The organism is Hydrosulfovibrio ferrireducens, from assembly GCF_046883345.1.
GTDB classification, from domain to species: domain Bacteria; phylum Desulfobacterota; class Desulfobulbia; order Desulfobulbales; family Desulfurivibrionaceae; genus Thiovibrio; species Thiovibrio ferrireducens.
Genome location: NZ_JALKCW010000012.1, coordinates 1 through 115,343, shown reverse-complemented (window position 1 = coordinate 115,343; position 115,343 = coordinate 1). Strand labels below are relative to the sequence as shown.

General features: G+C 57.7%; 97 protein-coding genes and 1 pseudogene (1 of these 98 running past the window's edge). 61 read left to right on the top strand and 37 right to left on the bottom strand.

The window, feature by feature from the left end; translation table 11 throughout:
- From MWR57_RS05725 to MWR57_RS05685, 9 genes are all read left to right on the top strand, one after another.
- A protein-coding gene (locus MWR57_RS05725) for an efflux RND transporter periplasmic adaptor subunit (RefSeq protein WP_423123833.1) crosses the window boundary here: on the top strand, positions 1–66 show its end. It extends 1,155 nt beyond the left edge of the window; 66 of the gene's 1,221 nt are visible here — the last part of the coding sequence; the start codon falls outside the window, past its left edge; it ends in the stop codon at positions 64–66.
- 4 nt (positions 67–70) lie between these two features.
- Positions 71–3,160: an efflux RND transporter permease subunit gene (locus MWR57_RS05720; RefSeq protein ID WP_423123832.1), complete on the top strand. Its 3,090-nt coding sequence runs from the start codon at positions 71–73 to the stop codon at positions 3,158–3,160.
- A complete protein-coding gene (locus tag MWR57_RS05715) occupies positions 3,157–3,498 on the top strand; it encodes a P-II family nitrogen regulator (protein ID WP_423123831.1) in 342 nt (113 codons plus the stop codon). Before MWR57_RS05720 ends, MWR57_RS05715 begins: the two co-directional genes overlap by 4 nt.
- 32 nt (positions 3,499–3,530) lie before the next feature.
- Positions 3,531–4,097, top strand: coding sequence for a hypothetical protein (locus tag MWR57_RS05710; protein WP_423123830.1), 567 nt, complete (start codon positions 3,531–3,533; stop codon positions 4,095–4,097).
- A 688-nt stretch (positions 4,098–4,785) separates the two neighbouring features.
- Entirely contained in the window at positions 4,786–6,729 is a 1,944-nt protein-coding gene (locus MWR57_RS05705; protein WP_423123829.1) for a hypothetical protein, read from the top strand.
- A complete protein-coding gene (locus MWR57_RS05700) occupies positions 6,726–7,868 on the top strand; it encodes a phosphoribosyltransferase-like protein (RefSeq protein ID WP_423123828.1) in 1,143 nt (380 codons plus the stop codon). Before MWR57_RS05705 ends, MWR57_RS05700 begins: the two co-directional genes overlap by 4 nt.
- A gap of 8 nt (positions 7,869–7,876) precedes the next feature.
- Positions 7,877–9,802: a hypothetical protein gene (locus tag MWR57_RS05695; RefSeq protein ID WP_423123827.1), complete on the top strand. Its 1,926-nt coding sequence runs from the start codon at positions 7,877–7,879 to the stop codon at positions 9,800–9,802.
- A gap of 3 nt (positions 9,803–9,805) precedes the next feature.
- Positions 9,806–10,921: a hypothetical protein gene (locus MWR57_RS05690; protein WP_423123826.1), complete on the top strand. Its 1,116-nt coding sequence runs from the start codon at positions 9,806–9,808 to the stop codon at positions 10,919–10,921.
- Positions 10,918–12,021, top strand: a complete 1,104-nt coding sequence (locus MWR57_RS05685) for a PfkB family carbohydrate kinase (protein WP_423123825.1) — start codon at positions 10,918–10,920, stop codon at positions 12,019–12,021. Before MWR57_RS05690 ends, MWR57_RS05685 begins: the two co-directional genes overlap by 4 nt.
- A gap of 85 nt (positions 12,022–12,106) precedes the next feature.
- Here the strand turns inward: MWR57_RS05685 and MWR57_RS05680 are convergent, their stop codons facing one another.
- From MWR57_RS05680 to MWR57_RS05665, 4 genes are all read right to left on the bottom strand, one after another.
- Entirely contained in the window at positions 12,107–12,907 is an 801-nt protein-coding gene (locus MWR57_RS05680; RefSeq protein ID WP_423123824.1) for an ImmA/IrrE family metallo-endopeptidase, read from the bottom strand.
- Positions 12,894–13,328, bottom strand: coding sequence for a hypothetical protein (locus MWR57_RS05675; RefSeq protein ID WP_423123823.1), 435 nt, complete (start codon positions 13,326–13,328; stop codon positions 12,894–12,896). The genes MWR57_RS05680 and MWR57_RS05675 overlap by 14 nt, the downstream gene beginning before the upstream one ends.
- Positions 13,315–13,965 carry a hypothetical protein gene (locus MWR57_RS05670; RefSeq protein ID WP_423123822.1) on the bottom strand — a complete coding sequence of 217 codons (651 nt, stop codon included), beginning with the start codon at positions 13,963–13,965 and terminating at the stop codon, positions 13,315–13,317. The genes MWR57_RS05675 and MWR57_RS05670 overlap by 14 nt, the downstream gene beginning before the upstream one ends.
- Positions 13,966–14,042: 77 nt before the next feature.
- Positions 14,043–14,456, bottom strand: a complete 414-nt coding sequence (locus tag MWR57_RS05665) for a hypothetical protein (RefSeq protein WP_423123821.1) — start codon at positions 14,454–14,456, stop codon at positions 14,043–14,045.
- 41 nt (positions 14,457–14,497) lie between these two features.
- Between MWR57_RS05665 and MWR57_RS05660 the strand changes: the two genes are divergently transcribed.
- The 27 genes and pseudogenes from MWR57_RS05660 to bioD all read left to right on the top strand — a co-directional run bounded on the left by MWR57_RS05660 (position 14,498) and on the right by bioD (position 49,672).
- Positions 14,498–15,325 (top strand): TnsA endonuclease N-terminal domain-containing protein, encoded by an 828-nt coding sequence (locus tag MWR57_RS05660; protein ID WP_423123820.1) that lies wholly within the window; start codon positions 14,498–14,500, stop codon positions 15,323–15,325.
- Entirely contained in the window at positions 15,322–17,535 is a 2,214-nt protein-coding gene (locus MWR57_RS05655) for a Mu transposase C-terminal domain-containing protein (RefSeq protein WP_423123819.1), read from the top strand. The genes MWR57_RS05660 and MWR57_RS05655 overlap by 4 nt, the downstream gene beginning before the upstream one ends.
- Positions 17,532–19,256, top strand: a complete 1,725-nt coding sequence (locus MWR57_RS05650) for an ATP-binding protein (protein ID WP_423123818.1) — start codon at positions 17,532–17,534, stop codon at positions 19,254–19,256. The genes MWR57_RS05655 and MWR57_RS05650 overlap by 4 nt, the downstream gene beginning before the upstream one ends.
- A 2-nt stretch (positions 19,257–19,258) precedes the next feature.
- Positions 19,259–21,144, top strand: a pseudogene (locus MWR57_RS05645) (TnsD family transposase).
- Complete coding sequence (locus MWR57_RS05640; RefSeq protein WP_423123817.1) at positions 21,128–22,702, top strand: hypothetical protein; 1,575 nt, start codon at positions 21,128–21,130, stop codon at positions 22,700–22,702. Before MWR57_RS05645 ends, MWR57_RS05640 begins: the two are co-directional and overlap by 17 nt.
- Before the next feature lie 210 nt (positions 22,703–22,912).
- On the top strand, positions 22,913–23,632 hold the full coding sequence (locus tag MWR57_RS05635) for a TetR/AcrR family transcriptional regulator (protein WP_423123816.1): 720 nt from the start codon (positions 22,913–22,915) through the stop codon (positions 23,630–23,632).
- Between the two features lie 48 nt (positions 23,633–23,680).
- Positions 23,681–24,256 carry a TetR/AcrR family transcriptional regulator gene (locus tag MWR57_RS05630; RefSeq protein ID WP_423123815.1) on the top strand — a complete coding sequence of 192 codons (576 nt, stop codon included), beginning with the start codon at positions 23,681–23,683 and terminating at the stop codon, positions 24,254–24,256.
- Positions 24,257–24,414: 158 nt separating this feature from the next.
- Complete coding sequence (locus tag MWR57_RS05625; protein ID WP_423123814.1) at positions 24,415–25,614, top strand: efflux RND transporter periplasmic adaptor subunit; 1,200 nt, start codon at positions 24,415–24,417, stop codon at positions 25,612–25,614.
- 12 nt (positions 25,615–25,626) lie between these two features.
- A complete protein-coding gene (locus MWR57_RS05620) occupies positions 25,627–28,788 on the top strand; it encodes an efflux RND transporter permease subunit (RefSeq protein ID WP_423123813.1) in 3,162 nt (1,053 codons plus the stop codon).
- A gap of 1 nt (position 28,789) precedes the next feature.
- Positions 28,790–30,235, top strand: coding sequence for an AdeC/AdeK/OprM family multidrug efflux complex outer membrane factor (gene adeC / locus MWR57_RS05615; protein ID WP_423123812.1), 1,446 nt, complete (start codon positions 28,790–28,792; stop codon positions 30,233–30,235).
- A 12-nt stretch (positions 30,236–30,247) separates the two neighbouring features.
- Positions 30,248–31,237 (top strand): class I SAM-dependent methyltransferase, encoded by a 990-nt coding sequence (locus MWR57_RS05610; protein ID WP_423123811.1) that lies wholly within the window; start codon positions 30,248–30,250, stop codon positions 31,235–31,237.
- 267 nt (positions 31,238–31,504) lie between these two features.
- Positions 31,505–32,134, top strand: coding sequence for an NAD(P)H:quinone oxidoreductase (wrbA, locus tag MWR57_RS05605; RefSeq protein WP_423123810.1), 630 nt, complete (start codon positions 31,505–31,507; stop codon positions 32,132–32,134).
- 112 nt (positions 32,135–32,246) lie between these two features.
- On the top strand, positions 32,247–33,488 hold the full coding sequence (locus tag MWR57_RS05600) for a phospholipase A (RefSeq protein ID WP_423123809.1): 1,242 nt from the start codon (positions 32,247–32,249) through the stop codon (positions 33,486–33,488).
- Between the two features lie 50 nt (positions 33,489–33,538).
- Positions 33,539–34,591, top strand: coding sequence for an HD-GYP domain-containing protein (locus MWR57_RS05595; RefSeq protein WP_423123808.1), 1,053 nt, complete (start codon positions 33,539–33,541; stop codon positions 34,589–34,591).
- A gap of 225 nt (positions 34,592–34,816) precedes the next feature.
- The gene (locus MWR57_RS05590; protein WP_423123807.1) at positions 34,817–35,767 is read left to right on the top strand and encodes a patatin-like phospholipase family protein; all 951 of its coding nucleotides are present in this window, start codon (positions 34,817–34,819) and stop codon (positions 35,765–35,767) included.
- A 92-nt stretch (positions 35,768–35,859) separates the two neighbouring features.
- Positions 35,860–36,525, top strand: coding sequence for a DUF6781 family protein (locus tag MWR57_RS05585; RefSeq protein WP_423123806.1), 666 nt, complete (start codon positions 35,860–35,862; stop codon positions 36,523–36,525).
- 2 nt (positions 36,526–36,527) lie between these two features.
- Positions 36,528–38,219 carry an ABC1 kinase family protein gene (locus tag MWR57_RS05580; RefSeq protein ID WP_423123805.1) on the top strand — a complete coding sequence of 564 codons (1,692 nt, stop codon included), beginning with the start codon at positions 36,528–36,530 and terminating at the stop codon, positions 38,217–38,219.
- Positions 38,220–38,392: 173 nt separating this feature from the next.
- Complete coding sequence (locus tag MWR57_RS05575; protein ID WP_479723948.1) at positions 38,393–39,466, top strand: HlyD family secretion protein; 1,074 nt, start codon at positions 38,393–38,395, stop codon at positions 39,464–39,466.
- Positions 39,463–42,249 carry a ribosome-associated ATPase/putative transporter RbbA gene (gene rbbA, locus MWR57_RS05570; protein ID WP_423123804.1) on the top strand — a complete coding sequence of 929 codons (2,787 nt, stop codon included), beginning with the start codon at positions 39,463–39,465 and terminating at the stop codon, positions 42,247–42,249. Before MWR57_RS05575 ends, rbbA begins: the two co-directional genes overlap by 4 nt.
- A 2-nt stretch (positions 42,250–42,251) precedes the next feature.
- Positions 42,252–43,373, top strand: coding sequence for an ABC transporter permease (locus MWR57_RS05565; protein WP_423123803.1), 1,122 nt, complete (start codon positions 42,252–42,254; stop codon positions 43,371–43,373).
- A 215-nt stretch (positions 43,374–43,588) separates the two neighbouring features.
- Positions 43,589–43,795: an integrase core domain-containing protein gene (locus MWR57_RS05560; RefSeq protein ID WP_423123855.1), complete on the top strand. Its 207-nt coding sequence runs from the start codon at positions 43,589–43,591 to the stop codon at positions 43,793–43,795.
- A 415-nt stretch (positions 43,796–44,210) separates the two neighbouring features.
- A complete protein-coding gene (gmd, locus tag MWR57_RS05555) occupies positions 44,211–45,338 on the top strand; it encodes a GDP-mannose 4,6-dehydratase (protein WP_423123802.1) in 1,128 nt (375 codons plus the stop codon).
- Between the two features lie 23 nt (positions 45,339–45,361).
- Positions 45,362–46,297, top strand: a complete 936-nt coding sequence (locus MWR57_RS05550) for a GDP-L-fucose synthase family protein (protein WP_423123801.1) — start codon at positions 45,362–45,364, stop codon at positions 46,295–46,297.
- Positions 46,294–47,475, top strand: a complete 1,182-nt coding sequence (locus tag MWR57_RS05545; protein ID WP_423123800.1) for a DegT/DnrJ/EryC1/StrS family aminotransferase — start codon at positions 46,294–46,296, stop codon at positions 47,473–47,475. The genes MWR57_RS05550 and MWR57_RS05545 overlap by 4 nt, the downstream gene beginning before the upstream one ends.
- Positions 47,476–47,554: 79 nt before the next feature.
- Entirely contained in the window at positions 47,555–48,196 is a 642-nt protein-coding gene (locus MWR57_RS05540; RefSeq protein WP_423123799.1) for an alpha/beta fold hydrolase, read from the top strand.
- Positions 48,189–48,986 (top strand): methyltransferase domain-containing protein, encoded by a 798-nt coding sequence (locus MWR57_RS05535; protein WP_423123798.1) that lies wholly within the window; start codon positions 48,189–48,191, stop codon positions 48,984–48,986. The genes MWR57_RS05540 and MWR57_RS05535 overlap by 8 nt, the downstream gene beginning before the upstream one ends.
- Positions 48,983–49,672, top strand: a complete 690-nt coding sequence (bioD, locus tag MWR57_RS05530) for a dethiobiotin synthase (RefSeq protein ID WP_423123797.1) — start codon at positions 48,983–48,985, stop codon at positions 49,670–49,672. Before MWR57_RS05535 ends, bioD begins: the two co-directional genes overlap by 4 nt.
- A 15-nt stretch (positions 49,673–49,687) precedes the next feature.
- Here the strand turns inward: bioD and MWR57_RS05525 are convergent, their stop codons facing one another.
- The 8 genes from MWR57_RS05525 to yoaA form a co-directional block, all read right to left on the bottom strand.
- Positions 49,688–52,342, bottom strand: coding sequence for an ATP-binding protein (locus tag MWR57_RS05525; RefSeq protein WP_423123796.1), 2,655 nt, complete (start codon positions 52,340–52,342; stop codon positions 49,688–49,690).
- Between the two features lie 203 nt (positions 52,343–52,545).
- Positions 52,546–52,764, bottom strand: coding sequence for a YgaP family membrane protein (locus tag MWR57_RS05520; RefSeq protein ID WP_423123795.1), 219 nt, complete (start codon positions 52,762–52,764; stop codon positions 52,546–52,548).
- A 29-nt stretch (positions 52,765–52,793) separates the two neighbouring features.
- Positions 52,794–53,081, bottom strand: a complete 288-nt coding sequence (locus MWR57_RS05515; protein ID WP_423123794.1) for an ArsR/SmtB family transcription factor — start codon at positions 53,079–53,081, stop codon at positions 52,794–52,796.
- 22 nt (positions 53,082–53,103) lie between these two features.
- Entirely contained in the window at positions 53,104–53,916 is an 813-nt protein-coding gene (locus MWR57_RS05510; protein WP_423123793.1) for an SAM hydrolase/SAM-dependent halogenase family protein, read from the bottom strand.
- 65 nt (positions 53,917–53,981) lie between these two features.
- Positions 53,982–54,629 carry an MOSC domain-containing protein gene (locus tag MWR57_RS05505; protein ID WP_423123792.1) on the bottom strand — a complete coding sequence of 216 codons (648 nt, stop codon included), beginning with the start codon at positions 54,627–54,629 and terminating at the stop codon, positions 53,982–53,984.
- A 113-nt stretch (positions 54,630–54,742) separates the two neighbouring features.
- Positions 54,743–55,711: a divergent polysaccharide deacetylase family protein gene (locus tag MWR57_RS05500; protein WP_423123791.1), complete on the bottom strand. Its 969-nt coding sequence runs from the start codon at positions 55,709–55,711 to the stop codon at positions 54,743–54,745.
- 2 nt (positions 55,712–55,713) lie between these two features.
- Positions 55,714–56,694 carry a polyprenyl synthetase family protein gene (locus tag MWR57_RS05495; protein ID WP_423123790.1) on the bottom strand — a complete coding sequence of 327 codons (981 nt, stop codon included), beginning with the start codon at positions 56,692–56,694 and terminating at the stop codon, positions 55,714–55,716.
- Positions 56,691–58,679 carry a DNA repair helicase YoaA gene (gene yoaA / locus MWR57_RS05490; RefSeq protein WP_423123789.1) on the bottom strand — a complete coding sequence of 663 codons (1,989 nt, stop codon included), beginning with the start codon at positions 58,677–58,679 and terminating at the stop codon, positions 56,691–56,693. The genes MWR57_RS05495 and yoaA overlap by 4 nt, the downstream gene beginning before the upstream one ends.
- Positions 58,680–58,798: 119 nt before the next feature.
- Between yoaA and MWR57_RS05485 the strand changes: the two genes are divergently transcribed.
- Positions 58,799–59,245 (top strand): universal stress protein, encoded by a 447-nt coding sequence (locus MWR57_RS05485; RefSeq protein WP_423123788.1) that lies wholly within the window; start codon positions 58,799–58,801, stop codon positions 59,243–59,245.
- Between the two features lie 8 nt (positions 59,246–59,253).
- On the opposite strand, the gene MWR57_RS05480 is transcribed toward MWR57_RS05485, so the two are convergent.
- Entirely contained in the window at positions 59,254–60,324 is a 1,071-nt protein-coding gene (locus tag MWR57_RS05480; protein WP_423123787.1) for a hypothetical protein, read from the bottom strand.
- Positions 60,325–60,401: 77 nt separating this feature from the next.
- On the opposite strand from MWR57_RS05480, the gene MWR57_RS05475 reads away from it, so the two are divergent.
- Positions 60,402–60,698: a hypothetical protein gene (locus tag MWR57_RS05475; protein WP_423123786.1), complete on the top strand. Its 297-nt coding sequence runs from the start codon at positions 60,402–60,404 to the stop codon at positions 60,696–60,698.
- Positions 60,699–60,871: 173 nt separating this feature from the next.
- Here the strand turns inward: MWR57_RS05475 and MWR57_RS05470 are convergent, their stop codons facing one another.
- Complete coding sequence (locus tag MWR57_RS05470) at positions 60,872–61,669, bottom strand: LbetaH domain-containing protein (protein WP_423123785.1); 798 nt, start codon at positions 61,667–61,669, stop codon at positions 60,872–60,874.
- Positions 61,670–61,950: 281 nt separating this feature from the next.
- Here MWR57_RS05470 and lon point away from each other — a divergent pair, with 281 nt between their 5' ends.
- Both lon and mltG read left to right on the top strand, forming a co-directional pair.
- Positions 61,951–64,308: an endopeptidase La gene (gene lon / locus MWR57_RS05465; RefSeq protein ID WP_423123784.1), complete on the top strand. Its 2,358-nt coding sequence runs from the start codon at positions 61,951–61,953 to the stop codon at positions 64,306–64,308.
- An 85-nt stretch (positions 64,309–64,393) separates the two neighbouring features.
- A complete protein-coding gene (mltG, locus tag MWR57_RS05460) occupies positions 64,394–65,440 on the top strand; it encodes an endolytic transglycosylase MltG (RefSeq protein WP_423123783.1) in 1,047 nt (348 codons plus the stop codon).
- A 21-nt stretch (positions 65,441–65,461) separates the two neighbouring features.
- On the opposite strand, the gene MWR57_RS05455 is transcribed toward mltG, so the two are convergent.
- The 8 genes from MWR57_RS05455 to MWR57_RS05420 all read right to left on the bottom strand — a co-directional run bounded on the left by MWR57_RS05455 (position 65,462) and on the right by MWR57_RS05420 (position 72,195).
- Complete coding sequence (locus MWR57_RS05455; RefSeq protein WP_423123782.1) at positions 65,462–66,970, bottom strand: B12-binding domain-containing radical SAM protein; 1,509 nt, start codon at positions 66,968–66,970, stop codon at positions 65,462–65,464.
- Positions 66,971–67,086: 116 nt separating this feature from the next.
- A complete protein-coding gene (locus MWR57_RS05450; protein ID WP_423123781.1) occupies positions 67,087–69,057 on the bottom strand; it encodes an Rne/Rng family ribonuclease in 1,971 nt (656 codons plus the stop codon).
- Positions 69,026–69,958 (bottom strand): radical SAM protein, encoded by a 933-nt coding sequence (locus MWR57_RS05445; protein ID WP_423123780.1) that lies wholly within the window; start codon positions 69,956–69,958, stop codon positions 69,026–69,028. Before MWR57_RS05445 ends, MWR57_RS05450 begins: the two co-directional genes overlap by 32 nt.
- Positions 69,959–70,126: 168 nt before the next feature.
- On the bottom strand, positions 70,127–70,468 hold the full coding sequence (locus MWR57_RS05440) for a type II toxin-antitoxin system HicB family antitoxin (protein WP_423123779.1): 342 nt from the start codon (positions 70,466–70,468) through the stop codon (positions 70,127–70,129).
- Positions 70,465–70,713, bottom strand: coding sequence for a type II toxin-antitoxin system HicA family toxin (locus tag MWR57_RS05435; RefSeq protein ID WP_423123778.1), 249 nt, complete (start codon positions 70,711–70,713; stop codon positions 70,465–70,467). The genes MWR57_RS05440 and MWR57_RS05435 overlap by 4 nt, the downstream gene beginning before the upstream one ends.
- Before the next feature lie 162 nt (positions 70,714–70,875).
- Positions 70,876–71,655, bottom strand: coding sequence for a PhzF family phenazine biosynthesis protein (locus MWR57_RS05430; RefSeq protein WP_423123777.1), 780 nt, complete (start codon positions 71,653–71,655; stop codon positions 70,876–70,878).
- A 19-nt stretch (positions 71,656–71,674) separates the two neighbouring features.
- A complete protein-coding gene (locus MWR57_RS05425; protein ID WP_423123776.1) occupies positions 71,675–71,959 on the bottom strand; it encodes a type II toxin-antitoxin system RelE/ParE family toxin in 285 nt (94 codons plus the stop codon).
- Positions 71,956–72,195 (bottom strand): CopG family ribbon-helix-helix protein, encoded by a 240-nt coding sequence (locus MWR57_RS05420; RefSeq protein ID WP_423123775.1) that lies wholly within the window; start codon positions 72,193–72,195, stop codon positions 71,956–71,958. Before MWR57_RS05420 ends, MWR57_RS05425 begins: the two co-directional genes overlap by 4 nt.
- Positions 72,196–72,425: 230 nt before the next feature.
- On the opposite strand from MWR57_RS05420, the gene ilvD reads away from it, so the two are divergent.
- The 4 genes from ilvD (at position 72,426) to MWR57_RS05400 (ending at position 78,561) form a co-directional block, all read left to right on the top strand.
- Positions 72,426–74,114 (top strand): dihydroxy-acid dehydratase, encoded by a 1,689-nt coding sequence (gene ilvD, locus MWR57_RS05415; protein ID WP_423123854.1) that lies wholly within the window; start codon positions 72,426–72,428, stop codon positions 74,112–74,114.
- A gap of 69 nt (positions 74,115–74,183) precedes the next feature.
- Positions 74,184–76,529 carry an LPS-assembly protein LptD gene (locus tag MWR57_RS05410; protein ID WP_423123774.1) on the top strand — a complete coding sequence of 782 codons (2,346 nt, stop codon included), beginning with the start codon at positions 74,184–74,186 and terminating at the stop codon, positions 76,527–76,529.
- A gap of 20 nt (positions 76,530–76,549) precedes the next feature.
- Complete coding sequence (locus tag MWR57_RS05405) at positions 76,550–77,512, top strand: hypothetical protein (protein ID WP_423123773.1); 963 nt, start codon at positions 76,550–76,552, stop codon at positions 77,510–77,512.
- An 8-nt stretch (positions 77,513–77,520) separates the two neighbouring features.
- Positions 77,521–78,561 carry a lytic murein transglycosylase gene (locus MWR57_RS05400; RefSeq protein ID WP_423123772.1) on the top strand — a complete coding sequence of 347 codons (1,041 nt, stop codon included), beginning with the start codon at positions 77,521–77,523 and terminating at the stop codon, positions 78,559–78,561.
- Positions 78,562–78,591: 30 nt separating this feature from the next.
- Here the strand turns inward: MWR57_RS05400 and MWR57_RS05395 are convergent, their stop codons facing one another.
- The gene (locus MWR57_RS05395) at positions 78,592–79,914 is read right to left on the bottom strand and encodes an alanine/glycine:cation symporter family protein (protein WP_423123771.1); all 1,323 of its coding nucleotides are present in this window, start codon (positions 79,912–79,914) and stop codon (positions 78,592–78,594) included.
- A gap of 463 nt (positions 79,915–80,377) precedes the next feature.
- The gene (gene acs, locus MWR57_RS05390) at positions 80,378–82,372 is read right to left on the bottom strand and encodes an acetate--CoA ligase (RefSeq protein ID WP_479723947.1); all 1,995 of its coding nucleotides are present in this window, start codon (positions 82,370–82,372) and stop codon (positions 80,378–80,380) included.
- A gap of 304 nt (positions 82,373–82,676) precedes the next feature.
- On the opposite strand from acs, the gene mltA reads away from it, so the two are divergent.
- The 3 genes from mltA to MWR57_RS05375 all read left to right on the top strand — a co-directional run bounded on the left by mltA (position 82,677) and on the right by MWR57_RS05375 (position 86,059).
- Positions 82,677–83,960: a murein transglycosylase A gene (mltA, locus tag MWR57_RS05385; RefSeq protein WP_423123770.1), complete on the top strand. Its 1,284-nt coding sequence runs from the start codon at positions 82,677–82,679 to the stop codon at positions 83,958–83,960.
- A gap of 84 nt (positions 83,961–84,044) precedes the next feature.
- The gene (locus tag MWR57_RS05380; protein ID WP_423123769.1) at positions 84,045–85,223 is read left to right on the top strand and encodes a type IV pilus twitching motility protein PilT; all 1,179 of its coding nucleotides are present in this window, start codon (positions 84,045–84,047) and stop codon (positions 85,221–85,223) included.
- Positions 85,224–85,270: 47 nt separating this feature from the next.
- The gene (locus MWR57_RS05375) at positions 85,271–86,059 is read left to right on the top strand and encodes a zinc ribbon domain-containing protein (protein ID WP_423123768.1); all 789 of its coding nucleotides are present in this window, start codon (positions 85,271–85,273) and stop codon (positions 86,057–86,059) included.
- 24 nt (positions 86,060–86,083) lie between these two features.
- On the opposite strand, the gene MWR57_RS05370 is transcribed toward MWR57_RS05375, so the two are convergent.
- From MWR57_RS05370 to rsmG, 4 genes are all read right to left on the bottom strand, one after another.
- Positions 86,084–88,150 carry a sensor domain-containing diguanylate cyclase gene (locus MWR57_RS05370; RefSeq protein ID WP_423123767.1) on the bottom strand — a complete coding sequence of 689 codons (2,067 nt, stop codon included), beginning with the start codon at positions 88,148–88,150 and terminating at the stop codon, positions 86,084–86,086.
- Positions 88,151–88,280: 130 nt separating this feature from the next.
- Positions 88,281–89,249: an adenosylcobinamide-phosphate synthase CbiB gene (cbiB, locus tag MWR57_RS05365; protein WP_423123766.1), complete on the bottom strand. Its 969-nt coding sequence runs from the start codon at positions 89,247–89,249 to the stop codon at positions 88,281–88,283.
- Complete coding sequence (locus MWR57_RS05360) at positions 89,246–90,736, bottom strand: cobyric acid synthase (RefSeq protein ID WP_423123765.1); 1,491 nt, start codon at positions 90,734–90,736, stop codon at positions 89,246–89,248. Before MWR57_RS05360 ends, cbiB begins: the two co-directional genes overlap by 4 nt.
- Positions 90,737–90,741: 5 nt before the next feature.
- On the bottom strand, positions 90,742–91,425 hold the full coding sequence (rsmG, locus tag MWR57_RS05355; protein WP_423123764.1) for a 16S rRNA (guanine(527)-N(7))-methyltransferase RsmG: 684 nt from the start codon (positions 91,423–91,425) through the stop codon (positions 90,742–90,744).
- Between the two features lie 340 nt (positions 91,426–91,765).
- Here rsmG and MWR57_RS05350 point away from each other — a divergent pair, with 340 nt between their 5' ends.
- Together MWR57_RS05350 and MWR57_RS05345 are read left to right on the top strand one after the other, a co-directional pair.
- On the top strand, positions 91,766–93,130 hold the full coding sequence (locus MWR57_RS05350; RefSeq protein WP_423123763.1) for a hypothetical protein: 1,365 nt from the start codon (positions 91,766–91,768) through the stop codon (positions 93,128–93,130).
- A gap of 9 nt (positions 93,131–93,139) precedes the next feature.
- Positions 93,140–93,466, top strand: coding sequence for a hypothetical protein (locus MWR57_RS05345; protein WP_423123762.1), 327 nt, complete (start codon positions 93,140–93,142; stop codon positions 93,464–93,466).
- 73 nt (positions 93,467–93,539) lie between these two features.
- On the opposite strand, the gene MWR57_RS05340 is transcribed toward MWR57_RS05345, so the two are convergent.
- From MWR57_RS05340 to MWR57_RS05305, 8 genes are all read right to left on the bottom strand, one after another.
- Positions 93,540–95,504 (bottom strand): glycoside hydrolase family 17 protein, encoded by a 1,965-nt coding sequence (locus MWR57_RS05340; protein ID WP_423123761.1) that lies wholly within the window; start codon positions 95,502–95,504, stop codon positions 93,540–93,542.
- A gap of 99 nt (positions 95,505–95,603) precedes the next feature.
- A complete protein-coding gene (locus MWR57_RS05335; protein ID WP_423123760.1) occupies positions 95,604–96,542 on the bottom strand; it encodes a cation diffusion facilitator family transporter in 939 nt (312 codons plus the stop codon).
- Positions 96,539–97,372, bottom strand: a complete 834-nt coding sequence (locus MWR57_RS05330) for a mechanosensitive ion channel family protein (RefSeq protein ID WP_423123759.1) — start codon at positions 97,370–97,372, stop codon at positions 96,539–96,541. Before MWR57_RS05330 ends, MWR57_RS05335 begins: the two co-directional genes overlap by 4 nt.
- Before the next feature lie 116 nt (positions 97,373–97,488).
- Positions 97,489–98,070, bottom strand: coding sequence for a CAP domain-containing protein (locus MWR57_RS05325; RefSeq protein ID WP_423123758.1), 582 nt, complete (start codon positions 98,068–98,070; stop codon positions 97,489–97,491).
- On the bottom strand, positions 98,049–98,243 hold the full coding sequence (locus MWR57_RS05320) for a hypothetical protein (protein ID WP_423123757.1): 195 nt from the start codon (positions 98,241–98,243) through the stop codon (positions 98,049–98,051). Before MWR57_RS05320 ends, MWR57_RS05325 begins: the two co-directional genes overlap by 22 nt.
- Complete coding sequence (locus MWR57_RS05315; protein WP_423123756.1) at positions 98,240–101,347, bottom strand: efflux RND transporter permease subunit; 3,108 nt, start codon at positions 101,345–101,347, stop codon at positions 98,240–98,242. Before MWR57_RS05315 ends, MWR57_RS05320 begins: the two co-directional genes overlap by 4 nt.
- 19 nt (positions 101,348–101,366) lie before the next feature.
- Positions 101,367–102,497, bottom strand: coding sequence for an efflux RND transporter periplasmic adaptor subunit (locus tag MWR57_RS05310; RefSeq protein ID WP_423123755.1), 1,131 nt, complete (start codon positions 102,495–102,497; stop codon positions 101,367–101,369).
- A 237-nt stretch (positions 102,498–102,734) separates the two neighbouring features.
- Positions 102,735–103,067 (bottom strand): hypothetical protein, encoded by a 333-nt coding sequence (locus tag MWR57_RS05305; RefSeq protein WP_423123754.1) that lies wholly within the window; start codon positions 103,065–103,067, stop codon positions 102,735–102,737.
- A 31-nt stretch (positions 103,068–103,098) separates the two neighbouring features.
- Here MWR57_RS05305 and MWR57_RS05300 point away from each other — a divergent pair, with 31 nt between their 5' ends.
- The 3 genes from MWR57_RS05300 to MWR57_RS05290 all read left to right on the top strand — a co-directional run bounded on the left by MWR57_RS05300 (position 103,099) and on the right by MWR57_RS05290 (position 105,626).
- A complete protein-coding gene (locus MWR57_RS05300) occupies positions 103,099–103,437 on the top strand; it encodes a P-II family nitrogen regulator (RefSeq protein WP_423123753.1) in 339 nt (112 codons plus the stop codon).
- Between the two features lie 44 nt (positions 103,438–103,481).
- Positions 103,482–104,813: an ammonium transporter gene (locus MWR57_RS05295; RefSeq protein ID WP_423123752.1), complete on the top strand. Its 1,332-nt coding sequence runs from the start codon at positions 103,482–103,484 to the stop codon at positions 104,811–104,813.
- 93 nt (positions 104,814–104,906) lie between these two features.
- On the top strand, positions 104,907–105,626 hold the full coding sequence (locus tag MWR57_RS05290; protein WP_423123751.1) for a type 1 glutamine amidotransferase: 720 nt from the start codon (positions 104,907–104,909) through the stop codon (positions 105,624–105,626).
- Here the strand turns inward: MWR57_RS05290 and nifA are convergent.
- Positions 105,616–107,247 carry a nif-specific transcriptional activator NifA gene (gene nifA / locus MWR57_RS05285; protein WP_423123750.1) on the bottom strand — a complete coding sequence of 544 codons (1,632 nt, stop codon included), beginning with the start codon at positions 107,245–107,247 and terminating at the stop codon, positions 105,616–105,618. The two genes, MWR57_RS05290 and nifA, sit on opposite strands and share 11 nt — an antisense overlap.
- 695 nt (positions 107,248–107,942) lie before the next feature.
- Here nifA and nifH point away from each other — a divergent pair.
- The 9 genes from nifH (at position 107,943) to MWR57_RS05240 (ending at position 115,207) form a co-directional block, all read left to right on the top strand.
- A complete protein-coding gene (gene nifH, locus MWR57_RS05280) occupies positions 107,943–108,767 on the top strand; it encodes a nitrogenase iron protein (protein WP_423123749.1) in 825 nt (274 codons plus the stop codon).
- A 60-nt stretch (positions 108,768–108,827) separates the two neighbouring features.
- On the top strand, positions 108,828–109,184 hold the full coding sequence (locus MWR57_RS05275; protein ID WP_423123748.1) for a P-II family nitrogen regulator: 357 nt from the start codon (positions 108,828–108,830) through the stop codon (positions 109,182–109,184).
- Positions 109,181–109,555 (top strand): P-II family nitrogen regulator, encoded by a 375-nt coding sequence (locus tag MWR57_RS05270; protein ID WP_423123747.1) that lies wholly within the window; start codon positions 109,181–109,183, stop codon positions 109,553–109,555. The genes MWR57_RS05275 and MWR57_RS05270 overlap by 4 nt, the downstream gene beginning before the upstream one ends.
- A gap of 12 nt (positions 109,556–109,567) precedes the next feature.
- The gene (gene nifD, locus MWR57_RS05265) at positions 109,568–111,208 is read left to right on the top strand and encodes a nitrogenase molybdenum-iron protein alpha chain (protein WP_423123746.1); all 1,641 of its coding nucleotides are present in this window, start codon (positions 109,568–109,570) and stop codon (positions 111,206–111,208) included.
- Between the two features lie 216 nt (positions 111,209–111,424).
- Positions 111,425–112,798: a nitrogenase molybdenum-iron protein subunit beta gene (nifK, locus tag MWR57_RS05260; protein ID WP_423123745.1), complete on the top strand. Its 1,374-nt coding sequence runs from the start codon at positions 111,425–111,427 to the stop codon at positions 112,796–112,798.
- A gap of 119 nt (positions 112,799–112,917) precedes the next feature.
- Positions 112,918–114,060, top strand: coding sequence for a dinitrogenase iron-molybdenum cofactor biosynthesis protein (locus tag MWR57_RS05255; RefSeq protein ID WP_423123744.1), 1,143 nt, complete (start codon positions 112,918–112,920; stop codon positions 114,058–114,060).
- Between the two features lie 25 nt (positions 114,061–114,085).
- A complete protein-coding gene (locus MWR57_RS05250; RefSeq protein WP_423123743.1) occupies positions 114,086–114,391 on the top strand; it encodes a (2Fe-2S) ferredoxin domain-containing protein in 306 nt (101 codons plus the stop codon).
- 52 nt (positions 114,392–114,443) lie between these two features.
- Positions 114,444–114,743, top strand: coding sequence for a hypothetical protein (locus MWR57_RS05245; protein ID WP_423123742.1), 300 nt, complete (start codon positions 114,444–114,446; stop codon positions 114,741–114,743).
- Positions 114,744–114,757: 14 nt separating this feature from the next.
- Positions 114,758–115,207, top strand: a complete 450-nt coding sequence (locus tag MWR57_RS05240) for a GNAT family N-acetyltransferase (RefSeq protein WP_423123741.1) — start codon at positions 114,758–114,760, stop codon at positions 115,205–115,207.
- The last annotated feature ends 136 nt before the right edge of the window (positions 115,208–115,343 follow it).

Genomic DNA, 115,343 nt, shown 5'->3' with positions numbered 1-115,343 from the left:
TACGCGGTCAAGGGGGGCTTCCTGCTGAAGTCGGAACTCAAAAAAGGCGAACTGGGAGAGGAGTGAGACCATGATCGACACAATATTGCGATTTTCCCTCCAGCAGCGCCTGCTGGTTTTGCTTGCCACCGTCATCCTGCTCGGCGGCGGGGTCTGGGCGATGAAGAAGCTGCCGGTGGACGCTTTTCCCGATGTGACCAACGTCCAGGTTCAGATTTTGACCCAGGCTGGCGGCATGGCACCCACCGAGGTCGAAAAACTGATTACCTTTCCCATCGAAACGACCATGGGAGGACTTCCACAGCTCAGCGAGGTCCGCTCGATTTCAAAGATCGGCCTGTCGGTAATCACGATAGTGTTCGAGGATGGGGTGGACACCTATTTTGCCCGCCAGCAGGTCTTCGAGCGGTTGCAACAGGCCAGTGATCGTTTGCCCAAGGGGATCGAGCCGCAGATGGGGCCGGTAACCACCGGCCTGGGTGAAATCTATCAGTACCTCCTCGAAGGCGAGGGGTACGATGTTCGTGAATTGCGTTCGTTGCAAGACTGGATCGTACGACCGCTCCTGCGCACCGTGCCGGGGGTGACGGATGTCAATTCCTTCGGCGGACAGGTCAAGCAGTTCCAGGTGTTGATTGATCCGGGCAAGTTGAAGAGCCTCGATCTGACCATTCACAACGTGATCGAGGCCGTGGAGAAGAATAATTCCACTGTCGGCGCGGGTTTTATCGAGCACCGGGAAGAACAATACATGGTGCGTGGCCTTGGTCTGGCCAAGGGGATTGACGACCTGAAGCAGATCGTTGTCACCAGTCGCGGCGGCACTCCGATTCATCTTGACGACTTGGCCGAGGTGGTCATCGGCAATGAACCGCGCCAGGGGGCCACGACCTACGACGGCAAGGGCGAGGCGGTGGCAGGCATCGTGCTGATGCTGAAAGGCGCCTCCAGCAAGGAGGTGGTCGAGGGGGTCAAGGACAAAGTTAAGACCATCCAGAAGACCTTGCCGGAAGGGGTAAAGCTGGTTCCCTATTACGACCGGACCGACCTGGTCCAAAAGACCATCACCACCGTAATCACCAACCTGATTGAGGGCGGGCTGCTGGTGATCGCGGTGCTGTTTTATTTTCTCGGCAATATTCGTGGCGCCGTCATCGTTGCCCTGACCATCCCGCTTTCCATGCTGTTTTCCTTCCTGGGCATGCACTGGCTGGGGCTTTCGGCCAACCTGATGACTTTGGGGGCCATCGATTTCGGCATGATCGTGGATGGCAGCGTGGTTATGGTGGAAAACACGGTGCGACACCTGGCGGAACGGAAGAAGGATGAAAGCGCCCGGCACGTCATCTTCATGTCGGCCAAGGAGGTGGCGCGACCGATCCTCTTCGGGGTCTTCATCATCATCATTGTCTACCTGCCCATTGTCACCCTGACCGACATGGAGGGGAAGATGTTCTCTCCCATGGCCTTCACCGTCGGTTTCGCCCTTTTGGGTTCGCTCATCCTGACCATGACCCTGGTGCCGACCCTCTGCTCGTTCCTGTTGAAAGGAAAGGTGGTGGAGAAAGACCCAAGACTGCTGGCCAAGATTCGCGAGGCCTATTTGCCCTTCCTGCGGCAGAGCCTTGGAAATCCGAGGAAGATCCTGCTCATCACCGGGGCGGCTCTGGTCGGCTCGCTCCTGCTCGTGCCCTTTCTGGGGAGCGAATTTCTTCCCACCCTGGACGAGGGAAGCCTTACAGTTCAGTCCTTCCGCCTGCCCTCGGTGTCGGTGACCGATACGGTGCGCAGTTCGGCGGCGGTGGAAAAGGCCCTGCTCTCGTTTCCAGAGGTGGAAAAAGTGGTTTCCCGAGCCGGACGGGCGGAAATCGCCTCCGACCCGATGGGGATTGACATCTCGGACATCTTTGTCAATCTCAAGCCGCGCAAGGAGTGGAAAACCGCCGCCAACAAGGCGGAGCTGGTGGATGCGATGCGGGAGCGGCTGGAGAATATCCCCGGCATGTCCTTTTCCTTTACCCAGCCGATCGCCCTGCGGGTGGACGAGCTGATCTCCGGAGTCAAATCCCAGATCGCCATCAAGCTGTTCGGGGAGGACATGGAGGTGCTCAAGGCAAAAGCAAATGAAATCGCCGAGGCGGTCAAGAAGGTTCAGGGCGCGGCGGACGTCCAGGTGGAAAAGGTCTCGGGCCTGGCGTACCTGCAGGTGCGGATCAACCGGGAAGCCATCGCCCGTTATGGGATCAATGTTTCGGATATTCAGGATGTTCTGGAGCTGGCGGCTGGGGGCAAGGCCGTCTCCGAGCTCTTTGAAGGCCAGCGGCGGTTCATGGTTGCCCTGCGTTTCCCGGAAGGGTTATCCAACAACCCGGAGAAATTCGGAGAACTGTTGATCTCCGCCCCCAATGGCGCCCGCATTCCCCTCAAGCAATTGGCGCGGGTCTACACCGAGGAAGGGCCGGCCCAGATCTCCCGTGAAAACGGTTCTCGCCGGATCGTTGTCGAATGCAACGTCTCGGGACGGGACATGGGCGGCTTTGTGGCGGCAGCCCAGCAGGCCATCGAGGGTAAGGTTAAACTACCGCCAGGGTATTACCTGAATTGGGGCGGCCAGTTCGAGAACCAGCAGCGGGCCATGTCCCGTCTGGCGGTCATCCTTCCCATCTGCCTGGCCCTGATCTTCATCCTGCTTTTCTCGACTTTCGGGAACATCAGGCAGGCCTCCCTGATCATCCTCAACATTCCCTTTGCCCTGATAGGCGGCATCGTTGCCCTGTTTTTGCGGGGGTTGCCGCTCTCCGTCTCCGGGGCCATAGGCTTCATCGCCCTGTTCGGGGTGGCGGTGCTGAACGGGATCGTCATGGTTTCCTATTTCAACAAGCTGCGCGAGGAGGGGATGGGGCTTGATGAGGCCATCATGAGCGGGGCTGCCATCCGGCTTAGACCGGTGCTGATGACCGCCCTGGTGGCCTCGCTCGGTTTTATTCCCATGGCGCTTTCTCATGGCACCGGCGCCGAGGTGCAGAGGCCGCTGGCCACGGTGGTTATCGGTGGACTCATCACCTCGACCCTGCTCACCCTGGTGGTCCTGCCGACCCTCTACCGCTGGTGGGAGAGAAGCGCGGACTTGAAACTCAATCAAAAGGAGATCGCTCAATGAAGCAGATCATTGCCTACATTAGACCGGCTGTGTTGGAAAGAGTAACGGAAGCCTTGCGACTCATTGACGGCTTGACCGGCATGAGCGTTATGGAGATACAGGGCTTCGGGCAAGGGAAGGGAGCTTCCTTCCGCGAGCAGAGCGATACGGAGATAACCTTTTTTTGCAAGAAGGCCCGTATTGAGCTGATGGTTTCCGATCTCAGGGTTGGGGAGGTGGTGGACACCATCCAGCAAGAGGCATGGACCGGCGAGAAGGGGGAAGGGAAAATTTACGTCCTAAACGTTGAAGAGGCCGTGCGGATACGGACCAATGAGCGTGGCGAGACAGCGGTATAACCAAAACTATCTAAAAAAAGGAGATTGAAGCCATGAAAAAAATAAATCATTTTCTCGTATTAATTTTGGCCCTGATCCTGGCGGGCTGCGCGGCCAGCAACCAGAATCTGTTGGGGCAACGTAACGATGTGTTTCAGGTGGCCTCGGACGGGGCGGCGGTGGGAGTGGATGAGGCGGTTGTCACCGTGTCGGCCTCGATAAAAACCCACAAATATTCAGCGTTTCTTTTTGAGCCATCCAAGCACGGCAAGGATGAATATTTGCTCTTTGTTGATATCAACGGGCAATCAATGGGGCTGCCCATGGAGATGCAAAACGAGACGACTACCACCGATCCGCATACAGACCCGGAAAGCGGCGAAGGGGTGAGATATCTCTATAAGACGACAATCCGTTTAAAGCCGGGAACCTACACCTTCACGGCATATCTGCCCACCGAAGATGTTTCTGTGCGCCGAGAAGTAGTGGTTCCACGGGAAGGGAAGACCATCATCATCAAGCCAACGTACCGGGGGTTGGCAAGAAGAAAACCACCTTCCCTCCGCTGGCGTCCCGATTTCAAGGATGGGGTCAAAGGGTTCGATATCATGGCCAACTAACCATTCTGGGCTCCTTGGTCGGGGAGGACCAATTTTCCTACCCCGCAGGGCCATTTATACAATCCTTTTCAACACCCTCTTCCTCGGGGCGCCTGGTTGATGCGCCCCGAGGGGATACAATTTTGGTGTGTTATTGGCCAACTTTATTTTTTGACCGTTGTCTTCGGAAGGGGGGGACTTTCCAACTTTATTTTTTTTGCATTTTGCTAAAATGAAAAAATATGGCATAACTTGCCGTAATTGGAAGGGCCATGATTTCCCAACTTTATTTATTACGGACAGCAGCTGTTCCTGAATAATAAAGTTGGTAAACGGATAATAAAGTTGGGAAATGAAAAATAAAGTTGGCAAATAGCAAATAAAGTTGGGAAATGGTGGGTGATTAGGAGAGCATCACAAAAAACTTTGAAGAGCCATTTTCGGGGACAACTTTAGCGATCTATTGTTAGACCGTTGACGATTATATCGCCATGAAAATAGCCCCTACCTGTTTGTTATTCGTATTGACAGCCCGTTCGGGAGTGATCTATAAAAAAAGATTATGTCCTGAGGACTGGTCAGGATATTCGGGAGATTCTCCGTTGTCGCCTTGGTTTTTTTGAGCTAACCGAAAAAGCGATTTCTTAGCACTTACCCTATAAAAAGAATATTCTATTGTCCTGGCAAGAATGGACGATAAAGAGGAACAATGGCGAAGCCTTATGCGACCGAGATGTCCAAGTTGGCCGAAACGTTCACATGGGCGGCAACGGTTGATATCACACCATTGCGGCAAGCCGTGCGCACGGCCGGATTATCGCCCCTGCTAGCAATCGGGTCGGGTGGATCGCTGACCTCCGCGCATGCGCTGGCTGGGCTCCATCAGCATTTTACAGGTCGTATCGCTACGGTGGCGACCCCACTCGAAGCAGCTAGCGAGTTGATCGAAACGAACGTGACAATGTGGCTATTAAGCGCAGGTGGCGGCAACGTCGATATTCTTAGGGCTGCTAATGCACTTGTCGCACGCGAACCACGCCAAGTCGCCGTGCTCTGCGGACGAGAGGACAGTGCTCTTGCGGACTTCTGTCGCGTCCATCCCTTCGTGGACTTGCTGCTATACAAATTGCCAGCCGGCAAAGACGGCTTTCTTGCCACGAATTCTCTTTTCGGCTTTACCGCACTGCTTGCCCGCGCATACGCTGTCGAATTCGATGAGGAGAGCGACTGGATTTTAGCTGTGAAGACTCTTGAGGAACTGCTCTCGAACGATTCCGAGCAAATCTCCGTTTGGGAGCGACTAACCACGCCGCTCTGGAGTCGGCCAACGACTCTTGTATTGTATGGTCCGTCAACACGTTTCGGAGCGATTGACCTCGAATCGAAGTTTACCGAGGCAGCCCTCGGCAATCTTCAGTTGGCCGATTACCGCAATTTCGCGCATGGACGGCACCATTGGTTGGCCAAGCGCGGCGCAGAGAGTGCAGTGCTCGCCTTCGTGGCGGATGAAGATCGCAGCTTGGCTGACCGTACACTACGCCTAATCCCCCCTGAGATTCCTCTTGCGCGGCTGGAGATACCGGGTTCCAAGCCTGGAGTAGCTCTGGCTGCGCTCGTGGCGGCCCTTAAAATTACTGGTTGGGCTGGCACGGCGAGAGGTATCGACCCTGGCCGCCCCGGTGTGCCTGAGTTCGGGCGTAAACTGTATAAACTCCCTCTACCTCGATCCAAGCGCATTGTCGAGGTTGATGGCTTATCCGAGCGCGATTCTGCGGCGATTGCACGCAAAACAGGAGCGTCACCAAAACGTCTCGCGGCGCTGGGGGAGCTTGATCGTTGGCGGGTTGCCCTCAACGTATTCCACAAACGGCTTCTGGATGCTTCGTTCGCTGGCGTAGTTCTTGACTACGATGGCACCATAGTCGACGCACGACATCGGTTCTTGCTTGCAAGAGAAGACATGTTGGGTCAGCTAAAAAAAATTGTCGACTCGGGGGCTTGGTTGGCAATTGCCACCGGCCGTGGGGCTTCGGTACGCCGAGATTTGCGGGCGGGGCTGCCTGAGGCGATGTGGGCGCGCGTGCTCGTAGGCTATTACAACGGGGCTGAGATCGCCACCTTAGACGACGATGGGGCGCCCGACGGGACTGAAGGAACAAGCGAGGCCTTGAGGCCTCTCGCCAGCGCCCTGCGTGCACAGCCAGAACTGGCACGTGCCGCAGTCCAGACTGACCGGCGTTTTCAAATTACGCTAGAAGCTAAACGTGCGATGCAGGAAAATCGGCTATGGGATCTTTCCCATCAAGTTCTCTTGACCGCAGGCTACCGAGATGCAGTTATCACGCGTTCGAGTCATTCGATCGACATCGTCGCACCAGGTGTTTCCAAGCTAAATGTACTGAAAAAGATTCGTGAGTGTACCGGCTCGGCACCAATATTGGCAATAGGAGACCGTGGCCGCTGGCCGGGTAATGACTACGAGTTGCTGTGCGAAACTTTCGCCCTTAGCGTCGACGAGATCAGCGTCGATCCGGAGACATGCTGGAACTTGGCACCTCCCGGTCAGCGAGGAGTCGCCGCTACACTTGATTATCTGGCAAAGCTCCAGGGGAGTGGAGGCACCTTGAAATTTATGCGTGGTGCATTTAAATGAACCAGGATCTGGCGCTCAGAGTTCTTGGTGAAATTATGGCATGGTCTGATGACCAAGCGCGTGAAGAGTTTAAGTGGCTGCGATTGATGGCACGACTTAAATACGACGGTTACCGTGACTTTCAAGCAGGTATGCGTTTCGTCGAAAGTCTTGCTACCTGGCTTCAGCAATTCACGTCGGAAGAGCGGAAAACTGCTTATGGATTCGTTCGACGGCGGTTAGTCTATATCGGCCCCGGCGAAATGCAGCGTCTTGTTGAGCAATTCCACCCAAAGATCGTCCGTGATCGCCTAGTCCAAATCATCGCGGCTAAACGGAGTATTCCAGCCTATCGTGTGCTTGCTGACTCGGAAGCACGAGCCGATGAAGAGCGGCTCCGCCGTCAAACACTGTTTATGGGTTTAAGTGACGGTGCCCGGATCGACATCGTCCGGCATTCGAACACAGGGTTTCTGACTAATGAACAGCTCGTGTTGGCCACCCAACTCGATAAGGAAAAGTGGCAGGATCTCTTGCAGAACTTGCGCAGCGACCTGAAAGACCAGAATGCGTGCTTCCGACTCGTTTACCTAATCGATGATTTTGCGGGGACGGGCACATCCTTTCTCCGATACGATAAGGAGAAAGCTAAGTGGAAGGGAAAGCTGATACGGTTTTTTGAGTCGGTCACTAGTGCTGTTGGAGCGTTGAGTGGAGACCACATCTTCACGCCGGATTGGGAGTTGTGCGTCCACCATTATGTGGCGTCCGCTGCGGCAGTACGTTCCATTGACGTAAGTCAAAAGGCGGCTCAAACAGCGTTGGCACACAAGGAGTGGGCGAAGAACGTATACTTCTCCTTCGGGACGGTGCTGCCGGAGGAACTTCCCCTCAATGCGGCCTCGGATTGCGATAAAGCCTTTGTCCGCCTGACGGAGAAGTACTATGATCCGATCATTAGAACGAAACATACTGACGTCGGCGGGGTGCCTCATATGGGGTTGGGTTATGGCGGGGGCGCATTGCCGCTCGTATTCGAACACAATACACCAAACAATTCTGTGGCGTTGCTCTGGGCCGAAACGAATGGTGGTGACCGGCAGGAAATTTCTGCTCCCCCAATGCGTCCGTTGTTCCGCCGCCGCCAAAGACACGCCTGAGAGAGGCCATGACTACCAACCCTTTCGAAAAACGTGCTACTGAGTACTTGCGAGATGACGAGGCTTTCCTTGCCTACGTTACCCCAGAACCGTTAGTCACTTTCTTCCAGAAGCCCGCTAAAGAAGGGCGGCTCTATGATCGGCTGACTATGATTATAGGAACACCGGGAAGCGGAAAGACAACGCTCGCGAGACTGTTCCAGTTCTCGACGCTACGGACGTTGTTGCGTAACAAAGCCCTCACAACCTACAAACCCCTGCTTGATTCACTTACGGTTTGTGGTGCGATCACCAATGAACGTCCGACCTTAATTGGCTGCCGGTTGCCACTTGAAGCCGAATATCGTGAGTTCTGGGAATTTTCTTACGACGAGGAACTCAAAACCGGGCTGATGATAGCACTGCTTCAGGCACGGACAGTACTTGCTTGGCTTCGTAATTTAGAGACGGCCAACATATCGTTGACTCAAGTGGAAATCGTGCCGCGGGCTGGCGCCGACGCAGCACTCACTGCCATAGGAGGGACTGCGGGGCCGATGTTGCTTAAGCGAGCCCGCGAGGTCGAACTCGCCATTTACACGATTTCCGCCGCTTTGCTGCCACCAGATGTCGAGGATATCGATAGCGAGGCCGTTGCAGCCTACCGACCTTTCGACGTTATCGAGTCGTTTAGTATCAAGGATGGTGAGGATATTTTGACTTTGTGCCCGCTGGTGATTTTTGACGATGCACATAGTCTGCACCCAGCACAATTTACCGCCATGCGGCATTGGCTTGCACGCCGAGAACTCAAGGTCGCCCGTTGGATACTGACGCGTTTTGATGCGTTGAATCCCTCCGATGTTCTGCTGGATCACGAAGTAGCGGAGAACGCGGTAGAGACGGAGCCCCTCGGAATCAAGCGTACTCGCGAAATAACAATCATCAGGTTACAAAGCGGAGAGGATCGTGCTAATCAGCGTCGCGCATTTCGCAGGATGGCCAAAGATATGGCGGGCCGATACTTAGGCCAGATGGAGGTCTTTAGCCGTCGACGTCTTAATAGTCTCGGCGACTTACTCACAACCGCGCCGGAGATGATAGCGAAGGGAAACCGTAATAAACTTGCTAACTCCGTAGCAATACTCCAGGAGCGGAATAGAGTTTTGCCCCAGCGCCGTAGCGCGCTTGAAAGGGAGATAGCAAATTATCTTGGTACTACTGGGGAGGATGGCGAAGATTTGGGACTCGCTATGCTGGCGATTCTCTTTGAACGTTACGCTAAGCGGACCCCGCCGCAACGAGGGCTTTTCGAGGCGTACATCGGGGATACTGAGCCTAGCCGACCTCTGGTCGCTGACGCCGGGATTGCTGATGGCGCCAAAATTCATCTTCTACACAAATATGACCGGCCTTACTATTTTGGGATCGACGATCTATGCGACTCCAGTTCGGAAAATGCGGAGCAATTTTTGCAACTGGCCGCGCGACTTGTTTCGCAATCGGAGACACAACTGGTCAGGGGCAAAGGAGCCACGTTGGGAAGCGGAGTCCAGCATAAATTATTACGAGACCAAGCGACGTCAATGGTACGCGAATGGGACTTCCCTCATCATCAGTTAGTGCGTCGTCTCGCAAGTGGCATCGCGAAAGAGTGCCTAAACAAAAGCCTTGAGGGTAATGCTTCGCTCGGCGGTGGGGCGACGGCGTTCGGCATCCTGCAGGATGATTTTGATGCTATTCCCAAGAACTATCCTGAGCTCGCCCGGGTGTTGCAGTTTGGCGTTGCCTACAATGCGTTCATGCTCGCACCCAACTATGGTACGAAGAAGCGGCTCTGGTGCCTCATCGAACTTGGTGGCATCCTCTTACTCCACCACGGATTGACCCTGAAACGCGGCGGATTTTTGGAGCGCCGCCCCATCGACTTGGTTCGATTGTTGGAGGAGGTCTAGGAAATGATGCATGCCCGTCGATGGGATCCGTGTATTGCCCATCGTGGCCAAGAAGTGGACAAATTCATTGTCGACTATTTTTCCAGCCCTGATCGACACGTGCTTCTCGTTGCCGGGGCAGGATTCGATCCGCGATCAACGGCAGTGGCGACGCGTCTCGCCTTGACCCCAGCATCAATATCCGCTGTTCTATTCCAAGAAAACCGTCCTAAACCAGCTCAAGGGCTGCTCGAACGAGCGACTTGCAATGCAGTCACTCTAGGTGCTGCGATTAGCAAAAAAGTGGTCATCCCGGTAGAAATCTTCGGCGCTGATGGTGCGGTCATCGGCGGACGAAACGTTGTCGCTATGCTCAACCGACAAGATTTTAGCGGTATAACCGATATAGTTGTGGACATCAGTGCACTATCTGTAGGGACTAGCTTCCCAATAATTCGCTACCTTTTTGAGCAAATTGAGCGCGGCAAAATGTTAGCTAACCTACACATCTTTGTGGCACATGATCCCAAGCTTGACGCAGACATCCAGCCAGTGCCCAGCGATGCACCAGGATATATCCATGGGTTCAAAGGAGGATCAACCCTCGACAGTTCGGCTAAGGCCGCTAAGCTCTGGCTACCGCAGCTTGCGGCTGGAAGAAGTGGAACGCTTGGCCTTCTCTATAATTTCGTTGCCCCCCATGATACGTGTCCAATCCTCCCTTTTCCATCTAGTAATCCCCGTATGGGCGATGAGTTAGCTGAAGAGTACTTGACTGAATTTGAGAGTGGCTGGTCGGTGGATACTCGCAATATCGTTTACGCTGATGAAGGAGACCCGTTGGATCTCTATCGTACTATTCTACGACTCGACGACTTACGGAAACCGGTATTCCAAGAGATCGGAGGTTCGCGTCTAGTGCTGTCTCCGCTTGGGAGCAAGATTATGGCCTTAGGAGCGTTAATGGCGGCGTTAGAGCGCGATTTACCAGTCGCCTATTTGGAGGCGATCGGGTACAATCTTAATCAGTCAGCACCTGCCGTGATAGCTGTTCCCAATCTTGTACATATCTGGTTGGAAGGGGACGTTTATCCGAAGCCTCGGTCAAGACTGTTGCACGATGGAGGGATACCCGCATGATGACATCTGTTGAACGACCAAAAGTCTTTGGGGCAGGGCTAATTACCCTTGATTTGGTGATGGGCATGGCCCCCAACTCCCCAGTCCGCTCTTGGGCGGGTGGTACTTGTGGTAATGTCCTTTCGATTTTGGCCTACCTCGGCTGGGATGCATACCCGATCACGCGGATGAACGGGGATCCCGCCTCGGAGCGGGTGCGGGCTGACATGGCACGGTGGGGGGTGCGGATGGATTTCGCTAGCTGCAGCCCAACCAGTCACACGCCGATCATTATCCAAGAGATTCGGCGAGGCCGCGATGGCTCGCCAACGCATCGGTTTTCATGGTCCTGCCCCCGATGCGGCCAATGGCTACCGAGATATAAAGCGGTAACTGTTGCTGCAGTTGATATTGTGACCCCGAGTCTGCCCGGAATATCGGTTTTTTTCTTGGATCGTCTGTCTCGTGCGACAGTCACCCTCGCCGCGCGTGCTGCCGCTGAAGGGGCGGTGGTCGTGTTCGAGCCTTCCGGCAAGGCCGATCCCAAATTGTTTGCCGAAACAATTAGAATTGCCCATGTGGTTAAATATGCGGATCAGCGACTAACGTCAGTCGGTGGGGTGATGGAAGGCGATGCAGCGACATTAATAGAGATTCAGACTCTTGGTGCACAAGGACTGCGATATCGCCATCGTTTTGGCCGATGTGCATCGGATTGGGTCCATTTAAATGCTGTGTCAACGCCTAACCTCGCAGACACCTGTGGCGCTGGAGATTGGTGTACTGCCGGTCTTATCGCTAAGGCTACTCTTGGCGGTCAAGCAGGCTTACGACATGCCGGTGCCGAGGGCGTTCGAGACGCCCTCCGATATGGTCAAACTTTGGCGGCTTGGAACTGCGGTTTTGAGGGAGCGCGGGGATCCATGTACGCCGTCGATCAAAATTCATTCAACCATCAGCTTGAGACCTTTTCTTCCGGACAGCATGACATAATTGTCGCCGACACATCTGACGATGAACAGGATACAGCCATTGCTTGTCCTGCATGTCCTCAGCGTCTGCCGCAGGGTAGCCAGCGACGGACACTGTCTAGGCCGGCAAAGAGTATATCAGTAGCGTAGGAAGTTTGCGTCATTTGTAGCTGTTCTTTCCCCAAAGGCAGTGTGTCGCCAGAGGACATCAAGCCTCTATGCCCTAAAAATGAAGTCAACTTTCTGAGATCACCCATAAAAGGGTTAAGATAGTCGGATAATTCCCGAGCCGAATCGATTGTTCGTAAACCTCGAACCCTCGTCTGTCCCTCATCCATGGAAACCACGCTTCATTTGGAACTCTGACCATTTTGGCGGATTCCTTCCTCCCCCGGAATACCTCACAGGCCTCGCTTTCCAGGTGAAGCGGGTGATGTTTCTCAATGCCTGGAATGGATGAATACTCCTTTCCTTTCCTCCACCAGCGGGCTATTCCGTCCCTGGAAAAAATGACCATGCAGTCTTCTTTCGAAATTTGGATGAATTTTACTGCGGCGGCGGTCAGCGACACATTGTATGCGCTGGAGAGCGCCTTGACGACCTCAAGAGATGGCGTGGCCGATCTGAATTCCTTGCTTGCGAGGCGAGTGGGTATGAGCAATTCGGAGGCGAAAGCATTCGCCTCGATTTCCATTGGGCTTCCCTGGTAGCCGCCGATGTCGTCCTCCGAACAAAATTTAAGCTGGGTCTCTTCTGAGTGCATTTCCCAATGACCCAGCTCATGCGCGATTGCGAAGCGTTTTCTGCCGGCCTCAGGGATGTCTTTGCGGACTCTTATGATCCCTTTGTTGCCTTTCCGGATCAGATAGGCCTCCGATCCGCTTAATGCACCCTCCCTGACCAAGACATTCCGGTCCATTGAAATATCCTCAAGGCGTATCTCGTCGGGCCTGGTGATAGCATATTCCCTTATGAGCGCGTCCGCCAATCTCCGGGCCTTGACTTCGTTGGCCCTGGAAGGATCATTCGAATACATCGCCGTCACTTTCGAGTATCATCAGATCTTCCAAGATCGAAGCCATATCCGCTTCATTGGCCTCCTCAAGCTTCCTGAAATACACCGAGGCAAGTTTCGGCTGTGATTGGCTTAATCCATTGAGTATTTCCAAAACCGCGTCTTTGACGTTCGCCTTTTCATCGATGTACTTTTTGATCACCGATAGCCCTCCAAGACGATGTCTCTTTTCTTTGGCGGCTTCGAGTCTTCTTCCCGCCAGCTTTTTGGAGATCATGAGGGTCACTTCGGAAGTCATTTGATCGACGTCAATGCCTTCTTTTCTGAGATCTTCTCTTATCTTGGTGATCGGAAGATCTTCTACCTCTTCCTCGGAATCGGTAAGCAGGCCGTGCAAACTTTCCAATACGTCGGAATATTTCTCAGGGCTATGCCTTGTCATTATTCGCCTCTCCATTCTTAATTTCCTGAAATGATTTGAGCCGCCTTTGGAGCTGCTTTTTCAGATTGTCGAATTCCTTCGCTTTTATGCCCATACTCTCGGCGATGTCCGCCCGTTTCTCAATCCCCTCTGCGAGGCGTTCAAGGATTGTTTGAAGCAAGGGAGCATCAGCAATGAATTCGTAAAATTTCCAGAAAAAATCCTCGCTCAAACGTTCTTGCTCCCTAGCAAGCACGATTTCTTCCGGACCGGAATTTGGACAGGAAACATTATCCCAGAATTCGGCTGTTTTTCCATCGCTGTTAGGTCTTCCTGACAGGACAGCTTCCCGGAAGAAGTGCCGATTCTCCCAACCGTCGATCAAGTGGCTGACCTCGCTGTCAATCACACTGATTAAATGCTTGAAAAGGTTTTCTTGGGAACGGGGGTCCCATGCCCTATCGCCGTTCAAAATTTTTTCGATGCTTATGTGCACTATGTCCTTTGCTTCGATTCCGCTTGGCGCAGGCCCGCCGAGAATGCCCTGCCAGAAGAGTTTTCTCATTTTCCTAAAGGCATACCGTGTCAGCCTTGGAATGCTTTCATCCCATGGGTGACTGGCCATCAAATTTAACACTTCATCTGAAACCTCTGCCATGAGACTCCCTTTAAATATATGCCGCTCCGGACAGGGAAATTGCCGTTCGGGACGAAAATCAGGCTTTATGGCTGAAATTAGAACAATAAGACACATTGGCAAAGAACAACCAAGAGGTCAATCGAATAAAGCTCCCAAGCTGACCGGTCGGAGACAGACAATCCGCAAAAAAAAATAATCGCGGCGGCAAATTTTGGAAGCAGCCCGGCAAAAGAACATAAGAAGAAAATTTTAAGCGAAAGGAGGTGATGGCAAAGATGGCGAAAAATCCCCCAGTCGGTGATGGCCACAGGATCGGCGCGGTAAAAAACCGGTCCCAGGCCTACAATCCGCAGAATGATCGGTGGGTAAAGCGGGGCCCGGCAGGAAGGTTCATCGACCAGAAAGCGGACGATAAGCCCTTCAAAGGCGTGCGCAAGGAAAAGTAACAGTGTGGCGGGCGAGTCTTCCGGGAAGGCTCGCCCGTTTCTAGTTCGCCGCCGCTCAGCCAAATTCCCGTCTCGGGAGCTGCTCCCCAACAAAAGGAATCGGTATGCCACGTCGCAAGATGACCAGCGCGGACAGAAAGCTTAAGCAAGGCCGCGGCCAGGGGCATGGTGAAAAATACAAACCCTTCTTGACGGTCCGCGAAGTCCCTTCGCGCGGGCTCTCCCACCGAATCAAGGGGTGGACGACAAGCCGCGTTCACCACTTTCTCTCGAATCTCGAGAAGAATTACTTCTACCTGCTTGACTGGTCCTCTCTCGTCGTCGACATCCGCGAACAGTTCCCCTTGCCGGTCGAGGACACTATGAAGATCTCCGAACGGCTTGGCGTCAGGCATCCCACAGACCCAAAAACCAAAGAATTCACGATCATGACCACCGACTTTCTTGTCGACCTTCTCTCCGAGGGAAGAACCATCATGGTGGCCCGATCCGTGAAGATGAGCCAGGATCTCGGCAGCAAGCGGGTCCTGGAAAAATTGGAGATCGAGCGGACCTACTGGGTAGAGCGGAAAGTTGATTGGGGGATCGTCACGGAATTGGATATTCCAAAGGCCATGGCTGAGTATGTCGAATGGGTCCACTCATCCGCAGACATTGCAAGTTCTCCAGGACTCACGCCTCAGATTATCTCTCAGGCCGAGGAGGCCTTGTACGATCTGATCACCGAAAACCCACGGGAGTCTTTGGCGCATGCCGCTCTTGCGATCGACCACGCCCTGGGGCTGAATGCGGGTTCGGGCTTGTGGGTCGTCAGGCACCTCATTGCATCCGGACGGTGGACGGTGGACATGACAAAAGTGATCGCAACCGACAAGCCCCTGCGTGTCGCGAGGGTGGCTGGATATCCAATCGAGCAGGAGCACAGTGCATGAATCGCCTCCTTGCTATCAATACCCTGATCGAATGGAACCCGGTGGAAGGAGACGCCACGCAGCGCCTGGAAAGGGTGCTCTGGACGGACAATGCCGGCGAGCAGGTCGTCGTTGTTTCGGTTTCCGATGCTGTCTCGCTTCCGCTTCCCGTTTGGAAACGGGGTTCAGAATTGGAGGCGGCAATCGCGGGCGGCCAAGCCTTCCGCCGCATGATCGATCCTTTCGCGCAGCTCGCCAAGCCGGATCCGGCTTTTCTCCACAAGCACAAGGACCGGATGGAGAGGGCCTGGGAGATCATCCGAGACTTGGTGGCGGTTGAGCCGGGCATTTATCTGGAGGAACAGCGGGGGCCTTTGGTCAGGAAGGCTGCGGAACGATTCAAGGTCGCGCCGAAAGAGGTCTACAAACAGCTCAAACGCTTCTGGCGGGGAGGGAAGATCAAGCACGCCCTGCTTCCGGCGTACAAAAACTGCGGAGGCCCCGGAAAGGATCGCCTCATCAAGGAGTGCCGCTCCGACCAGCCCAAAAGGGGCAGGCCGCGCAAGATCCTCCAACTCGACCCGGAGTATGTGGGCGTTAACGTCGACGAAGAACTTCATAAGATCTTCAGGATCTCCATCGGCCTCTATTACAACACCAAAGAGGGAAATCCCCTTCGCCGCGCCTACGATCTCATGATCGACAAGCATTTTAACATGGGCTACCGGAACGAGGGCGGGGTTAGTGTCCCGGTCCTTCCTCCTGCCTCCCAGCTTCCCTCCTTTCAACAATTCCGCTATTGGCACCTCAAAGAACGGGATCTGACCCACTCGATCGTCTCGAGGCGAGGAGAAAAGAGATATTTATTGAAAAGCCGGCCTATACTGGGCAACTCGACCCAGATGGCTTTCGGCCCGGGGTCCATCTTTCAAATCGATGCCACTATCGGGGATGTCTACCTGGTCAGCACCCTCAACCGCAACTGGATCATCGGCAGGCCCGTGATCTATTTCGTCGTCGATGTGTTCAGCCGAATGGTAGCGGGGATTTACGTGGGGCTTGAGGGGCCGAGCTGGGTAGGGGCGATGATGGCACTCGCCAACGCTACTACCGACAAGGTGTCGTTCTGTTCGGAGTATGACGTTGAAATCGCCTCCGAGGCTTGGCCGTGCCGGTATCTTCCCGAAATGATCCTCGGAGACCGGGGAGAGCTTTTGGGACTTGATTCCGATAGCCTTGCCGATGCCCTGGATATCCGTGTTGCCAATTGCCCTCCTTACCGGGCGGACTGGAAAGGGATTGTGGAGCAGATGTTCCGGCGGGCGAACCTGAAAAGCATCCACTGGCTCCCCGGTGCTGTGAGGAAACGCGAAAGAGGAGACCCCGATCACCGTCTGGATGCCACCCTTGATCTTCGCCAGTTCACCAAAATCATTATTCTTACGGTGATTAAATATAATCTCCATCATCGGGTCGAGGAATATCCGCTGGACAGGGACATGATTGCCGACGACGTACCTAAGATCCCCGTCAACCTGTGGGAATGGGGCATTGGCAACCGGGGCGGCCACCTGCGTGAGAAGAGCCCGGAAACCATCCGGCTGAATCTAATGCCGACCGGATCGGCAACCGTTACCCCCAAGGGGATTCGGTTTCAGGGCGTCCATTATACGACAGCCCGGGCACTCCGGGAGCAATGGTACGTCCGTGCGCGAAGTGAGGGAACCTGGACCGTTCCGGTCTCGTATGACCCCCGCAGTATGGAAGTCATCTATCTGCGCGCAAGCGACGGCAGCAGTTTCGATCCCTGCACTCTTTTGCCGGAGGAGGAACGATTCAACGGCGTGATGCTGGAAGAGGTGCTCGATTTCTTTGCTCTGAACAAGTTGAAGTCCCAGCAGCATGAAGGCCGGCGGCTACAGTCCGATGCCGCGTTGCGGGCACAGGTCGCGGCCATAAAAGCGGAGGCCGCCAAGATGAAGGAGGAGTCGGGCCCCCAGAAACAGAGCAACAACCAGCGCCTGAAAGGGATTCGTGACAACCGAGCCGAGGAAAAGAAGCTCAATCGTCGGGACGAGGCTTTCGACTTGCGGGCCGAACGGCAGTGCGGTGCGCCTGGAACCTTGCTTCCCCTGGCCAAGGGGGAAATGAGTGCCAAAGCCTCGTCCTCGGCCAAGCGAAAGGACTTCCTCGACATATTAAAAGCCGATGCCGAGGAGGAGCAGCCATGAAAAAGTCGGGGGGCCGGGAACTCGGGCATTTCCTTATCGGCAATAGGGTAAATGCCATCTATCAGGAGAGCGAAGAGCCCCTCTATCGCCACAACTGTTTTATCGAATCGTTGCCGCAGGAATTGTCTCCGGAAAAAGCCGGCAGCCTGCTGAGGCGTATGCCTGCCTATTCGGAAGCCGAGAGAACCCTTCCCGCGTTGCGCCGACTGAACGCGGTCCAGAGAATTCAAAATATCGTCGTTCCTTTGCCTGAATACCTGGAGATAGAGCAGAAGTTCTCCCGGATGATCCGAAATGGGTATCTTGCGCGAAATCCTCTCTCGGCCGAGTGGGTCAAACAGATTCAGGCAGGGTTCCCAGATCTCGACTGGAATCGGGGCTCATCCTATCCCTACACACCCACAATCCGGTCGACCGCAGCCGGATTTTCGATCATCGGCGCCAGCGGGGTCGGGAAGTCGACGCTCATCGAGAGCATCCTTTCCCTCCTTCCTCAGGTCATTACCCACCGGGAATACAACGGAGGTTCCTTCGATCAGCAGCAATTGGTATGGCTCAAACTCGACTGCCCCTATGATGGGTCTCCGAGAGGTCTGTGCAGCAGCTTTTTCCATGCGATTGATCGGCTCCTGGGAACCCGCTACGCGGAAAAGTATGCCAACCAGAGACGGACCGCCAACGACCTAATGCCCATCATTGCCATAATCGCGGCAAACGTCGGGCTGGGCGTCCTGGTGATTGATGAGATTCAGCGCCTGAGGGGGGCCCACAAGGACAATTCAAACCTGCTGCTTAATTTCTTCGTCCAGTTGACCAACACCATCGGTGTGCCTGTCGTCCTCATGGGAACCTATAAGGCCCTGGGTCTGTTCACCAAGGAGTTCTCCCTGGCCCGAAGGACCACCGGGCAAGGCGACGTGCTCATGCACAACTTCGCCGAGGATCAAGTCTGGGACTATTTTATCGAGCGTGTCTGGCGTTACCAATGGACCGCAGTCCCGACTCCTCTGGAGCAGTCGCTAAAGAAGGTAATCTATGAGGAGTCGCAGGGGATCCTGGACATCGCGACCAAACTCTACATGCTGGCGCAATGGGAGGTGATCGGCTCAAAGGATAAAACGGAAAGGATCACCCCGGCGATGATCAGGGTGCTCGCCCGGGAGAATCTTACTGCAGTTGCTCCGATCCTCAGAGCCCTTCGGATGGGCGATTTGGAGGCGCTGAAGGATATCTCGGACATCGGTCTGCCCGGAAACCTGCTGCATGATCATTTTCGGAAAGCTCTAGGCCGGGTGCAACTGCAGGGGACATTAAACACCTTGCGGAACCAGGTTGCGGTAGCCGAGGCGGATGAAGAAGGGCTCGGGGAGTCTCCTGAAGAGCAACTCGCCGCTCTAATCGTCCAAGCGGGATACGCCCCGGAAATCGCAGTAAGGAGCGCCCAGTCGGCCTGCCGCCGCTTCGCGGCTGAGACGGACCTGCGGCTTGCCGGCAGTGAGGCTTTTCGCCTTGCCGCGGAGGAGACGGCTCTGAAGAAGGTGAACGCTGAGGAAGCCGCGAAGCCGCAGGAGAAGAAAAAAAGACTGAAGGTCGTTTCGCTCAGCGGCGACCTGCGAGAGATCGTCGCAAAGGCCGCCAAGGGAACATCTCCATACGATGCGTTGAAGGCCGCCGGAGTCATTAAGTCTGCCGAGGAATTCCTGGCTGCGGGAGCCCCATAACCATGCTCGCCTTTTTCCCGGCATTATATCCAGACGAGATGCTCTACAGCGCCTGTGCCCGTTACCATCGCAGAAGCGGCAATCTGAGCATCAAAGCCACCATGAAGGATCTTTTCGGATCTACCAACGCCAGCGCAGTGGTAGATCTGCCAAACCGCTTGAATTGCCTACGAAGGCAGCTCCCTGTTGGTACCCTCACCACAGTCGATCGCCTGATCAAGGAAAATACCCTCCTTCCGCTCTATAGCCCCTTCTTGCCAAGGCACCGGGTTGACAAGCTGATCGCCTGGATGAAGGGCTCCACCCACGGGGGCGGCATCCACATGGCCATGGGTGTCATGGCCAGCGGCGTTCCATCGCCCAGGTATCTCAGATTCTGCCCAGAGTGCCTCGCCGCTGACGAAAGCCGGTACGGGGAACCATACTGGCATAGAAGCCATCAGGCAGCCGGAGCCCTGCTTTGCCATAGGCACGAGGTTTGGCTTTGCGAAAGCGATGTCCCGACCGCCGCCCCTCAGAATAAGCACGCCTTCGTTGCCGCTCCCGTACCCAACGGGAAATACCTTCCGCAACCTTACGAGAGGTATTTCCTCCACTGCCGGGAAATAACCCGTTCGGTGGCTTGGCTGCTCAGCCATCCGGAGACCGAAAGTCCCGGGTTTTTCTTCCTTCGGAAAAAGTATCTGCATCACCTCCGGCAGATGGACCTTGCGAGCTATTCAGGCCGGGTGGCTCAGCGTGAGCTTCTGGAGAGGTTTATCGCACATTACGGGGATTGCTTTCTGGCGCAAATCCACTGCCGCATAAACATCGACTCTCAGGACAATTGGTTGAATAGCATTGTGCGCAAGCCGCGAAAGGCGAGCCATCCTCTCCGCCACATCCTTTTGATCCATTTTCTTGGGACAGGGCTCGAGGAGTTTTTCTGCACCAGCATCCCTGAGAGCCGGCCCTTTGGAAGAGGTCCCTGGCCTTGTCTTAATCCTGCCGTATCCCATTACCGGCAGGCACTTGTCCGCCGGTGTGTCATCACCAGGAATTGTGAGACGGGGGAGCCGGTCGGCCATTTCTACTGTTCATGTGGCTTTAACTATGCCCGGACCGGCCCTGACCGGGAACGCAGCGACAAGTTTCGGAGGGGAAAATCCTTGAAGTCGGTCCGGCGTGGGAGGCGGAATTGATCCGCCTTTCAGAAAAGGAGGGGAAAAGCCTGAGGGCAACCGCTCGTGCCCTCGGCGTAGATGTGAAAACAGTAATTCGCCACCTGGCCAGGCTGGCGGACTGCCGACAGGAGGAAAATTTCATTGAGGTTGGGCAATCGCTGATTGAGCGCCGTACGCGATGGCTCGCGCTCATAGCTCCGCATCCCCAAAAGGGACGGAAGGAACTCAGGGCGCTAGGCCCAGCTGATTATTGCTGGCTTTACCGCAATGATCAGAAATGGCTTTTCGAGAATCTCCCTCCGGTCAAGTCCAGGAAAGGGGCTGCCGGATGCCGGGTTGACTGGCCGGGCCGAGATCGCGAACTCGGGGCCCGGGTCGGTCCCGTCGCGCATGCCATTCTCTACGCACCTGGGAGACCCGTACGCGTCACTATTAGCGCCATCGGCAAAAAGCTCGGTGCGCTTGGCATATTGCAAAGGAATATCGACAAGCTCCCTGTAGCAAGAGCGAGTCTTGAAGGCGTTATCGAGACCAGGGACTCCTTTGAAATCAGGCGCGTGAGGGCTGCGGCGAGAGAGCTATTGCGGTGTGGAGAATCGTTGGAGCCCTGGCGAATCGTTCGCAAAGCGCATCTTCGGCCCGAATATCCCGCCAGCGTCGCGGCCGAGATCGAGCGGATAATTTATGCATTTGAAAAAGGGGTGATACATGGAGATGAAATTTAAGGATTGGCCTTTTGACAAGAACGAAAACGTCTATCTCCACTGGCTTCGGTCGCCCTACCATGCGGGGCAACATAAACAGTGGCAGATGCAGGCTGTCTTCCGGCGGGAGAACGGTACGTTGCATGACCTAGCCATGCCTTGGGGGGCACTGCCGGCCTTTCGTCTCGGCTGTGCCTACCGGGATGGTAAACCAACAGGGGTGAACCATTTGGGCACTCGGATGCAAATCCGGTTCTGCTCCTCGCCGAAGGTGAGTATCTGCGATGCGATATCGGTGCCAAGGCAGTATGAACTGCGGACGAGATTCAATCTCCGGGAGAAATGCGTGGTCATATGGAATCGTGGGGAGCGGATCGTGGTTCCCTGCCTGGAGGTGATCCGGGCCTATTTCGCCCCCAACAGGATGATGACAGCTGAACTGCTGGGGCCGGATCTTTTCACGGATGTATGCACATCCACACTAACGGACGGCCAGGCGCATCTCAAGTTCTCGGAACGGGTCGCCATCGCCTCCCTGTCTACCGAAGTCATCAAAAGGATGGCTTTGGTCCTTTTTGACGGGGAGTTTCGGGCGGCATGGAAGAAGGTCTGGTCCTCCGCTTCTAACGGTGGCGGGGAGAACATGCGAAATGGGGAGTATGCGTATCCGCTTCATGCCGAGCCGCCGGCCATCCCGGGCAGTAGCTGGGTGGTCAGGGGGATGAAAATCGAGAAAACCATCCTGGTCCTGGAAATAAAACAGTTCAGTTCCGCTGTCAGGCTGCCCTTTTCCACCCTCAGTTACGAACATCCCGGGTTCAGAACACATGAAGGCGGAAAAAAGGGAAGCGGGGGAGGAAGGATCAAGGAGGAGCCGGAGGAGGCCGCTATCGACCCGGAGCCGAAGTCACCGAAAGGGATTACGGCTCCTTATGCGGTGAGACTCGACTTCACCACTGCGGATTTTGCGCAGCGGATCGAGGTGGTCAAAGTTCGGGAAAGAGTAAACGAAAAAGGCCAAGGCGAAGATCGCCCTGGAGGCGGAGGGGTACGTTTAGAGTACGTTTCTACAAAGGATGGGACTCTGTACGATGAGGCTGGATGCGGGGAACTACCGTCAGTCGAATTTACTCCGTTCAAGTCCGTGAACGATGTTTCGTGGAGTTTTCGAAAGTTATTTAAGGCCCTGCCCTACATCAAAGGAGCGAGCCTGTCGTTTTTCGAAGGGGAAGCCCCTGAAGGCTGCTGTCTTCCCAAGGTGCCTAAGATTTCCGGTAGCCCGCGGCCATATGTTCTGGTGGGAGTTTCGTTCTCAAGTCGGCGTTTTTTCTTGGTGGAGGTCGACGGGAGGGACGATCATGGGATTTCGACCCTTCTATTTATGATGCCGAGAGGCAAATCTCTCATCGCGTTCACCGGGAACATGCTGAAAAAATGCATTGCGGGAGGAGGGCACTGGGACCGGGAAGAACTAGAAGCGCTTTTCAATGGAGGAAGGTATGAACTTGTAAAGCACACAAAATCTTCTTCGGAAAACTGGGGAATGAGATTGTGGAGGGCAGGGCGGAGATTATCTTGATGCTTCAGCATAATAAAAGGAGCGGTGAGTTCAACCCGTCACTGTAACGATACTGAGTGATGAGTATTTATCTGCCATGGAAGGCTTGACCTGATCTCCATTATTTTTTTTCAGGGTATAGTCTTTTGAAATCTGGTCCCAAAAACCAATTGACGCGACAATGTAAATAAGTCAAATATATATTTAACTTATTTGAAAAGGGAATGAGTCATGAGAAAACAACGAAGCGATGGACAGGAAACACGTCGAAACCTGTTGGTGTCCGCATGTAAGGTTTTTGCAAGCAAAGGCTTTCGCCAGGCGACAATCGCCGAGATTTGCAAAAAGGCCAAGGTCAATAACGCTGCGGTCAGTTATCATTTCGGCAGCAAGGAGGACTTGTATGTGGAGTGCTGGCGTTACGCTTTCGCTCAGGCATCGAAGGCCTATCCCCTTAATGGCGGAATTTCGGCAGAAGCTCCGGCGGAAGCGCGGATGCGCGGTTTGATATTTTCAATTATGCAGAGGATCACCAATCCGAAAAGCCATGCTTTTGACATCTTTTATAAGGAGGCGGCAAACCCTTCCGGCTTGCTGACCAAAGTCATGTGGGAATCGGTGGAACCAAGCGTCCGCGGTTTTGACCTTCTGGTCAGTGAACTACTGGACAAAGAGCCCAACGAGCAAGAGGTGCAACTCTGCTCTATGAGTATCCGATCCCAGTGTTTGGGCCCATTGCTATATGCCCGTCGCCGCAAGAGTGGACAGGATCCCTCTCAAAACGGCCCTAAGCCGCTGATCGAAGATGTGGAGCAGTTGGCGGACCATATTACTCGCTTTAGCCTTTTCGGTATCCAGTGTTTCGCCTCCAAGATACGCAATAATCAACAGACTAGGTTAGCTCATGAATTACATAGGTCTGTAAAAAACAATTTGACAAGAAATGGATAACCACCTATCTTGGGAGCGAACGTTCACTCCTGAGATAGGTGGTCCGGTATGGCGACTTCTGAAAAACGACAAGAGATACTGCAAGCGGCATTGGAACTGATCGCCGAGCATGGATTCCATGGTGCCCCAATCGCCAGCATCGCCGATCGAGCCGGCGTAGGGGCGGGGACCATCTATCGTTATTTCGTAAATAAAGACGTGCTTATCACAGACTTATTTCAGGATCTCCACGATAAAATCCAGACGGGACTCATGGAGGGTTATAAGCTGGACAAATCGCTTAGGGATAGATTTATCCATATCAGTACCGAGCTGCTCCGTTATTTTATCACACATCCTTTGGAGTTTCGTTTTCTGGAGCAGTATCTCAACTCGCCTTATGGTGTGGCTTTTCGTAGAGATAGAATTCTGGGGCAGGGCAATGATGGAGATATGTATCGTACGCTTCTTGAGGAAGGGGGAGTCAGGAAGATCGTGAAGGATCTCCCTCTGGTCGTGTTGTTTGCCATAGCGATTGGGCCTCTTTTGACTATAGCTCGTGACCATATTCTTGGTTTTGTTGAATTGGATGATGTTTTGCTTGTGCAGACCGTTCATGCCTGCTGGGATGGCATCAAAAGGTGAACCGCAGTGTCGCGGCAGGGGATTTTTTAACACTTTATTGAGGAGTGAATATTCACCCTCTTTTTTTGCTCGTAAATTTCTTCCCGGTGCTGTCGCATCCGTTCGATGCGACAGCGATCAAGCTAGGAAGTCGCTCAACTCCTTTGAGGTAAATTTTGATGGACACCACTGACAAATTCAAACTGATCGCTCTGACGGGACTCTTAATCGGCATGTTCGCGATAACCGGTTGTAAGCAAAATACCTCGGGAGGCCCGCCAACCAGCGGTCCTCCCGAGGTAGGGATCGTGGCCATAACTACTGCGCCAATCGCCTTGACCATGGAGCTCTCAGGCCGGACATCGCCCTACATGATTGCCGAAGTGCGTCCCCAGGTGGGGGGGATTATCCAGAAAAGACTGTTTGCCGAGGGAACAGACGTGAAGGCCGGGCAGGTGCTGTATCAGATTGATCCCGCAACCTATCAGGCCGCTTACGCCAATGCCAAAGCAGCCCTGGCCCGAGCCGAGGCCAACCTTATCCCGATCCGACTCAAGGCGGAACGTTTTCGGGAGTTGGTAGCTATAAATGCCGTGAGCCGACAGGATTACGATGATGCAAGCTCAATGCTCAAACAGGCTGAGGCCGATGTTGCAGCCAATCAGGCGGTCGTCGAGGCCGCTCGCATCAATCTGGATTACACCAGTGTGAAGGCACCGATATCGGGTCGGATCGGCCGCTCGACCGTGACCGATGGTGCATTGGTAACAGCGAGTCAAGCGGCGCCGATGGCCACGATTCAGCAACTTGATCCAGTCTACGTGGATGTGACACAGTCCAGCGCCGAGGTGCTCCGTCTGAAGCGGAATCTTGCTAATGGCGAAATTACGGGGAAAGATGCCGGCAAGGCAAAAGTCAAGCTGCTGCTGGAAGACGGCAGCTCTTATCCGCAAGAGGGAACCCTGAAATTCAGCGAAGTGACTGTCGATCAGAGTACCGGTTCCGTCATCCTGCGGGCGCTCTTTCCCAACCCAAATCAACTGTTGCTGCCCGGCATGTTTGTCCGCGGCATTGTGCAGGAAGGGATCAGTGAACAGGCGATACTGGTTCCGCAGCGTGGGGTTAGCCGTAATCCGAAGGGCGAGGCCATGGTCATGGTGGTCGGTGCCGAGGAGAAGGTGGAGCCGCGTGTCATCAAGGTTTCCAGAACGGTTGGCGACAACTGGCTGGTGACTGAAGGGTTGAAGGCTGGAGACCGCGTAATCTTGGAGGGGATCCAAAAGGCGCGTCCTGGAACTCCGGTCAAAGCCGTACCGTTCAGCAGCAAGCCGGATGCACCCCCAGCTGGCATTCCAACGTCAGCAGCAGCTAAAAAGTAAAGGAGACGCTCCATGTCCAGGTTTTTCATCAATCGCCCTATCTTTGCCTGGGTGATCGCCATCATGGTCATGCTGGCCGGATTGCTGGCGATCAAGACCATGCCGGTCTCCCAATACCCGCCCATCGCGCCCCCCCAGATCACGATCAACGCCACGTATCCCGGCGCCTCGGCCCAGACCGTGCAGGATACCGTCACCCAGGTCATCGAACAGAAGCTGAACGGCATCGATAACCTGATCTATATGTCTTCCACCAGCGATTCAGCCGGGGCGGTGGCCATCAATCTGACCTTCAAAGCCGGTACCGACCCGAACATCGCCCAGGTGCAGGTGCAGAACAAGCTGCAACTGGCTACGCCGCTGCTGCCCCAAATCGTGCAGCGACAAGGGGTTTCGGTGGTCAAATCCACCAAGAACTTCCTGCTTATCTTTGGGTTGGTTTCGGAAGACGGATCCATGAACCGTAACACCCTGACTGACTACATGGTTTCCAACCTTCAGGACATCATCAGTAGGGTGGAGGGAGTAGGAGAAATGCAGGTGTTCGGTACCCAGAACGCCATGCGAATATGGCTGAATCCAGTCAAGCTGAACAACTTCCACTTGACCACCAACGATGTAATTGCGGCGCTACAGGCCCAGAACGCCCAGGTTTCAGCCGGTCAGTTCGGCGGAACCCCTGCTGTGCAGGGGCAACAACTCAACGCCACCATCACGGCCCGCACCCTGCTGCAGACTCCGGAGCAGTTCGATGCAATCATCCTGCGGACCAACAGCGATGGTTCTACTGTCAGGTTGAAGGATGTAGCCGAAAGCAAGATAGGCACCGAAAACTACGATATTCAGTCGTTCTACAAAGGGAAGCCGATGGGTGGTATGGCAATCCGTCTGGCTGCCGGCGCCAATGCCCTGGATACGGGCAATCGCGTCAAGGCCAAGTTGGAGGAATTGTCGAAATACTTCCCTGCCGGCATGAAGGTGGTTTATCCCTACGACACCACTCCTTTTGTCAAAATATCAATAGAAGAGGTGGTTCAGACCCTGTTTGAGGCAGTCCTCCTCGTTTTTGTCATCATGTTTCTTTTCCTGCAGAACTTCAGGGCCACATTGATACCCACCATTGCGGTACCGGTCGTTTTGCTTGGCACCTTCGGAGTGCTGTCGGCCAGCGGTTTTTCCATAAACACTCTGACCATGTTCGCTTTGGTTATCGCCATCGGTTTGCTCGTAGATGACGCAATCGTGGTTGTAGAGAACGTGGAGCGGATTATGTCCGAGGAGGGGTTGTCGCCACGGGAGGCGACCATCAAATCCATGGGCCAGATCACCGGCGCACTCTGGGGCATCGCCACCGTACTGACAGCGGTTTTCGTGCCCATGGCCTTTTTTGGTGGATCCACCGGCGCCATCTATCGCCAGTTTTCTATCACCATCGTTTCCTCTATGATTCTTTCGGTGCTGGTGGCTATGATTCTTACACCAGCCCTGTGTGCCACCCTGCTCAAACCGGTGGAAAAGGGGCACGAGCCTGGGGAATCGGGTTGGTTTAGGAGGTTTTTCCACTGGTTCAACACGTTGTTCGACCGCGGCAGGGAGCAGTACGAAGGGATCGTCGGTCGCTCCTTTGGTAAACCGGTACGTTACCTGGTTGTCTATGGCGCTATTGTGGCGGCTATGGTTTTCTTTTTCATGCGGCTTCCTACCGCCTTCCTGCCGGACGAGGACCAGGGATTCATCATTTGCCAGGTGCAACTGCCTGCCGGCGCCACAGAGGAACGGACCATTCAGGTGATACGACAGATGGAGCAGCATTTTTTGGAGCGGGAATCCAAAGCAGTTGAATCCATAATCACCGTGGCCGGGTTCAGTTTTGCCGGTCGAGGGCAGAACATGGGACTGGCCTTTGTCAAGCTCAAGGACTGGAATCTGCGCAAGGCCACCGAGTTGAAGGCACCGGCCATTGCCGGCCGGGCTATGCAGGCCTTCTCAAAGGTTCGTGACGGTATGGTTTTTGCCTTCTCGCCACCGGCGGTGGTGGAGTTGGGGCAGGCCAATGGTTTTGACTTTCAGTTGCAGGATCGTGGCGGCTTGGGACACGATAAGCTGATGGAGGCACGCAACCAGTTGTTGGGTCTGGCCAGGAAAAATCCCAAGCTGATTGCGGTGCGCCCGAACGGTCAGGATGACTCACCCCAGTTCAAGCTCGATATTGATGATGTCCGGGCAGGAGTCCTGGGGGTCTCCCCGGCCGACATCAATAATATTCTGACAACAGCCTGGGGCAGTTCCTACGTTAACGACTTCATTCAGAATGGCCGGGTCAAGAAAGTCTATCTCCAGGCCGACGCCAAGTACCGAATGCTGCCAGAGGATATTAAAAGCTGGTATGTCCGAAACGAAAGGGGCGAGATGGTGCCATTCTCGGCCTTTGCGACCGCCCACTGGCAGTATGGATCGCCCCGCCTGGAACGATATAACGGGATTCCATCCGTGGAGATTATGGGGCAGGCAGCCCCTGGCGTGAGTACCGGTGAGGCGATGGACGAAATGGAGAAAATGGCTGTTGGGCTGCCGTCGGGGATCGGTTACGAGTGGACCGGTCTCTCCTATGAGGAGAAGCAGGCAGGCAAACAGGCGCCGGCCCTGTATGCCATCTCGCTTTTGGTGGTGTTTCTGGCTGTGGCTGCGTTGTACGAGAGCTGGACTATCCCCTTTGTCAACCTGTTGATGTTGCCGCTGGGATTGGTGGGTGCAGTTGTGGCAGTTACAATGCGGGGGCTGCCCAACGATGTCTATCTCCAGATTGGGCTGCTCACCACTGTGGGCCTTTCCACCAAAAACGCCATCCTGATCATTCAATTCATCAAGGAGCAGATGAATCAGGGCCATGAGCTGGTTGAGGCCACTCTGGCCGCGGTTAAGATCAGATTGCGTCCGGTCATCATGACCTCCCTGGCTTTCTTCTTCGGCACCCTGCCGCTGGCTTTGAGCCGCGGGGCAGGCTCCGCGGCTCAGAACGCCATCGGCACCGCCGTCACCGGCGGGCTGCTTTCGGCTACTTTCATCGACTTGATTTTTATCCCGTTTTTCTTTGTCTTGATTTCTCGACGCTTTGCCGGAAAAAAGCCGACACCACAGTCCTCGGCTGATCCCAAAGCTCAGGAGGTGCATTGATATGAAATCGAAGATCGCAGCCCTGTGTTTGCCCATGGCAGCATTGCTTTGCCTGGAGGGCTGTACCATGGCCCCCAGGTATGTCCGCCCCGAGGCACCGACGGCGGCCGTTTGGCCAAGCGGCTCGGCATATCAAGAGCGAGGAGAAAGCCAATCCGCCAAAGAAGTGGCCGATATCCCCTGGCAGGAATTCTTTGTTGATCAGCAGTTGCAGAAATTGATTATTCTCGCCCTCGAAAATAACCGCGACCTGCGCATCGCCGCTCTCAATATCGAGAGGTCACGGGCTCAGTACCGGATCCAACGTGCCGAGCTGTTTCCGCAGATCGACGCCACCGCTGCCGGCAGCAAACAACGGATCCCTGAGACCCTTTCGACCACAGGTCAGGCCGAAACCGTTCATCAATATAACGTAGGTGTTGGGGTCAGCGCTTACGAACTTGATCTGTTCGGTCGCGTGCAAAGTCTGAAGGATCAAGCATTAGAACAATATCTTGCTACCGAGCAGGCGCGACGCACTGTCCAGATCAGCTTGGTCGCAGAGGTAGCTACGCAATACTTGACCCTGGCTGCCGACCGTGAACTGCTTGCACTGGCCCAAAATACTCTGGATGCCCAACAGAGCACCTACCAATTAATTCAGCGTCGCTTTGAAATGGGAGCCTCTTCAGAGTTGGATCTTCGGCAGGCGCAAACCCGGGTGGATGCAGCGCGGGTGGATATCGCCCGCTACCTTACTCTGGTGGCCCAAGACGAAAACGGTCTCAACTTGGTCGTCGGGTCGACGGTCCCAGCCGAATTACTTCCCCAGACATTATCCGAAACACTTACAACTATGAAGGATATCTCCCCAGGTTTGCCGTCCGAGGTACTGCTGCGGCGTCCCGATGTCCTGCAGGCGGAGAATCAGCTTAAGGGATTTAATGCCAATATAGGCGCGGCAAGGGCGGCGTTTTTCCCACGCATCACTCTGGTCAGTTCTGTTGGAGTCGGAAGCGATGAGTTATCCGGTCTCTTCAAATCAGGATCGGGCGCTTGGGCTTTCGCACCACAAATAGTTCTCCCGATTTTCGATGCCGGCAGCAGATGGGCTAGTTTAAAGGTGGCGGAGGTGGATCGGGACATCGCTGTTGCCCGGTATGAGAAGGCGATTCAGACGGCCTTCCGGGAAGTGGCCGACGCCCTTGCCCAGCGGGGAACCATCGACGACCAGGTGGCTGCGCAGCAGTCGCTCACCGATGCCACCGCCATGAGTTACCGCCTCTCTCAAGCTCGCTATGAAAAAGGGGTGGACAGCTATCTGAATGCGTTGGATTCCCAGCGTTCGCTCTATGACGCCCAAAAGGGGTTGATTGCCACCCGGTTAACGCGGCTGCAGAACCTGGTGACATTATATAAAGTGTTGGGTGGCGGCGGAGAAATCGCGTCTGCGCCACAAATTCCGTGATCCGCTGCTGAGGTGAAGCACCAAACACGTAATCGGAGGGCGTATGAAACCATCCAGGTTGGCTTTGTATATCGCGATAGCATTACTCTCTCTTGCGGTGGCATTTTACGTTTTGGCCAAGGAACCACCGCCGGGCTGGCCGATCAATCTGATTCACCTGCTTTGCAAACACTGATTTTTCAGATGTTGGTCTTAGCCTGGCTTTACCGGTTAACTAACAATGAGACTCTCTGCAAGGTGCTTGGAGAAGGGTTGCGCGGACTGGCGCCCAATGCATGCTGTTGTCACGGGGGGATTCTTCATGCTTACCATATGGAGCGCCTCTCCATATGGTCATTAACATGGAGTGGAGGCCAGAAGAGAGAGGATCGAATTCAGGAAACGCATGACATGGGACTGAGAGGTGTGTGGATGAATCAGCAAAAAAATATTCCCAATGGCAAGAGCAGCTTCGATTTAATCGACCAGGAAAAGTTCTTCCGAGAACTAGAAATCAAGGAAGACGCAATTTTTCTTGATGCTGTCTGTGGTTGCGGCGACTATGCCCTGGCCGCGGCCAGCCGTATTGGGGAGCAGGGGCGGATATATGCCTTTGATTTGCAGGAGGGGATAATTGATCGGTTGACCGATAAAATTGTGGCTGAAGGTATCACCAATGTCGTTCCTAGGGTCGCTGGCCCGCTTTCGCTTCCTTTGGGCAACAACACAATAGATATTTGCCTCATGGTCATAACATTTCATGACTTGGTGCCGCAGGGCGACGATCAGAAAGCGTTGGGTGAAATTAAGAGGGTCTTGAAACCAAGCGGCGTTTTGGCTGTGATTGAATTTAAGAAAATTCCCGGTCACCTCGGCTCGCCGATCAATATTCGTATTAGATCGGCGGAGCTTGACGAGACGCTCCGTTTTCACGGGTTCACTTCAGTGAAACCCCGAGAGATTAAAGTTGGTGAATATAGTTACCTCTCGCTTTATCGTAAAGATAACTGGCAATCCTACTGACTACGAACTCTATAATGCTTGCTCCTTTAAGCGCGAATAACAAAAAATATAGTCAAGGGAAAGACGAGAAAATTAGTCAAAGAGGGGCAATCAAGCATCGCGATTTTGCACACATGACGAACGCTGCCAAGATTCAGGAATTTTTATCACCGGCAGCCCTGTCGCCCACCGATCAGGAATTGCGACATATATTCGTTCCTCTGCTTAGGGGCTGACTCAGGTCACAGACTAACCTCTGCTGTAGGTTGATAAAAGGAGAAGCAAAACATGTGTAAAGTGTTAATCGTTCATTACAGTATGTATGGGCACATTTACAAGATGGCCGAAGCTGTGGCGGAAGGTGTTCGGGCGGTAGCCGGGTGCGGGGCGGTGATAAAAAAAGTTCCGGAGACCCTTCCCTCGACAGTGATGGAGAAGATGGGAGCGCTTGATGCCCAGAAAGGAATGCAACATATCCCGACTGCCACGATGGATGATTTGGCTGAGGCAGATGCAATTATCTTTGGCACTCCGACCCGCTTCGGCAACATGTGCGGCCAGATGCGCCAGTTTTTGGATGCCAGCGGCGGTCTTTGGCAAAAGGGAGATCTGGTTGGAAAGCCAGGCAGCGTGTTTACCAGCTCTGCCACGCAGCATGGTGGTCAGGAATCGACCATTCTCAGTTTTCACATCACATTACTGCACCATGGCATGGTGGTAGTTGGCCTGCCCTATGCCTTTGCAGGTCAGATGGGGATTAGCGAAGTCAGCGGCGGGTCACCTTATGGCGCATCGACCATCGTCGGAGGTCAAGGAGAACGAATGCCAAGTGACAATGAACTGGCCGGAGCCCGTTTTCAAGGAGGACATGTGGCGCGGATCGCCCTGAAACTAAAAAATCCCACCACGCAATCGTAAGTAGTTACAAGGCAGGAATTGTTGCAATATGGACTTTTCATCATTATGTCAAATTCTGGTCAGGCATTGTGCACAATCCGTTTCCTGAATTTTGGACGCGCTGGGGTCGGCTATGATATTGTGCAAAAACAGCTTTTATATTATGGGGCGCTGGGCAGGACGGAAGCTGCAAAGGAGGACGAAATCACTGAATCGCTTGATAGCGATTTGTCCGTTGCTACTCTTGGTTCTTTTCACCATTGTGCCGTTAGCTTGGGCGGCAACTCCCTCCTGGTTAATCGCGACTCCTGATGAGACCGCGTCTGCGGGCGCACCGATTGCGTTTGATGTCGTCAAGCCCTCGGCGCAGGTTGATTGGCCGACAACGCTCAGTCTTAAGGTGGTGCACGAAGGTAGGACGCTCGAAGTAGAGGTTGCCGCGGCAGAGCCGGCCGCCATGGGAGATACCCGTCGAACGTATCACGGGGTATTGCCGAATTATCTCATAGGGATGGTGCGGGTTGAGTTGGCGGGAGAAGAATCGAACCGGTTGGCTCTGCTGGTCATCCATCCTGATCCCATCAAGCAGACCCCGGCGTCTTTAGCGACAACAGCATCGTCCGTCATACAGCCTAGTGCTGTTGGTGACATATTGTTCTCTGCGAACGAACCTGCCTTGTCAGTCAATGAGCCAATATATTTTGTCGTGGGCGACAACGGCGGCATCAACGCCCGCTTCCAATTGAGTTTCAAATACCGGATTTTTGATTCTGACAGTCGTCCAGTGGTGTGGTTTCCACTGCTTTCCCGTCTTCATTTCGGCTATACGCAGACTTCCCTCTGGGATCTTGGGGAAGATTCAGCTCCCTTTCGTGACAGCACCTATCGTCCCAGTGTTTTCTGGCAGGGGGCTATCATTAGCAATGGTCTGATGCCAGACCTGCTGCGTACCGGCTTTGAACACGAATCGAACGGTAAGGACGACGTGAGTTCTCGCAGCATTAACACTCTCTTTGCGCAGCCTGTCTGGCGCATCAAATTTATGAATGAACGCACGTTGATCTTCGCGCCCAAGCTTTATGGATATCTGGACAAAGAAGAAAACCCGGATATCCAGCGTTATCGGGGGTATGTGGACTGGAATTTCCGCTATGGAGATGAGGATGGTTGGATGATGGCTGCGCAATTGCGCAGCGGTACCGCCGGGTATGGCAGCGCCCAGTTGGATCTTTCCTATCCGTTACGCAAGGCTTTTTTTGCCCGGACCGGCGGTTTTCTGCATTTTCAGCTATTCACAGGATACGGAGAAAGCCTGCTAGACTACAATCTGGATCGTGGCACACAGGCGAGGGTGGGTTTCTCAATTGTCCGTTGATCAAGGTGTGAACGATCAAGCTCTGTGACCACGGAATGGAGTTTTAAAAAATGAAAAATGCAAACGTGCCATCGTGGTCTCATGCTTCCCCTATTTCCCACACCAACCCGATCAATCCCAAGGTAATGTATAGATGGTTGCGAAAACTGTTTATGGCCGATGGACTTGGGTTAAAGCTATTTCTGGGGGCCACCCTAGTGGGAACAAACTTTGCGTTTATGCTTGGTATCCTGCGGTTGTTAACCGAGGCGCATTTGCGGCAAGTCGATGTTACTGATCATTATGCGCTGGTTCGCTATGCGTATCAGCTTTCAGGGCAAGTTCATTATGACTTGGTGGGGATGATTATTGCTTTTTATCTTCTTGTTTATGCCACAACGATACTTCTCTATCCTGTTTTGCGCCTGCATCAGAACGCGTTGAAACGACAAGCTTTGGACAATATGAGAGCCAGGGGCGAGACCTTGATCATGCTGGGTAGCTTGATAGCAAAACGGGACAGCGACACCAGTGGGCATAATTACAGGGTCACTTTGTACGCAATTCATTTGGCCGGAACGCTTCGTATTCCTGAGACCAAGATGCACGATCTGGTTGTCGGCGCCTTTCTTCACGACATCGGGAAAATCGCAATTCCCGACAAAATTTTGCTCAAGCCGGGTCCGCTTGATGAAGAAGAAACCAGAATTATGCGGACGCATGTTGCGCAAGGCCTTGATATCCTCCGCCACAGCATTTTTCTACGCGGGGCTGAGGCGATTGTAGAAGGGCATCATGAACACTATCTCGGCACGGGATATCCAAACGGCTTAGCCGGTAAGGCAATTTCGCCTATTGCTCGTCTGTTCTCTATTGCTGATGTCTTTGACGCCTTGACCTCCGGGCGTCCTTACAAGCCGCCTTACTCCTTGGATGAAAGCCTTAGGCTAATGACGGAGGAGTCAGGAAAAGCCTTTGATCCGGAGTATCTCCAATCGTTCTTGTCGCTGGCCCCAAAACTGCATCAAAGTTACGCCGCCGCATCCGAAGAATTTCTTGCCGGTGAATTAAAAAAGCTTGCAGAGCCCATTCTCGTTTCCAGATGGACACGTGATCAGCTTTGAGGGATAATATGAAAACAATGCGGTCTGTCATCAGAATAGTCGTGTGCCCTTTATTTCTTAGCAGTGCGTGTCCGGGTTTGTCAGGCGCGGGGGGAGGTTCTTGCCAAAACTGATGGAGGAAGGGCGGAACGATATCGCTAGCAAGATGATCACACGAATACTGCCTTTGTTCCAGGCCGTGACTTTTGGTAAAAAAACATGACAGGAGAGTCGAGACAATCAATTATGTGCCAGCGCGTCGATGCCAGGATCGGCCTGGCGCTAGGCGGCGGGTCGGCACGCGGCCTAGCGCATCTGGGCGTCATCCGTGCACTGGAAGAGGCAGGAATCAAGATAGATTTCATTGCTGGCACCAGCATTGGCGCTTTGATCGGCGCGATTTATGCCGCAGGCAAGGTGGACGCTCTGGAAGCAACCTTCCAGGATTTTGAATGGATGAAAATCGTCTCATTTTTTGATGTCGTTTTTCCAAAGTCGGGGCTGATTGACGGCGTTAAGGTGGGTGAACTGGTGCGCGCCCATATCCGTGCCGATGCCATTGAGACTCTACCGACGCCTTTTTGTGCCGTCGCGACGGATATCCAGACCGGCGAGGAGGTTGCCATTCGACAGGGGGATGTCATCGAAGCAGTGCGGGCCAGTATTTCCGTGCCCGGCATCTTCACCCCGGTGCGTCTTAATGGCCATATCCTGGTGGACGGCGGCCTCACCAACCCGGTACCGGTGAGCGTTGTCCGTGCCATGGGGGCCGAAATCGTGATCGCGGTGGATCTCAACCACGACATCGTTGCCGGCAAGAATCTTAAGTCGCAGCGAGTAAACATGCCGGTCGCCACAGTGGATGGGGAATTTGACATGTTCAGCCGCTGGATGGAGGGCTATCGCCAGTCCATACAGGAAATTAAGGCCAAATTGCTTGACCATGGAGCGCCGGGCGCGATGCAGTTTTCGCGCTGGCTTTCGTCTGGGGAGTCATTGCCCAGCATATTCGAAGTGCTGCTTGCCTCAATCAACATCATGGAAACACGTATTACTCAATATCGTTTGGAGGCTGACCGGCCGGACATCCTTATCCAGCCGTTGTTGGGGCACATTCGTTTCCTGGATTTCGGTCGCGCTAAGGAGATTATTGAGATCGGCTATGAGAGCGCGCGGGGAAAAATCGGTATCGTATAAAAAATCTGAGAAGACTCAGGTTGTTGTTGAAAGTTGGTCGGGCAATACAGTCCATTCCTTTTATGGTAACCTAACTTACAGAGGAGAAGGCAATGACCGCGCAGACACAACGGAAAAATCAGAGCAGAAAAATAGAGCATGAAGCTCGTGTCGCCGTGGCGGACGGGGTAAACATCCATGAGACCGTCCGGGATATCACCTTGAAGGCGCTGAGCACAGGCCACCTGGATGTACAAAAAAGTCAGGAGGTCGTTCAAGCTGTGCTGGAGGGCGCGAGTCTTGGAGCAAAGGAGAAAGGCGCCAGGGTCGACCATGCATTGCGGGAGGTGATGACCGGTGTGGACGAGGCTTTGGCGAAGTCGGCGGAGGCTTCCAAACTGGCCATCGAAGAGGCGGCTGGTCACATTAAGGAATTCGGCTCTCAGAATCTCCAACGTGGGCTGAATGATTTGCGGACACTGGAGGATATGTTTCTGGAGTCCGCAAATGATATAGCCCGGGCCTCGGATGACACGGTAAGGAATGTGCTGGGCGATTTGGTACAGCACGCCCGCAATACCGGCACTGCGGTGGGTGCGGCGGCGAAAAAGGCGGTGGAAACGCTGACCCGGCAACAGGAAGAGAACATGCGCGAAAACGTGAGTGTCGGCGCCGACATGGCCAGGGAGGTGGGAATAAAGATTTCCATGGCTGCCGCCGGTTTTTTAGAGGGGATTGCTGAAACGCTCAAGAAAAAGGGCACTAACAAAAAGGAATAGTGATGCCCTCCGTTTTATGGGAAACCCTGACTGCTGCCCGCGATCTGGGGCGGCTCCACGATATCGCCTCAATCTTGGTCCGTTACGGATTCAGTGATATGGTTCGTCGGTTGGGGATGGCCAGTGCCTTGGAACGCGCCGGCAAGATGCTACACTGGCAAGAGGCCGGTGAACTGGCGCGATTGGAGCCGCCCGCGAGAGTGCGGCGAGCGCTGGAGGAGATGGGGCCGACCTTTATCAAATTGGGGCAGATCCTCGCTACACGCATGGACTTGTTTTCCCCTGAATGGATCGCTGAATTCGAAAAATTGCAGGATAGGGCGCCGTCAGTACCGTTCGTCCAGATCAGGCAGCAGTTGCTGGAGGATCTAGGCACTGTGCCGGAAGAGGTTTTCGCCGAACTGGTTCCCGAGCCGCTGGCCGCAGCCTCCATTGCCCAAGTCCACAGCGCCCGATTGCGGGGAGGGGAGAATGTCATTGTCAAGGTCCGGCGCCCCGGCATCCGGCCGATCGTCGAAGCTGACCTGCGGCTCCTGCTGCGCCTGGCGAAAATTGTCGAGGCCGAATCCCCGGAGATGTTCCGGTTCAGACCGCGAGAGGTGGTGCGTCAGTTCACCCTGTCTCTGCGCCGCGAACTGGACTTGGCGGCAGAATGCCGCAATGCGGAACGGATTGCCCATAATTTTAGCCTCCACGACGAAATCGTCATCCCAAAAGTCTATTGGACATGGACCGGCGAACGGATGAACGTACAGGAAACTATCAGCGGGATCCCCGGCCGCGATCTCACAGCCGTAGGGCAGGCCGGCCTGAACCGGAAAATTCTGGCTCAACGCGGCGTCCAAGCCGTATTGAAGATGATTTTAGTGGATGGTTTTTTTCACGCCGACCCTCATCAGGGCAATATCTTTTACCTGCCGGAAAACCGAATCGCCATCATCGATTTTGGTATGGTTGGACGATTGTCTGTCGATCGCCGCAGTCAGGTGGTGGACCTGCTTCATGGCATGGTGGAGAGGGAGGCCGACCGTGTTGTCGAAGTGCTGCTCGATTGGGCCGGGGAGGCAAAAATCGACCTGGACAGTCTAAAATTAGAAATTGATGGCCTCGTTGATCAGTATCATGGCGTTCCCCTGAAAGAACTCAATATCAGCACCATCCTGACTGATCTGACCACCCTGCTCCGTGACTATCATCTTATTTTGCCGCCGGATTTGACGCTGTTGATTAAATCGTTGATCACCTTGGAAGGGATGGGGCGACAGCTTGATCCGGAGTTTGATATGGTAACGGAGTTTTCACCTTTCCTGCGCCGGGCACTCCAGGCTCGTTATGCCCCGGATGCCCTTGTCAAACGGGGATGGCAAGCGGTTGTCGACGGTCTCGACATCCTTACCGGTTTGCCTCAGGACTTGCGACAGCTCTTGCGTTCCGCCCGGAGCGGCAGACTCCAAGTGCACGTAGATGTGACACGGTTGCAGGATTTTGGGGACCAACTGGACTGCGCCACCAGTCGTCTGACTATGGGCGTGGTCATCGCCGCCCTGATTATCGGTTCGGCCATCGTTATGACCGTCGAGCGCGGCCCTGTATTGTTTGGCCTACCCCTGTTCGGTCTGCTGGGATTTATCAGTGCGGCAGTGGCCGGAATCTGGCTGCTCATCTCCATCCGGCGCAGTGGAAGAAATTTCTGAGGGTGAAAACCCTAGGTGTAATTTTATGGAAAAGCAAGTGCGAAAAAACAAATCGTTTTGGTCGAGTTGGCAGTAGCCGCATGGTGGATATGGGGGGCGGTAGAACCTCTTCCCCGATTGACTGATCTGAAATGAAAGGCGTCAGGCACGTCTTGGCTGGTTGAGGAAGAACAATGATCGAACAGCGGAAAAAATGGTTGATCAGAGCCGTGGGGTCTATGGCAATTGGCATTTTGGCTGTGGTCGCATGGCAACGATATGGCGGCAACGAAAAGAATGAGGGAATTTCCAGCGGCAATGGCCGCATCGAGGCGGTTGAAATCGACATCGCCGCCAAAATCTCAGGCCGAATCAAAGCTATTCTGGTGAACGAAGGCGACTTCGTCACCGTAGGACAGATTGTCGCACGCATGGATACCGAGGTGCTCGATGCCCAGCGCCGCGAGGCCGAAGCATATCTTCGTAAGGCAGAAAGCGCTGTTAAAACCGTGCAGAACCAAGTGGTGCAACGCCAGAGTGAGAAGGCCGCCGCTCTGGCGTTGCTCGCGCAACGCGAGGCCGAACTTGATGCGGCTCAAAAACGTCTATCGCGTTCGGCACCCCTGGCTGGCATGGGTGCCGTCTCCACCCAGGAACTCGACGATGATCGCGCCCAAGCCCTGAGCAGCCAAGCGGCAATCCGGGCGGCAAAAGCTCAGACAGCCGCGACCGAAGCCGCGATTGCCACGGCACAATCCCAGGAGGTTGAAGCGCGCTCGGTTGTCGAGGCGACACGGGCCACGATCGAACGACTCCAGGCAGACATTGATGACAGTGCGTTGAAGGCGACCCGCGACGGCCGCGTGCAGTACCGCATTGCCCAGCCCGGCGAGGTGGTTGCCGGTGGGGGCAAGATCCTCAACCTGCTCGACCTGAGCGATGTGTACATGACCTTCTTTTTGCCATCCGCCATTGCGGGCCGGGTCGCCATCGGCTCCGAGGCGCGGTTGGTGCTCGATGCCGCCCCGGATTACGTCATCCCGGCGACGGTTTCCTTTGTCGCCGATGTGGCCCAGTTCACCCCCAAGACCGTGGAAACCGCCAGCGAACGGCAGAAGCTGATGTTCCGGGTCAAGGCGCACATCGCACCGGAGCTGCTCAAGAAACATATCCGTCAGGTCAAAACCGGCCTGCCGGGCATAGCCCATGTCCGGCTCGATCCGCAGATTGCGTGGCCGAACGCCCTACAGGTGAGGCTCCCGCAATGAGCGAGGCCGAGTCACCTCCCGCGTCGCTTGCGGCAGAAACACCCCCGGTCGCCTCGTTAACCGAGGTCAGCCTGCGCTACGGCAAGACCCTGGCCTTGGACACGGTCACCCTTGATCTGCCGGCCGGACAAATGGTCGGCTTGATCGGCCCGGACGGGGTAGGAAAATCTACGCTCTTCTCGTTGATCGCCGGCGCCCGCATCATCCAGAGCGGCCGGATTGCGGTGCTGGCCGGGGATATGGCCGAAGCCCACCACCGGAAATCCGTCTGCCCGCGCATTGCCTATATGCCTCAGGGACTGGGCAAAAATCTTTACCCAACCCTGTCGGTATTCGAAAACATCGATTTCTTCGGCCGTCTCTTCTCCCAAGAGAGCAGCGAACGAGAGCGCCGCATCGCCGACCTGCTCGTCAGCACCGACCTGGCTCCTTTCCGGGACCGCCCGGCGGGCAAGCTTTCCGGAGGGATGAAACAAAAACTCGGCCTTTGCTGTGCCCTTATCCACGATCCCGATCTCCTGATCCTCGATGAACCCACCACCGGGGTTGATCCCCTCTCGCGCCGACAGTTCTGGGAGTTGATCGGACGGATCCGGGCCGGGCAACCCGGGATGAGCGTCCTGGTGGCCACCGCCTATATGGAAGAGGCCGCCCGCTTCGACTGGCTGGTGGCCATGGATGGTGGGCGGGTGCTGACCACCGGCACCCCGCAGCAGCTACTGGAGCGTACCGCCAGCGATACCCTGGAGGGGGCCTTTATTGCCTTGCTACCGGAAGAAAAACGCGCCGGCCACCAGGCGATCCGCATCCCACCACGCGAAACCGATGGCGAGGAGATCGCGATCGAGGCGAAGAATCTGACCATGCGTTTCGGCGACTTCACCGCAGTGGACCGGGTGAGTTTCCGCATCGCCCGCGGGGAGATCTTCGGCTTTCTCGGCTCCAACGGCTGCGGTAAGACCACGACCATGAAGATGCTCACCGGGTTACTGACGGCCAGCGATGGGGAGGCGTGGCTCTTCGGCCAGACGATAAACCCCAAGGATCTTGAAACCCGTCGCCGCGTCGGCTACATGACCCAGTCCTTCTCGCTCTATTCCGAGCTGAGCGTGGAGCAGAACCTCACCTTGCACGCCCGCCTTTTCAGCGTACCCGTCGAGCAGATTCCAGACCGCGTAAGCGAAATGGCCCGCCGCTTCGGCTTAACCGAGATCATGGCGGCGCTGCCAGACAGTCTCCCTTTGGGGCAACGCCAACGGCTCTCCCTGGCGGTGGCGATGATCCATCAGCCGGAGATGCTGATCCTCGATGAACCCACCTCGGGGGTGGACCCGATCGCCCGGGATGGGTTCTGGCAAATGTTGATCGACCTCGCCCGCCATGACCGGGTCACCATCTTCATCTCCACCCATTTCATGAACGAAGCCGAACGGTGCGACCGCATCTCCCTGATGCACGCAGGCCTGGTGCTGGTCAGCGATACGCCCGCCACGATCATGCAAAACCGCGGGGCAACAACCCTGGAAGAGGCATTTATCGGCTACCTGGAAGACACCGTACCCGAGGGCAAGTCCCCCGAGCTATCCGCAAACGCGGCGGCGCTCCCTCCCCCCCCGCCACCCCACGACAGGAGCGTGCCGATCAAAAAAATCGGCTTCGATCTTCGCCGGCTGCTCAGCTACAGCCGGCGCGAAGGGTTGGAGCTCCAGCGGGATCCGATTCGGGCCACCCTGGCGTTGCTCGGCAGCGTCATCCTCATGCTGATCATGGGCTACGGGATCACCCTGGATGTGGAGGGGCTCTCCTTTGCCGTGCTCGACCGCGACCAGACCTCGACCAGCCGCGATTATGCGCTCAACCTTGCCGGCTCCCATTATTACTTCATCGAACACGCACCCATTACCGATTACGCCGATCTGGACCGGCGCATGCGGGGTGGCGAGATCAGCCTGGCCCTGGAAATACCGCCGGGCTTTGCCCGCGATCTGGGGCGCGGCACCCCGGTGGCGATCGGGGCCTGGATCGACGGCGCCATGCCGCAACGGGCCGAAACCATTCAGGGCTATGTGCGCGGAATGCATGCCCATTGGCTGGCCGAGATGGCGGCGCGCAAGCTTGGCCAGTCCCGCTCCGCCGGGTTGATCAAGATCGAAACCCGGTTTCGCTACAACCCCGAAGTTAAGAGCCTGATCGCAATGGTGCCGGCGGTGATTCCCCTCTTGCTCCTGATGATTCCGGCGATGCTCACGGCGCTCAGTGTGGTGCGGGAAAAAGAGCTGGGCTCCATCGTCAACCTCTATGTCACGCCGGTTACCCGGCTTGAGTTTCTGCTCGGCAAACAACTGCCCTACATCGGCCTGGCAATGGTGAACTTTTTGCTTATGTCCTTGCTGGCGGTGACCGTTTTCGGCGTGCCGATGAAGGGGAGCTTTTTGGTCCTCTCCGTTGCGGCCCTGCTCTATGTCACTTCGGCCACCGCCATGGGCTTGTTGTTTTCCACCTTTGTCCGCAGCCAGATTGCGGCCATCTTCGGCACGGCCGTGCTCACCATCCTGCCCGCCGTACAGTTCTCCGGCATGACCGACCCGGTCTCCTCACTGGAAGGGATGGGCAGGATGATCGGTACCATCTACCCCACCACGTATTTCCTGATCATTGCCCGCGGAACATTTTCCAAGGGACTTGGTTTTGCGGACCTTCAGGCCTCCTTCCTGCCGCTTATCCTGGCCGTACCATTGCTGACCGGGCTCTGCGTGCTGTTGTTGCGCAAACAGGAGCGCTGACCATGCGACTCGACAACATTCGACAATTGGGCATCAAGGAACTGCGCAGCCTGGTCCGTGATCCGATAATGCAAGCGCTGATCGTTTTTGCTTTCACGATTTCGGTTTATTCGGGAGCCACGGCAATGCCGGAAACCCTCAACAAGGCACCGATCGGCATCGTTGACGAAGATCAGTCGCCGCTGTCGGCGCGTATCGTTGACTCCTTTTATCCGCCGCATTTTCTGCCGCCGGTGCTGATTACCCCGGCCGAGATGGACAGCCGGATGGATGCCGGTCTTGATACTTTTGCACTGAACATTCCCCCGGAGTTTCAGTCTGATCTGCTGGCAGGGCGACAACCAACGGTTCAGCTGAATGTGGATGCGACCCGTATGACTCAAGCCTTTAGCGGCAGCGGCTATATCCAGACCATGATCAGTAGCGAGGTAGCCGAATTCGTTCAGCGGTATCGCGGGACAGCAGTGCAACCGGTCGAGCTCGAACTGAGGGCGCGCTTCAACCCCTCATTGACCCAAACATGGTTCGGTGCTGTGATGGAGGTAATCAACAACGTCACTATGCTGTCCATCGTGCTCACCGGTGCCGCTTTGATCCGTGAACGGGAGCATGGCACCATCGAACATCTGCTGGTCATGCCGGTGACGCCCTTTGAGATCATGGCGAGCAAGGTCTGGTCCATGGGGCTGGTGGTCCTTGTCTCCTGTGCTTTTTCCCTGGTCTTTGTGGTCCAGGGCCTCCTTTCGGTGCCCATTGAAGGTTCGCTCGCCCTCTTTCTGCTCGGCACCGCCCTGCACCTGTTCGCCACCACCTCCATGGGGATTTTTCTGGGCACCATCGCGCGCTCGATGCCGCAGTTCGGGCTGCTTTTGATGCTTTTGCTGTTACCGCTACAGATGCTCTCTGGCGGGGTCACACCACGCGAAAGCATGCCTGACTTTGTTCAGGCCGTAATGCAGATAGCGCCGACCACCCACTTTGTCTCACTTGCCCAGGCGATTCTCTATCGGGGCGCGGGCCTGGATGTGGTGTGGTCGCAATTCATTATCCTCGTCTTGATAGGCACGGTTTTTTTTGGTATTACACTGATCCGTTTCCGCAAAACCATCGGGATGATGGGGTGAGATGGGTTGTGCATCCACAGGGGAAAATGATTCGATTGATAGGGGGCACCCGAGTATCGTGATGAGCCTAGAAATCTAATTTCCTTAAGGGAACCCCCCGGTGAGTTTCATGATCAATTCTGTAATTTGAAATAGTCCGGCGCTACAGCGTCGGGTAACGCGACCAAATCACCAAGCAGGGCCTGGTTGCGGGAGAACCCGATTGAAAAGCAGTAATAAGCCATCACTCATGCCTCAATGAGCATGTGTTCGTCAGCCTGTGCAAGACCCAAGAAATAATTGAGTCATGGCGAAAGGATTATAATGTAAATTGGCCCCACAGCTCTCTGGACAACATGACCCCAGAAGAATTTTCAGCAGCTTTTAAACGGGCTCAAAAAGCCGAAATCGCTAATCGCAGAGTGGAACAATCACAGGGGTAAGGTCAGTGATACTTGAATTTAGGCAATGGCCATTTGGGTTACTGGTTCGGAGGGCTTTTCTCGGATGCCAGATTGATGCGCTCCGGCGGGAGACAATTATTAGCCAACTTTATTTTTTGTCTGCGGCCGTCGGGAGGAGAAGGATTTTCAAACTTTATTTTTTTTTGCATTTTGCTAAAATGAAAAATTATGGCATAACTTGCCGTAATTAGAAGGGCTATGGTTTCCTAACTTTATTTTCTATAGACAGCAGCGGCGGCTTGAGAATTTACTGCTTCCAGAGTAGGATGTGCCGCAGAAAAGAGAAGGTGCAGGTGTGATTATGGGCGCAGCGGCCCATGATTTTTTTTTGTGAATAGGAGCAGGCCAAGACAGAACCAGTTGCGCGTGTCGCGGCAGGGCATCGGGAGCGGAGATGAAGAAAAAAGCATTGATTACCGGGGTGACAGGGCAGGACGGCGCCTATCTGGCGGAATTTCTCCTGGCAAAAGGCTACGAGGTTCATGGCCTGAAGCGGCGGACCTCCCTGTTCAATACGGATCGTATCGATCATATCTTTCAAGACCCCCATGAAACAAACGTCGCCTTCATCCTGCACCATGGCGATATGACCGATTCCAGCAGCCTGATCCGGATCATCCAAAAGGTGCAGCCCGATGAGGTGTACAACCTGGCCGCCCAGAGCCATGTGGCCGTCTCCTTCGAGGAGCCGGAATACACCGCGGATTCGGACGCCCTCGGCGCCTTGCGCATCCTGGAGGCGATCCGAATCTTGGGGCTGGAGAAAAAGACCAGATTCTATCAGGCCTCGACCTCGGAGCTGTTCGGCAAGGTGCAGGAGACCCCGCAGCGGGAAACCACCCCGTTTTATCCCCGTTCCCCCTATGCGGTGGCCAAGCTCTATGCCTACTGGATAACGGTGAATTACCGGGAGGCCTATGGCATTTATGGCTGCAACGGCATTCTCTTCAACCACGAATCCCCGATCCGGGGCGAAACCTTTGTCACCAGAAAGATCACCCGGGGTCTGGCCCGGATCGGTGTCGGCCTGCAGAGTTGCATCTATCTCGGCAACATGAATGCCCTGCGGGACTGGGGGCATGCCAAGGATTTCGTCGAGATGCAGTGGCTCATGCTCCAGCAGGAGAGCCCGGAGGATTTCGTGATCGCCACGGGCGAACAGCACAGCGTGCGGGAGTTTGTCGAGGTGGCGGCCGGCGAGCTTGGGGTTCGGCTCCGCTGGGAAGGGGAAGGGGTTGGCGAGATCGGCATCGTGGCGTCGCTGGACGATGCCCCTGCAGACACGGGATTCTCCGTGGGGCAGGTCATTATCCGGGTGGACCCGCGCTACTTCCGGCCCACGGAGGTGGAAACCCTGTTGGGCGACCCGACTAAGGCCAAGGAAAAGCTGGGCTGGACCCCGAAGATCACCTTTGCTCAGATGGTAACCGAGATGGTGCATGAGGATCTTGAGATCGCCCGTCGCGATAAAATGTGCCAGCAGAGCGGGTTTAAGGTTTTCTCCCGTCACGAACAGCCGTAACCTCTTTCATCCGTGACGTTTCCATGGAAATAAAGGTTTTGATAACCGGCGGCAATGGTCTGGTCGGGCGCAATTTTCGGGAGCATCCGGCTGTGGCCGGGTTCGAGATTCTGGCCCCTTCCAGCCGTGCGCTCAACCTGCTCGATTACGACCAGGTCGCCCAGTATCTCGCCGCCCACCGGCCCGAGGTGATCATCCATGCCGCGGGCCGGGTTGGCGGGATCGAGGCGAACCTGCGGGAGCCGGTCCGGTTTTTTCTCGATAATCTCGACATGGGCCGCAATCTGGTTTGGGCAGCACGCCAACAGGGCGTGCCCCGGCTTATCAATCTCGGCAGCTCCTGCATGTATCCGCGCAACGCCGCCAATCCCCTGCGGGAGGAGATGATCCTCCAAGGGGAGCTGGAACCGACCAACGAAGGCTATGCCCTGGCCAAGATCGCCACGGCCCGCCTCTGCCAGTATATCGCCAAGGAAGACAGCGGCTATGCCTATAAGACCCTGATCCCCTGCAACCTCTACGGCCGCCATGACAATTTCGACCCGGCCAGCTCCCATCTCATCCCGGCGGTCATCCACAAGATGCACCGGGCCAAGGAGGAGAACCGGGAGACGGTGGAGATCTGGGGCGACGGCCTTGCCCGGCGCGAGTTCATGTACGCAGGCGACCTGGCCGATTGCCTGGCCAAGGCGGTGTGCTCCTATGACACCCTGCCGGAGATGATGAACGTGGGGATAGGGCAGGATTGCACCATCCTCGAATATTACCAAACGGTTGCCGAGGTGGTCGGTTTTCGGGGCGCCTTTGTGCACAACCTGGCCAAGCCCGTGGGCATGCAGCGCAAACTCGTGGATGTGACACGGGCCGCCGCCTGGGGCTGGACCGCGCAAACCTCGCTTCAGCAAGGCATTGGGCAGGCGTACGACTATTACTTGCAAGAGCAGGAGCACCAAGCATGAGCAAATATCCCTTGGCATGTACCTCCTGGGACGAGGCGGAATATGAGGCCATGGCCCAGGTTATTCAATCCGGCCGGTTTTCCATGGGCGAGCATGTCGCAGGCTTTGAGCAGGAGTTTGCCAAACATTTCGGCTCGCGCTTCTGCGTCATGGTCAATTCCGGCTCTTCGGCGAACCTGCTCATGGTGGCCGCCCTTTTTTACCGGGAAAACAAGGCCGAGCGGCTGACAGCCGGAGACGAGGTCATCGTGCCCGCGGTTTCCTGGAGCACCACCTATTTCCCCCTGCATCAGTACGGCTTGAAACTGAAGTTTGTGGATATCGACCCGGAAACGCTCAACTATGACCTTGTCCAGCTTGCCGACGCCGTCAGCGAGCGGACCCGGCTGGTCATGGCCGTGAACCTCCTGGGGAATCCCAACGATTTTGCCGCGATTCAGGCGATCCTGGCGGGCAAGGGCGTTATCCTCATCGAGGACAACTGCGAGTCCATGGGCGCAGCCTTTGCTGGGAAGATGGCCGGAACTTTCGGGATCATGGGCAGTTTCAGCTCGTTTTTCAGCCATCACATCTCCACCATGGAAGGCGGGATGGTCCTCACCGACGACGAGGAGTTGTTCCACATCCTGCTCAGCCTCCGGGCCCACGGCTGGACCAGGAATCTGCCCAAGGTGAACAAGGTCTGCGGCGTGAAGGGGGATAATCCCTTTGAAGAATCCTTCCGTTTCGTGCTGCCCGGCTACAACGTGCGCCCTCTCGAACTCAGCGGCGCCCTGGGGCTGACCCAGATCCGGAAACTGTCTGATTTTGTGAAAGTCCGCCGCGAGAACGCTGTGAAATTCCTGCGTCTCATGGGATCATTTCCGCAGTTCCAAGTCCAGCGCGAGATCGGGGCAAGCAGTTGGTTCGGCTTTAGTCTGGTGGTGCGGGAGGCGGCGCCGTTTTCCCGGGAGGATGTGGTGCAAACCCTGGACAGCCATGGCATTGAGTGCCGTCCCATTGTGGCGGGCAATTTTGCCCGGTGCGAGGCGGTCCGCTGGCTCGATGCCACAAACCACGGCGATCTCGCCCAGGCGGACTGGATCGACCGCAACGGTCTTTTCATCGGCAATCACCACTATCCATTGGATGAACAGTTTGTGCTTTTAGGCGAGGCGCTCAGAAAATTGCCCTGCTGACAGGCATCTGATATTCTTGCCCCAAGAGCCCAGCGTTCTCATTATGAAAAAAATCTGGTCGGTTCCCTCGCACACGTCCATGCCGGACACAAAGCCCCCGGTGCTTTTTCTGCCCGGCTGGGGATTTTCCGGGCAGGTCCTTGACCTGTCCGGACGGCGGTTCGACTGGGTACGCCCGTCCTCTCCCCTGGACCCGGCCACCGCCCAGGCGGAGATTCTCGCTTTTTGCGCCCAACACGATCTTGAAACCGTCCAGTTGGTCGGCTGGTCCATGGGCGGTTTCCTGGCTGTTGATTGTGCCTGCGCCTTCCCCGAAAAGGTGGCGCGCCTCACCCTGGTGGGCATGCGCGCTTTCTGGCCGCCTTCGGAAATCGCAACCATCCGCCTGGGGCTTGCGGCAGATCCTGCGGCATTCCTGCGGGATTTTTACCGCAAAAGCCTGCTGGGCTATAAAAAGGAATTCCTCCGTTTTGCGGCCGAACAGCAGGATTCGTTGCTGGAATCCCTCGATGTGCAGGTGCTTGGCCGGGGTCTCGACTATTTGAGCCAATGGCGGCTGCCCGCGCAACTTTCCCCCTGCCGGATATCCTGCTGGCACGGCCGGCGGGATATCATCGCGCCGGTGGCGGAAGCGGCCCAGATTCCCGGAGTCCGCACCTCCATCATCGAGCACGGCGGCCACGCCCTTTTTCTCGACCGGGAGTTTGCCCCAGGTGAGTGAGACCGCAAAACAAAGAATCCGGAAGCGGTTTTCCCGCGCCGCCGGAACCTATGACGCCCATGCCGAGGTGCAGAAGGATCTGGCGGCCCGCTTGTTTCGGGAGCTTCCCGAGGACAGCGGGGTGGAGCGCAGCGAAGGCGTCCGGCGCATCCTGGAGATCGGCTGCGGCACCGGACGGTTCACCGCCCTGCTTGCCGAGCGCTATCCGGAGGGCCGGATCATTGCCCTGGATTTTGCCGAAGGCATGGCGCGCTTGGCCCAAAAGCGGCTGGCGGATAAGGGAAATGTTTCCGTGCTCTGCGAGGATGGGGAACGATTCCTGGCTGCCTGTTCCGGCCATTTCGAGCTGATCTGCGCCAACTCCACCCTGCAATGGTTTGATGACCTCGGCGCGGCCCTGGCGCGGATTGGCCGGTTGCTTTCAGCCCAAGGGTGTTTTGCCGGGGTGCTGTTCGGCCCCCGGACCTTTAGCGAGCTGGCCCAGGGATTGAGCCAGGTCTTTGGCCAGGAGGTGCGTTTGCCGCCCCATGGGTTTCCCGCCGGGGAGGATCTGGCTGGCTTGCTCGGGGCGATTTTCCCCCGTTTTGTCGTGCAGGAAGAGATCAAGGTGCGAAACTATGGGTCGCTTCTTGCTTTGCTGGACCATATCCGCAAGACCGGCACCGGCGGCGGCCAACTGCCGGGTGCTCTGACCCGGGGGCGGTTGCGCCAGCTTGATGGCTGGTTTCAGGCAACCCACGGCGGGTATCCCGCCACCTATCAGGCCTTTGTCGTCAGGGGGGAGAAATGAACGCGATTTTTGTCGCCGGCACGGACACCAATGTGGGCAAGACCCATGTCTGCGGGTTGCTCCTTGATTTTCTCCGCAAAGAAGGCGTCAAGGCCGGCTACCAGAAATGGGCGGCCACCGGGCCGGAATTTCCGCCCGCCGACCTCAAGGCATGTCTGGGAATGGCGGGTATTCCTCTTGAGCCGGAGCTGGTCGGCAGTCAGGTGGTGTATTATTTCGCCCTGTCCGCTTCGCCCCACCTCGCCGGAGAGCAGGAGGGGAAGAGGGTTGATCCGGAGCTGATCCGCCAGAAATATCAAGAGATGTCGGCCCGGTATGAGCTGCTCGTGATCGAAGGGGTTGGCGGGATCATGGTGCCACTCAACCGGGAACTCCTGCTGGTGGATCTGCTGCAGGAGCTGAAGATTGCCACCCTGGTGGTGGCGAAAAGCGGTCTTGGCACCATCAACCACACCCTGCTCACCCTGGAGGGCCTGCGCCGGAGGGGGATTCCGGTTCTTGGGGTGGTGTTTTCCGATGGAGCCTCCGACGAGGATGATCTGCTGGCCGAGGATAATATGCGCACCATCGCCGAAATCGGGCAGGTGCGGGTTTTCGGCCGTCTGCGGCGGTCGCCGGACCCAGTCAAGGCTCGGGCGGCTTTTGTTCCGGTCGGTCGGGCGATTGCCCTGGCCTTGGAAGGCTGAAGTGCTTTGTGGTTGTTACAGAATAGGCTTCGTGCCTGCCGCTAATCCCTGAAACCTGTCGCATGCCGCGCCCAGCACACTACAGAGTTTTTCCGCGGTGATGGGCTTTTCGATCAGAACGACGTCCGGGCCAAGAACCCCGTGGTGGGCAATGGCGTTATCCGTATAGCCGGACATATAGATGGTTTTGATTTCCGGTCTTCGTGCGGTTATGGCCTCTGCCAGTTCCCTGCCGTTCATGCCGGGCATGATGACATCGGTGAGCAGGATGTCGATCCGTCCGGCAAAGGCATCGCTTGCCTGGATGGCCTCCGCGCCGCTCTCCGCCTCAAGCATGGTGTAGCCAAGAGGGCGCAGGATGTCTTTGACCAGGTTCCTGATCAAGGCTTCATCATCCACCACCAAAATTGTTTCATTGCCTCGGGGCAGGGGCAGGGGGGATGACTCCGGCGTTTTCCTGGCCGCATCCCGCACAATGGGCAAAAATATTTTGAAGGTCGTGCCTTGTTCCGGTTCGCTGTAGACAAAGACATGGCCGCCCAACTGTTTAATGATGCCGTAGACCATGGCCAACCCCAGGCCCGTGCCCTTTCCCCGCTCCTTGGTGGTGAAGAACGGGTCAAAGATCTTGTCCTGGATTTCCCTGCTAATGCCCAGGCCCGTGTCGCTCACGGAAAGCACCACATACCGGCCCGGAATTACATCCGCATGGGTCTTGGCGTATTCCGCATCCAGCTCCCGGTTTTTCGTCTCAATGACCAGACTTCCGCCATTGGGCATGGCATCCCTGGCGTTGACCGCCATGTTGAGAAGCACCTGTTCCATCTGCCCCGGATCAATGAGCACGGTGTCGTCTTCGGCTGAGGGGCGAAACTCCAGGGAGACATCTTCCCCGATCATCCTGCCCAGCATTTTGGTCAGGTCATGGATGAGCTGGTTGAGGCTGCAGGGGGCCATGTGGACCACCTGTTTACGGCTGAAGGCGAGAAGCTGCCTGGTCAGAGTGGCGGCCCGGTGCCCGGCCTCGTTGATGATCTGGACTTTCTCCCTGGCAGGACTATTTTCCGCCAGCTCCAGTTGCAACAGCTCGCTGTAGCCGAGGATGATGGAGAGGATGTTGTTGAAGTCGTGGGCAACCCCTCCGGCCAGGATGCCGATGGATTCCATTTTCTGGGCTTGGACAAGCTGGCTTTTCAGCATTTCTTGTTCCGTTGCCGCCTGCTTGCGTTCGGTGATATCGGCAAGGCTTCCCCGCAAACCAAGAGAGCGGCCCGTCTCAACCTGGATTTGGGTGCAGACATGACTGACCCAGCGGACCTCCCCTCCCTTGGTGACGATCCGGAATTCCAGGGGGATTTCCTTGCCTGCGTCATCCTTGGGATGCACATGACTGAGCCATCGTTCCCGGTCTTCCGGGTGAAAGAGCGTGTCCAGAAGCCCGGGGTCGGCAAGGAACTCCTCCTCGCTATAGCCGGTGAGGGTTTCGCAATTGCTTGAGACGAAGATCATCTTTTTGTCCGGCGCTCGCCAGAAGATGAAGTCCGAGGCGAACTCGGTGACGGTGCGGTAGAGCTCCTCCCGCTGGCGCAAATCCTCCTGTTGGCGATCGAGCTTTTCGAGCATGGCATTGAATGCCCGGGCCAGGGTGGCGGTTTCGTCATGGGCCGTGGCGTGGAAAAGCCGCGCTTCTCCTTTTTTATCCGCCAAATTCGCCACATGCTGGGTAAGCGCCAGGAGCGGCCTGGTCAGGTATTGACTGAAATAGCGGATGATCGCGAAAGCCGCGACAGTGATGAACACCATTCCGGCCAGCAGAACCTGCGCGGCCCGGATGAGCGGGGCATAGGCCTCGGCCTGGGGAAAATTCGCGGCCAGCAGCCAATTTTTCACCCGCAACCGCTTGAAAGAGGTGAGCATGGGCACTCCCGCGCCGCTCATATTTTCCTCCGTGCCCTCAAATCCCTGAAGCGCCCGGTCATAGAGGGGGTTTCTCCCTTCGGGAATTTTTTTGAAGATCCGGTTCTTATCCGGGTGCATGATCATGGTTCTGTCCGCGGTGAGCAGATAGAGGTAGCCGTTTTTTCCGATTTTTTTCTCCGCGAGCTTGCCCAGGATATTGGGGCTCATCAGGTCAAGGCTGCCGGTCAGAATGGCGATGATCTTGCCCTCCCGGTCAAAAACCGGCGCGGTCATCATGATCACCGGGTGTTTGTGGGATTGGGTGGAGATGTAAGGGTCGGAGATAACCGGGGCGGAGGTGGCCAGGGTATCTTTGATGTAGGGGCGGAAAGATAAATCCAGGCCTCTCCGGTTGGGGAGAAAGGGTGACTCGGCGATGACCTTCCCTTCCGGGGAGAAAAGGAAGATGTTATTGTCGAAAACCTTTTGCAGACCTGCGCGATTGTCGAGAGATTCTTGGGCGATTTCGGCGGAAGCAAGGGTTTCCGGAGTGATTCGGGGTGCAACCGCGATAAGTTGGGAGTGGGCCAGGGTGAGCTTGTCCTCCAGCGAACTCGCTACCTCGGAGAGCAGGGAAAACTGCTCGGTGGAGATGGTCTCCTTGATCTGCTGCTTGATAACGGTGAGCACCAGGAAGGAAGTGGCTCCCATCATGCAGAGAAAGAGCAGGGAGACGGCCAGGGTCAGTCGGGTTCTCATGGTCAACTTCATCGCGGGTTTTCCTGTTGACGGAAAAGATCAAGCCGCCGCCGGCAGTTCGGTGCGCATCGCTCGATACGAGTGTATCACGGGATAGGAGCTCCGCCAAGCGTCAATTGCCTTGGGCGGGCAAGAGGGGGGGTGAGCAGAAGAAAAAGCGGAGGGGCAAGCTGGACAGCCCGGTTTGCCCTGATGGCGCACACGTGGCCGACGTTTTATGTGTGGTGACATCCTTGGTCGGCACGGGTTTCCGGCACACCGAGTTTTTTAAGGATGATGGCCAGAGGGCAGAATTTGCTGAAACCGTACTGGAAGAGGTTGGCTCCGACAAAGGCGGTGAAAAAATACCAGTAGGGATGCACCCAGGCGCCAAGGGACAGGCTGATCAGGATGAAGGCGCCGGCAATAACATGAACCCAGTCTGTGATGATCATGGTGGAATCCTCCTGAGTGGTGTGGGGGATCAGGGGTTTTCGCAGAAAAGTTCCCGCATGGTTTTGATCAATTCTGTTACTCTCCCTTCCGCAATCCGGTTGTAGATGAAATTCGCATCCTTGCGGTAGGCGATTATCCCTTGGTTGCGGAGGATGGAGAGATGCTGGGAAACATTGGCGTTGGTGGTGTGCACCTCTTTGTGGATATCACCCACGGTTAATTCCCCGGTCTGCAGCAGGCAGAGGATCTTCAGGCGGATCGGGTGCGACATGGTCTTGAGGAGCTTGGCGATGTCTTCGATGTGTTGGTCATGCATGGAGCTGTTTCCTTCCCTGAAGTTACGCGTCGTTTTTTCGGATTACCTGAACGGGATCACCTGCTTTCGCCCCCAGAATCTCCGCGGCATTCCCCTTGGCGGCCGCCAATTCAAGATAGCCGCGGCTGCCGATGAGCGCCAGCACCTGGTTGTCCGCCCGGGATGCGTAAGCGCTTGCCAGGCCGGTCATTTGCTGATTTTTATGAAAGATCTGGATGGACGCCGGATCATCGGCCAGGCCGGCAAGATCACGCTGGTGGATATTCGTGGTCAGATTGCCGAAATGATCGATGTGGATCACGGACCCCGCCATGTTGCCACGAATCCGGTCAATTTGCAAGGCGGGGGATACAAGTTTTGTAAGATTTTCCTTAAGCGCTGGAACGCCAAGGGAAGAAAGGGCGGTGCCATTGGCCAGGGCCGCCGCCACCGGGGCGAGAATATCGCGGCCATGGAAGGTGGCGCTGAGCGGTTGCAGGTACAAGTCGGCACAGTCAATGAAGATGGCGGACTGAAACCTGGGCTCGGCAAGAAAATAGGTGAGCAAGCCATTGTCCGGAGCGACAAAGTAGTGGCCGGAGGCCTGCACAATCAGGAGCGCGCGCCGGGTTCCCACCCCTGGATCAACCACGGCCAGATGGATGGTGCCCGCGGGAAAATACGGGGTCGCCGCCTGGAGAACAAACCCGGCCTGGGCAATATCGTGGGGGGCGACAGCATGGCAGAGGTCGATGACCTGCGCCTGCGGAGCCCGTGCGGCAAGGATTCCCTTCACAACCCCGACATATTCATCCTGCAGGCCGAAATCGGTGGTCAAGGTGATGATGGGCGGCATGATTTTCACACGTTCATTGTGTCTGGAAAGGGCGGGGCAAAGGGCTTCCGGCCGGCCGGGTCCGGCTAGGCGGGGTTGAGATTTTCAAGCAGCTCCTGAAAAGATTTCCGCCAGGAAGCGGAGAGGGCCGGCACCGCCAGCACCCGTGCGATCCCTTCCCGGTTTTTCCGGTCGTGGTGATAGATGCGGTTGGCATAGGCAATGGAAACATTTCCGGGGTCTGGTGTCACGAGTTCGAGCGCATCGTTTTGCCCGGCCATGCCTTCTGCAATCACCCGGAAATAAAAACCGGTATATCCAGACTCGACAACGAGTTTGACAAAGTCATTCCTGCCGTAGCGGGCAGCCAGGGTCTTGCAGGGTTGCCGGGGCTGGCTTACCTGGAGCAGGGCGGTGCCGAGCCGGAAGCAATCGCCGAGGTGGATCTCTTTTTCGCTCAACCCGGCAACGGTGAGGTTTTCCCCAAAGGCGGCCGGGGGTAATTTCTCCCCCAGCACTGTTTCCCAGTGGGGATAGTAGTCGGCACTGTACGCGCAAACCGCCTTGTCTTCCCCGCCATGGTGTTTTTTGTCGTGCACCCCGTCTCCGGCAAAGCCGGTTTTTGTCAGGAGCAGTTGTCCCTGCACCGGAAGCTTACAGAGGCCGGTGACCACCTCGCTGCCGTGAAAATGCTCTGTCTTGGGAGTGCCGATATTGAGGGAGATGAGATGCATGGGGCTCCGAGTAGGCAAGAAACAAAAAAGGTTCAATCTTGCAAAAACAACAGGTGTAAATGTAATCGAAAATTGGCTCCAGGGCGAGCAGGAAACGAAAAGGCAAGCGCGCCTCAGTGAACGAGGCGGGAGACCCCGACCATCTCGGCGCGGGTGCGCAACTGGGTTTGATAGCGGCGCAGGGCCTCCACCGTGGCCGGATAGGGGTGGCCGATGCCCACGGCCTGGCCGTGCTCTCCGGCGAGCTGAACAAGAAGCTCAAGCTGGGCCTGGATTTTGTCCGGGTTCTGGTCGTTGTCCAGGAAAACGGTGCGGCGTTCCGTTTGTATCCCCATCTCCCGGGCAAGATCATAGGCAACGCTTTTGGCTCCGGTGACGCTGTCCAGGAAAAAAAGGTTCCGCTCCCGGACCAGAGGGAGCAGGGTCCGCATTGCCTTTGGGTCGGCGGTGAAGCGAGAACCCATGTGGTTGCTGATCCCCACGGCGCTGGGGACTGTTTGCAGGGCTTCGCGGAAGAGGGACTGCATGGTTTCCGGGTCCATGGCCGTGGTAAGGGCGCCGCGGCCGGGGTTTGCCTTTGAGTCCACGGGTTCGAGGGGCAGGTGGAGGAGAATGTCGCGCCCCTTGGCCCGGGCCTTTTTTTGTAACGCCTCGGAAAAGGGGGTGAAGGGCAGAAAGGCGAAGGAGAGGGGCAGGTCAAGCGCGATGAGGGCTTGGCCGGTGTTTTGCCGGTCGCCCATGTCGTCGATGACAATGGCCACAAGCGGTTTGCCCGGCATGTTTTTTGTCGTCGGTTTCTTGGCGCTGGCCGTGACCGGTGGCGCCTGGTGGGGCAGGGACGGTTCCTCGTAAAGTATTCCTGGCAAGGCATCCGTTTCCCGGTTCAGGGGCTTCTTTTTTGATTGTCCGCTCAGGGTGGGTGTCGCGGGGTCCGGCACGGAGCCAGGATAGAGCGCCATGAAATAGAAGCCGGCAACCAGGGTCGCGACCACAAAAAGAAAAAGACAGAAAAGGCCAAAACTCCGGCCGCTCTTTTTTTTCGCGCCCTTTCGGGCTGGTTTTTTCGGGGAACCCTTGGCCATGCCTACTTGTCCCGGCTCAAGACATAGTGGGCCAGGCCCGCCAGGGGCGCTTTTGCCGGCGTCTCACCGAAGATGGCAAGCCCGGCCAGGGCCTCGGCCAGCAGGGATTCCGCCTGCGTTCTGGCCAGGGCAAAGCCCTGGTATTTTTCGATGATGGTGTGGGCCAAGGCCTGCTGTCCGCTGCGTTCCTGCGGCGTTGCCTTGAGCAGTCCGACCAGCACCTCGCGATCCTTGGCCTCTGCCCGCGCCAGGGTCTTGATCAGCGGCAGGGTCATCTTGCCCTCCTGAAAATCGTTGCCCACCGCCTTGCCGGTTTTTGCCGGGTCGCCGAGATAATCCAGCAGGTCGTCCACGATCTGAAAGGCCAATCCCAGGTTGGTGCCATAGGTGCGCAGGGCGGCCCGTTGCTCGGCCGTGCCTTGGTTGTGACCAATCCCCGCCTCGCAGGCCGCGGCAATGAGGGCGGCGGTCTTGCCCATCAGCACCTGAAAATATTTTTCCTCGGAGATGAGGATCTCCTGGGCGTTGTGCATCTGCAAAAATTCCGACTCGACCATGGCCGCGGTGGCGCGGCCGATCAGGGCCATGGCCGTGGGCCCGCCCACCTCGCTGGCCAGGGCCATGGCATGGGCATGCAGGTAATCCCCGGCCAGGATCACCGGCTCCATGCCCCAGAGGGTATTGGCGGTTTTGGCCCCGCGCCGTAGGGTGGCATGGTCGATGACATCGTCGTGCAAGAGGCTGGCTGCGTGGAGATACTCAAAAGAGATGGCCAGCCGCGCCGTATCTGCTGGAGGATCGCCGACCAGGCTTGCCGCCAGCAGGGTAAGCAGGGGCCGGATGCGCTTGCCGCCCTGGAAGATGGCGTGGCGGATGATCTGGGCCAGCAGCGGGCTTTCGACGATGGCCAGGTCCGCCTCCATCACCGCGTCGATTCGGACGGACTTTTCCTTGAAGAGAGCAAGCAGCTCACCGTTGTTCATAACTCGTCCTCCTGGAAAAAATCCCGCACCGCGGGAATCTCGCGGCAGACCGGGCTTGGGGGCAGGCTTTTCAGGAAGAGTCTGCCGTACTGCTTGCTGAAGAGGCGGACATCGCAGATGGCCAGGACCCCCCGGTCGGTGGCGCTGCGCATCAACCGGCCCACGCCCTGGCGCAGGGTCAGGATGGCGCGGGGGATCTGGAAATCGTAGAAGGGATTGCCGCCCTCGTTTTTGATCCGTTCCATGCGGGCCATAATAACAGGGTCCGAGGGGACTTCAAACGGAAGTTTGTCGATGATCACGCAACTGAGCGACTCGCCCACCACATCCACCCCCTCCCAGAAACTGGCCACCGCCAGCAACACGGAATGGGTCTGGTCCCGGAACTCTTCCAGCAGCCGCGCCTTGGGAGCCTCCCCCTGCATCAACACCGGAAAGGGCAGCCGGGCGAGAAGCACCTCGTGGGCGGCACGCATGGCGCTGAGGCTGGTGAACAGCAGCAGGGTGCGGCCATTGGCGGCCATGATCAGCTCCTGCATCAGGTGCTGGCTGGCCCGTGGGAACTCTCGATCCGCGGGCTCGGGAAACCCCTTGCCCGGCACGAACAGCAGGGTGCGCTGTTCGTAATCAAAGGGGGTGGGTAGGGTCAGGACCGGGGTGTCGCTCGGCAGGCCGAGGCGGCTGAAAAAGTAGGTGAAGGTGTTGTCCGTGGTAAGCGTAGCCGAGGTAAAGATCACGTTGCGGGTCTGCTCGTAAAGAAAGTCCTGCAGTTCTTCAGCAATGTCGATGGGCGAGGCGGACAGGGCCACGGTTTTCTCCCGCCGTTCGTACCAATACACCGAGGAGATATCCTGCGCCTCGGTGATGGCGGTGAAGGCGGCGAGCATCTCCTCAGCCCGCCGCTGCATGCCCAGCCAGGACTCGCCGTTCATGGCCGCCTTGGTCAGTTGATTGCACACCCCCTTGATCTGGTCGGCCATGCGCTGCCGCTCTTCCTCCCAGCCCGGAAACCGCTCGATGAATTGCCGCAGGGCAAAGCGGCCCCGTTCTTTCGGGAAGAGTTCGGCAAAAAGGTCGGCCTGCTTGGCCAGGGCCCGGGCGGTCTGCACCACCCCATCCTTGGCGCGGCCTGTCAGGTCGGCCTGGGCCGCGGTTTCCACATCCTTCACCAGATCGATCACCTGATACTGGCTGAAGGATGTGCCGAAATACCGGGTTGCCACCCCTTCCAGGTGATGGGCCTCGTCGAAGATCACCGATTCGTAGCGGGGCAAAACCTCGGCATGCCCGAAACGGCGCAGGGCCAGGTCGGAAAAGAAGAGGTGGTGGTTGACCACCAGCAACTGGGCCTGGGCCGCTTTTTTTCGCAGCCGGGTGATAAAGCATTGGGAGGTGTCCGGGCAGTTTCCGCCCAGGCATTGGCTGGCCGAGGCGGTGATTGCCTGCCAGAGCGGAGCGTTGTCCGCCAGCCAGGCCAGTTCGCTGCGGTCGCCGGTCTCGGTTTCTTCCAGCCAGTCGGCGACCTTTTGGGTGTCGCGGTCATCGGCCAGGACCGTGCGCTGGGGCGAGGCGAGGAACTGTTGCCAGCGGTAGAGGCAGAGATAGTTTTGCCGCCCCTTGATGCAGAGCACGTTGAGCCTCGGGGCCAGGTGTTTCTTGATGAAGGGTATTTCCTTGGTGAGGATCTGGTCCTGCAGGTTCAGGGTATTGGTGGAAATTACCACCTTCTGGCCGCTGAGGATAGCCGGGACCAGATAGGCCAGGGTTTTGCCCGTGCCGGTGCCCGCCTCCACCGCCAGCATCCCCGGCCTCTCGCCGTGCGCCAGTTCCAGGGTGGCGCCAATGGCCTCGGCCATGCGGATCTGGCTGGGGCGCGATTCGTAGCCGGGCAGCTTGTCGGCCAGGATGCCGCCTTGGGCAAAGATGTCGGCCATGGCCTCGGGCAGGGAAATGGACATCTGGTTCTGCTCCGGGTGTGGATTCAAAGGGAGGTCTCTCCAGTTGACAAGGGGAAAAGCATTCTGCTAGCCTGATAGTGGAGAGGGAATAACGGCCAGGTGGTGGTCGCGGTTAAATTGTGACATCTATACCATAAGGAGGGGAAATGAACGAAATTAAAAAGATTCTGGTGCCCGTGGATTTTTCGGAGAATTCGCAAAAGATCCTCCGCACGGCCGTGGACTTTGCCGCCAAATTCAAGGCAGAGGTGGTGATTGTTTTCGTGGTGCAGAGCTTTGACGATTATTCCGGCTTTTTCGTGCCCCACATGCCCATCATCCAGCTTGAGGAAGAGATGGTCAAAAGCGCCACGGAAAAAATGAAGAGCTTCGTGGCGGAAACCCTCAACGGTTCGGTGCCGCATAGCACGGCGATTCTGAGCGGCGACGTGGTCGAGGAGATCAACCGCTTTGCCGCAAAGGAGAAGGCGGATCTGATTGTCATGGGCACCCATGGCTACAAGGGGTTGGACAAGATTCTTTTCGGCAGCGTGGCCGAGAAGATCGTCAAGACCGCACCCTGCCCGGTGCTGACCATCAACCCGTACCGCTAGGCGGAAAATCAGCTCAAAACCGCGAGAAGCCCGGTGACTTTCGCCGTGGCGGTCCGTGTTTCGCCGCAGAGTTCGGCGAAAAGTTCGACCAACGAGGCGCCCTCGTAGGCGTAAAAACGCATGGTCTTTTCGGTGGGGCAGTTCTTCAGAAAAGGAAGGGTTGCCCTGTTCAATTCGTTTCCTGCCCCCTGCACCTCCTCCAGCCGCTCGGCGGCGAGTGTCCCGCTTGCTCCAATCTCGAGCAGCAGCCGGTTGAAATGGCCCCTGGCCGCCCCGGTGGCGCTCTTGAATTGCTCCGCCAGAGCCCCCTCCTCGGCGTTAGCCCTCTGGGCCGGGAGAGTGAGGCTGATCAATTGTGTCGGGGGTTTGCCGCTGAGCGCCTCGTAGACCTCCGCCAGCATTCCCTGAAGTTCCGCCTGGGTCGTAACCAGCAGAGGGAATTCCGTTGCCTTTGCATCCCGGAGGTAGAGGTGGCCCCAGGCTTTGGCCAGCCGGGTCAGGTTGATCGCCGGCCCGTTCGGCGTTGTGGCCGCGGCAAGCTCCCGCAGGGCCCGCGCATCTTCCTCGTCCTCTCCTTCCTCTTCTGTCTCCTCGCCCCGGATGGCGGCAAACAGTTCGGCCTCTTTTCCGGAGATGGTCAAGAATCCTTGGGCGATCTCCCGCTCTTCTTCCCGGAACATCTCGGCCAGTTTCAGGAGGAGCATGGCCTTCCAGAGCGCTTCGCTCGTTGTTTTTGGGGAATCGGCGCTGTTTGGGCCGGAGCGCAGACTGGAAGCCAGCGACCCGGCCGAGGCCTCGTCCCGGTCGCCATGACCGGCGGAAAGGGAGGCCAGAAGCCCGCCATGGAATTCCGCCTCATGGCCCTTGAGTTCCCGGGCAAGGGACTGGAAGCGGGCCTGTTCTTCGTCGGCAAGGTGCACCGGCGTGTAGCCCGTCATGAATCCCTGCGCCGCGGTTTTACCCGGCTCGCCCGGCAGGGAATAAAAAAAGAGGGTGTCGCAGAGCAGGGAGAAGGGGTGCAACTCAGCGGGATCGGGGTTTGTTTCCGGCGAAAAAAGGGCGTTGAGCGATTGTGTCATTTGTAATTCCTGTTACAATGGGCTGGAATTTTCCCCGGGGCGGGGATATCTGGAAAAACCTTTCAAACAGGGGGCATATGCAAACAATACGGGAGCACCTTTCCCTGGCGGTCTTGGCCGTTGTCTATCTGCTGGTCAGTATCCGGTATTTTCCCGGACGGGCCATGCATTCGTTGGTGGAAACCCTTATCCACATGCTGTCCGTGGCGCCGATCAGTCTGGGGGCCACCCTGGTGATTGCCGCCGTCCTGCAGCGGCTGGTCAAGGAGCGGCTGCCGGTCAGCAGAACGGTGCGTCTTTTTCTGGTGACGGCCATTTGCCTGGAGTTCATCCTCGGCCTTGCCCATTATTTTGAGATGGGCGGGACGGCTTAACGGATCAGGCAATCCAGCACCAAATTACAACAGACCCGCAATAGTAACCGTTGAGCAGTGCCGCAGATGCGTGTGTCAATTGTCGGCAGCAGTGCCGACCAAGAGGTCTGTCCGCCCATACACATGGTATGCGGACAGGCCGATGACAAAGCAGATGCGGTGCTGCTCAACGGTTACCGGATCACCGAGTTGCCGAGGTGCCAGCCGGAAGGCGCGGTGGTGTTGGGCAGGACAATGGATTTTTTCCCGAGCACCGTACCGGGGTTGGTCACCGCATTGCAGCCGGTCTGGGCCTTGTCGCCAAAGATTGCCCCGAATTTGCGCAACCCAGAACTGATGGGGCCTTCCGGGGTTTTCACCAGGACGTCGCCGCCGGTGAAGCGCAGGTTTGCCAGTTTGGTGCCCGCCCCCAGGTTTACCTCGTTACCGAGGATGCTGTCGCCCAGATAGGCGAAATGTCCGGCCTTGGCATCGTCGAGGAAGATGGCATGCTTGACCTCGGTGACGTGTCCCACCACGCAGCGGGCGCCCACCAGGCAGTGGCCGCGCAGATAGGCGCCCTGCCGGACCTCGCTCTGATCGCCGATGATCGCCGGACCTTTGATAAAGGCCCCGGATTCAACCAGCACCCCCTTGCCGATACTGAGCGGCCCGCCGGCCAGCACCGCCCCGGCCATGAGCACGCTGGCCCCATCGAGCAGCGTGCCTTCGCGGAAAACCTTGAGCGTGCCCTTGGTGGCGTCGCCGAATTCGATGGCAAGACCGGTGGCTTCCAGCAGCATCCCGTCGTGGAGAACCAGGGTGGCCGGCAAGGGGCCTGGGATGGGCGGCCAAAGGATGGGCGGCCAGGGATACTCCGCCATGTAGCTCTTCAGCCGTCCCAGCGCCTGCCAGGGGTATTCCCCGGCCGCGAAAAGAGAGGCATGGGCATAGCGGCTCAGATCAAAAAAAGAAGCGTTGGTCAGGTTCATCGGGGTCGGTTGCCGGTTGTTTTTTGTTGGCCGTCATGGCATGATTGTTGAGAGTGCGTCTGTTGCGCAGCATGGAGCATTCTGCCGGTCGCAGGCGTTACTATGGTGCAAAACCGCGATTTCTTCAAGCATATTTCCGGACTGGCCCAGCCCGACGATATCGCCTTGACTTCATTGATAGGGGTGCTTATGTTGCCCAGCTTAAACCCTTGTACTTTCCGGCAGGGCCGGTTTGCCGATAAAATATAACCTGGAGGCATGTTGTGGATATTAATGATTCCATGACCTCAGAACTGAACGATTTTCATGATTCCGAAGGGCAGGAGATTCCTGGCGAATTGCCGCTCATGGCGGTGCGGGACGTGGTTATCTTCAATTATATGATCATCCCCCTCTTTGTCGGGCGGCCTGCTTCGGTGGGCGCGGTCAACGACGCCATGAGCAAGGACAAGCTCCTCATGCTCGTTACCCAGAAGGACGCCTCCCTGGACGAGCCCCAATCCGAGGATATGTACGATGTGGGCATGGTCTGCATGATCATGCGCACCCTCAAACTGCCGGACGGCCGTCTCAAGGTGCTGGTCCAGGCCCTGCGCAAGGCGCGGGTCGAAGCCTTTATCCAGGAAGAGCCCCATCATATCGCCCGGATCGAGCTGATCCAGGATGAAGAGGTGGAGGAGGTCTCCGTCGAGATGGAGGCGCTGATGCGCAATGTTCGCGAGCAGACGGAAAAGATCCTCTCGCTCAAGGGCATCATGTCCTCCGACCTCATGGTTATTCTGAACAACGTGGAGGAGCCGGGCAGGCTTGCCGATCTGGTGGTCTCGAACCTCCAGCTCAAGGTGTCCGAATCCCAGGCGGTGCTGGAAACCTTTGACCCGGCTCTGCGTCTGAAAAAGGTGGCCGAGTACCTGCAGAAAGAGCTGGAAGTCTCCACCATGCAGGCCAAGATCCAGTCCGAGGCCAAGGAGGAGATGAGCCGCACCCAGCGGGAGTACTATCTGCGCGAGCAGTTGCAAGCCCTGAAAAAAGAGCTGGGCGATATCGACGACCGCTCCCAGGAAATGGACGAACTGCGGGACAAGCTGGCAAAATGTAGGATGCCGCCCGAGGTGAAAAAAGAAGCGGGCAAGCAGTTGAAAAGGCTGGAGACCATGCACCCCGACGCCTCGGAGGCCTCCATCGTCCGGACCTATATCGACTGGATTTTAGATCTGCCCTGGCGCAAGGGCTCCAAGGACCGGCTTGATCTCAAGGTCGCCAAGGCGGTGCTGGACGAGGATCATTACGGCTTGGACAAGGTCAAGGAACGCATCCTCGAGTACCTGGCCGTGCGTTCGCTCAATAAAACGACCAAGGGGCCGATCCTCTGCTTTGTCGGCCCTCCCGGGGTGGGCAAAACCTCGCTGGGCCAGTCCATCGCCCGGGCCATGGGCCGCAAGTTCCACCGCATCTCCCTGGGCGGCATGCGCGATGAAGCCGAGATCCGCGGCCATCGCCGCACCTATATCGGCGCCATGCCGGGGCGGATCATCCAGGGCTTGAAAACCGTGGGCACCAATAACCCGGTGTTCATGTTCGACGAGATCGACAAGGTCGGCGCCGACTATCGGGGCGATCCATCCTCCGCCCTGCTCGAGGTGTTGGACCCGGCCCAGAACAGCGATTTCACCGACCATTACCTCAACATGCCCTTTGATCTTTCCAAGGTCATGTTCATCACCACCGCCAACATGGCGGACACCATTCCGGCCCCGCTCTACGACCGGATGGAGGTGATCCGTCTGGCCGGCTACACCCTGGAGGAGAAGATCGAGATCGCCCGCCGCTATCTGGTGCCCCGCCAGCTTGAGGAAAACGGCATCACGGCCAAGCATGTCCAGTTCGACGACGCGATCTTGTCCAAGATCATCACCAACTATACCCGGGAAGCGGGGTTGCGGAATCTGGAACGGGAGATCGGCACCATCTGCCGAAAAAACGCCCGCAAGGTAGCGGAAGGCAACAAGGGTCCGTTTCCCCTCACCGACCGGACCCTGAGCAAGTATCTTGGCCCGCCCAAGTACACGCCCGAGTCGGAAACCGAAATCATCGACCAGCCGGGCATGGCCACCGGCCTTGCCTGGACCGAAGTGGGCGGGGAGATCCTCTACATCGAGATTTCCATCCTCAAGGGCAGGGGCAACCTGACCATGACCGGCCAATTGGGCGAGGTGATGAAGGAGTCGGCCCAGGCCGCCCTGAGTTTCTGCCGCTCGCGCCTTAAAAAGCTCAAGCTTGGCGACAGCTATTTCGAGGAAATCGACATCCATGTGCATGTGCCGGCCGGCGCTATCCCCAAGGACGGCCCATCCGCCGGGGTGACCATAGCCACGGCCATGTATTCGGCGCTTTCCCGGAAAAAGGTGCGCCAGGATGTGGCCATGACCGGGGAGATCACCCTGCGCGGCCGGGTGCTGCCCATCGGCGGCCTCAAGGAAAAAGCCCTGGCCGCCCTGCGGGCCGGGATCACCACGGTGATCATCCCGGAGCAGAACAAGAAGGATCTGGTGGAGATTCCCGAGGATCTCCGCAAGAAGATCAAATTCATCCCGGTGAAGAACATGGACCGGATTTTGTCCATTGTTTTTGAGGATTAAGCCGCAATGAAGGCATAACGCCATTGCCTCCCGTTTGCGCGGGGGCAATGGCGTTTCAGTGTAATAATCCGCAGGAGATCCGTTTTTGGGCCAGGGAAGGGGAGTCCGGAAAAAAGGCAAACACCTGTCCAAAACTATCCGCCGCTTGGCGGTGTGGCTCTGTGGCGTTGCCTTTCTGGCTCTGGCCGGGTTCGGGCTCTGGCTCTGGTCCTATGCGGTTACTCCCATGCCCATGCGGAGTGAGCTGCAGGTCCTGATCCCGCCTAAAACCAGCCTTGCCGGAATAGCGAGAATTCTTGCCGAAAAAGGGGTGATCCCGCCGGGGCGCGGCTTTTATGTCCTTGCCAGGGTTTCCCGGCTCAGCCAGCGCTTGCAGGCCGGAGAATACCGGTTCAGCCCCGGGCAAACCCCGTACCACATCCTCCGGGCTCTTGCAGCCGGAGCCACCGTGCGCTGGTCGGTCACCATCCCCGAAGGCAGCAACATCTATCAGCTTGCCGACATTCTGTCCCAGGGCGGCTGGGGGGAGCGGGAGCTTTTTCTCGAGTTGGCGCGTGACCCGGAGATCATTGCCCGGCATGGGGTGCGGGCAGCAAGCCTGGAAGGCTATCTGTTCCCGGACACCTACCAGTTGGTGCGCGGCCAGAACCCCCGGGAGATCATCGCCTTGATGCTTGAACGGGGCCGACAGGTGCGGCAGGAGCTGGGCGATCTGCGCGACAACCCCTTGGGTCTTACGCCCCACGAGGTGCTGACCCTGGCCTCCATCGTGGAGAAGGAAACCGCCGCGCCGGAAGAACGGCCCCTCATCGCGCAGGTTTTTTTAAACCGGTTGCGGCAGGGGATGCGGCTGCAGACCGATCCCACCGTGATCTACGGCCTGGCCGATTTTAACGGCAATCTCACCCGGAAGGATCTGCAAACACTCACCCCGTACAACACCTATCTGATCAACGGCTTGCCTCCCGGCCCCATCGCCAACCCGGGCCGCGCCGCCATCGTTGCCGTGCTGCATCCAGCCCCGGCGCCCTATCTCTATTTCGTTTCAAAAAATGACGGAACCCATTATTTTTCCAACGATCTGGCCGAGCATAACCGGGCGGTGCTCAAGTACCAGAAAGGGGGAAGTTAACGCGGTTTCGCTCCTCCGCGTTCATGGGGAACCTCCGGTCAGCAAATGCAGTTGCCGACGCATGACCGCACCCTTCTTTTTTTCGCCAAGAGCATCATACAGCCGGGAGAGCAATTCAAAGCCCCAGGGGTTTTCGGGTTGCTTCCTGGTCAGGGTCAGCAGGATTTTTTCCGCCCCGGCCAGGTCGCCTTGTCCCAGAAGCTGAAAATGGCGGGCAACGGTCCGGACCAGATTCGGCGCTGCTCCCGGCGCAACCTCCTCTGCACGAAACCCTTCTTGCGCATACAGCGCGGCCAGTGTCTGCTGGTATTTCTTTTTCCATTTCCGCGCCGAGGCTGGGGAGTAGAAGAGGACCTCGCCCTTGGCAAAAAAATGCTCCGGTTCCACGCCCTGGGCAAGCCAGGTGCCGGGATACAGGGCAAGGGGGGAGGCCACCGCGTCAAGCAGGCCGGATTGCTTGATGAAATTGAGGGTTTCCGTCCCCTCACCCTCGGTTTCGTCCATCCCATAGATAAAATAGCCGAAAGGCCGGATGGCCTGGCGCCGCAGGGTGCGGATCGCCTCCGCTATCTGGGGGGGAGAGCCCTGCTTGTTGAGCAGGGCCAAGAGCCGAGGAGGGATGGTCTCGATGCCCATCTGGATCTGATCGCAGCCGGCAGCGGCCAGGGTGCGGGCCAGGTCGTCGTCAAGCAGGTGGGGCGAGCCCTGGGCGTTCCAAAGGTAATGGAGGGAGCTTTGGGCAAGCGCTTCGGTGAACGCCTGCACATGGCTCCGGTTGACCAGGAAATTCTCGTCCCGCAGGCTGAAATAGATGGCTCCGGTTGCGGTGCGCAGGTCGTGGAGGTAGCGGAGCAGCAGATCCACCCGGTGATGGCGGACCCGGTTTTGCCAGAGCACCGTGGAGGAGCAGAAGGCGCAACGGAAGGGGCAGCCCCGGGAAGTGATGAGCACGGCGAAGTTTTCCGGCCGAACCCCCTGGCAATGGTCCATCACCTCGGAGGGCAGAAAAAAGCAGCGGTCGATATCAGCCAGCAGTTGCGGGGGATTTTCGCTGATGCCTCCGGCCGGCGAGCGAAACACCACACCGGGAACCGAGGCAGCCGGGTTCTTCCCGAAGAACAGGGCGTCGAGCAGGGCCACGCTTGCCTCTTCGCCCTCACCCCGAATGAGATAGTCGATCTCCGGGACCCTGGCCAGGATGGCCGGTCCGAGCACGGAAAGGGGCCCGCCCAGGATAACGGGAGTCGCGGGGGAGATCTTCTTTGTTGCCCGGGCCAGACCATACGCCTCATGGTGGCAGCCGAAAAAGGCCGAGAGGAGATAGGCTGCCGCGTTAAGGCTGCGCAGGGTCCCGGGCAGATCGGCGCGGGGCGTATGGGAAAGGTTGTGCAGACTGGCGTCGTAGCCCGCATCGCGCAGGCTTTTCAAGACATTGAAGAGCCCCATGGGGACAAAGGAGGAAAAATCATCCTTCCCCTCATGCTGCGGCCCACGGTAGAGCAAGGCGACCCGGATATTTTCCCGTTTCATGCGTGGTGTACTCCGGGGAGTTGGGATTCAAGCGGAGGCAAAGGGTGGTGCGGAACCGGGGCGCAGGCATGTGGCCATGCGCCCCGGTGGCGGAGATTATTCCTTGTGCGAAGCCATCATTCCTTGAGGAAATCGATCTTGCTTTCGGTGGGGGGCATGACCGGGTCCGGGGTAATGGTGATCTCGACCTGATGCTCCTGTTCCAGCTCGATCAAGTCGGCGCGTTTTTTGTTCAAGATGTACTGGGCAGTCTCCATGGGCAGACGGCAGACCACCCGTTTGATCTCCTTTCTGGCCACTCCGGTCTGGATCTGCCGGAAATGCACCAAGGCCTGGGTTTCCACGGAACGGACCATGCCGCGCCCCTGGCAATGGGGGCAGAGGCGGTAGCTGCCCACGGAAACCGGGGCGGCCATCTTCTGCCGGGAGATCTGCATGAGGCCGAACTTGGAGATCTTGGAGAAATCCACCTTGGCCTTGTCGCGTTTCATGCAGTCGCGCACCTTTTTTTCCACCTCGCGGATGTGCTTGGAATCGCGCATGTCGATGAAGTCCACGACGATGAGGCCGCCGAGATCCCGGAGCCGGAGCTGGCGGGATAATTCCTCGGCCGCCTCCATGTTGGCGAGAAAGATCGCGTCTTCAAAACTCTTGTCCTTGCCGGTGCGGCCGGAATTGACATCGATGGCGACCAACGCCTCGGTGGGGTTGATGACAATGGAGCCGCCGGAATGCAGGGGCACGGTGGGCTGGTAGATCTGCTCGATCTGTTTTTCCACATGGTATTGATGGAACAGGGGCTGGGTTCCCTTGTGCAGTTTGGCCACCGTTGATTTGCGCTGGGCCGCGGGCAGCAGTTCGAGGAAGTTGTTGACCTGGGCCAGGGCCTCCTCGTCGTCCACCAGGATCTCTTCGATCTCGGAGGTGAAGTGGTCGCGCAGGAAGCGGGAGACGATGTTCTGTTCCTTGTGCAGCAGGGCCGGGGCCTTGACGGTCTGGCCTTTTTTCTTGATTTCCTTCCAGAGGTTGAGCAGGTAGCGGACATCCTGGGCCAGCGCGGTCTTGGTGATTTCCTGGCTGGCGGTGCGGACGATGTAGCCGATGCCCTCGGGGATGCTGACGCTGTCCACCATCTCCCGCAATTTGTTGCGCTCTTCCTCGGACTCGATCTTTCTGGAAATCCCGGCGCTGTCGCTGCCGGGCATCAGCACCAGATACCTTCCCGGCAGGGAGAGATAGGTGGTGAGGGTCGCGCCCTTGTTGCCGGTGGCCTCCTTGACCACCTCAACCAGTACTTCTTGCCCTTTGCTCAGGACATCCTGGATGGGTAGATCCTTCCAGTGGGTGTCAGCGGCAACCTCGTTGGCGTAATATTCCGGATGGATGTCGCCGAAGGGCAGAAAGCCGTTCTTTTCCGTGCCGTAATCGACAAAGGCTGCCTGCAGATTGGCCTCCACCGCCGTGACCCGTCCTTTGTAGATGTTGCCCTTGGTTTGCGCCTGGCTGACGGTCTCCACGTAAAATGATTCCACCTTGCCGCTTTCCAGAAGCACCAGACGGCATTCTTCCGGCTCATCGGTGTTGATGAGCAGCTTCAGGGTGGTGTCGCCCTTGACCGGCTGACTGGTCGCGGAGGGTTTCGGTGCTTCCTTGGCGCGATCCGGGGCTTTGCGGGGCGACCGCTGGCGCGGAGGCCTGGCCGGAGCCGCAGCCTTTTCTTTTGCCGCAGTTTCAATCGAGGCCGAGACAGGTTGCTCGCCTTCGGCGCCTGCTTCGATTTTTTGGCCTTCCGGTTTAGGTCCTTTCGATCGCCTCCGGGGCGGCCGTTTCCGGCGGCGTGGTTTGGTCCCCGTGGAGGCGGCGGTGTCGCCTTCGGGCCGTGAAGTTTCGCCGGAGGCAGGAACAACATCCGTCCGGCCTGGGGTGGAGGCCGGCGGGCTGGCGGTGCGGCCTTCTTCTTCCCCGGGTTTGCCAGGCTTTTTTAGCCATTTGCTCACCCGGGAGAGGATTGAGCGCTCATCCCCGTTGTTGCCCGTTGTTTGGCTGTTGGGCCGTTCATCTGCTGGTTTGGTAGTATCGTTTGTCATGGTGTGTCGTCTCTATGATGCGGCCGCTGGCGGCCATTTGTTGTAACATGATCTGCGTGGTGTCCGGGTCCAGATTGAGGGCCTCGCTGACATCGTTGGCAGTGCAGGGTCTTCTTTTCAGCATTTCAATAATTTCGTTTTCGGAAAGAGTGCGGAATTTTTCCCGCTCCCGGGTGGTGAAATCCACCAGGATCTCCACCTCTCCTGGAAGCTGGCGGGCAACAGCTTCCAGTTCCGCCCGGGTCAGGGGCTTGGCAAAGCTTTCCAGGGGCGGCCGGGCCACGGTGTTGAGCTGCACCTTGTCCGGCCTGATTTTTTTTACGGCTGCCACCAAGGCGGCGATGTCTTCCGGGCTGTCGTTGATTCTACTGGCCAGGAGGATTTCCAGCCAGAATTTTCCGGAAAATTCCTGCCGAAAAGTAATGAGACCTTCGATCAGCTCGGCCAGGGGCGAGCAGGCCGCAGGCCGGTTGATGCGGCGGTAGCTTTCCTCCCGGGCCGAATCCAGCGAGGGGATGACGATATCCGCGGCCAGCAGATCCTGGCGCACTTCCGGGAGGTAGAGCAAGGCGCCGTTGGTCAGGACCACCACCGGCTTGTCGGACTTTTTCTTGAGATAGCGGATTACCTGGCCGATGCCGCTGTGCAGGGTGGGCTCCCCGCTGGCGGTGATGGTGAAAACATCAAGGTGGGCCAGGAGTTCCCGGTCCGCCAGCACCGTGTCGATCTCCGCCAGCAGCTCGGACAGGGGGATGTACTCCTTGCGCTCGCAGGTGTGGGTGGTGGTGGCGCCGATCTCGCAATAGATGCAGTTGAAATTGCATATCTTGGGGGGGACAAGATCAATGCCTTGTGAAATTCCCAGACGGCGGGAATTGACCGGGCCAAATACATATTTCATGGGGTTTTACGGGTCCGCGGCGAAACGGCTGAGGATAGAGGTGTGTGCGTCAAGGGTCGCAGGGCATTCCCTCCGCTGGTAGGGGATTTTTTCTTGTTTGGCAAGGTATAACAATCCGGGGTTCTTGGCAAGGCAAATCTGCTTGCCCGCAACGGGACAACCGCAGGACTACGCTGCGTGGTGCGTCTCTTTTTCCAGGGCGGCAACGATCAGGCTGTTCAAGCTCACGCCGCGCCGTGCCGCTTCGAGGGCGATCTGCCGGTGCAAATCACGGCCAACCCGCACGTTGAATGACCCCTTGAACGGCTGCTCCGGCGGAATGTTTTTTTCCTCGCACATCGCTAGATAATCGTCCACCCCATCGCGGAAGTCCTTGCGCAACTCTTCGGCGTTGCTGCCTTCGTAGCTGATCAGCGCCCGAATAAACTGCACCTTGCCGAAGAAAATTCCATCTTCGTCGCTGTATTCAACCGACCCGGTATACCCCTTGTATTCCATGGTGTTCTTCATAGCAAACCCTCCTGGTGCAAAACATCCAGTACTTGCTCAACCTGATAAGGCTTCAGTGTCGGCGACGGGTGCGGCTTGTGCATGAATATGGGCGCACAATGCGCATGTTCGAACCGGACCCGTGACTCGCTGCCGCTCTGATTGAGGGCATAACCAAACCCTGCCAACAGAGTGACGACCTCCTGAAAAGTAAAATCCTTCGGGCGACTTTGGAGTTTCGCCAGCAGTTTGTCGTGTTTTCCCATGCGGGTATCCTAAATCCAATAGCCGAGAATTGTGCAACTAAATTTAGTTGCAAGAAAAGAGCAAGAGGGCTCGTGGTAGTCAGGGAGGCTAATGAGGAAAAGAGAAAACTACGTCCCTCCTGAGTACTGCGGCATGAAGCGGGACGATACCGTAACGTTGGTTTAGAAGGTGATTTCCGCCTCCATGAACGTGACCGCAGACCCTGAGAGAAGTACGCGGTCAGCTTTCATCTCACAAGTGATGTTGCCGCCACGCTTGGAAACCTGTCTGGCGGTCAGGATGTTTTTGCCAAGCTTTTCGGCCCAGAACGGCGCAAGCGCACAATGGGCGGAACCTGTGACGGGGTCTTCTGGAATACCGAACTTGGGGGCAAAGAAGCGGCTGACAAAATCCACTTCCGTTCCGGGAGCGGTAATGATGACACCACGCAAATCAAGCTCGCCGAGCAAAGCTAGGTTGGGCGTGATAGCGCGAATGGTTGCTTCACTATCAAATACGGCCAAATAATCGTCGGCGACCAAGACCTCAATGGGGCGCTGGCCAAGCCCTTTGATCAAGGTTTCGGAAAACTCGTGGGGCATTGGTGGATATGCAGGAAAATTCATTTCCAGCAACTTTCCCTTCTGCTCGACGATTAATTCGCCGCGACGTGTTGCAAAAGTGATGGCCTGTTTTGGGTAGGCAAGAGTTTCGAAGATGATATGTGCTGATGCCAAGGTTGCATGGCCACATAGATCAACTTCCTTGACCGGTGTGAACCAACGTAACGCGAAACCCTTCTCCGAGGGCACAAAGAAGGCTGTCTCAGATAAATTATTTTCCTGCGCGATGGCTTGAAGGAGTTCATCGTCCGGCCAGCTTGCCAACGGACACACGGCGGCGGGATTTCCTTCGAATACTCGGATTGTAAAGGCATCTACCTGGTATTGTTTGATTTTCATACATTTTATTGTATTATTTTTACAGGTCAATCGGCCACTTTCGAGCCGTATGAAATACGCGCAGGATTTCAATCTGTCCGTCATGTATCCGGTAGGGGAGGATGTATGGGGTTTCCGGGATGATGAGTTCGCGGGTGTCTGGCACTCTGCCTGCCCGGCCCATGGACGGTTGACCGGCAAGAAGATTGACCGCGTTTTTGATCCGGGCCAGTGTTTTTCCGGCGGCGGTTGGGCTGTCTTGGGCAATATACTCGGCTTCGGCGGCGAGATTGCGCAGAGCCGTTCGGGTCCAGCGGATTTTCATTCAACCGGCCATTTGGCAAATTCCGCCTCGACTTCTTCTTCCGTGGCAAATTCCTTGCGTGTTGCCTCCTGTATCCCTTGCTGAATCTCCGCCACCTGCCAGGTGTTCAGTTCCAGATACCGGTTCAATGCCTCGGCCGCGAGCCATGATTTGCTGCGGTGTGTGGCTTCGGCAAGATGGCTCAACTGTTCCTTGATGTTCAAGGGAATCCTGACCGTTATTGTTGAGGTCTCCATGTGATTGTCTCCTTTGTGTACAATATAACATAACCATGAGCGCGGGAGGTATCTTTTTTAATCGAGAACGGTGCGTGTTATTCAGCGCGATTTGGCACGCGTCATTCTCTCCAAATTTAGGGGCAGGAGACTTTTGCCTTGACAGCAGGCAGCGTCCTGCTAGTATTCTCAAGTTTTGATCAACCTATGAAAAAATCAGGACAATTGACGGGAATCGACCTATGAAAAAGATGCGCAGTGATGCAATACGCAAAGGGGTGGAGCGGGCGCCGCATCGTTCCCTGCTCAAGGCCATGGGCTACACCAACGAGGAGATCAGCCGGCCCCTGATCGGCATTGCGCACGCCCACAACGAGATCATCCCCGGTCATGTCCATCTGGACAAGATTCTGGAAGCGGTGAAAACCGGGGTCCGCATCGCCGGAGGCACCCCCATCGCCTTCGGGACCATCGGGGTCTGCGATGGCTTGGCCATGAACCACAAGGGCATGAAGTATTCCCTGGCCAGCCGTGAGATTATTGCCGATTCGGTGGAGATCATGGCCATGGCCCATCCCTTTGACGCCTTGGTGATGATCCCCAACTGCGACAAGGTGACGCCCGGCATGCTCATGGCCATGCTGCGGGTCAATATTCCGGCCATCATGGTGAGCGGCGGCCCCATGCTCACCGGACGTTTTCGTGGCAAGGACGTGCATCTGGTCAGCGTTTTCGAAGGGGTTGGCCGGGTGAAGGCCGAGACCATGACCCTCGAAGAACTGGACGAACTCGAGGATCATGCCTGCCCCGGCTGCGGTTCCTGCGCCGGGATGTTCACCGCCAATTCGATGAACTGCCTCACCGAGGCTATCGGCCTCGGCTTGCCGGGCAACGGCACCATTCCGGCGGTGGCCGCGGCCCGGATCCGGCTGGCCAAGGAAGCGGGCATGGCGGTGATGCGGTTGTTGGCCGACGATATCCGTCCCCGGGATATCGCCACCCGCGCCGCCTTTGAGAACGCCATGGCCATCGACATGGCCCTGGGCTGTTCCACCAATACCGTCCTCCATGTCCCTGCCATCGCCAAGGAGGCAGGGGTAGATCTGCCCCTGGCCCTGTTCAATGAGGTGAGCGAGCGGGTGCCCCATCTCTGCAGCCTGATTCCCGGCGGGCCGCACAGTCTGCAGCAGTTGGACGAGGCAGGCGGAGTACAAGCGGTGATGCGCGAACTGCTCAACACCGAAGCGGGCCTGAATCTGGAAGTGATGACCGTTACCGGCAAGACCTTGGGCGAAAATCTCGAAAAGGTCCGGGTGCGGGATGCCGACATCATCCGGCCCGTGGATGAACCCTATCACGAATTCGGCGGCATAGCCGTGCTCTACGGAAATCTGGCCCCGGACGGCTGCGTGGTCAAGCAGTCGGCGGTGGCCGAAGAGATGCTCAAGCACAGCGGCCCGGCCCGGGTGTTCGAATCCGAGGACGAGGCCCAGGCCGCTATTTTAGGCGGCAAGATCAAGGAAGGGGACGTGGTGGTCATCCGCTACTGCGGCCCCAAGGGCGGACCCGGCATGCCGGAAATGCTCTCCCCGACCTCGGCCATCGTCGGCATGGGGCTCGGCAAGAGCGTGGCCCTGATCACCGACGGCCGTTTCAGCGGCGGCACCCAGGGCGCCTGCATCGGCCATGTCTCGCCGGAAGCGGCGGATGGCGGCCCCATTGCCTTTGTCGAGGAAGGCGACCGGATCTCCATCGATATTCGGCACAAATCCATTGAGCTGGTGGTGGCGGAAGGGGTTCTGGTCCAGCGGCAGCACAACTGGCAGCCGCCAGCGCCCAAGATCACCAGCGGCTACGCAGCCCGTTATGCCCGGTTGGTGACCTCCGGCAGCACCGGCGCCGTTTTGAGAGATGATGCCTGCAACCGGCAGGCGGATTGAGGATTGAAGGCAAGCGGGCGGAGCGCCGGATTGATCCGGCAACGCCGCATAACGCCTGACGGGGAAGACATGGCAGAGAGACGGATAACTCCAGGCGGCGTTCTGTGCAGCATCGTGGTGACCTTGGCCGTCCTTGCCGGCGCCGGTCCCGTTCTGGCGTCGACTGGGACTATTCCCTGGGAGATCACGGCGGATAGCCTCGTCCGTCTGGACGAACCGAACAGTATCCTGGCCGAGGGCAATGTGGTCATGATCCGGCCCAAAAATCTGGGGTCCGGCGGCATGTTTATCAGAGCGGACTGGGCTCGGTACGATGTGGAGCGCGGTACGGTCAAGGCCCGGGGCAATGTCTACATCCTGTCCGGCCGGGACGAAATCACCGCCAAAAGCGTGGATATGGACCTTGGGTCCGAGACCGGCACCTTCAGGGATTCCACCATCTTCATGGCGGAAAACCACATGTATGTCACCGGGCAAGAGGTGGTGAAAACAGGGGAGTTCAGCTACACCCTGAAAAAAGGCTGGGCCACCGCCTGCAAGCCCGAGGAAGGAAAAAGCCCGCCCTGGTCGTTTACCAGCAGCACCACCAAGCTCACCGTGGACGGCATGGCCCAGATGACCAACGCTGTTTTTCATGTGAAAAACGCCCCCCTGGCCTATACCCCGTATTTCACCTTCCCGGCCAAGACCAAACGGGAAAGCGGCCTGCTCTTCCCGGAATGGTCGCATTCCAGCCGGAGCGGATTGGGCCTGATGGTTCCGCTTTTTCTCAATGTTTCCCCCAGCACGGATATCACCCTCTATCCCGGCTACCTCTCCGAGAGGGGCGTCCAGTATGGCGGAGAATTCCGCTATGTGAAAGGGCCTGAATCTTACGGAACCTTCATGCTCAGTTACATGCGCGATGATCTTGTCGAGGGCGCGGATCTCACGAATGAATACAAAACGGACGACCTTATCCGGAGAGAGACCAACCGGTACTGGCTGCGGGGCAAGGCCAACCATGATTTCGGCGACAACCTGACCGGCAGGCTTGACCTTGATCTTGTTTCCGACCAGGATTATCTGCAGGAATTCCAGGACGGCTCCATGGGCTATACGGCGAGCAATCTCCTGTTTCTCGATCAATTCGGCCGGGATCTCCGGGAGGAAACCATCTATGAGCGGGAGTCTTCCCTGCAGTTGGTCAAGGTTTGGTCGAACATGATTGCCAGCGGTGAATTGCGGACCAGGCAGGATACGCGCCACGACATCCTGCTTGGCACGGATGACGGTGACGGGGTGCTGGAGGAGGGGGAATACTCCATTTTATCCCGGACAACCAGCCCCCTGCAGGCTTTGCCCCGGCTTGATTTCACCGGGCGCATACCCATCAGCGGCACGCGGATCAGCACCGCCTGGGATTCAGAATACGTCAACTACTGGCGCGAAGAGGGGGTCGGAACCCAGCGGTTGGATCTGCACCCCAAGCTGATCTCTTTTCTGCCCCGGGGCGGATGGATCGAAGGCAAGCTCAGCGGCGGGGCTCGGGAAACTGCCTACCAGCTTGAATCCTACGGGGATTCCTCCTGGGATAAGGAGCGTTTCCAGGATCGGCAGGCCTATGATTTCACCGGCAACATGGCGACCATCCTGCTGCGCGATTTTGACCTGGGAAAATCCGATTGGCTTGAGCACATGATCCGGCCCAACCTCGTGTATGAATACCTGACCAGGACCCAGGAACTGCCAAATATTGGTGACAGCTTCGGGTATTTTGACGGCGTGGATCGGTTGGAGCGGAAAAACTGGCTGACCTGGCAGTTCAATAACTATTTCACCGTGGGCGGCACCAATAAAAAAGGTGATTTCTGGAACCGCAATCTCGGGATGTTCAAGGTCTTGCAGACCTATGACCTGCGGGAGGAAAATCCGGAAAATTCAGGGTTGCCCGCCGAAGGCAGGCGCTATGATTGGTCGGATCTCAGGTTTGAGGCGACAGTATCCCCGGTGCCGAACTGGGCCCTAGGCTATCAGACCAACGTGAGCATGTACGGGAAAGGCGTGACCCGGTATGAGTTGCTCAACCAGTACAATTTTACCGGCGGGCATTCGTTGGGCCTCAATTACCGCTATCTCCAGGACAGCGGCATGATCGCCCCCTATTTTTATACAGACCTTACCGGAGAGTCGACCCATGACCTGATCGGCATGGCCGGGGTGCGGCTGACCGAAACCATTTCTGCCGACGCCTATCTGGTCAAGTCATTTTCCGAGGACCATACGGTGGAATCCAGGGTTCGCCTGATCTATCAACCCGCCTGTTGGATGGTGGAGCTGGAGACAAGCAAGACCCCCGATGACCAGCGGGTGATGCTCATCTTTTCCCTCGACGGTGTGGGCCGCTTTGCCCGCTTGGGCAAGAGCAATCTCTGATTCGAGCGCAGGATGGCGGCATGACCACGACGTATTACGACATCTTCAACGGGGATGCGGACGGCATCTGCGCCCTGCACCAGCTTCGCTTGGCAGAGCCTCGCGAGGCCACCCTGGTGACCGGGGTGAAGCGGGACATCCGGCTGCTTGAGCAGGTAGCCCACGTGCGGGGGGCAGAACTCACCGTGCTGGATATCTCCCTGGACAGCAACCGGACCACGCTGTTGCAACTGCTTGATTCCTGCCGGGTGTTCTATGTGGATCACCATTACGCCGGTGATCTGCCGCTCAGCCCCAACCTGATTGCCCACCTTGATCCCAGCCCTGAGATCTGCACCTCCCTCATTGTCGATGGACTCCTGGGCGGACGTTTCCGGGGATGGGCTGTGGCTGCGGCCTTTGGCGACAATCTGCACGATTCGGCCCGCAAGGCGGCTGCCGCCCTGGCTTTGTCCGAGGCTCAGGTGGAGGGGTTGCGGGAGCTGGGCGAGTTGATGAACTACAACGGCTACGGGCACACGGTGGCGGATCTGCATCTGCCGCCCCAGGCTCTCTACGCGGCGGTACAGCCCTATGCCGATCCCCTGGTCTTTTGTGCAGAGTCGCAGATTCCGGCCCTGTTGCGCCAGGGTTTTGCCGATGATCTCAGGCTGGCCAGGGAGGCGAAACCCCTGCGGGAAAAAGCCCATGGCCGGATTTTTGCTTTTCCCGCGGCAAAATGGGCCAGCCGGGTCGCCGGGGTGTTCAGCAACGAACGGGCCAGAGAGAAACCGGACATGGCCCACGCCCTGCTGGTGGACAATGGCGACGCCACCTTCATGGTCAGCGTGCGTGCGCCCCTTGCCCGGCGTTTTGGCGCCGATAGCCTGTGCCGCGCTTTTCCCACCGGCGGTGGCCGGGCCGGAGCCGGTGGGATCAATGCCCTGCCGGCCGGAGAGGTTGAGGACTTTTTTGAGAAATTTTTCGAGGTGTTTTCCCCATGAGTTTTTCCGTGTTGCATAGAACCGTTGCCGGCCTGTCCCTTCTGTTGTCCTGCGCCATCTTTTCCTGCCCGCCGAGTTTTGCCGGGGCCGGGGAACCGTTGCCTCTGGCCGCCGACTTGGTCGAGGATGGTCAGGTTATCGATCTTGCCAGCCCGCGCTATCAGGAGCTGTTTCAGGAACTGGCGGCGCAGCACGGCTTCAGCCGGGAAGAGCTGGACCAACTTTTTGCCGGGGTCACCATCAAGAAGCGGGTACTGGAGCTCATGGATACCCAGTGGGAGGCCAAACCCTATTTCGAGTACTCGCCGCGCTTCATCACTCCGCAGATAATTCAGGAAGGAAAGAGGCTTCTGCACGAACACCGAGAGCTGCTGGACCGGGTTGAAAAAGAACTTGGTGTCGAGCGGGAGATTGTTGTGGCCATCTGGGGAATTGAAAGCAAGTTCGGCGAGCACAAAGGGGGGTTCAGCATGTTTCAGACCCTCAATACCATGTTTGACGCCTATCCCCGCCGCAGCAAGTTCTATCGGGGACAGTTGGTCGAATATCTGTTGCTGTGCAGGGAGAACGGGGTTGATCCGCTGGCCATCACCGGCTCCTATGGCGGGGCCTTTGGCCAGACCCAGTTCATTCCCTCAAGTTTCCGGCTCTATGCCGTGGATTTTGACGGAGATGGCCGCCGCGATGTCTGGGGGTCGGTGCCCGATGTCCTGGCCAGCATTGCCAACTATCTCCAGCGCTTCGGCTGGACCTTCAAGGGGCCGGTTTATTATGAACTCGGGCCGAAGCTGAAGGGGGAGAAGCTGGAAAAAGCCTATGCCCAAGGACGGAAAGGCTTTGTTAGCCGCGCGGCGGTGAAAAAGATCCAGGATGTGGACCTGCCGCCTTCTCCGGAAAACAAGGAGCTGACCATTGTCGGTCTTGAGCTATTGGACGGCGGGATGCGCTATGTGGCGGGCTATCCCAACTTCCAGGCCATCACCAAATGGAACAACTCCAACCGTTACGCCATGGTCGCCGTTGAACTGGCGGAAAAACTCAAAGAGTAGCGTTACCGGGTCCTGTTAGGATGGTGCGCTTCAGCGCTGAAAATACCGCTCGGTTTCTGTTTTGACCACCTGGGAGAGCAGCAGCAAGCCAACGATGTTGGGAATGGCCATCATCCCGTTCATCAGGTCGGAGAAATTCCAGACGAATTCCAGTTTCATCATCGCCCCCACAATCACCACCGCGACAAAGACCACCCGATACGGGGCAATGGCGCGGCGGCCCGCCAGATATTCGATGGCCTTTTCCCCGTAGTAATTCCAGCCGATCAGGGTGGAGTAGGCAAAAAGCGCCGTGGCCACGGCGACAATCACCACGCCTCCCTGGCCCAGGGTCTGGCCGAAGCTGACGCTGGTCAGTTGCCCTGGCGCGACCCCTTCCAGCCAGGCGTGATTGGTCAGAATTACCAGGGCGGTCATGGTGCAGACCACCAGGGTGTCGATGAAGGTCTGGGTCATGCTCACCAGTGCCTGCCTGACCGGATCTTTGGTCCGGGCGGCTGCCGCGGCAATGGGGGCTGAGCCTAATCCGGACTCGTTGGAAAAGACGCCGCGGGCGATGCCGTAGCGCATGGAGGCGGCCACCACCGAGCCGGCAAAGCCGCCGGAGGCGGCGATGGGGGTAAAGGCGTGTTGGAAGATCAGCCCCAGGGCATGGGGAATTTCGCTGAGGTTGAGCGCCAGCACCAGCACTGCGGCACTGACATAGCCGACGATCATGAACGGCACCAAGAGCGAGGTGAATCTACCGATGGACTTGATGCCCCCCAGAATCACCAGCCCGGTGAGGAGCATCAGCACTGTGCCGGTGAGCCAGGGTTCGACGCCGAAGGTTGATTGAAAGATGGTGGCCACGGCATTGGCCTGGGTCATATTGCCGATGCCGAAGGTGGCCAGGGCGGTGAACAGGGCGAAAAGCCAGGCCAGCTTGGGCAAGCCAGCGCCCTTGGCCAGATAGTACATGGGGCCGCCGCGCATGCCGTGTTCGCCCTTTTCCCGGTACTTCACGGCCAGCACCGCTTCCGCGTATTTGGTGGCCATGCCGACCAGCCCGGTCATCCACATCCAGAACACAGCTCCGGGTCCGCCGAGGGTGATGGCGGTAGCCACGCCGACGATGTTGCCGATGCCCACCGTGGCGGCCAGGGCGGTCATCAGGGCGGCAAAATGGCTGATGTCGCCGTCGCCGGCATGCTCCTTGCGCCAGATCAAGCGCAGGGCGTGGGGCAGGGCGCGAAACTGCATGCCGCGCAGGATTACGGTCAGGTACAGGCCGGTGCCCACCAGGAGCACCAGCATGGGTGGTCCCCAGATCCAGCCGGAGAGGGTGGAGATCAATAACTCGATGGAAGCCATGGATGCGCCTTATAGAAAAGGTTTTTGACCGGGCAACGTGGGTCTGCCCGGTCAAAATACCTGAAAAGGCGGGGGAAGCAAAGGGGATAGTGGCCAGTGGGTCAGTTTGAAAAATCACAATTGCGGCTGCGTGCCAATGGAAATCTCCCCCATTTGTCCTGCCGCGCCTCGCAGACGGGGGCGGAAAAAGACGCGGGAGGTAAGCGAAGACTCCGACTGTCTGAGGGCGAAGCCCGAGTTTTTCCGCGTCCCGCTCCCTGCGAGAAGTAAGGGAAGCCCGCAGGGCCAGGACTGGTTGGGGTGCCTTTTTCTTGTTTCTTCTTTTGGGCACGCAAAAGAAGAAAGAGAAACAGCGAAAAGGCCAGCGCCACCCCCCCCCTCAAAATTCCCGGATGCAACAAAAAAGGAGCCGGGGAATCTTCCCCCGGCTCCTTTTTTGTTGTGATGCTATGAAGAACTCTGCTTACTTGACGAAATCCTTGCTGCCGTCCACCAGGGTGGAAACCACGGAAGGATCGGCCAGGGTGGAGATGTCACCGAAGTCATGGGCCTCGGTCTCGCCGGCCGAGATCTTGCGCAGGATCCGCCGCATGATCTTGCCGCTTCTCGTTTTGGGCAACCCATCGGCAAACTGGATGAACTCCGGGGTGGCGATGGGGCCGATCTCCTTGCGGACATGGGTGCGCAAGGCGGCGCGCAGTTCGTCGGAAGGTTCGATCCCGGACTTCAAGGAAACATAGGCGTAGATGGTCTGGCCCTTGATCTCATGGGGCGCGCCGACCACCGCCGCCTCAGCCACTTGCGGATGGGCGACCAGGGCGGATTCGATCTCGGCGGTGCCCAACCGGTGGCCGGAGACATTGATCACGTCGTCCAAGCGGCCCATGACCCAGAAGTAGCCGTCCTCGTCCTTCCTTGCTCCGTCCTCGGGATCGTAGATCCCCTCGTAGCGGGTGAAATAGGTTTTTTTGTAGCGGCCTGGGTCGCGATACACGCCGCGGAGCATGCCGGGCCACGGTTTGCGGATGACCAGATGGCCGCCTTCGTTGGGAGCCGCCTCGGTGCCGTCTTCGCGGAGGATGGCCGCATCGATGCCGGGCAGGGGCTTGGTGGCGGAGCCGGGCTTAAGCGGGGTGGCGAAGGGCAGGCCGGAGATCATGATGCCGCCGGTCTCGGTCTGCCACCAGGTGTCAACAATGGGCAGCTTGTTCTTGCCGATATGTTCGTGGTACCACATCCATGCTTCCGGATTGATGGGTTCGCCCACCGAGCCCAGCACGCGCAGGGAGGAGAGGTCGTGTTTTTCCGTCCACTTGGAGCCTTCCCGCATCAGGGCGCGGATAACGGTGGGCGCGGTGTAGAAGATATTGACCTTGAATTTGTCGCAGATATGCCAGAACCGGTCCGGGGCCGGCCAGGAAGGCACCCCTTCGAACATCAGCGTCGTCGCGCCCAGGGCCAGCGGCCCGTACAGGATGTAGCTGTGGCCGGTGATCCAGCCGATATCGGCAGTGCACCAGTGCACGTCATCGTCCTTGATATCGAAGACCCATTGGGTGGTGTGCGCCACATAGGTGAGATAACCGCCGGTCGTATGCACCACGCCTTTGGGCTTGCCGGTGGAGCCGGAGGTGTAGAGGATGAAGAGGTTGTCCTCCGCCTCCATGCTCTCCGGCGCGCACTGGCCGGTGATGCCGTCGGCTGCCATCTCCGTGTGCCACCAGCGGTCACGGCCCTCCTGCATGGCAACCTCGTTGCCGGCTCGTTTGACCACGATGCATTTTTTGACCGAATCGCAGCCCTGGAGGGCATCGTCGGCGGCAGGCTTTAAGGGAATGGTCTTGCCGGCCCGCAGAACGGCGTCGGCGGTGACCAATACCTTGGCCTCGCAGTCCTGGATGCGGCTCTTGAGGCTCTGGGCGGAGAAACCGGCGAACACCACGCTGTGGATGGCGCCGATCCGGGTGCAGGCCAGCAGGGTGATGGCCAGCTCGGGGATCATGGGCAGATACACGGCAACGCGGTCGCCTTTTTTCACCCCCATCTTTTTGAGGACGTTGGCGAAACGGCACACCTCGGTGTGCAGCATCTGGTAGGTGTAGACCCGGACATCTTCTTCGGGTTCGCCCTGGAAGATGATGGCGGCCTTGTTGCGGCGGCCATTTTCAAGATGGCGATCCAGGCAGTTGTAGGAAACGTTCAGCCTGCCGCCCTGGAACCATTTGATCTCGGGCTTGTGCATGTCCGCCTCAAGCACCTTGGTCCACGGTTTTTCCCAGGTGAGCAGCTCCTTGGTGCGGTCGCCCCAGAAGCCTTCCGGGTCTTCCATGGAGCGCTTGTACTGCGCCTCGTAGTCGGCCATGCTCTTGATGTGGGCCTGTGCCTGACCGGCTGCCGGCGGGGCAAAAAGGCGTTTTTCCTGCATCATGCTTTCAATTTTTTTATCGTCGCTCATCATTACCTCCGGAAATTGCTGGATTCGCATAAATGAAAAAAAGCCACGGATTCGCAATACAGGGAAGCGATCCCGCGAGACTAAGAAATCAAAAGAGTTAAAAAAAACCGTTGCCGGTCGTATTCGTTTCCTTCGGTAATCGCAGCTTTGTGCTGTTTCAGTGTACTTTCTAAGGCCGGGGATATAGGAGTATATACCTAAGTGAGTAGGGGATATATACCGAGTGTCTGCGACAATTGCCACATTTTTTTTATCGCGGATCTTCCGGGGATTCGCCTGCAACAGGCAGGCGGAGCAGGGAAGAGCCATGGCGGGGATCGTACTTCGCCGGATGCATTTCCGGCCATTTTCTGCTATGGTGCAATGCGGCCAGATACCAGAAGGAGGCGTGAAACGGATGCGGGTTGGGGCGGAAAAAATACGGATTTTTTTTGTACTCTGTATCCTGGGCTGCGGGTTTGCCCTCGCCTTGGTTCAGCCCGTGGCCGGCCAATGCGATCCTGTAACCACGGCGTTTTTGGTGACGGAGCCGCCGTTGTTCCAGGACGATCTGGAGTATGAGTCCCTTGCCCCCGCCATTGACCGGAGCGTGGACTATCTGAGCCGTCTTTCCGAGGGAAAGACTTTTGCCCTCTGCGGGGGAGAGTATTCCGCCGTTCGGCTCATCGAATCCCTGCTCGCCTTCAAGCGGATCATTGCGGAGAAGCCTTCCCCCCAGGAACTGACCGCGATTCTCACCAGGGATTTCGTGCTCTGCCAGGCACAGGGCCGGGCTTCTGACCAGAGGATGTTCCTGACCGGGTATTATGAGCCGCTTTTCAAGGCCAGCCTGACACAGACTGCCGTCTACCGCTATCCCTTGTACCGCCCCCCCTCGGATCTGGTTTCCATCCCGGGGACACAGGGGGGGGAGAGGCAGACAGGCAGGATGGACAACGGCAGCCTGGTTCCCTATTTTACCCGGGGCGAGATCGAAACAGGCCGGTTGTTGGCTGGGCAGGAGCTGGTGTATCTGGCTGATCCGGTGGAGGCCTTTATCCTGCATGTGCAAGGGTCCGGCCGGATACAGCTCGCGGACGGCTCGCTGCACCGGGTGCAGTTTGCCGCGAAAAACGGGCGCGAGTATCGCAGCATCGGGCGGCTGCTGGTGGAAAACGGCGTCATGGGAAAGGAAGAGGCGACCATGCCCGGGATCGTCCGTTATCTCACGGAACACCCCGAGGAGCGGGAGAAGATCCTGCGCCATAACGAATCCTTTGTTTTTTTCCGCTGGGGGGATGATGGTGCCGCCGGTCCCCTGGGGTGTCTGGGCGAGCCGTTGACCCCGGGCCGGTCCGTGGCCCTGGACCAGAAGTGCTTTCCCCCCGGCAGCCTCGCTTTTCTCGCCACCCGCAAGCCAATAGCCGATGCGGCCGGCGAAATCATCGGCTGGGAACCCTTGCACCGTTTTGTGGTGAATCAGGATTGCGGCTCCGCCATCATCGGACCGGGGAGGCTTGATCTATTTTGGGGCGGCGGGCGTTATGCCGAGGCGGCGGCCGGCAATATGAAGCATCCGGGCGTGCTCTATTTTTTGGTGAAAAAGAAATAGTTGTCAGAATCCGGGCCGTTCTTATACAATCCTTGTAGTAAAGGGGCCAGGCAGACTACGGAACATGGTGGAGAGGTGAAGGGCATGAAACAAACGGAGATAGACTACTGGATTACCAGCATGTTGGAAACCTACGGCAATGTTTCCGATCTCAATATCACGGTGGGCAAGCCCCTGCAGGTGGAGACCTCCGGGCAACTGGTGCCGGTGACGGTGGAGCCGGAGGTGCCTTCGCTTACCCCATTCCAGGCCGAGGTTTTCGCCCTCAATCTCATCGGCGGCAACAAGAGACTGCTCGACGATCTGGTCAAGCACGGCTCCTGCGATCTTTCCTACTGGCTGGGCCAGAAGGCCCGGTTCCGGGTGAATGTTTTCTCGCAAAAGACCAACCTCTCCACGGTGCTGCGGAAACTGGAGATGCAGATCCCGACCATCAGCCAGTTGAATCTGCCCAAGCTTTTTTACAACATGGCCGGGGAGCGCAACGGCATTATCCTCGTTACCGGCGCCACCGGTTCCGGTAAATCCACCAGCCTGGCCGCGCTGCTGGACAAGATTAACGACGAGAAGCCGGTGCATATCGTTACCCTGGAAGACCCCATCGAGTATGTGCACCAGCACAAGATGGCAACCTTCAACCAGCGGGAGCTGGGCAATGATTTCGACTCCTTTGCCTCGGGGTTGCGGGCTGCCTTGCGGCAAGCGCCCAAGGTTATTCTGGTGGGCGAGATGCGCGACCGGGAAACCATGGAGATCGGTCTTTCCGCCGCGGAAACCGGGCATCTGGTGCTCTCCACCCTGCATACGGTGGACGCGGGCCAGACCATCAACCGAATACTTGGCATGTTCGAGCAGGAGGAACAGGCCCAGGTGCGCAACCGGCTGGTGGACACCATCCGCTGGATCGTCTGTCAGCGGCTGTTGCCCAAGGTCGGCGGCGGGCGGGTGGCGGCCTTCGAGATCATGGGCATGAACCTGCGGGTGCGCGAGCTGATCATGAACGGGGAAACAGAGGATAAGACCTATTATGACATTATTGCCGACGCCAAGGCCCTTGGCTGGCAGACCTTTGACCAGCATATCCTTGAACTGTACGAGGACGGCCTGATCACCGAGGAGACCGCCGCCAGTTACTGCACCCGGAAAACCGCGGTCAACCGGGGGCTGGACTCCATCAAGTCCGCCCGGGGCGAGTCCACCACCGGGATCACCGGCCTGGCCATGGATGTGAAACAGGAAGAGAAGCGGCGCTCGGGGTTTTAGGAGCCGTTTACAGCCCGCAGCTTGTAGCTTAATACCGGAGGAAATCCATGCTTGCCCAGTGTCCCCATTGCCAGCAGACCCTCATGCTGAGTGACGCCCAGCTTGAAAAAATCAAGAGCGCCCTTGCCTCGCTCTCCGTGGGTAGAACCCTGAAGATCGGCTGTCCGAAATGCAAGCAGCCCATTGAATTGAACAGTGACGGTTCGGTGGCCGGTCAGCCTGCGGGCGCCTTAATGGACGTGCTTTTTGCCGAGCACACCGGCAATGAGGATCAGGCGGCGGTGGGGATGGTGGCTGCGGCCCAAAAAAAACCCCAGCCGGTGCGCCTGCCGCCGGACGCCCCCAAACCGCCCGATCTCGGCTGGTTGTCCAGCGGGGTGTACAGCCAAAAGGAGGCGGTTGAGAACGTGCCCCACGCCCTGATCATGGCCGGGGACGAGGAGATAACCACCCAGGCGACCATGGCCTTCGGCGAGATGGGCTACCAGCCCACCTACGTTCGTTCGGCGGAAGAGGCCATCGCCAAGATGCAGTTCATGAATTTTGAGGCGGTGGTGCTGCACAGCAAGTTTGAGGGGGAGGGACTGGACGGCTCCGCGGTTCACCAGTATATGCGGGAAATGGCCATGTCCCGGCGGCGCTATGTCTTTTATGTCCTGGTCGGCCCGGAGTTTCGCACCCTGTACGATCTGGAAGCCTTGGCCAACAGCGCCAATCTGGTGGTCAACGACAACGACGCCGGCTATTTTTCCATCATCCTGAAAAGGGGCATGAACGATTATAACGACCTGTTCGGGCCATATCTGGAAGCCCTTGGGAATTATGGCGTGAAGTAGCGCCCTGTCTTTTTTTTGAGATGATCACCCCGCGGCCATGATCACCCTGTTGCGCCCCTGATCTTTTGCTTCGTAGAGGGCTTTGTCCGCTTTAGCATACGCGGCTTCCAGGCTCCCGGTCGCGGGGTCGAGCCGGCTGATCCCGATGCTGACACTGAGATTTTTTTCCGTCCCGTCCTTGCCGATGCTCTGGGAGGCGAAGTTTTTCCGGATCCGCTCGGCCACGGCCAAGGCCTCCTCTCCTTTAGCCTCCACCACAAGAGCGGCAAACTCTTCCCCCCCCATGCGGCCGAAGATATCCGCCCTGCGCAGCCCCGCGGTGCAGATCGAGGCAAAATCCTGCAGCACCCTATCTCCTGCCTCATGGCCGTAGGTATCGTTGATCTCCTTGAAATGGTCGAGATCGAACATCAGGAAGTAAATATCCTTGTTGTATCGTTTGCTCCTGGCGACCTCCTGCTCGGCCAAAAACAGGAAATGCCGCCGATTGAACACCCCGGTGAGGCCATCCATGGTGGCCAGCATCACCAGTTTTTCTTCCTTGACCTTGCGGTCGGTGATATCGAGCACCGCGCCGACGGCCCAATAGGCATCGTTTTTTCTCACCCGGGCCACAAAGACTTCGGCGGGAAAGATCCTCCCGTCCTTTTTTCTGGCCACGAGTTCGCGCGAAGTGTCAATGATCGGCCCTTGGCCTGTGTGCCAGAATTCCGCCAAAGCCTTCCGCGCCGTTGCTTGCATTTCCTCCACCACCACCAGGCTGTGCAAGCTCTTGCCGAGAACCTCCTCGCAGGTATATCCGAAAATGCGCTCTGCCGCGGGGTTAAAGAAACGAATCATGTCATGGTTGTCGATGAGGATCACCGCGCTCTGCACCGAATTGAAAACAACCCGGAAGATCTCTTCACTTTCCTGCAGTTTCCGTTGAGAATCCAGGCGTTCCTGCTCCAAGGTCTCATGTTCGCTCAGCAGGGAATCCATCTTCTCTGAAAATTCGGAAAATTCCCGAATTCGGATGTCCTTGCTCCATAAAACCGGCTTGTGGTGGAGGATGGATTCTTCCAGTCCGGCAAGAAATTGCCGGGAAAGGCGACGGACATATTTTGCAAAAAGGAAGGAGATGGCCAGCCCCCCGGTCAGCAACAGCCCAAGACACGCCAGGACGGTGATCAGGATTTGTTGCCGGGCAGTCCGTACCGAGGCAAGAGCGATGGGTTTTCCGGCCCACAGGGAGATGGCGTCATTCTGTCCGGTAAAGAAGGGAACCCAGGCCGTTTTTCGGTCGGCAACCCCCAAGACCCCGGCCTTTTTAGAAGCAAATAGTTTTCTGAGTTCTGGAAAATCGAGAAAGGCCGAACCATTGCGGGGATTTTCGGACAGATAGCAGCCGTCGCTTAAGACCCACCGCATCTCGGGAAAGGCCTGAATGAGCACCCCCATGTCGATGTCGGCAAGATAGACCCCGATCGTTTCGCCGTCCATTTGGATCGGGGTGAGAATGCGGACCAAAAGCCGGTGGGATGCCTGGTCATCCTCTCCTTGCAGGGTTTCTTGCAGCGGGATGGTTAAGAAACCCTTCTCCTGCATGGCCAGGGTTTTTTCTATGGATTCAGGGTCAACCGTGCGCGGTGGTTTCCGGCTCTGTTGGTATTCCATAGTGCCCGCCTTTTTGGACAGGGAAAACCGCACGGCAGAATTCTGATCGAGTACATGGATGCTCACCACATCGCGGTTTTTGGCAAAGGTTCTGTTCAGCACCCCGGTATAGCGGAGAGAGGCTGTGTCCTTGCCGATGCTGCCGGGGCTGCTTTCGCCCCGGTTCAGGATCTCCATGACCGCTGGCAACTGGGAGACAAAGTCGATTATCTGTTGGTAATGTTCAATCTGTGTTTCAAGCTGATGCAGTTCATCCTGCATGAAGTGCAACTCTTCTTTTTCTTCGATGGCACTCAACTGGGAGAGAATTCCGTCCAGGGTGAAGAAGGAAAAGGCCGTCAGGGGGATGAAGCTGAGAACAAGGAGAAATCCCAGGACAAGGGTGCCAAGGCTCACCTGCCGCGGGGAAAAAAGTTTTTTGAGTATGCCGGCCATGCCATATTCCTGCTTGGATAGAGGGTTCTCCCGTGCCGGGAGAAAGGACTTTTTTTAATCGTAGCTGGCGGGGCAGGAAAAATCCAGGGATATCCGCGTGGCGCCGAGGGTGTTTGCAGGAAGAGGATGATCAGGAAAACAACGCAGGCAGAAGGATAATGACGTGCCACCGCAGAGCGAGACAGACAAGCAGGGTCAGGGCGGAGGCAAGCAGCATCAGATGGTTGGCGCGGAGGATGTCCTGGGGTTCCAGGGGCCGGGTGGCATCGCCGATGGCCGGCTTTTCCACCACCGTGCCGAAGTAGCTGTTTGGGCCGCCAAGTTGCACGCCCAGGGCGCCGGCCACCGCCGCCTCGGTATGCCCAGAATTGGGGCTGGCGTGGGCGAACCGGTCCCGGAGCAGGGTCAGCAGGGAGCGTTTCGGGTCAAGCCGCAACGGGAAGGAGGCGGCCGGGATCATCAAGGAGGTGAGGCGGGCCGGGATGAAGTTGGCCAGGTCGTCCAGCCGGGCCGCTGCCCAGCCGAATTTGAGATATTGGGCGTTTTTGTAGCCGAACATGGAATCCATGGTGTTGATCGCCTTGTACAGCATGGCCCCCACGGGCCCGCCCAGCAGGGCAAAGAAAAGCGGCGCGGTCACCCCGTCCACCATGGATTCCGCCACCGATTCCACCGCCGCCCGTGTCACTCCGGCCTGGTCGAGATTGGCCGTGTCCCGGCCCACGATCATTCCCACCCGTTTGCGGGCCTCTGGGAGATCCCCATTCTGCAGAGCGGCGTGGACCTCGGTGCTGTGGCGCACCAGATCGCGGGTTGCGATGGTGGTGTAGAGAATGACAATGGACGCTGCGGTTCCCAGCCAGGGGTGGAGGAGGGTTGCACCTGCGATCATGCCCCAGGTCGTGGCTCCGGTGAGTGCCAGGACCAGGATGACCGAGGAGATTCCCGCGACAAGCGGCGGCAGCAGCGCGCGGGTGATCCGCTCGCACCAGGTGCAGGCCGCGCCGATGATCCGCACCGGATGCGGCAGCCAGCGCGGGTCGCCGAAAAGCTGATCCAGGAGGATGGCGATGAGGATTTGGTATTCGAGCCCGATCATTTTTCAAGCAACCGGTAGATGGCGTCCATGTCGATCTGGCTGCGCACCGCCTCGGCCAACCGGTCAAAGGCCGGTTCCAGGTCGTAAGCGGCCTGCACCTTGTTGAGCGGGGCAAGCCCCCGCCTCTGCCGCAGCCGGTCGATGAACCAGCGCCGGAAGGGGTCCGCATCGAAGATCCCGTGCAGATAGGTGCCCCAGATAGTTTGGGAGGAGTTGCCCATCCCGCCGCTTTCCCCGTTGGTGAAGCGGAGGATGTCGCAGGTCTCTTGCGCCCGGCTCTGGCCGTGGTGGATCTCGTAGCCATGTACCGCAAGGGACGAGGCAAGATGGTGGCCCATCTGCCGGGTCAGGGTCTTGTCTTTCTCCAGCACCGTGGCAAGGTCGAGCAACCCGAGGCCGGTGAGGGTCTCTCCGCCGGACTCGATATGGTAGGGGTCGTCAATCTTCAACCCCAGCATCTGGAAGCCGCCGCAGATGCCGACGATTTCCTTTCCCTGCTGGCTGTATTGTTTCAGGGACTCGGCCAGACCGGATTTGACTAGCCATTTGAGATCAGCGATCACGTTCTTGCTGCCCGGCAGGATCACCGCATCCGCGTCCGCGAGATCGGCGGGAGTTCTGGCGATCTTGATAAACAGATCCGGCTCGGCCAGAAACGGCTCAAAATCGGTGAAGTTCGAGATATGCGGCAGGTCGATGAGCGCCACGGTGACATGGGCGCCCGCGGGCCGGTGCGGGCTGAAAAGCCCGGCCTTGAAGTTCACCGAATCCTCTTCGGGCAACCCCAGGTTGGGCAGATAATCCACCACGCCCAGCACCGGTTTGCCGGTTTTTTGTTCCATGTAGGTAAGCGCCTCGGCGAGCAGCGATTTTTGGCCCCGGAAGCGGTTCACCACAAAGCCTGCGATCAACTCCCGCTCCCAGTCGTCCAATATCTCCATGGTGCCGACAAAGGAGGCGAACACCCCGCCCCGGTCGATATCCCCCACCAGCAGTACTTTAGCCTCGGCATACCGGGCCATGGGCATGTTGACGATGTCGTGGGCTTTGAGATTCACCTCGGCAGGGCTGCCCGCTCCTTCCAACACCATGACCTCGTATTCGCTGGCCAGGGAATCGTAGGCCGCCTGGACCGCGACAAAGGCTTGGGGTTTGTAGGCCAGGTAGTCGTTCACCGTCATGTTGCCCACCGGCTTGCCCATGACAATGACCTGGCTGCCCGTGTCGCTGGAGGGCTTGAGCAGGACGGGGTTCATGCGCACATCTGGGTCGAGACGCGCGGCCTGGGCCTGCACCACCTGGGCCCGTCCCATCTCGCCGCCGTCCCGGGTGACAAAGGAGTTGAGCGACATGTTTTGGGCCTTGAACGGCGCGACCCGCAACCCATCCTGCAAGAGGATGCGGCACAGGGCGGCGGTGAGCACGGATTTGCCCGCGTTGGAGCAGGTGCCCTGGAACATGATGGCAGGGGTTTTTGGGCTGGGCATGATTGTTACGCGCTTTCTTTATTGAAGATAACCAGGTTGCGGACCTTGCCGGAAAAGGGCAGGGTCAGTTCGACGATTTCCTGTAGCCGGTAGGGGCTCTCCGGCTGTGCAAATCGCCAGGTCGCGATCTCCTCTGCGGCCCTGGGGCCTTTCATGCAGATGACCTTCCCGCCCGTTGGATTGACCGCAGCGGTGTGCAGGAGAAATTCACCGATGTTGGTGAAAGCGCGGCTGGTGATGATGGGCACGGAAAGGATTTGGCCATCCACCTTAGCGGAATTTTTTTCCAGTCGGCCGCAGAGGACCTCGATATCCTTGAGGCCCAGGGTTCGGATCACATGGCGCAAAAAAGAAACCCGTTTCTGCCGGGGCTCCACCAGGATGACCGGCAGCTCAGGCCTGGCCGCCTTGAGGGCGAGGCCGGGAAAGCCAGCGCCGGTGCCGATGTCGAGGAGCGGCTGTTGGGCGCTGCCCAGCGGCGGGAGAACCCGGAGCAGGGAAAGGGAATCGAGGAAGTGGGTCTCCCAGATCTCGCGCAGCTCCGCTTTGGCCACCAGATTGATCTTGGCGCTCCAGCGGAGCAGCTCTCCGCAATAGATCGCAAGCCGCTCGCGGGCTTGGGCGTCCAGGGCGATGGACATGGCGGTGAGCCCTTGTTCTAGAATGTCTTTGCCCTGTGTCTCTGTCATGGCCGGTTTGCGGGTTTCGGGTTGTGCTGCTGTTTTGTCCGTAAAGGCGAGTATTTCTTACACTGCTTCCCCCTATTTTGCAAGAAAAGGGGGTGACAAGAGCCGCTTGAATTTAATAACCATAATAAAGTTGTGGTACCCTAAAAAAAATACTTGACCCCCACAACCACGCCTTGTATAAGGAGCGCACGGACACAAGTAAGGTAACATTAACTTTATTTGCGTAGCCTGCTTATGGTCACTATCGCCAAAGCAGGCATTTTTTGGCGCCCATGTATTAGGTGCGCATAACTTAATCGTATTACTTGAACTTTTGCTGGAGGAAAAAATGAGGAAAAGGATGCGCAGTGTGGTTTTTGGCTGCTGTGCCGGGATGGTGGCGATGCAGTCTGGTTTTGCCTTGGCCGCCACCGGTGAGGAAGCGAGGATCCAAGAGCTTGAGCGGCAGATGCAGGTTCTTGTCGGAGAATTGAAAAACAGGCAAGGAAACATCGAGGCGTTAAGCCGTCAGGTGGCGATTTTGGAAGGCAAAATTGCTGAAAATCCCAAGGTTGGATCTGGCCTGGACTCTGTTCAGGACAAGGAAGAAATTAAGACCCTGGTGGCGCAGGCCATGGCGGACCAGCAGAAGGAGTCGCCACTTTCCAAATTCAGTTTCGGCGGGTACGGCGAGATCCATGCCAACTTCAACGAGGGTTCGGTGAATGGCCAATCCAAGGATCAGATCGACATCCACCGGCTGGTCGCCTTGGTTGGGTATGATTTCGCCGACTGGATCAAGTTTCGTTCGGAGATCGAGCTGGAGCACGCCTTTGTCGATGATGACACCAAGGGCGAGCTTGAGCTGGAGCAGGCCTATGTGGATTTCCTTCTTTCCGATCTGGCCAATGTCCGGGTGGGGCGGGTGCTCACGCCGGTCGGCCGCACCAATCAGCATCACGAACCCACCACCTTCTACAGCGTGGAACGGCCCAATTTCGATAAATACATCATCCCCTCGACTTGGTGGTCCGACGGCCTCGGGCTTTTCGGCAATCTGGCCCAGAATCTCAGCTACGAAGCCTATCTCGTCGCCGGGTTGGACGGATCGAAGTTTTCCAGCGATGGCATTCGCAATGGCCGGATCAAGGACATCCCGAGCCTCAACGACATGGCTGTCACCTTCCGGTTGGATTACTACCCGTTCATGGGAAGCGCTTCAGCCTGGGGCCGGAGTCTACGGCTCGGCGGTTCTTTTTACCAGGGCGGCATCAACAATGGCGTGGAAGGCAAGGACCCGGGCAAGAGCGGCGACCTCACCATCTATGCCGCCGACTTCGGGGTCAGGGTGAGCGATCTCGAACTGAAAGGCGCGGCGGCATTTGAAGAAATCGATGGAGTGCACAACCTAACCGGTGGGGTAGCCGAGGAGATCTTTGGCTACTATCTGGAGGCCGGGTACCACGTCATGCCCGAGGCCTGGAAGACGGGAAAACTCCAGAATTCCGATGCCGTGGTCTTTGCGCGGTATGACACACAGGACACGCAGCATGGGATGCCCGCCGGGGTCGTAGCCAATCCGGACAAGGATCGCCAGGATTGGACCTTTGGCCTGGCCTTTTACCCGGTGCCGAATCTGGTGCTCAAGGCGGATTATCAGGTGTTGGAATCCGAGGGCGCTGATCCGGATAATGCGATAAACCTCGGCATTGGTTGGCAGTTTTAAGGAGAGGCAATGAACTATCTGAAATCTATTCTGATCGGGAGTCTATTGGGCATGAGTTTCTTGGCGTTGTTCGGCTGCGTGGCCGGGACGGGGGAGGTCGGGTCCGGGCAGAGAGGACCGGGGATTGAAAGCAGTGGCATGGCAAAAGGGAGTGGCTATTTTTTGCGTGAATGCAACAAGTGCCACCGGTATTTTATGCCAAGCGAAAGGTCGGCCGGGGAATGGGCGAAAATTCTGGCGGGCAAGAAGAATAAAGTGTCCTTGACCAGGGCTCAGTTTCAGCAATTGTCTGATTATGTCATTCAGGCAAGCAGCAGCGATCCGGCACAACCGTAGGACCCGAGCAGGCCTTGTAGTGTCACCGGCAGGGATTTGGCATGCATCAATGCCGAGTCTCTGCCGGTGTGTTTCAGGCGGAAATTGTTTGGCTGTTCTTCCGGTGCACCAGGGTGAGTCCGGCCAAGACAAAGGCCAGGGCCGCCAGATTGACATTATAGAAGGCCAGTCCGGCCAGGCTCGTCACCAGGGCCACGGAGCACAGCCACACCGCGTTGCGCCAGACCGCCAGACCGGCCAGGGTAATGCTGGCCCAGGCAAAGACCTGATTGTACATCAACCGGCCGATCATCGCGCGGACCAGGCAGATGGTCTTGTCCGGCGTGTCCGCGCATATCCCCACCAGCCTCTCTGAGATGAAGATCCCGTGGCGCAGGGCGGCAAAGAATCCAAAGGCGCCAAGCACCAGAAGGCCAAAGGGGAGGAGGGGACGCAGCGAGATGGTCCGGCTTTGGTGCCAGAGGGGGTAGGCCAGGAGCAGGCAGAGAGTCGCCCAGATATCGGCCTGCCAGTTCAACGGGGTTTCGTTGATCAGGATAGCCACCCCTCCCGCGGCGAGCAGCAGTCCGCTGAGGTGTTCGAGCATGGACTGCGGCGCTTGCCCCTTCTGCCTGCGGAAAAACCATACATAGGCCAGAGCGGGGATGGCAAAGCCGAAGTTGTTGAAGCTCCGGTAGCGGGCATCCAACACCAACCCAAGAACCGCGATCAGGGCGCAGGTGATTACCCCCAGCCGCAGCACGCCGTTTACCGCCTCTGCGTTGAGGCGGGATTTGGACCGGAGGAAAGCCATGGACCCATCCAGGCTGAGGTGGGTGGGCGTGGTTCCGGAGGCGATGGCTTTGAGCGTCAGCAGATAGACGCTACCGCTCAGCGAGAGAACGACAAAGCCCCAGAGGTATTCATAGGTGTTGGTGGAGATGATGGAAAACTGATGTCCCTGCAGCACAATAAGGATGGCGCCGCCAGCCATGGCCACGGAAAATTGCAGCCAGCGGGCTGCGCCCATATCGCGGTGGCCGCGGGCAATGAGCAGGGTCAGCAGACCAATGGCCGCGGATTGGGCAAAGAGCATCCGCCAGTTGGAAAAATTTGAAACCGGCCCAGACAGAATGTGCTTGTCGGTCCGCTCCGGGCTGTACAATCCCCAGTAACCGCCCACCGCCCCTTCCTTGATGCGCTTCCACGGCTGATCAAAGGCCTCGATCAGGTTGTACTGCCAATGCTCCTGCTCAGCCAGGGCGATGAACCCCCGGATGAAGCGGGCCTGGTTTACCAGGCTGGGCAATGCGCCTTCCCGCATGCGTCCCTGGGAGGGCCAGCCGGTTTCGCCGATGACGATCTCCTTGCCCGGGATCTTGGCGCCGATCTCTTCTCGGATCTTTTTGATGTGGACCATGGCCTGATCGATGCCAACGGGGTTGTCCTCCCAGTAGGGCAGGATGTGGATCATGACGAAATCCGTGGCCTGGGCCACCTCCGGATGCTTGAGCCAGAACTCCCAGACATCGGCGTAGGTGACCGGGACCCCCGGCAGGGCTGCCTTGACCTGTTGGATATACCCGGCAAGCTGCGCGCCGGTGACTTCCCTGCGCAGCAGGGCCTCGTTGCCCACCACCACCGCCCGCACAGTTGCGGGATACCGCTTGGCCAGCTCCACCACCTTGCGCAGCTCCTGCTCGGTGACCTTCTCATCCACCGTGACCCAGGCGCCCAGCAGCACCTGCATCCCGTATTTTTCCGCATACTCGGGCAAGGCCTCAAGCCCGGCCACCGAATAGGTGCGGATGCAGGAAAAACGAGTGGAGAGAATGGCCAGGTCCGCGTCGATCCGAGCGGGGTCAATGGTCATGCCCTTGGCAAAATCAAAGGGGGACTGATCCTTTTCAAAGGGCGCGTAGGACACGCATTGCAGGGTATGGTGGGCAGCCAGTTCCGCTTCCGGAATCGGGCGCGGCTGGCCGACCCCATGCCAGAAGCCGAATATCGCGGACAGGGCCAGGGTATAGGCAAGAGTCGTGCGCATAATTGTTTTCATAATCACCTGTGGGTGGGGCGCGGAAGAATTTCTCTCTTGTACCCTGCGCGGGTTTGGAGGTCAACGGCAAAGAGGCGGCTGCTGGCGGGGGGGGGCGGATCAACCCGGCGGAATTTTCGGCAGCTCCTGGCATTCCAGGGGATTGCGGCGGTAACGGGCCGGATTGCGGGGATCCTGGTGGATGATGACATCGGCCTGGGGAAAGGAGGCCATGATGGCGTACTCCACCTCATCCGCCACCCGGTGCGCCTCGGCAAGGGGCAACCCCTGATCAAGGTCGAGATGGAGCTGGATGTGCATGGTCTGACCGGACTGCCGGGTGCGCAGGTCGTGGATGCCGAGGACGGTCCCATGGGCCAGAACGATATCGCAGATGCGCTGGCGGGTTTCTTCCGGAAGTTCACGGTCCATGAGAACCTGCATGGCCTCAAGGCCGATCTGCCAAGCGCTGTAGAGGATGTAACAGGCAATGGCCAAGGCGCCTAACGGGTCCAGCAGAGGCCAGCCCGAGGCGACAAAAAACAGGGCGCAGATGGTGGCGATGTTGGTGAGCAGGTCGGTTTTGTAATGGAGGGCATCGGCGCGGATGGCGGAGGAATTGGTCCGCTTGATAACATAGCCCTGAAAGGCCAGAAGCACCAGGGTGGCCCCAATGGCAAAGACCATGACCCAGAGGCCGACATTGATCGCTTGCAGGGGTTGCGGGTGGTTCAACCGTTCGACGGCGTGCATGAGCAGAAAGATGGCCGAGCCGGCAATAAAGCAGGCTTGGCCGAGCCCGGCCAGGGATTCCGCCTTGCCGTGCCCGAACTGGTGGTCCTGGTCCGCGCGTTTCAGCGAATAGCGCACGGCCAGCAGGTTGATCAGTGAGGCTGCCGCGTCCATGAGCGAATCCACCAGGGAGGCCATGACGCTCAAGGAGCCGGTCATGAACCAGGCCATGCCCTTGACCCCGATGAGCACCATTGCCGTGGCGGTGGAGGCGTAGGTCGCCAGCTTGAGCAGGGTTGCGGTATCGTAGGGCTTGGCTGTTTTCACGAAAGGTTCTGCTCCTTGGCCATGGTGACCACCCGCTGCGGGAAGGGGATACGGATTCCTGCCCTGCCCAGCGCCTGGTGCACCGCCAAGTTCACCCCGTGCATGGTTTCGATGTAGCGCTGGGTGGGCGCCCAATACCGGTAGCCGATGGCCACCGCGGAATCGAGGAAATCTTCGATGCCGATCTGCGGCGCGGGACCGCTCTGTATCTGGGGAAAGCCCGCAAGGGCCTGGGCGATGACGGTGATGGCTTGGGTCGGGTCGGCGTCGTAGCCGATGCCCACCGAGCTTTCCACAATGCGGTATTCCCCGGAGTTGTGCAGAATCTCTCCGACAATGTGCTTGTTGGGCACGGTGATCTTGACTCCGTCTTCGGTGAGCAAGGTGGTGTGGGCCAGGGTAACCTCCTCCACCACCCCGAAGACTCCGGCCACGGCGATGGTGTCCCCCACCAGAAAGGCGCGGCCCAGGATGATGGAAAGGCCGGCCCCGTAGTTGGAGAGCGGCCCCTGGAGTGCGTAAGTGGCGCCGAAGGCGGCCGCGCCGATGGCCGCGATGAAGGGGGCGATGGTGATCCCGAACTTGCTCAAGGCCATGATCACCGCAAAGGCGATGACCATGATCTTGGCAAAGGAGGAAAGAAAATGGCGCAGGGTGACATCAAGCCCCCGTTTTTCACAGAGCTTGCCCACGGCCACGGCCACCCAGTTGCCCAGGAAAAACCCGGCCACCAGGATGATGGTGGCCCCGATCATCTGAAAGCTGTAGTCCACCAGATAGGTGATGGCCCGGTCGGCAATGGTGTTCAGTGACGCAAGCGGCTGGTCCATGGCGGCATTCTCCCTGTTTGATCTTCGCTTACATCATAGCGGGATTGGAGATTGCTGTCGAGGGGGTGGCGAAGATGCGGGCACGATCGCGACTGCCCGGCAGAGGGGAGATGCGGTCAGTACGGTCTTTGCCCGACAAAATTTCCGGCCGGCGCATAGTTGCACACCCAGATCTGCGAGTTGTCATCGCAGACCGCTTTGGCGCAACCGATTTCCTTGGTTTTTGCCCAGACCATCTGGGTGTAATGGCCGCAGCTCTTTCCAGGGGGCGCATTGCAGGAGTTGGTGGCCCGGGAGTACCACGCTTTTTCGCTGGCCCAGGCGGCGGCCACGTCTTTTTCGGTGATGGCCTGCGGGGCGCTCCTGGTCTTGTTTTTGGCCGTTGTCATCCGGGCGCTGGCCCAGTAGAGGTTTTCTCCCAGCGTGCCACGGCTATGCCGCATGGCGCAGTCTGATTTTTTGAGGGTGGTGGCCCAGGTTGCTGCTTGCCGGGCAAGGGCTTTGGACCAGCGCAATTTCGGGGCGCCGATCTCGGCGCGCAGGGCATTGTGTTCCTGCACCATGCACATCGCATCAACCCCCGAGCCCTTTGCCGAGCTTGGCCTGGCGCACACAAGGCAAAAAAGGAGCAGGAGCGAGGCGCTGATCGCGGCGGAAGGTGATCGCTTGCGCCGGGTTATCGTCTGTTGCTGTTGCATTGGCTGGTCTCGGTAACGGCAAGGTTGAGGTTGCTGAAAAAATGCAGGGCCTCCGCGTCGCCAGGATTTTGGCGGAGCCGGGCCTCATACAGGGCAAAAAGCCGCGTGACCACATGGGTCATTTCCTGTTCCGGCAGGGAGCCGAGGGCATCCCAGATATCGGACGTGCTCATGGGGTTGCGGTTTCCTCTGTGCTGGGGGTGGGTGTGAGCACCCGGTCCTGCCCATGATCGCGGGCCACCAGCATGTAGATGGAAGGCACCACAAAGAGGGTGAACAGGGTGCCCACGGCCATGCCGCCCACCAGCACCAGGCCGATGGAATTTCTGGCCGCGGCTCCGGCGCCGGTCACCAGGGTCAGGGTGAAGTGGCCCGCCACCGTGGCGGTGCTGGTCATGAGGATGGGGCGCAACCGGGTCATGGACGCTTCCCTGATGGCGGCCAGCTTGGCATGGCCTTTTTCCTGGAGGGTGTTGGCGAATTCGACGATGAGGATGCCGTTTTTCGCCACCAGGCCGATCAGGGTCACCAACCCCACCTGGGAATAGATGTTGAGGGTGGTGGTCCAGCCATTGGTCCAGAAAGGGGTGTTGGGGTCGGGGATCTTGAGAAAGGTGAAGATCAGCGCCCCGAACATGGCCAGGGGCACCGAGCCGGCCAGGATGACGAAGGGGTCGCGGAAGCTGTTGAACTGGGCGGCCAGGACCAGGAAGATCAGGACCACGGCCAGAGCGAAAGCGGGCAGGAACTTGTTGCCCTCGCTGCGCAACTGGCGGGACTCGCCGGTGTAGTCAAGGACATACCCCTGGGGCAGGATCTTGGCGGCCTCGTCTTCCAGGAAGCGCAACGCCTCGTCCAGGGGGCGGATGGCAACGCCGCTGATCGTGACCGCGTTCAGTTGCTGGAAGCGGTTCAGGGAGCGGGGCACGGTGGAGTTCTGGATGGTGGCCACGGTGGAAAGCGGCACCAGTTGGCCGTTTGGCCCGGAGATGTGGATATTTTGGAGCTGTTCCGGGTTGAGCCGGTCGATCCGGGCGATCTGGGGGATGACCTTGTAGCTGCGGCCGGCGATGTCAAAGCGGTTGACGAAGTTGCCGCCCACCATGGCGCCGAGATCCGCGCCCACCTGTTGCAGGTTGAGGCCGAGATCCGCCACCTTGTCGCGGTCGATGACAAACTCCGCCTGGGGTTGATCGATCTTCATGTCGATGATCGGCGGAAAGGCGAACATCCCGCTTTGCATGGCTTTTTGCTGGATCTGCTGGGCGAATTCCAGGATCCGTGGGGTTTCCGCCGTGGAGGCCAGGATGAATTCCACCGGAAACTGGCCGCCGCCCGGGAGTGCGGGCGGCAACACCGGGAAGATCCGGATGCCGGGCAGAGCCTGGAGCTTCTGCTGCACCTCGGGCATGATCGCAAACACCGAGCGCTGCCGTTCGCCCCAAGGCTTGGTGACCATGCCGCTGAATCCCGAGGTGGGCTGGGTGGACTGGAAGGTGAATTGTGTTTCCGGGATGGAGAGAAAAACCTTGTTGGCGGCGGCGGTAAAACCGCTGGTCTGATCCAGGGTGGAGTTGGCCGCCGCGTCCACGATGCCGAAGATGACCCCCTGATCCTCGTTGGGAGCCAGTTCCTTGGCTGACATGGTGAACATGGGGATGCTGAGCAGGCTGATGACGACCCAGACCGTATAGACCGCGGGCCGGGCGGCGAGGGTGGCGTCAAGCCATCCGCCATAGGCTTCCCGCAGCCGGGCAAAGCCGCGGGCGATCCTGCCTGCCAGGCCGCGCTCTTCGAGCCCCGGCTTGAGCAGTTTTGCCGACATCATCGGCGACAGGGTCAGGGCCACCACCCCGGAGATGGTCACCGTTCCGGCCAGGGTGAAAGCGAATTCCCGGAAAAGCGAGCCGGTGAGCCCGCCCTGGAAGCCGATGGGCGCATAGACCGCGGCCAGGGTGATGGTCATGGCGATGATCGGACCCACCAGTTCGCGGGCCCCTTGCAGGGCCGCTTCCAGCGGCGATTTGCCCTGGCTGAGGTGGCGTTCGACGTTTTCCACCACCACGATGGCGTCGTCCACCACCAGCCCCACCGAAAGAACGATGGCCAGCAGGGTGAGCAGATTGATGGAAAAACCGAAGAGCTGCATGAGAAAGAGGCCGCCGATGAGCGACAGGGGGATGGCCACCACCGGAATCAGCACCGAGCGCAGGGAGCCGAGAAAGAGGAAGATGACCACGATCACGATGAGCAGGGTCTCGCCCAGGGTCTTGAGCACCTCGTTGATGGCGTTGTCGATGTAGGCCGTGGCGTCGTAGGCGATGCGCCCCTTGAGGCCGCTGGGCAGATCCTTTTCAATGGCCGCCATCTCCGTGCGGATCAGCTTGATCATGTCCAGGGAGTTGGCATTGGGCAGGGGCCAGATCCCGATGAAGGTGGCGGTCTGGCCGGAAAAACGCACCTCGTTGTCATAGTCCTCGGCCCCCAGAGCCACATCGCCCAGATCGGCCAGGCGGATGACGGCTCCGTTCTCTTCCCGGATCACCAGCCGCTTGAATTCCTCCACCGAACGCAGATCGGTATCGGCGGTGAGGTTGATCTGGATGAGCGAGCCCTTGGTCTGCCCCAGAGCGGCCAGGTAGTTGTTGGCGGCCAGGATCTTGCGCACCTCGGCCGGACTGACGTTGTAGGCGGCCATGCGTTCCGGCTTGAGCCAGATGCGCATGGCAAAGGTGCGGCCGCCGAGGATGTCGGCGCGCTGCACCCCTTGGATGGCGGAAAGGCGGGGCTGCACCACCCGGGTCAGATAGTCGGTGATTTCGTTCTGGGCAAGCACGTCGGAGGTGAAGCTGAGGTAGGCCGAGGCAAACTGGCTGTCCGCGGATTCGATGTTGATCACCGGCACCTCGGCCTCGGGGGGCAGATCGCGGCGAACCTGATCCACCTTGGAGCTGATCTCGGCCAGGGCCTTGGTGGCATCATAGTTGAGCTTCAACCGGGCGGTGATGATGGAGACGCCCTGGCTGCTTCGGGATTGGAGATAATCGATGCCGTCGGCCGCGGCAATGGCACGCTCCAGCGGGGTGGTGATGAAGCCCCGGACCAGTTCGGCATTGGCTCCGACATAGATGGTGGTCACTGTGACCGACGCGTTCTCGCTCCTGGGGTATTGGCGCACATTGAGGCTGCGCAACGCCTGCAACCCGGCAATGATGATGAGCAGGCTGATCACCATGGCAAGCACGGGGCGGCGGATGAAGAGATCGGTGAATTTCATGGGATTTGACTCAAAAAAATCAACTGTTGCCCGGCTTGGGATCCAGGCTGAACTTCGGGTTTAGCCCGTTGTTCACCACCACGGACTGGCCGTTGCGAAGCTTGAACACCCCGGTGCTGACCACGGTTGCCCCATCCTCAAGGCCCGAGGCCACGGCGACGAAATCGCCGCGCCGTTCCCCGAGGCGGACAAACTGCTGGCGCACCGCCAGGCCGGACTTGCCGGTTTTTTCGTCTTTTTGCTCTTCAACCACAAAGACCGAATCGCCGTAGGGCGCAGGAAGCACCGCGGTTGCGGGGATGGCCAACACCTGGTTCTTGCCGGGCAGCACCACGGCCACCGTGGCAAACATGCCGGGGTGCAGCCGTTCCTCTTTGTTGGCCGCGGTGGCCTGCACCCGGACATTGCGGGTGGCGCTGTCCGCCTGCGGGTTGATGGCGGTGATCTTGCCGGCCACGGTGCGGCCGGGCAGGGCGTCGGAGGTTATCCGCACCGGCAACCCTGGCTGGATGCGGGCCAGATCCTGTTGGGGCAGCATGAAATTGACGAAAATTGGGTCCATGGCCTGGAGGGAAACAATGGGCTCGCCCTCCTTGAGGATCTGGCCCAGATTGACCAAGCGGATGCCGAGGCGGCCGGAGAATGGGGCGCGGATGGTTTTTTTGGCGATGGTGGCCCGGATCGTGTCGGCCTGGGCCATGGCCTGTTTGTGTTTCGCCTCACCGTCATCGTAGGCGGCCTTGGAAACGGCGTTGGTCTCGACGAGCACCCGGAGCCGCTCGAAATTGACCTTGGCCAGCGCGGCTTCGGCTTCCGCCGCCTGCAGTTGGGCCTCCTCGGAAGAGGTGTCCTGCTGGAGCAGGAGGCTGCCCGCCTCTATCCAGGTCCCGGGGGTAAAAGCCAGGCGCGCCACCTTGCCCGACAGCTCCGCGGAAACGGTCACACCCTGCGCCGCTTCCAGCGAGCCCACGGCGCGCAAGGCAATCTCCCAGGATTCCGGGCGGGCCTTGGTCGTGGTCACTGTTTCCGGCGGGGGGGTAAAGCTCTTGCCTTTGTCCACCATCGTGAAAATCTGCAAGCCCTTGATGCCGACAAGGATGCCGGCCACCAGCAACAAACCAAGGAGGGTGAGAAGGATGCGTTTTTTCATGGGTACTGTTTCTTTGTAAAGGGTGGGGGCGGGTTTCCGCGAAAAACAGAGGGGGTCGCGTCAAAAGCCCAGGCCGCGTGTTGCTGCGCAACGTGTCGGCTGTCTGTGGAGAGACGTTGCTGGGTGGAGTCCTGTGGCTGTTGCGCCCCTATCGACTATTCCTCTCTTCATCAACGGATAAGTTAAATGTACATTTGACTTATCCTCCTTGTTGCGTCAAGGTTTTTTTCCCTCTGCTCACAGCGATTCCGCCTTTTGTACGATTTTCAAGCCTCGGCAACTGCATCCGCGCTCCTGGTCCGCGACTGCCGGCAACCCAAAAACACCCCCTTGCTTTGTATCTTGCCCACAAAAAAGTAACAAAAAAGTTTCACACGGATGCGCATTACTGACAAAAAAGTAATATATTTTCCGGTTGTGGAATTCAGCCTTGGGTGTGGCGTCTTGGAAAAGATGCCTAAACTCAATGAGTTGCATGGTATCTTTTTCTTTTTCCAGGCGTTGGCACGCTCTTTGAAAAAGCAGTGTTTGAATTGTATCACGCGCTATGTCAGCGGGAAATGTTTTCATTGAGGATCTTTGGATAAAAGGAGGAAGCGGAATGAAGAAGATTGAGGCGATAATCAAGCCGTTCAAGCTTGATGACCTGAAGGCTGCCATGGCTGAGCTTGGCGTTCAGGGGATGACTGTTACGGAAGTGAAAGGGTTCGGCCGGCAAAAGGGGCACACCGAGATCTACCGGGGAGCGGAATATGTGGTGGATTTTATTCCCAAGGTAAAGGTGGAGATCGTGGTGGCGGCGGAGATGGTGGCAAAGGTGGTGGATGCCATCGTGGCCAGCGTCAAGACCGGCAAGATCGGGGACGGCAAGATCTTTGTCCTGCCGGTTGACTCCATCTGCCGCATTCGGACGGGTGAAACCGATAAGGAGGCCATCTAGGTATCATTATGACTCAGATCAAATCAACGCATAAGGACGTTTCAATGAACAGGTTAATTGCAAAAAAAATGGTCCTTCCCTTGACGATGGCACTGGTTGCCTCGGCCGGAACCGCCATGGCCGCGGAGGGTACGGCCGAGATAACAGGCGCTGCCGCTACCTATGTTGCCAATAATACCTGGATGCTGGTTTCCACGTTTCTGGTGTTTATCATGCATCTCGGGTTTGCGACCCTTGAGGCGGGATTGTGCCGGTCGAAAAATACGGTCAACATCCTTTTCAAGAATACCGCCATCGTTGCCATCGGGCTCTTAACCTATGCCGTGATCGGTTTCAACCTGATGTACCCCGGCGATTTTTCCATCCCGGGCATTTTCGGCTTTTCCGGTTTCGGCATCGGGGTGAGCCCGGAAAATATGATGGTTACCGGAGATGACGGGGTGGGGATCTACACCTACTGGACGGATTTCATCTTTCAGGCCATGTTTGCGGCCACGGCAGCGACCATTGTTTCCGGCGCTGTGGCCGAACGGGTCAAGCTGCACAGCTTTTTGATTTTTTCCGCGATCTATGTGGCAGTGGTGTATCCCTGGGTGGGAAGCTGGAAGTGGGGCGGCGGCTGGCTGGACGCCATGGGATTCTATGACTTTGCCGGCTCCACCCTGGTGCATTCCGTGGGCGGCTGGGCCGCTCTGGCCGGCGTCATCTTGCTCGGACCCCGTCTTGGCAAGTATGTCGGAAACACCATCAAGCCGATCATGGGGCATAGCATGCCCCTGGCAACCATCGGTGTTTTTCTGCTCTGGCTCGGCTGGTTCGGTTTTAACGGCGGCTCGGTGCTTTCCGCCGATCCTGCCGCGGTATCCTTTGTCTTCGTCACCACTTCTCTTGCTGCGGCCGCAGGCATTGTCGGCGCCAGCGCTCTGAGCTGGATCATCCAGAAGAAGCCTGATCTGAGCATGGCCCTCAATGGTGCCCTTGCGGGTTTGGTTGGCATTACCGCCGGAGCCGATGTGGTCAGCGTGATGAGCGCCGTGGTGATCGGTCTTATTGCCGGTTCTCTGGTTGTTGTCTCGGTCATGGTTGTTGACCGCATGAAGCTTGATGATCCGGTCGGCGCCATCTCCGTGCATCTTGTCTGCGGTGTATGGGGTACCCTGGCGGTGGGCATTTTCAGCGCGAAGCACTCCTTTGTAACGCAGTTGATCGGCGTGGCGGCATACGGCGTGACCTGTTTTGTTGCTGCGTTCGTGCTCTTCTATCTCTTGAAGGTTTCTCTTGGAATTCGTGTGGATGCGGAAGAGGAAATGAAGGGACTTGATATAGGCGAGCATGGCATGGAGGCATATGCCGGTTTTGAGATAAACAACGTCTAGCGTGTGTCCGGACAGCAAGAATCCCGGAGCCGAAGGAGTCATCCCTTTGGTTTCGGGATTCTTCCCTTGAAAAAATAGCCTGAAAACAAAAAAATGAAACTCCTGGTCTTGCAACATACCCCATGGGCCGGCCCGGGGCGGCTGCTTCTCGAGGCGTTTGCCACGCACCGGATCGATTGTGATCTCGTCAAGGTCTGGCAGGATTGGATCCCCGACTTCAACGGCTATGGGGGGATCATCCTTTTGGGGGGGGCGCCCAACGTGGAGCAGGAGGAGAAGTACCCGTTTCTCGTAGAGGAGAAACGGTTCATCAAGAGGGCGATCGACGCGGACAAGCCGATTCTGGGTTTCTGTCTGGGGCATCAACTGCTCGCTTCCGTGCTCGGCGCTCAGGTAGGACCCAACTTTAAGCCGAGCATCGGCTTTGTTCAGGGGCATGTCACCCATGACGGCCGTGAACATCCGGCCTTCAGGAATCTCGGCAAGACCATGCCCATGTTCAAGTGGCACAGCCAGACGGTGCTGGAGCCGCTGCCCAAACATTTTTCCCTGCTCGCCACCTCGGAACAATGCCAGGTGGAGGCTTTTTCCCTTGAACAGCGGCCGCACATCCTCGGGCTGCAGTTTGACAACCATGTGGCAGTGTTCGAAGACATCAGCCTCTGGCTTGAGCAGGACGGGCAGTGGCTCGCCTCGTTTCGCTCCCTGGTGGTGCGGCCCGCTGATCTGCTGGCCGAGGCGCATCGCTTGCGGACGAAGATCTCCGGCGATTTCCAGCAGTTTTTCAGCGATTACCTGCGCCTCATTTCTTGATTGTATCCCAAGGACAACTGGAAAAATCCGGCGGAGCAATTCCGTATTTCTTGATCCGATAGCCCATCTGACGCTGGGTCAACCCCAGCTCCCGTGCGGCCCTGGCCTGCACCCAGCCGTGCCGCCGCAGGGCACCCTCCACCTCCGTCTTTTCCATGTCCTTCAAAGACTTGTGCGCAGCGATTGTGGGCAGGGGTTCGTCTGCCAGTCCCATCCCTTCGGGGGAGGGGGCGACAAGGCGACAGGATGGCGCACTCAAGCTCTCTGCTTCCGGTTCCGCGGTGATGTAGCTCGGCAGCTCACGGGAGACGATGGTGTCGCGGTCCGCCATGATCACCAACCGCTCGATGAGGTTCTGCAGCTCGCGGACGTTGCCCGGCCAGGTGTAGCCGCAGAGGAGCTGGACCACCGAGCTTGAGAGGCGGACCTCCCGCGCGTTCATGCGGTTGCTCTCCTGCAGAAAATGATCGAGGAGCAGGGGGATGTCCTCCCGCCGGTCCCTCAGCGGCGGCAGGACAACGGGAACCACGTTGAGGCGGTAGAAGAGATCGGCCCGGAAGGTTCCCTGTTCGACGCATTCTTCCAGGCTGCGGTTGGTGGCGGCAATGACCCGGACATTGACCGTGATGGTCTGGGTGCCGCCCAGCCGTTCGAACATCTGCTCCTGCAACACCCTGAGCAGCTTGGCCTGCAGGGCCAGGGGCAGCTCCCCCACCTCGTCGAGAAAGATGGTGCCGCCATCGGCCAGCTCGAACCGCCCCTTCTTGAGAGTGGCCGCGCCGGTGAAGGCGCCTTTCTCATGGCCGAGCAGTTCGCTTTCCAGAAGATTTTCCGGCAGGGCCGCGCAGTTGATCTTGATGAAGGGTTTGTTGGCCCGGGGGCTTGCCTGGTGGATGGCCCGGGCGACCAGCTCCTTGCCGGTGCCGGACTCGCCCAGAAGCAGGGCGGTGGCCCTGCTGGGCGCCACCTTGTCGATGTAGTTGTACACATCCTGGATCCGCTTGCACTGGCCGATGATGTTGTGCTGGTTGTAGCGGCTGCGCAGCTCTTTTTTGAGCAACAGATTTTCCTCCACCAGCACCTGCTGCTTGAGGGAGACCGTCTTGTGCAGCCGCAGGAACTGGGCGATGAGCATGGCGACCACGGTGAGAAAGCGGATGTCTTCCTCAAAGGAGATCTCCGGGCCGAACAGCCTGTCCACGGAAAGGACGCCCACCACCGCCTCGGGCAGCATGACCGGCACGCCGATGAAGGATATCTCGCCTTTGGGGAGATTGGCGCGGGCCCCGGTCCGGTTTAAAAAAAGCGGCTCGCTGTGGATGTCCGGCACCACGAAGGGATAGGCGGACTGAAAGATGCGGCCGATCACCCCCTCGCCCAGCCGGTAGATGCCGCGCCGCTCCTCCTCTTTGCTGAGGCCGTACGAGGCGGCAATGGAAAGATGCTCGCCGCCCTCTTCCTGGAGAACCAGGGTAGCCCGCTCCATGCGCAGGGTTTCGTGCAGGATCTGCAAGACCTCGGACAGGGTTTTCTTGATGTCCAGGGCGGAGCCGATGAGCTGGCTTATCTGATAGAGCGCCTGCAATTCAAGGCGTTCGGTGGGGTAGTCGGGTTTGATCATGGGCTGGGTCCGCCTTTGGGGGTGCTGGGTTGACGATAAATGTTCCTGATTAGCGCTCATCTTCCGCAAATTCCCTCGCCCTTTAGGGGGAGGGTCAGGGAGAGGGTGAACAGCGCCGTGTGCCCCCTCTCCCCAGCCCTCTCCCCCACCAAAGCGGGGGAGAGGGAGAATTTCGTAGGGGCTCTCTGATGTACAAATTACGTTTTGCGGGAGATTAGCGCTAGTCAGGTAAATGTTTGAGTGCATGTCTCCTGTGGTGTTGATTTAGCAAAAAATGTTCCATTGCTTCAAAAATGTAACATTGCGTACGGGGACTTTTTGTAACTTGCTGAAATTAAAATAAATATATTGTGTGCTGGTCCGTGGGGCAGTGCGCGATGTTTGCGAAAAAGTTACATTTCGAGCAAATCGTTTTCTTTTTCAATACATAAATGTAATAAAACTCCCTTGTTCTTCCCCTTTCCATTCCGGTCGCTCTCCTTCCTTTTTGTAGCCAACCTTACAAAAGGGAACAGGCTGTACAGCACCACTGTTTGCTGATTGTCTCAATAAAAATAGTAATATCAATATGTTGAACGAAAAGTGTCCGGTGGCGTCCCGCTCTGGCACACCCCTTGCGATAGAGGCAACCGACGGCAGCGCAAGCCAATGGAATGCGACAACCCATATTCAATACAGAGCAAGGAGGAGTAGCAATGCGCAAGGTGGCAATTTACGGCAAAGGCGGCATAGGCAAATCAACAACCACCCAGAACACCGTGGCAGGTTTGGTGGAGTTGGGCAGAAAGGTCATGGTCGTGGGGTGTGATCCCAAGGCGGACTCGACCCGGCTCCTGCTGGGCGGCCTGGCCCAGAAATCAGTTTTGGACACCCTGCGCGAGGAGGGCGAGGATGTTGAGCTCGACGATATCCGCAAGGCAGGCTACGGCGGCACCTGGTGTGTTGAGTCCGGTGGCCCCGAGCCCGGCGTTGGCTGCGCGGGACGCGGCATCATCACCTCCATCAATATGCTGGAATCCCTGGGTGCGTATGAAGAGAGCGAAGGGCTGGATTATGCCTTTTACGACGTTTTGGGCGACGTAGTGTGCGGCGGCTTTGCCATGCCTATTCGCGACGGCAAGGCGGAGGAAATCTACATCGTTGTTTCCGGCGAGATGATGGCCATGTACGCGGCCAACAACATCAGCAAGGGCATCATGAAGTTCGCGCAAAGCGGCTCCGTGCGCTTGGGCGGGCTCATCTGCAACTCGCGCGCCGTTGACAACGAGGAGGAGATGATCTCGGAATTTGCCAAAAAGCTGGGCACCCACATGATCTACTTCGTGCCCCGGGACAACGACGTGCAGCGCGCCGAAATCAACCGCAAGACCGTTCTCGAGTGGAATCCCGAGGTTAAGCAGGCGGACGCCTACCGTGGGCTGGCCAAGGCCATCGACGAAAACACGAAGTTTGTTATTCCCACCCCCCTGGAGATCGAGGAGCTTGAGAAGCTCCTGATGGACTACGGGTTGATGAACTGAAAAACTATAGGTCCTGTAGGCCGCATATGACCTATGCCTATAACAAAAAGGAGAAAACCAATGTTGACTATGATCAGAGCAATTGTCCGGCCGGAGAAAGCAGACAAGGTTCTCGCCTCCCTCATGGAGGCGGGCTTTCCGGCGGTTACCAAATATTCCGTGGCCGGGCGCGGCAAGCAGCGCGGCATCAAGATCGGCGAGGTTACCTACGACGAGCTGCCCAAGGTTATGTTGATGAGCGTCATCAACACGGCGGATAAGGATTTTTTCATCGATACCGTGATGAATACGGCCCGCTCCGCCGGCAAGGGGGCATTCGGCGACGGCAAGATTTTCGTTTCCGAGGTGGAGGAATCCTACACCATCAGCTCCGGGGTCAAGGAGACCGCTTATGCCGCAGAAGGGGTGGCGCCATGAAAGAGGTCATCGCCATCGTGCGCATAAACATGATGAATCAGACCAAGCAGGCCCTCACCGACTGCGGCGTTGACGCTTTCTTTGCCCATGAGGCCCAAGGCCGCGGGGTGGGGTTTGTCAGCCCGGCGCTTCTTGAAGGGGCGGTGCAGGGGTATGAGGAAGCCGCCGCTCTCTTGGGCGAAAAGGGCAAGCTCTACCCCAAACGGATGATCACCGCCGTGGTGGAAGACTCCATGGTGGGCTGCGTAGTGGAGACCATTATCAATACGAATCAGACCGGCATGCCTGGCGACGGCAAGGTTTTTGTTTTGCCGCTCGGCGATGCGGTCCGGGTCCGGACAGGCGAGACGGGCATGAAGGCCATCTCATAAGGAGGAGTAACAATGGCAACAGCAACAAAGAAAAAGCTGGTGCAGTGGGGTCCTGCCGAGGTCAAGTCGGCGCTCCTTGAGAAGTATCCGCCCAAGGTGGCCCGTAAACGCGCCAAGCAGATTATGATCAACGAAGCGCAGCAGAACGAGACCCCGGAACTCACCGCCAACGTGCGCACCATTCCCGGCATCATCACCATGCGCGGCTGCACCTATGCCGGCTGCAAGGGCGTTATCATGGGGCCGACCCGCGACATCGTCAATCTGGTGCATGGTCCCATCGGCTGCAGCTTTTATGCCTGGCTGACCCGCCGCAACCAGACCGATGCGGGGCCGGACGGGGAAAACTATATGAACTACTGCTTTTCCACGGACATGCAGGAGCAGGACATCATCTTCGGCGGCGAGAAAAAGCTGGCCCAGGCGATCCAGGAGGCCTATGACCTCTTTCATCCCAAATCCATCGCCGTGTTCGCCACCTGTCCGGTGGGGTTGATCGGCGACGACATCCATACCGTGAGCAAGAACATGAAGGAAAAATTCGGCGACTGCAACGTCTACGCCTTTTCCTGCGAAGGGTACAAGGGGGTGAGCCAGTCCGCGGGCCATCACATCGCCAACAATCAGGTGTTTAGGCATCTGGTGGGTCAGAACGACGAGGTGAAGCCGGGCAAGTACAAGATCAATCTTTTGGGCGAGTACAACATCGGCGGCGACGGTTTCGAGATCGACCGGATCTTCAAGAAATGCGGGATCACCTGCATCTCGACCTTTTCCGGCAACTCGACCTATGACCAGTTCGCCTCCTCCCATACCGCGGATCTGAACGCGGTCATGTGCCACCGCTCCATCAACTACGTGGCGGACATGATGGAGACCAAATACGGCATCCCCTGGGTCAAGGTGAATTTCATCGGCGCCAAGGCCACGGCCAAGAGCCTGCGCAAGATCGCCGGGTATTTCGGCGAAAAGGCGCTTATCGATCGGGTGGAAGCGGTTATCGCCGAGGAGATGCCCGAGGTGGAGGCGGCCCTGGCCGAAATCACCCCCCGGACCGAAGGCAAGACCGCGATGATGTTTGTCGGCGGTTCACGGGCCCATCATTACAAGGAACTCTTTGACGAGCTCAAGATGAAAACCATCTCCGCGGGCTATGAGTTCGGGCATCAGGACGATTATGAAGGACGCCAGGTGCTGCCCAATATCCAGGTGGATGCGGATAGCCGCAACATCGAGGAGATCGAGGTTTCGGCGGACGAAACCCGTTTCAAGCCGCGCAAAAGCGACAAGGAAATGAAAGCCCTTGAAAAGGCAGGCTACAGGTTCAAGCATTATGACGGCCTGGCCGCGGACATGGACAAGGGCACGCTTATCATCGACGATCTGAACCAGTACGAAGCGGAGAAACTCGTCGAATTGATGAAGCCGGATATTTTTTGCGCAGGGGTCAAGGAGAAATATTCCATCCAGAAACTTGGCGTGCCCATGAAGCAGCTCCATAGCTATGACTCCGGCGGCCCCTATGCCGGTTTCCAGGGGGCGGTCAACTTTTACAAGGAGATCGACCGGATGGTGAACTCCAAGGTCTGGGGCTTCATGAAGGCCCCCTGGCAAAAGAACCCCCAGTTATCGGGCTCCTTTGCTTGGGAGTAACAACGGTGCTCGGCACCGAGCCCGTGGCGGGAAGCCAAGAATTCCCTCCCCCCTCGGGGGAGGGTTAGGGAGAGGGGGAATCTTTTTGAACGGAATATGTTGTATTTTCCCTCTCCCCCGGCCCCTCTCCCACAAGTGGAGAGGGGAGTAAATATGTAAGTTTCCTGTAAAGGGTCAGGTTTCAAGCCTGTTCAAACAAAAAACGAGGATACAACAATGCTCTTACGACATACCCCGAAAGAAATAACAGAGCGCACGGCCTTGACCATCAATCCGGCCAAGACCTGTCAGCCCATCGGCGCCATGTATGCGGCTCTCGGCATCCACGGATGCCTGCCGCACAGCCATGGCTCCCAGGGTTGCTGCGCGTATCACCGCTCCGCCCTGACCCGGCATTACAAGGAGCCGATCTCCGCCTCCACCAGCTCTTTTACGGAGGGTGCCTCGGTTTTCGGCGGCCAGGCCAATATGCTGCAGGCCATCAATAACATATTCACCGTCTATAACCCCGAGGTGATAGCCATCCATACCACCTGCCTCTCCGAGACCATCGGCGACGATCTGCCTCAGATCAAGAAAAAGGCGGTCGCGGAAGGAAAGGTCCCCGAGGGCAGGTATTTGATCAGTGCCTCCACCCCGAGCTACGCGGGATCGCACGTCACCGGTTTTTCCAACATGGTCAAGGCCATGGCCGGGATGGCCGAGCCGACCGGGAAGAAAAACGGCAAGGTCAACATCATCCCCGGCTGGGTGGAGCCTGCCGACATGGAGGAGATCAAGCGGATCACCAAGATGATCGGGGTGAAAACCATCCTTTTTCCGGACACCTCCGGCGTGCTCAACGGCCCGCTCTCCGGCGAGTACAAGATGTTTCCGGAAGGCGGCACCACCGTGGCCGAGCTGCAAAGCACCGGGGACTCCAAGGGAACCCTGGCCCTGGGTGAATGGTGTTCCGCCGACGCGGCCCGTGAGCTCGATAAGAAGCACAAGGTTCCCTGTTCGGTGTTGGACATGCCCTTTGGCCTCAATGCCACGGACCGTTTCATCGACGCCCTGCGGACCATCGCCGGGGTGAGCATTCCCGAGGAGATTGCCCACGAGCGCGGACAGTTGGTGGACATGATTTCGGACATGCACCAGTACCTCTACGGCAAGAAGGTGGCCCTGGTCGGCGACCCGGATCAGCTCATCGCCATGACCGAGTTTTTGGTCTCCATGGATATGAAGCCGATCCACATCGTCACCGGCACGCCGGGCAAGAAGTTTGAAAAAAGGATCAAGGAGCTCACCAAGGACATGGGCTGCGAGGTCAACGTCAAGGCGGCGGGGGATATGTTCCTGCTCCATCAGTGGATCAAGAACGAACCGGTGGACCTGATCATCGGCAATACCTACTGCAAGTATATCGCCCGGGACGAGGACATCCCTTATGTGCGTTGGGGATTCCCCATCCTGGACCGGCAGGGGCACCAGTACTTCCCCACCGTGGGCTACAAGGGCGGTATCAGGCTGCTGGAGAAGATCCTCGGCGTTTTGCTCGACCGCAAGGACCGCGACGATGCCGAGTCGAAGTTCGAGCTGGTCCTGTAGATCCCTGCTCCGCAGGGTTGAAAAATGGGGGGCGGATTACAATCCTGCCCCATCATGAAATGGCGTCGGCGGGGGAAGTAATTCCCCCGTCGCGTCTTCCCTGAACCACGGAGGCTGGTGTGACCATTATCCATTTTCCCAAAACCAAGCAAGGGTGCTGCGGCAAGATTCCCCAGTGGCTCATCCTGCCCATGGCCCCTCAAGCAGCAGCCCGAATCCGTTTTTGCGGGGAGGATAAACTGCCCCAGGCGGTGCCCATCCGTGGCGCGCTTACCTGGATCGCGGATCTGCTGGCCCAGGGAAACGAGATCGGCGGCCTGGACCTCCATGGCCCTGGGGACCCCCTGGCCACTCCGGCCATGACCACAGAGATTCTGGTTATGTTGCGGGAGCAGTATCCTGATTTGCCCTTGGGTATAACCACCCTGGGTCTCGGCCTGGCCGAACATGCCGGGGTGCTGGCCGAACAGGGCGTTGCCAGGGTTACCCTGCTGGTGGATGCGGTTACTCCGCAGACAGTCAAGAAAATCTACACCTGGATTCGGCCGGGCAAACGGAACACCCCCCTGGCGGAAGCGGCCGAGATCCTGATCGAGGCGCAAGCCAAGGGAATCGCGGCCTGCAAAGCGGCAGGCATTGCCGTCTCCATTCATACCTCGGTGTATGGAGGGGTCAATGATCAGGAGGTTGAGGAGATCGCCCGCCAAGCCTCCGCTCTCGGGGCCGACTCCATAAGCCTGCTGCCCGGAAAGGGATGGCTGAACACGGAAGCAAAACTGCCGCTGGTCTCGGAAGAGACCATGGCGACTCTGGCCAAGAAGGCGGCCCAGCACCTTTCGGTTGTCTGCCTGCCGGAGCAAGCACCTCCGGGCGAGAGCATCGCCCCGGTCGGAGAAGGCCTGTCCGTGCCCAAGCCGACCACGGACAGACCCAATGTGGCCGTGCTCAGCTCCAACGGCATGGATATCGATCTCCATCTCGGCCAGGCCATCAAGGCCCTGATCTATGGCCCAAGGGAAGACGGCCTGGCCTGCCTGCTCGGCACCCGGGATCTTCCAGAGCCCGGCAGCGGCGACAACCGCTGGCAGCAGGTGGCGGAAATTTTAAAGGATTGTTTTGTGCTGCTGGCCGCCAGCGCCGGGCAAAAGCCGCGGGAGATTTTAGGCCGCCACGGGCTGGCCGTGCTGTTGCTTGAGGACAATGTCGAAGGCACGGTGGATGTACTCTACGGTGGCGGCAAGAAAGGTAGAAATAAGAAATAGTATTCAAATATAGGAGACACCCAAAATGGCCATACCAGCGCGTCAGATCATCGTCTGCCAGAGTTTTCGGGTTGCCGGCGACAAGAAGGGCATTTGCCACAAGCAGACCGAAGGGTTTCTGCAATACATCGAAGAAGAGGTGCTCGACCGGGGGCTGGACTGCCTGATCAGCGCCACCACCTGCCTCAAACAATGCGAGTCCGGACCCATCATGGTGATCCAGCCGGAGAACTGGTGGTTCAAGGGGGTGGACAGCGAAGAGGCGATCGACGCCATCCTGGACGGCCTTGAGGCTGGCGAGCCTGCCGCCGACTATCTCATCACCGCATAGGGCGGAGAGCACAAGAAGAGTTTGTAAAACCGTCCGGAGGGAGGAAAACACCATGAGTCTAAAACCCCTGGGGATGGTCAAAACCATTGTCGAGGCGGCGGGGATGGGTATCTCCTATGCCTATGACGACCTGGTTTTTCTGGAGCACAACTCCTTTTTGCTCCAGTTCACCACCAACGACCGGGAGATCACGGTCCACGTGAACAGCGAGGCGGACGAGGCCACGGTGCATGGCGATATAGAGCGGCTGCGGGAAGCCGCTCGTAATGTTGCAATGCAATGTACCCGAGGGGGGCATTACACCCTGGTCCCGGAAGGGGAGGATTCCATTCGCATCGAATTCAGTGCGTAGGCAGGGAGGGTCACATGGCGCAAACAGCGATACGCCCCGCTCTCTTGGGTGATCTTGACGGTTTGGTGGATCTGCTCCGCATGCTCTTTGCCATCGAGGCGGATTTTGCCTTTGATGCAGCCCTCCAGCGCAGGGGGCTGGCGATGCTCCTGGCGCATGAGGGAGCGGTTATATTGGTTGCCGAGGCAGCAGGGCAGGTCATCGGCATGTGTTCCGGACAACTGACCATCTCCACGGCAGAGGGAGGCTTTTCCCTGTTGGTGGAGGATGTGGTGGTCGCCGAAGCCTGGCAGGGAAAGGGGATAGGCCGAGCATTGCTGGCCGCCCTGGAGCAGTGGGCAGCCGACAGAAAGATCGGGCGTCTTCAGCTTCTGGCCGACCGGAACAATGCTGCGGCCTTGGAATTTTATCGCAAACTCGGCTGGCAGGGTACGGAGCTTATCTGTCAACGCAGACGGATCTAGCAGGCTGTTGAAAAACTCATCAAATATCGAGACTTTTTAATCCGCTCAATGTATTCTGTAACCAGTTAGGATAACTCATAAACATTGAGGAAAACATGCGCGGAACCGACACCCACCAACAGATGTTGTTCAGCTA

Coding starts and splice junctions, on each gene's coding strand:
- MWR57_RS05640 (WP_423123817.1), top strand. CDS start 21,128: ATGGAGATGAAATTTAAGGATTGGCCTTTTGACAAGAACGAAAACGTC.
- MWR57_RS05425 (WP_423123776.1), bottom strand. CDS start 71,959: ATGAAAATCCGCTGGACCCGAACGGCTCTGCGCAATCTCGCCGCCGAA.
- MWR57_RS05650 (WP_423123818.1), top strand. CDS start 17,532: ATGAAAAAGTCGGGGGGCCGGGAACTCGGGCATTTCCTTATCGGCAAT.
- MWR57_RS05420 (WP_423123775.1), bottom strand. CDS start 72,195: ATGGAGACCTCAACAATAACGGTCAGGATTCCCTTGAACATCAAGGAA.
- MWR57_RS05250 (WP_423123743.1), top strand. CDS start 114,086: ATGGCCATACCAGCGCGTCAGATCATCGTCTGCCAGAGTTTTCGGGTT.
- MWR57_RS05495 (WP_423123790.1), bottom strand. CDS start 56,694: ATGAACAACGGTGAGCTGCTTGCTCTCTTCAAGGAAAAGTCCGTCCGA.
- nifD (WP_423123746.1), top strand. CDS start 109,568: ATGGCAACAGCAACAAAGAAAAAGCTGGTGCAGTGGGGTCCTGCCGAG.
- MWR57_RS05330 (WP_423123759.1), bottom strand. CDS start 97,372: ATGGACCAGCCGCTTGCGTCACTGAACACCATTGCCGACCGGGCCATC.
- MWR57_RS05595 (WP_423123808.1), top strand. CDS start 33,539: ATGAAAAATGCAAACGTGCCATCGTGGTCTCATGCTTCCCCTATTTCC.
- MWR57_RS05520 (WP_423123795.1), bottom strand. CDS start 52,764: ATGATCATCACAGACTGGGTTCATGTTATTGCCGGCGCCTTCATCCTG.
- MWR57_RS05455 (WP_423123782.1), bottom strand. CDS start 66,970: ATGAAACGGGAAAATATCCGGGTCGCCTTGCTCTACCGTGGGCCGCAG.
- MWR57_RS05325 (WP_423123758.1), bottom strand. CDS start 98,070: ATGCAACAGCAACAGACGATAACCCGGCGCAAGCGATCACCTTCCGCC.
- lon (WP_423123784.1), top strand. CDS start 61,951: ATGACCTCAGAACTGAACGATTTTCATGATTCCGAAGGGCAGGAGATT.
- MWR57_RS05620 (WP_423123813.1), top strand. CDS start 25,627: ATGTCCAGGTTTTTCATCAATCGCCCTATCTTTGCCTGGGTGATCGCC.
- MWR57_RS05505 (WP_423123792.1), bottom strand. CDS start 54,629: ATGCATCTCATCTCCCTCAATATCGGCACTCCCAAGACAGAGCATTTT.
- MWR57_RS05625 (WP_423123814.1), top strand. CDS start 24,415: ATGGACACCACTGACAAATTCAAACTGATCGCTCTGACGGGACTCTTA.
- MWR57_RS05580 (WP_423123805.1), top strand. CDS start 36,528: ATGCCCTCCGTTTTATGGGAAACCCTGACTGCTGCCCGCGATCTGGGG.
- MWR57_RS05320 (WP_423123757.1), bottom strand. CDS start 98,243: ATGAGCACGTCCGATATCTGGGATGCCCTCGGCTCCCTGCCGGAACAG.
- MWR57_RS05340 (WP_423123761.1), bottom strand. CDS start 95,504: ATGAAAACAATTATGCGCACGACTCTTGCCTATACCCTGGCCCTGTCC.
- MWR57_RS05480 (WP_423123787.1), bottom strand. CDS start 60,324: ATGACACAATCGCTCAACGCCCTTTTTTCGCCGGAAACAAACCCCGAT.
- MWR57_RS05360 (WP_423123765.1), bottom strand. CDS start 90,736: ATGCCCAGCCCAAAAACCCCTGCCATCATGTTCCAGGGCACCTGCTCC.
- MWR57_RS05370 (WP_423123767.1), bottom strand. CDS start 88,150: ATGGCCGGCATACTCAAAAAACTTTTTTCCCCGCGGCAGGTGAGCCTT.
- MWR57_RS05700 (WP_423123828.1), top strand. CDS start 6,726: ATGAACCAGGATCTGGCGCTCAGAGTTCTTGGTGAAATTATGGCATGG.
- MWR57_RS05710 (WP_423123830.1), top strand. CDS start 3,531: ATGAAAAAAATAAATCATTTTCTCGTATTAATTTTGGCCCTGATCCTG.
- MWR57_RS05315 (WP_423123756.1), bottom strand. CDS start 101,347: ATGAAATTCACCGATCTCTTCATCCGCCGCCCCGTGCTTGCCATGGTG.
- MWR57_RS05350 (WP_423123763.1), top strand. CDS start 91,766: ATGCGCAGTGTGGTTTTTGGCTGCTGTGCCGGGATGGTGGCGATGCAG.
- MWR57_RS05515 (WP_423123794.1), bottom strand. CDS start 53,081: ATGCATGACCAACACATCGAAGACATCGCCAAGCTCCTCAAGACCATG.
- MWR57_RS05410 (WP_423123774.1), top strand. CDS start 74,184: ATGGCAGAGAGACGGATAACTCCAGGCGGCGTTCTGTGCAGCATCGTG.
- MWR57_RS05675 (WP_423123823.1), bottom strand. CDS start 13,328: ATGACAAGGCATAGCCCTGAGAAATATTCCGACGTATTGGAAAGTTTG.
- rbbA (WP_423123804.1), top strand. CDS start 39,463: ATGAGCGAGGCCGAGTCACCTCCCGCGTCGCTTGCGGCAGAAACACCC.
- MWR57_RS05550 (WP_423123801.1), top strand. CDS start 45,362: ATGGAAATAAAGGTTTTGATAACCGGCGGCAATGGTCTGGTCGGGCGC.
- cbiB (WP_423123766.1), bottom strand. CDS start 89,249: ATGATCGGGCTCGAATACCAAATCCTCATCGCCATCCTCCTGGATCAG.
- mltA (WP_423123770.1), top strand. CDS start 82,677: ATGGCGGGGATCGTACTTCGCCGGATGCATTTCCGGCCATTTTCTGCT.
- MWR57_RS05695 (WP_423123827.1), top strand. CDS start 7,877: ATGACTACCAACCCTTTCGAAAAACGTGCTACTGAGTACTTGCGAGAT.
- MWR57_RS05405 (WP_423123773.1), top strand. CDS start 76,550: ATGACCACGACGTATTACGACATCTTCAACGGGGATGCGGACGGCATC.
- MWR57_RS05445 (WP_423123780.1), bottom strand. CDS start 69,958: ATGAAATATGTATTTGGCCCGGTCAATTCCCGCCGTCTGGGAATTTCA.
- MWR57_RS05720 (WP_423123832.1), top strand. CDS start 71: ATGATCGACACAATATTGCGATTTTCCCTCCAGCAGCGCCTGCTGGTT.
- MWR57_RS05655 (WP_423123819.1), top strand. CDS start 15,322: ATGAATCGCCTCCTTGCTATCAATACCCTGATCGAATGGAACCCGGTG.
- MWR57_RS05240 (WP_423123741.1), top strand. CDS start 114,758: ATGGCGCAAACAGCGATACGCCCCGCTCTCTTGGGTGATCTTGACGGT.
- MWR57_RS05715 (WP_423123831.1), top strand. CDS start 3,157: ATGAAGCAGATCATTGCCTACATTAGACCGGCTGTGTTGGAAAGAGTA.
- MWR57_RS05295 (WP_423123752.1), top strand. CDS start 103,482: ATGAACAGGTTAATTGCAAAAAAAATGGTCCTTCCCTTGACGATGGCA.
- nifH (WP_423123749.1), top strand. CDS start 107,943: ATGCGCAAGGTGGCAATTTACGGCAAAGGCGGCATAGGCAAATCAACA.
- MWR57_RS05540 (WP_423123799.1), top strand. CDS start 47,555: ATGCCGGACACAAAGCCCCCGGTGCTTTTTCTGCCCGGCTGGGGATTT.
- MWR57_RS05395 (WP_423123771.1), bottom strand. CDS start 79,914: ATGGCTTCCATCGAGTTATTGATCTCCACCCTCTCCGGCTGGATCTGG.
- MWR57_RS05475 (WP_423123786.1), top strand. CDS start 60,402: ATGCAAACAATACGGGAGCACCTTTCCCTGGCGGTCTTGGCCGTTGTC.
- rsmG (WP_423123764.1), bottom strand. CDS start 91,425: ATGACAGAGACACAGGGCAAAGACATTCTAGAACAAGGGCTCACCGCC.
- MWR57_RS05690 (WP_423123826.1), top strand. CDS start 9,806: ATGATGCATGCCCGTCGATGGGATCCGTGTATTGCCCATCGTGGCCAA.
- MWR57_RS05450 (WP_423123781.1), bottom strand. CDS start 69,057: ATGACAAACGATACTACCAAACCAGCAGATGAACGGCCCAACAGCCAA.
- MWR57_RS05435 (WP_423123778.1), bottom strand. CDS start 70,713: ATGGGAAAACACGACAAACTGCTGGCGAAACTCCAAAGTCGCCCGAAG.
- ilvD (WP_423123854.1), top strand. CDS start 72,426: ATGCGCAGTGATGCAATACGCAAAGGGGTGGAGCGGGCGCCGCATCGT.
- MWR57_RS05305 (WP_423123754.1), bottom strand. CDS start 103,067: ATGAAAACATTTCCCGCTGACATAGCGCGTGATACAATTCAAACACTG.
- nifK (WP_423123745.1), top strand. CDS start 111,425: ATGCTCTTACGACATACCCCGAAAGAAATAACAGAGCGCACGGCCTTG.
- MWR57_RS05545 (WP_423123800.1), top strand. CDS start 46,294: ATGAGCAAATATCCCTTGGCATGTACCTCCTGGGACGAGGCGGAATAT.
- MWR57_RS05245 (WP_423123742.1), top strand. CDS start 114,444: ATGAGTCTAAAACCCCTGGGGATGGTCAAAACCATTGTCGAGGCGGCG.
- MWR57_RS05600 (WP_423123809.1), top strand. CDS start 32,247: ATGATATTGTGCAAAAACAGCTTTTATATTATGGGGCGCTGGGCAGGA.
- MWR57_RS05660 (WP_423123820.1), top strand. CDS start 14,498: ATGCCACGTCGCAAGATGACCAGCGCGGACAGAAAGCTTAAGCAAGGC.
- gmd (WP_423123802.1), top strand. CDS start 44,211: ATGAAGAAAAAAGCATTGATTACCGGGGTGACAGGGCAGGACGGCGCC.
- bioD (WP_423123797.1), top strand. CDS start 48,983: ATGAACGCGATTTTTGTCGCCGGCACGGACACCAATGTGGGCAAGACC.
- MWR57_RS05670 (WP_423123822.1), bottom strand. CDS start 13,965: ATGGCAGAGGTTTCAGATGAAGTGTTAAATTTGATGGCCAGTCACCCA.
- wrbA (WP_423123810.1), top strand. CDS start 31,505: ATGTGTAAAGTGTTAATCGTTCATTACAGTATGTATGGGCACATTTAC.
- MWR57_RS05635 (WP_423123816.1), top strand. CDS start 22,913: ATGAGAAAACAACGAAGCGATGGACAGGAAACACGTCGAAACCTGTTG.
- acs (WP_479723947.1), bottom strand. CDS start 82,372: ATGATGAGCGACGATAAAAAAATTGAAAGCATGATGCAGGAAAAACGC.
- MWR57_RS05290 (WP_423123751.1), top strand. CDS start 104,907: ATGAAACTCCTGGTCTTGCAACATACCCCATGGGCCGGCCCGGGGCGG.
- MWR57_RS05345 (WP_423123762.1), top strand. CDS start 93,140: ATGAACTATCTGAAATCTATTCTGATCGGGAGTCTATTGGGCATGAGT.
- MWR57_RS05440 (WP_423123779.1), bottom strand. CDS start 70,468: ATGAAGAACACCATGGAATACAAGGGGTATACCGGGTCGGTTGAATAC.
- MWR57_RS05375 (WP_423123768.1), top strand. CDS start 85,271: ATGCTTGCCCAGTGTCCCCATTGCCAGCAGACCCTCATGCTGAGTGAC.
- MWR57_RS05680 (WP_423123824.1), bottom strand. CDS start 12,907: ATGTATTCGAATGATCCTTCCAGGGCCAACGAAGTCAAGGCCCGGAGA.
- MWR57_RS05590 (WP_423123807.1), top strand. CDS start 34,817: ATGTGCCAGCGCGTCGATGCCAGGATCGGCCTGGCGCTAGGCGGCGGG.
- MWR57_RS05510 (WP_423123793.1), bottom strand. CDS start 53,916: ATGCCGCCCATCATCACCTTGACCACCGATTTCGGCCTGCAGGATGAA.
- nifA (WP_423123750.1), bottom strand. CDS start 107,247: ATGATCAAACCCGACTACCCCACCGAACGCCTTGAATTGCAGGCGCTC.
- MWR57_RS05470 (WP_423123785.1), bottom strand. CDS start 61,669: ATGAACCTGACCAACGCTTCTTTTTTTGATCTGAGCCGCTATGCCCAT.
- MWR57_RS05565 (WP_423123803.1), top strand. CDS start 42,252: ATGCGACTCGACAACATTCGACAATTGGGCATCAAGGAACTGCGCAGC.
- MWR57_RS05575 (WP_479723948.1), top strand. CDS start 38,393: ATGATCGAACAGCGGAAAAAATGGTTGATCAGAGCCGTGGGGTCTATG.
- MWR57_RS05380 (WP_423123769.1), top strand. CDS start 84,045: ATGAAACAAACGGAGATAGACTACTGGATTACCAGCATGTTGGAAACC.
- MWR57_RS05275 (WP_423123748.1), top strand. CDS start 108,828: ATGTTGACTATGATCAGAGCAATTGTCCGGCCGGAGAAAGCAGACAAG.
- MWR57_RS05630 (WP_423123815.1), top strand. CDS start 23,681: ATGGCGACTTCTGAAAAACGACAAGAGATACTGCAAGCGGCATTGGAA.
- MWR57_RS05310 (WP_423123755.1), bottom strand. CDS start 102,497: ATGAAAAAACGCATCCTTCTCACCCTCCTTGGTTTGTTGCTGGTGGCC.
- MWR57_RS05500 (WP_423123791.1), bottom strand. CDS start 55,711: ATGGCCAAGGGTTCCCCGAAAAAACCAGCCCGAAAGGGCGCGAAAAAA.
- MWR57_RS05430 (WP_423123777.1), bottom strand. CDS start 71,655: ATGAAAATCAAACAATACCAGGTAGATGCCTTTACAATCCGAGTATTC.
- MWR57_RS05525 (WP_423123796.1), bottom strand. CDS start 52,342: ATGAAGTTGACCATGAGAACCCGACTGACCCTGGCCGTCTCCCTGCTC.
- MWR57_RS05585 (WP_423123806.1), top strand. CDS start 35,860: ATGACCGCGCAGACACAACGGAAAAATCAGAGCAGAAAAATAGAGCAT.
- MWR57_RS05300 (WP_423123753.1), top strand. CDS start 103,099: ATGAAGAAGATTGAGGCGATAATCAAGCCGTTCAAGCTTGATGACCTG.
- MWR57_RS05270 (WP_423123747.1), top strand. CDS start 109,181: ATGAAAGAGGTCATCGCCATCGTGCGCATAAACATGATGAATCAGACC.
- adeC (WP_423123812.1), top strand. CDS start 28,790: ATGAAATCGAAGATCGCAGCCCTGTGTTTGCCCATGGCAGCATTGCTT.
- MWR57_RS05485 (WP_423123788.1), top strand. CDS start 58,799: ATGAACGAAATTAAAAAGATTCTGGTGCCCGTGGATTTTTCGGAGAAT.
- MWR57_RS05685 (WP_423123825.1), top strand. CDS start 10,918: ATGATGACATCTGTTGAACGACCAAAAGTCTTTGGGGCAGGGCTAATT.
- MWR57_RS05705 (WP_423123829.1), top strand. CDS start 4,786: ATGGCGAAGCCTTATGCGACCGAGATGTCCAAGTTGGCCGAAACGTTC.